We start from the raw sequence: 114825 nt of genomic DNA, 5'->3' as shown, positions 1-114825 counted from the left end.
GCCGTCGAGGACCAGCCGGCCTACGCGGTGCGGGTACAGCCCGGCGTAGGTCGCGCCGAGGAAGGTCCCGTACGAGGCGCCGACGTAGGTCAGCTTCTTGTCGCCGAGGGCGGAGCGGGCGAGGTCGAGATCGCGGGCGGACTCGATGGTGGAGACATGGCCGAGGGTCTTGCCGGCGTCGGCCTGGCAGCCCTTGCCGTACTTCTGGAAGGCGGAGACGAGCGCCCGCCGCTCGGCCGGGGTGTCCGGGGTGGTGTCGGTGGCGGTGTGGGCGTCCATCGCCGGGCCGTCGAGGCAGGTGACGGGCTCGCTGTCGGCTACGCCGCGCGGGTCGACGGCGACCATGTCGTACCGGGCGCGGACCGGCGCCGGATAACCGAGGGCCGCGTACGACTGGAGGTAACCGATGGCGGAACCGCCGGGGCCGCCCGGATTGACGAGGAGCGAGCCGAGGCGGGAGCCGGGGCCGGTCGCCTTCTTGCGGGAGAGCGCGAGGTCGAGGGTGCCGGCCGCCGGGTCGTCGTAGTCCAGGGGCGCCTTGAGGGTGGCGCACTGGAACTCCTCCTTCCCGGCGCCTTCGCAGGTCCGCCAGGCCGGCCGCTGGCCGTAGAAGGGGGCGAGCGCCTCGGGGACCGCTTTGGGCAGGGCGGCGAGGACGGTGTCACCGGAGGCGTCCGCCGTGGTGCTCTCCGCACTGCACGCCGGCACGAGGGCGACGGCCGCGGCGGCGAGCACGGCCGTCACCACCCGGCGGGGTGAGCGGAGGGGAGCGAGGTGGGGTCGGCGGTTCTCCATGCGGCCGACTCTAACGCGCGGAACCGACGCGACTACGGTCAGTGACAAAGGGTGGGGCGGGGAGGCCCTTCGTTCTGGGCTCCGGGACGGCCAAACCACTCGTCCGGGCGACGGTGAGGGAGGGCCTCGCACGGTCTGCGGGGCCGCGGGGGCGTGACGCGCTATCCGGCCCGGAGCGCCATCGCCATCGCCTCCACCGCGAGGAGGGGCGCGACGTTCCGGTCGAGGGCGTCGCGGCAGGCGGCGATGGCCTCGATGCGGCGGAGGGTGGCGGCCGGGGTGCTCTCCTCGGCGATCCGCTCCAGGGCGTCGCGCAGCTCGACGTTGGCGACGGCCTGGGGGGACGAGCCGAACTGGAGCGTGAGCACGTCGCGGTAGAAGCTCGTGAGGTCGACCAGGGCCAGGTCGAGGCTGTCACGCTGGGAACGGGTGCGTCGGCGCTTCTGCTTCTCCTCCAGCTCCTTCATGGCCCCGGCCGTGCCACGGGGCATCCGGCCGCCGCTCTGCCCACCGAGGGCGGCCCGCAGCGCCTCGGTCTCCTTCTCGTCGGTCTCGGTGGCCGCCTGCTTGGAGTCCTCGCTCGCCGCGTCGATCAGCTCCTGTGCGGCCCGCAGCCCCGCGCCCACGTCGCCGACGCGCAGTGGCAGCTTGAGGACGGCGGCACGACGCAGGCGGGCCCGCTCGTCGGTGGCCAGACGCCGGGCCCGGTCGATGTGCCCCTGTGTGGCCCGGGCGACGGAGGCCGCCAGCGCCGGGTCGACCCCGTCACGCCGGACCAGGATGTCGGCGACGGCCTCCACCGGCGGCGTACGCAGCGACAGGTGCCGGGAACGCGAGCGGATCGTCGGCAGCACGTCCTCCAGCGACGGGGCGCAGAGCAGCCAGACGGTCCGCGAGGCGGGCTCCTCGACCGCCTTGAGCAGGACGTTCCCCGCGCCTTCCGTGAGGCGGTCGGCGTCCTCCAGGACGATCACCTGCCAGCGGCCGCCGGCGGGCGACATCTGGGAGCGGCGGACCAGGTCGCGGGTCTCCTTCACGCCGATGGAGAGCAGGTCGGTACGGACGACGTCCACGTCGGCGTGGGTGCCGATGAGGCTGGTGTGGCAGCCGTCGCAGAAGCCGCAGCCAGGGGCGCCGCCCGGCAGGGCCCGGTCCGGGCTGGTGCACTGGAGGGCGGCGGCGAAGGCCCGCGCCGCGTCCGCCCGGCCCGCGCCGGGCGGCCCGGTGAACAGCCAGGCGTGCGTCATCCGGGACGCCTCGGGCAGCGGGCTTCCGGAGGCCGCCGCCGTCACGTAGGCGTCGGCGTCGCGGGCGGCCGCGTCGAGCTGCCCGATCACCCGCTCCTGGCCCACCAGGTCGTCCCATACCGCCATCCGGCACGCCTCCATCCGCATCCGCCCCGCCGCGAGCCCACCACCGAACCCACCGCCCCCATTCTCCGCGACACGACTGACAGGGCCCAAACGCGACGGGCGGAGCCGCTCGGGCCCCTAGTACTCCAGCAGCGGTTCGTGTCCTGCGCTGCGTTTTTGGTAGTGGCAGGGGCGGGCGATGGCCTGGTGGCGTCTTCTCCAGGCGGACCAGTTCAGTGCGTGGGTGACGGGATCGTGGTCGGCTCCGGAGTGCGGCAGGTGAGTGTCCAGGAGCCGTCGGATCTCCGCCACGGTGAGGGGGGCGAGGGCTGAGCCGTTTCCGCAGCCCCTTCCACGGCCTCCACGGCGGCCTGGGCGGCCGGGGTAGTGGCGGACTTCGTACTCGTCCAGGCCGCATTCGTTCTTCGCTGCCTGGAAGCATTCCTCGATCGCCCACCGGCTGCCGGCATCCGCACCCAGGCGCCGGACGCCTGGCCGGTCGCGTCCGGGAAGAGCAGCGGATGGTCGGCGAGAAGCTCCGCGTACCGGGGGTGGAAGGCCCGAAGCTCGTCCCCGGTGAGGGGGACGAGCTGACTGCCGGCGTGGCGCTGCTCGGCGCCCGCCATCGCCTGGCTCTTCCCGGCGGCGGGCTGCCCGCCCACCAGGATCAGCACCGGCCGGTCCTGGGGGGCGTAGCCGGAGAACACGAAGTCACGGACCCTCTCGTCGAAGTGGCGCCGCAGCTCTTCCTCGGGGAGGTAGTAGTCCTCCCGGGCCTCAGCCACGGTGATCGCCCTGGAGCCGGGCCAATTCCGCCTCCCACTGGCTGATGTGAGCCATCAGCGCGGCGCGGTCGTAGGCAGGCACTGCGCGCTTGGTGTCGCGTAGTTCCAGCACCTTCTGCCACCACTGATCGCGCTCTGCGGCAGACGGTGCGGTATCGGAGAGACGGATGTAGCGACCGGTGAGCTGGGTGGCCAGTTCAGCGAAGGTGTCGTACACCGAGGCGGTGGGCACGTTCTCGTATCGGTCTGAGCGGGGGGACGACACTGTGGTTTCTCCCATGGTCGGGCGGAGTGATTCTGCCTGGAAGTGATCAGCTCATGGCTCTGCGGCCGCGCTACGGTCAGCCCAGGAAGGTTCCACGTGGAGAGCTTCCTCCAGGGCAGTGAGGAGCGGCTTCGCCTCGCTGCACGGATCGGTGGCGTCTTGCGGGACTTGTTGCCGTGCCATCGCGGCCTGCCCGGCGAGGAGGCCCTTACGCGCTTCCTTGATCGCGATTCGCGTGCCCGGCTGGGCGATCAGGCCTGCTCCCACCCCAAGCCGGTAGGCCGTCGCACGGGCGTCGTGGAGACCCTCACGGTTCCCTTCCTGCCACAGGTGCATGAGGCAGTCACGCCAGTTGCGCAAGGCGATCAGCAGGTCGCGGTGGAGGGTCCACTTGTCGTCCACCCACCGGATACTCTCTTGGTGCGCCAAGCTCTCCCGTTGCAGACGAAGCTGTGCTCGCTGGGCCAGCCAGCTGCCGAAAGCGCCCGCCAGGGCTCCTGCCACGGTTCCGACCAGGCCAGCTAATGCTGCGTCCACGTGCTTTCCCCTTCGTTGGTCAGGGCGGATCGGCATTGCCCCACGGGGAGTGTTGATCCCGCGAGCCTGCGGCCCCACCGATGACTTCTGGCAGTCGGCGGAGCCTCAGGTACCCTCAGCGGCCGATGTGGGTGTGCAGCTTCGGTACGGCGAGACCGGTCACACTCAGACCGGCCAGCACGGCAGCCGGCACGTTGTCACCGGCGAGGAAGGTGAGCCACCCCCCGGCCGCACCGAAGAGGATCGCGATGACGCAGACCAGTGCGGCGCGCGACGAGATCAACGCTACGGGCGGCACTGCCAGCTGTTCCTCAGCGGCGGAACCACACATGCAACTGACACGCGAGGTACATTCGTGAATGCGGTTGGGCACTTCTCTCCTCAGAGAACTCGGGATTCATCAAGTCGCGAGTTGCCCGAACCACCTGATGAGCCCCCTGTCTGAACCCGGCCGTCCAAAGCAAAGGTTCAACAGCGGGGCTCATCGGCGTTCCCGGCGAACCCTCGCACTGAGCATAAGCGCGGCCCCCCACACTTTTGCCGCGTCCATCACAGACTGCGGGCCCACAATGCGGCCTGGAGCGCCTCCACCTGGGAAGACGCTTGGACTCTGAGAGAGACGAAACTCTTAACACGCATACTTTCGGCACCAAGGTAAACCCCACCACCACCTGCGCAAATCTCGATCAGGTCCCCGCTCATCGGAAGGTGCACGGGGATTTGCCTCGTCGTCGCTCTCATCGTCGAAGTTGCCGTCAGCAGGCGGAGGTAGCGTTCGGCACGCTCGACCGTCCACTCGGTGTCCGCGGTGACGGCGAGTCGTGGCGGTGCTCAGCGACGAGGTCGAGGAGTTCGCGCTCGAACTCCTCCGAGGCCCCTTCGACGGTGATCTTCACGGTGCTCCAAGTGGGTGTGGCGGGTTACGCGGCGGTGGTGTACATCTGGGCATCTTCGCGCGGGGCGGTCAGCCGTCCGCGCTGTCCGCCGATCCCCAGGCGGATCAGCAGGGTGTGGGCGAGCGCCCAGACGGCGGCGGCGTGGCGGGTCTACTCGCCGGGGTGAGCAGGATGACGTCGACGCCGGCGAGTCCCATCTCGGCTGCCTGGCTGCGCAGGTCCTCGGTGGTGATGCTCCCCGGGTTCTTCCAGGTGTGGTCGTACGGCTCCACGATCCGGTCCGGCGGCAGCCCTACATGGCGCGGAAGTTCAGCGGACGCCTTCCCCGCTGTGAGCTTCCCTTGCAGTGCCGGGGGTCAGTCCCGGGAGTGCGAGGCGCTGGAGACCCGTTCCTGGGAGCGGTGCAGGCGGGCGGCGAGGGCTTGCCGGGTGCCGACGGCCTGGAGGCGTTGCCGCAGGGCGCGAGCTCCGTCGAGGGGGCCCAGCTCCTTCACCCTCGGCCTCGACAGGTTCCCCGCCGCCCGCGACGGCCTCAACAAGATCCACGGCGAGCGCATCGCCGACCTCGTCGAGGCCAACCCTCACCTCGACACCGCAGAGGCCGCCGAGCGTCTCGGATATCCGCGGATCACCCACCGCGGAGCGACCGCGGCAGCCGACGCCGAACTCCGCACCCGCGAAGCCCACCCCTGCTCCGCCAAGACGGCTGGCACCCTGGCGGAGGCCGGCCTGGCCGAGTCCAGTGAGGTCCAGGTGCGCACCGTCGGCGGCGCACACCTGGCCGCCGCCATCCTCTTCTCCCCCGGGCAGCCGGCAGTCGCCCTCGTCTGGGACGACCGGTACGGGTGGCGCACGGGGACCAGCCGTCGGCACCCGATCGGCAAGCACACTGCTTGTCTGCACTTCATCAGGGTGGCAACTTTCGCCGATGTTCTCCGATGCTGATGTCGCTGCGCTGTACGACTTGCTGAACCCGTGGAACCCGAACCGGGGGTCAGGTGCCGGAAAGCACCGGGCCGCCCCGCTCCTCCATCTGGGGAGCGGGGCGGCCCGTCCGGGACACGGCCTACCGCCGTCCCCGGCCACCTCGCCGGTCGTCGTCCTCGTCGTCGTGCGGGCCGAGCAGTTCGTCGGCCAGGGTGGGGAGGTCGTCCAGCGGGGTCTCCTCCGCCCAGTCGGGGCGGGGGCGTGAGGCGCCCGGGTCCACCTGGGGCATCTCGCGGGTGCGCTCGTTCTCGCCCGGGGCGGGGTCCCGGCGCACGGACGGGGAGCCGTCGCGGAAGTAGCCCGGCGGAACGCGGTCCGCGGGGTCCTCGGTGACGCGCGGGATCGCCTTGGTCTCCTCGTCGTCCCCGGCGCCCGGCTCCGGGACCTGGGGGATGACGGCGGTCTCCTCGGCGTCGGGCGACCCGGGGGCGGGGGCCTGCGGGAGGACGGCCGTCTCCTCGGCGTCCGAGGGCGCCGCAGGCCGGCCGCCGCCCTGGGCGTCGTCCTTGGTGAGGGAGTGGGCGGGGCCCTGCTCCGGCTGTCCGGACTTGCGCAGGGAGTGGACCGGGGTGGGCACGGTCGTCTCGTTGTCGGCCGGGGTTGCCTCGGCTCGGAGTGCCGCCTCCCGCTCGGCCGCCCGACGGGCCTCTTCGGCCCGCGCCCTGGCGTCCTCCTCGGCCTGGCGGCGCGCCTCCTCCTCGGCGCGGGCCCTGGCCTCCTCCTCGGCCTTGAGGCGCGCCTCCTCGGCGCGGAGCAGGGCCTCCTCGGCCTGGCGCTGCTTCTCCCGGCGGCGCTCCTCGGCCTCCTTGCGGAGCCGCTCCTCCTCCAGCTTGCGCAGTCGCAGCCGCTCCTGCTCGGCGGCGCGCAGTTCCTCCTCGGCGCGGAGCCGGGCGCGCTCCTCCTCGGCGCGGCGCTCGGCCTCCTCGGCGCGGCGGCGGGCCTCCTCGGCCTGGCGCTCGGCCTGCCGCTCCGCCTCCAGCCGCTTGGCCTCCTCCAACTCGCGCTTCTTGCGCTCCTCCTCCTCGGCGCGCAACCGTGCGAGCTGCTCCTGACGCTCGCGCTCCAGGCGCTCCTCCTCGGCCTTCCGCGCGGCCTCCTCCTCGGCCTTGCGGCGCGCCTCCTCCTCGGCCTTGCGTCGGGCCTCCTCCTGAGCGCGGAGCTCCGCCTCGGAGAGCGGCAGCAGCTGGTCCAGGCGGTGCCGGATGACGGTGGTGACGTCCTCGGGCTGCTGGCCGGCGTCGACCACCAGGTAACGGTCCTGGTCGGCGGCGGCCAGGGTGAGGAACCCGGCCCGAACCCGCTGGTGGAAGGCGGCCGGCTCGGACTCCAGCCGGTCCGGTGCCTCCGTGAACCGCTCGCGGGCCGTCTCGGGGGAGACGTCGAGCAGCACCGTGAGGTGCGGGACGAGTCCCCCGGTGGCCCAACGGGAGATCCGCGCGATCTCGGTGGGCGCGAGGTCGCGCCCGGCGCCCTGGTAGGCGACCGAGGAGTCGATGTACCGGTCGGAGATGACGACGGCGCCACGCTCCAGGGCTGGACGGACGACGGTGTCGACGTGCTCGGCGCGGTCGGCCGCGTAGAGCAGGGCTTCCGCCCGGTGCGAGAGCCCGGCGCTGGAGACGTCGAGCAGGATCGCGCGCAGCCGCTTGCCGATCGGGGTGGCCCCCGGCTCACGCGTCACGACGACCTCGTGGCCCTTGGCCCTGATCCACTCGGCCAGCGCTTCGGCCTGGGTGGACTTGCCGGCCCCGTCGCCGCCCTCCAGGGCGATGAAGAAGCCGGTCGCGGCGGGCGCGGTGGCCGGGTCGTCGCCGCGCAGCGCGTCCCGCAGGTCGCGGCGGAGCGGGACGCCCTGCCGGTCGTCGGCCTTGGCGAGCAGGAGGGCGGCGACCGGCAGCAGCAGCGCGCCGAGCAGCATCAGGGTGAACGCGGCGCCGCCGTGGGCGAAGACGAACTTCCCGGCCTCGACCCGGTGGCGGCCGATGCCGCCCGCGACGAGCGGGGCGGCGAGCACGGAGACGGCGAGCGTCAGCCGCACCACGGCCTGGAGGTGTTCGCCCTGGCGGGCCCGGCGGAACTCCTCCGTCTCCTGGTCGATCAGGGTGTGCCCGGCCTGCGCCGCGACGCCCGCCGCGAAACCGGCGAGCAGCAGCAGGAGCAGCACGGTCGTGACATCCGGCACGAGCCCGGCGGCGAGCAGCGCCACGCCGGTCAGCGTGACGGCCAGCGCCAGCAGCCTGCGCCGGGAGAGGGCGGGCAGCACGCGGGGGGCGCCGCGGACGCCGAGTCCCGTACCCCCGGTGAGGGCGAGGACGAAGAGGCCGAAGAGGACGGGCCCACCGTCCACGTCGGTGGCGTGGAGGACGGAGACGGCAACGGCACCGGAGATCGCGGAGGTCACCGCGGCGCAGGCGAGGACCAGCAGGCGGATGGTGCCGGTGCGGCCCCGGTCGGCGCCGGTGCCGGTCTTCGGGCGGCGCAGTCCCTCCAGCGGGGAACGGGCGCGCGGCGTACGGGTGCCGGGCAGCGTCAGGAAGTACACGGCCGAGAGGGAGGCGGCGAACAGGCCGGCCGCGACGTACGAGGCCAGGGCGACCTGGTGCTCGGCGAACCAGTCGACGCCGGTGGCCAGCAGGTTCCCCACCAGGGTGACCGCGACCAGGGTGGCGGCGGCCAGCGGTACCGCGACGAAGGTGGTGCGCAGGAAGAGCCGCCCCAGCGTCTCGGAGCGGTCCGGCAGCGGACGCACGGCGTCCGCGCCCGGGGCCGGGGCGGGCAGGATCGCGGGCGCCGCGCTCTCCCGGCAGACCGTCCAGAAACGTTCCGCGACACCGAGCACGAAGACCGTGACCAGCAGGGTGGCCAGGGCGGTGTCCGGGGTCCAGTCGATCCACAGCGGCGCGACGATCAGCAGGGCGGCGCGCAGGCCGTCGGCGACCATCATGGTCCAGCGGCGGTCGAGCGGACCGTCGGGCGCCGTCAGTGAGCTGACCGGGCCCAGCAGGAGCGCGCCGAAGAGCAGCGTCGCGAGGACGCGTACGCCGAGGACGATGCTGACGGTGAAGGCCGCACCCCGGTACCCGCCGCCGAACGCCCCCTGGGCCAGCGAGGTGTGGAAGGCCAGCACCATCAGCACGAAGAGGGCAAGGACATCGCCGACACCCCCCACGAGCTGGGCGCTCCACAACTGCTTGAGAGGGCGGAAACGCAGCAGGGCGCGCACGGCGCGCTCTCGGGAATCTGCGACCAGGGCGTCGTCGGGGGCCGGGTTCACGACCGTTGGCTGCTCGGCTCGCGTCATCCCGCCAGCCTAGCCCGCTCGTTCCTCACCCGGTCGGCCCGCCCGAACATACGACCGTCCGGCCTGGCCCATATCCGCTCCACGCCGACAATCGGCACCATCCTCGTACTCCTGGGCACTCGCGCTCCTCCGCTCCCGGACGGGCCCTCGGCCCACCCGCGTGTCCGTCACCTGTCCGTCACCGACGTCGGCTGCGTCACCGCCACCGCGACCGGTCACCTCTCCGGCTCGGCCCGCTCAGGCCCGGCCGGCCGCGCCCCGAAGGGCCGCACCGCCCCAGCACCCGCCGGACCGACGTCCCGCCCCCTCACGCTCCGTCATCTCCTCCGGTGAGCACCTGCCCCTCGTACGCCCGAACGAAAACCGCCCCGCTCCGGAAGATCACGGAACGGGGCGGCGCACGAGCGCGTTCAGCCCGGAGAAACACACACCGCACGCCTCGTGGAACGATCGTTCACGCCGTCGGGCGGGACCTCGCCCCGGCGGGCGCCCGGGAAGGAACGGGTGCGCACCGAGGCCCGCACCCGGCCCGCCGACCGGCGCGCACCGACCGGGCGCTCACCGGCCCCGATCCCGACAGCCGCGCACGCGGGCTCACCCACCGGCCGGCCTACGGCCACCGGCCACCGGCGAGACCCGTCCCCGAGCCCGCCGCCACCGGCCCGGCGGGCTCACTCCTCGCCGGAGTCCGCCCCGTCCGTGCTCCCGGCGCTCTTCTTCGCCGCGGCCGACTTGGAGGCGGCGGTGCTGCCGGCCCCCGTCGCCTTCTTCGCGGTGGTCTTCTTGGCCGCCGTCTTGGCCGTCCCCGCGGTCTTCTTCGCGGCGGCGGTCTTGGCCGGCGCCTTCTTGGCCGGCGCCTTCTTGGCGGTGGCCTTCTTGGCCGGGGCCTTCTTCGCGGTCTTCTTCTTGACCGGGCCGCGCGCCCGCTTCTCCGCGAGCAGCTCGTAGCCGCGCTCGGGGGTGATCTCCTCCACGCTGTCGGCCACCCGCAGCGTCGCGTTGGTCTCGCCGTCGGTGACGTAGGCGCCGAAGCGGCCGTCCTTCACGACGACGGGACGCCCGCTGACCGGGTCCTCGCCCAGTTCCTTCAGCGGCGGCTTGGCGGCGGCGCGACCGCGCTGCTTGGGCTGCGCGTAGATCGCGAGGGCCTCGTCCACCGTGATGGTGAAGAGCTGCTCCTCGCTCTCCAGCGACCGCGAGTCCGTCCCCTTCTTCAGGTACGGGCCGTAGCGTCCGTTCTGCGCGGTGATCTCGACGCCCTCGGGGTCGGTACCGACGACACGCGGCAGCGACATCAGCTTCAGCGCGTCCGCGAGCGTCACCGTGTCCAGGCTCATCGACTTGAAGAGCGAGGCCGTACGCGGCTTGACCGCGTTCTTGCCGGTCTTCGGCGTGCCCTCGGGCAGCACCTCGGTGACGTACGGCCCGTACCGCCCGTCCTTGGCGACGATCTGGCGGCCCGTCTCGGGGTCGGTGCCCAGCTCGAAGTCGCCGCTGGGCTTGGCCAGCAGTTCCTCGGCCAGCTCGACGGTCAGCTCGTCGGGCGCGAGGTCCTCGGGGATGTCGGCGCGCTGGTGGTTCTCCGAGTCCTTCTCACCGCGCTCGATGTACGGCCCGTACCGGCCGACGCGCAGCTTGATGTCGTCGCTGACCGGGAAGGACGAGATCTCCCGCGCGTCGATGGCGCCGAGGTCGGTGACGAGTTCCTTGAGGCCGCCGAGGTGGTCGCCGTCGCCGTTGCCCGCCGCGGAGGCGGAGCCGGCCGCGGCGTCGCCCTCGCCGAAGTAGAAGCGGCGCAGCCACGGCACGGCCTGGGCCTCGCCGCGCGCGATGCGGTCGAGGTCGTCCTCCATGCGGGCGGTGAAGTCGTAGTCGACGAGCCGGCCGAAGTGCTTCTCCAGCAGGTTGACCACGGCGAAGGAGAGGAAGGACGGCACGAGCGCCGTCCCCTTCTTGAAGACGTACCCGCGGTCGAGGATCGTCCCGAGGATCGACGCGTACGTCGACGGGCGGCCGATCTCGCGCTCCTCCAACTCCTTGACCAGCGACGCCTCGGTGTAGCGGGCGGGCGGCTTGGTGGAGTGGCCGTCGACGCTCATCGCGTCGGCGGCCAGCGGGTCGCCCTCGCTGACCTGCGGGAGCCGGCGCTCACGGTCGTCCAGCTCGGCGTTGGGGTCGTCGGCACCCTCGACGTACGCCTTGAGGAACCCGTGGAAGGTGATGGTCTTGCCGGAGGCGGAGAACTCGGCGTCGCGGCCGTCGGCGGAGCGGCCGCCGATCCTGACCGTGACGGAGTTGCCGACGGCGTCCTTCATCTGGGAGGCGACGGTCCGCTTCCAGATCAGCTCGTAGAGGCGGAACTGGTCACCGGTCAGGCCCGTTTCGGCGGGCGTGCGGAAGCGGTCGCCGGAGGGGCGGATCGCCTCGTGCGCCTCCTGCGCGTTCTTCACCTTGCCGGCGTACGTACGCGGCTTGTCCGGCAGGTAGTCGGCCCCGTACAACTGCGTGACCTGCGCACGGGCCGCGCCGACCGCCGTGTCGGAGAGCGTCGTGGAGTCGGTACGCATGTAGGTGATGAAGCCGTTCTCGTACAGCTTCTGGGCGATCTGCATGGTCGCCTTGGCGCCGAAGCCGAGCTTGCGGCTCGCCTCCTGCTGGAGCGTCGTCGTGCGGAACGGCGCGTACGGCGAGCGGCGGTACGGCTTCGACTCGACCGAGCGGACGGCGAAGGCGGTGTCGGCGAGGGCGTCGGCCAGCGCGCGGGCGCCCGCCTCGTCGAGGTGGAGCGTGTCGGACTTGAGCTGTCCGACGGAGTTGAAGTCGCGGCCCTGCGCGACCCGCTTGCCGTCGACGGCGTTGAGGCGGGCGACGAGCTGTGCGGGATCGCTGCTGTCACCGCCCCGGCCGGTGCCGAAGGTGCCGGTCAGGTCCCAGTACTCGGCGGTGCGGAAGGCGATGCGCTCGCGCTCCCGCTCGACGACGAGGCGGGTGGCCACCGACTGGACGCGGCCCGCCGACAGGCGCGGCATGACCTTCTTCCACAGGACCGGCGAGACCTCGTAGCCGTAGAGGCGGTCGAGGATGCGGCGGGTCTCCTGGGCGTCCACCAGCTTCTTGTTCAGCTCGCGGGGGTTGGCGACGGCGGCGCGGATCGCGTCCTTGGTGATCTCGTGGAAGACCATCCGGTGGACGGGGATCTTCGGCTTCAGCACCTCCTGGAGATGCCAGGCGATGGCCTCGCCCTCGCGGTCCTCATCGGTGGCGAGGAAGAGTTCGTCCGACTCGGCCATCAGCTCCTTGAGCTTCCTGACCTGCGCCTTCTTGTCCGCGTTGACCACGTAGACGGGCTGGAAGTCGTGCTCGACGTCGACGCCGAGCCGGCGGACCTCGCCCGTGTACTTCTCCGGCACCTCGGCGGCGCCGTTCGGAAGGTCACGGATGTGTCCGACGCTCGCCTCGACGGTGTAGCCGGGGCCGAGGTAGCCCTTGATCGTCTTCGCCTTGGCGGGCGACTCGACGATGACGAGGCGGCGGCCGCCCTCTGCGGTCTCGCTGGTCGGGGACAACGTGGCTCTTCTCTCCGGTCGACACTGAATCCTTCCCGAGCCCGTGGTTCCGGGATGGGGGCCGGGTTTGCGCTGCGGAGTGTGACGGTACATCCCGCCCCCGTGTCACACGGGAAAAGCCCACCCCGGCCACTGGAACGGTAACCCGACTCCGTCCGATCCTGCCGCCCGGAGTACCGACCTGGCCATTCACCGCAGATCGGGACGGGGCCGACGGGTATGCTTCCGGGCCGCCGCGGGGGCCGGGGGCGACGGGCGCGGGACGGGGGCCGGGGGCACGTGTCCGAGCCGGACCACTGCTTCCGGCTGCCGGGTGGCAGCGCCGGGTGGCAGGGAGGGCGGGCGGTCAGACACGGCTGAAGCACCAGAGGCCGAGCACCAGCGACGCCACCGCGGCCAGCGCCGAGACGGCCGCCGAGGTGCCCGGGGCGGCGCCCTCGTAGACGGGCCGGCGGTGCCGCGCCCGGACGGCCGTCCAGACCAGCAGCCCCAGCCCGAACAGGGCGAAGACCGCTCCCGCGAAGGTGGCCGGGGTGGCCTCGACCAGGTTCCCCAACGGCTGGGCGGCGCCGCCGCCCCCGGGCGTGGCGAACGGTGCTCCCGGTCCCTGCCCGCCCTGCGAGCCCGCCCGCACGACCGCGCCGACGGCGGTTCCCTCCGGCACCCCGGCTGCCCCGTCCATGGCCTGCCCCCCTTGTCGCCGGGCCGACTGGGCGGCTCCGGGACCAGGAGGCTGACACCCGGGCACGACACCCGGGGGAACCCGGGGTGAACTCCCGGCCGGTACCGCGTGTCGTCCGTACGCCCCGCCCCGCGGCACCCACCCGCCCCGCGCGCGGCACGCCAGGACACCCCGGAAGTACGACACGGGCGTACGGCATCCGGCGGAAGCGGTGCGCGCGCCGGGGCGGGCCGGCGCGGACCCGGTGGCTACGCCCCGGACGGAGCGGGCCCGGTCACCGGCTCCAGGAAGCCCTGTTCCACGAGGAGCCGGATCTGGGCGGGCGTCCGGTCCCGCAGCAGCACCGGGTCCTCGCCGATGAGCTGGGCGATGGCGTCGAGGATGCGCCCGGCGCTCAGCGAGCCGTCGCAGACCCCGGCGAAACCCGCGCCGACCGTGTCGACCTGGGTGGCCCGGCGCATGCCGCGGTGCTGGCGCAGGACCACGTGCTCGGGGTCCTCGGCTCCGGGCAGCCCGATCTGCTCCTGGACGACCTCGGGGGCGAGGGTGAAGTAGCCGGCGAGGAGAGCCGCGTCGTCGTGCGTCCGCAGGTAGTCCTGGCGGGCGAAGTGGGCGCGGACCGTCTCGCCGAGGGGCTGCTCGACAGGGTGCGGCCATTCCTCGACGAGGATCGACGGCTCGGCCGCGCCGCTGCGCCGAAGGGTGATCCAGCCGAAGCCGATCGCCTTGGTGTTCCGCGCCTCGAACTCGTCCAGCCACGCCTCGTACCGGACCGCGTAGGCCTCCGGGTCGGTGCGGTGGTCCCCGGCGTCCCGCAGCCACAGTTCGGTGTACTGGGTGATGTCCTGCACTTCGCGCTGCACGATCCAGGCGTCGCACCCCGACGGCACCCAGGAGCGGAGCCGGTCACTCCACTCCTCGCCCTCGACGTGCTGCCAGTTGGCCAGGAAGTGCGCGTACCCCCCTTCGTCGAGCCGGTCCCCGGCCTGCTGAACGAGTGTGCGGCACAGATCGTCCCCACTCATCCCGCCGTCCCGGTACGTGAGGCGGGCGCCCGGGGAGATCACGAAGGGCGGGTTGGAGACGATCAGGTCGTAGCGGTGCTCGCCGACCGGCTCGAACAGGGAGCCTTCGAGGAGCTCCGCCTCGGGGGCGCCGGAGAGCGCGAGGGTCAGCTCGGTGAAGCGCAGGGCGCGCGGGTTGAGGTCGGTGGCGGTCACCCGCGTCGCGTCGACGGAGGCGTGCAGCGCCTGGACACCGGAGCCGGTGCCCAGGTCGAGGGCGCTCCGCACGGGGCCGCGCACGGTGAGGCCGGCCAGCGTCGTGGAGGCGCCGCCCACCCCGAGGACGACGCCCTCGGCCGTGCTGCCGATCCCGCCGGCTCCGCCGACCGCGCACCCGAGGTCCGAGGCGATGAACCAGTCCTGCCCGTCCGGCCCGCCGTAGGGCCGGACGTCGACCGCGGCCCGTACCACCTCCTCCCCGGTCTCCCCGTCCGGTTCCCGGCTGAGCCAGCCACCGTCCACGGCGTCGTCCAGCAGCCCGCCGGGCAGCGCGGCCCCGGCCTCGGCGGCGGAGACCGGACGCTGGAGGAGGAAGAGGCGGACCAGCGTGTCGAGCGGGGTCCCACCCCGCGTCGCCCGCAGCGCGGGCACCGTCTCCGCGCGCGCGAGGGCCGCGTACGCCGCGGCGCCCAGCCGTTCCAGGAGCCCGTCGGCGGTGAAGTCGGCGGCGAGGAAGGCGCTCCGCAGGCGCGGAGCCAGGCCGGAGCGGTCGGTCAGGGGGAGGCTGGGGGTACTCACCCGTCCATTGTGGGGGCTGGGGGCTGGGTGCGGCGGCAAGGGGGCGGCTCGCGGGAGCGCCCGGCGGCGGCGGCTCGCGCGGGCGCCCGGCGGGGGCAGCTCGGCTGAGGCACCCACCTGACGAGTCCGGCTTCGCCGAGGACTTCGAAGCGGTGGGGGCGCCCCGGCGCCGAAGCGGGGGACGGGAAGGGCCGGACCGGGCCGACGTCACTCCCTGCCGTCCGACCGGCCGGTTCAACCGGCGGCGAGAACCCCGTAGCCACGGCCCGGCGATCCCAGCCCGGCGATCCCAGCCCGGCGATCCCAGCCCGGCGATCTCAGCCGGCGGTCCCAGCCCGGAGGACCTCGCCCGATGGCGAGTCACCTCGGCCAGGGCGCACGCGTGGTGACGAGCACGCACCTGACCGCGCGCCGGCCACGTCAGGCGGCCCTCAGGACGTGAGCTCGAAGGGTCGCCCCCGGGGCGAGTGGCCGGGCGAGCCGGTGACGCCGGCTCAGGCGCCCGACGGCGACGGGGCCGGGGACGTGGTGGAGCTCTTGCAGGACTCCTGGTTCTTCATCGCCTCGCCGACCTCGCCGGACTGGAGCTTCTCCAGGGCCTCGTTGCCGCTCTTGCTGATCTTCGACAGCTCCCCGGCGATGTCCTTGAGGCCGTCCGCGAACTCACCCTGGTCGTCGGTGTCCAGGTCGTCGATCTGCTTCTTCAGGTCGCCGTAGGACGTGGAGATGCCGTTGAGTTCCTTCACGGCGTCGTTCTTCGTCTTCTCGCCGTCCTCGACCGGCGGGGCACCGGCCTTCTTCACCGCGGAACCGATCGCCTTGTAGGCGGCGGACATGTCGCCGAACGCCTTCGAGTCCGTCTTCTGGACGTCCTCGGGACTGCTGTTGTCCGAGGTCTGCTCCTGGATCGCGGCATTCGCGTCCGAGATCTTCTTGGCCTGCGGCTGCACGTCGTCGCAGACCTGCTTGGCCCACGCGTCGAGCTTCTCTTCCTTGTCGTCGCCGCATCCCGTCAGCGCCATCGCCAGTACCGCACCGCCGGACAGTGCGGCTGCGAGCTTCTTGTTCACCGGATTGGTCCCTTCCGTGGCTCTCGGCCCCGGAACTTACACGGCCCCCGGGCACCAACCCTCACGCGGGCGTCCGGTACCTGCCCATTTGAAGCCCTTTGGCCCAAGAGAGACAAGGCTCACGAACCCCGCACAACATCGACGGGAATTCCTACCCCGTCAACACCGGCCCGAGCGAAGGCGGTTGACCGCGCGACGAAGGCGCGTCGCAGGTCAGCGGGGGATACGGGCGGTCGTCGAACGGGGTGTCAGGCGGAGGGAACGGTCGGCCAGGTCATCCGGATCAGGCCGCCGGACTCACCGGTCTTCACCTGCACGTCGTCGACGAGGCCGCTGATGACGGCGAGTCCCATCTCGTCCTCGCCCTCGGGGTCCTCGGTGACGGGCAGTCCCGCCGCACCGGCCTCGATGTCGGTGGGCACCGCGTGCGGCGCCTCGTCCGCCACCTCGATGGAGAACTGCTTCTCGTCCTCGATGAGCCGCACCTGCACCGGCTCGGCCACCTCGTGGAGCTGGTGGAGCCCCACGGCACGGGTGCACGCCTCGCCGACGGCGAGCCGCACCTCGTCGAGGGCCGCCTCCGCCACCCCGGCGCGGCGCGCCATCGCGGCCCCGACCAGACGTGCCGTCCGCACGTGCTCGGGCAGCGGGGTGAAACGGAGCTCAACGGTGGCCATGCGTCCCCCTCGGATGTACGGGAGTGCTCTCCGGGAGAACCGGCTCACCGAAGTCCGGCGACTCCCGTTGCTGTGGGCCCGAGCCTGCCACGTGCCATGGGTACGGCCGACGGCGGGCGTGGCGAACCACGTCCGCGAGAAGCCGCGACCGGTCAGGAACGCGGACACGCCGGGCCGGCGCCCCGTACGCGACGCGCGAGCATCGGGCGGGCGGCGGGCGGTCGCGCGAACGGCCGCCCACCGACGGCAGCGTGCACCGGGACGGGCCCGGTGCACGCTCCGCGTCTCAGTCGGTGGCCGCGATGGCCTCGTCGACCGACTGGTGGATCGGGAAGACCTTGGTGAGCCCCGTGATCCGGAAGATCTTGAGGATGCGCTCCTGGTTGCAGACCAGGCGCAGGGAGCCCTCGTGGGCCCGCACACGCTTCAGTCCACCCACCAGCACACCGAGGCCGGTCGAGTCGAGGAAGTCGACGTTCTCCATGTCGACGACCAGATGGAAATTGCCGTCGTTCACCAGCTCGACCAGCTGCTCCCGCAGCTTGGGCGCGGTGTACACATCGATTTCGCCACCGACCTCGACAACCGTACGATCATCGACGGTGTGGGTCGACAGGGACAGGTCCACGGATCCTCCAGCACCTTGCTATCGAGCGGTCATCCCTCGGGACACCTCGGCTTGATCCCCCGGGACGGTTCGCCAGCCGCGTTGGCATTCAATCACTTACCAGCAGGCGTGCACGACGCCTTCACCTCATTGTCCGTCACGCCAGTGGCAGACTCGAAGGCGATGACCGAGTTCTCCCGGCCGAGCCGTCCCGATGGGGGCGGAGCTCCTCGCCCCACGCCTCGCACGGTCCTTGACCGCCTGGTGGCCTCCCGACAGGGCAGCGGCCACGGTTTCGCCGCGCCCGCCGAGGGGGCTCACGAAGGCGGCGGACCGGCCACGACGCCGGAATCCCGCATCACTCATACGGAGCACTTGCCCCCGCGAGCCGGACGTCATGCCGTCTGGCCGGACCGGATTCGTCCGCAGGTGATCGCGGCGGTCCAGAAGGCGGGCATCGCCGACCCGTGGGCGCACCAGGCGGCCGTCGCCGAGCACGCCCTCGACGGCCGGTCGGTGATCGTCGCCACCGGCACCGCCTCCGGCAAGTCCCTCGCCTACCTCGTCCCGGTCCTCTCCGGCCTGCTCGACGGCTCGGAGGCCCCCAACGGACGCGGCGCCACCGCCCTGTACCTCTCCCCCACCAAGGCGCTCGCCGCCGACCAGCTACGGGCCGTGAAGGAACTGGCGGCCCCGCTCGGCACGGCGGTCCGGCCCGCCGTCCACGACGGTGACACCCCGGTCGAGGAGCGCGAATGGATCCGCCAGTACGCCAACCTCGTCCTCACCAACCCCGACATGCTGCACCGAGGCATCCTGCCGTCGCATCCGCGCTGGTCCTCCTTCCTGCGCGCCCTGCGCTACGTCGTGGTCGACGAGAGCCACACGTACCGGGGCGTCTTCGGCTCGCACGTCGCCCAGGTGATCCGCCGCCTGCGCCGCCTGTGCGCCCGGTACGGCTCCGATCCCGTCTTCCTGCTCGCCTCGGCCACCGCGGCCGAGCCGGCGGTGGCCGCCGGACGGCTGACCGGGCTGCCGGTCAGCGCCGTGGACGACGACGCCTCGCCCCGGGGCGAGCTGGTCTTCGCCCTGTGGGAGCCGCCACTGACCGAGCACCACGGGGAGAACGGCGCTCCGGTACGCCGCACGGCGACCGCCGAGACCGCCGGCATCCTCACCGACCTCGCGGTCCAGTCGGTCCGCACCGTGGCCTTCGTCCGCTCGCGGCGCGGAGCGGAGCTGGTCGCGGTGATCGCCCAGGAGCGGCTGGCGGAGGTGGACCGCGCCCTCGCCCGCCGGGTCGCGGCGTACCGGGGCGGCTACCTCCCCGAGGAGCGCCGCGCCCTGGAGCGCGCCCTGCACTCCGGCGACCTCCTCGGCCTCGCCGCCACCACCGCCCTGGAGCTGGGCGTCGACGTCTCCGGCCTCGACGCGGTCCTGATCTGCGGTTATCCCGGTACGCGGGCCTCCCTGTGGCAGCAGGCGGGCCGTGCGGGGCGCTCCGGGCAGGGGGCGCTGGCCGTCATGGTGGCCCGCGACGACCCGCTGGACACCTATCTCGTCCACCACCCGGAGGCGATCTTCGACCAGCCGGTGGAGTCGACCGTGCTCGACCCCGACAACCCGTACGTCCTCGCGCCCCACCTGTGCGCCGCCGCCGCGGAGCTGCCGCTGACCGAGGAGGACCTGGCCCTGTTCGGTCCGGCCACCCGGGAGCTGCTGCCGCAGCTGGAGGCGGCCGAGCTGCTGCGCCGACGGACCCACGGGTGGCACTGGACGCGCCGTGACTCGGCCGCCGACCTGGCCGACATCCGGGGCGGCGGGGGCCGGCCCGTGCAGATCGTCGAGGCGGGCACCGGCCGGCTGCTGGGCACCGTGGACGCGGCCGCCGCCCACGGCTCGGTCCACCCCGGCGCCGTCCATCTCCACCAGGGCCGCACCTACCTGGTCCGCGACCTCGATCTGGAGGAGTCCGTCGCCCTGGTGGAGCAGGCCACGCCGTCCTACTCGACCACCGCCCGTGACACCACCGCCATCTCCGTGCTGGAGACGGACGCCGAGATCCCCTGGGGCGACGGACGGCTCTGCTACGGCTCGGCGGAGGTCACCAACCAGGTCGTCTCCTTCCTCCGCCGACGCCTGATCACCGGCGAGGTCCTCGGCGAGACCAAACTCGACCTGCCACCGCGCACCCTGCGCACCCGGGCCGTGTGGTGGACGGTCACCGAGGACCAGCTCGACGCGGCCAGGATCAACCCGGAGCAGCTCGGCGGCGCCCTGCACGCCGCCGAGCACGCCTCCATCGGCATGCTCCCGCTCTTCGCGACCTGCGACCGGCGCGACATCGGCGGCGTCTCCACACCACTGCACCCCGACACCCTCCTTCCCACGGTCTTCGTCTACGACGGCCACCCGGGCGGCGCCGGCTTCGCCGAACGGGCCTTCCACACCGCACGGGAGTGGCTCACCGCCACCCGCGAGGCCATCGCCGCCTGCGAGTGCGACGCGGGCTGCCCCTCCTGCATCCAGTCGCCCAAGTGCGGCAACGGCAACGAGCCGCTGCACAAACGGGCCGCCCTCCGGCTGCTCACGGTGCTCCTCCAGGGGGCCCCGCCCGCGCCCTGACACGGACCGCGAACGGCCCCGACCCGGCCTCGGCGGTCACGTCGGACACCTCGCCGCGCACCACGCACCGCACCACCTCGGCCCCCTGCGCGGCCGCCACCCGGCGGGCCCGGGCGCACGCGCCGGGCTCCCCCTCGGCCCAGTGGTCGGCCGCCGCGAGAGCGGCGAGATCGGCCACGCCTCCGGCCTGATGGCGTACGGCGACGGCGTGCCCCATCGTCAGCAGCCCGGCGAACACCGCGCAGAGCGCCGCCGAGGCCACCGCCGCCCAGACCGTGGCGGCGCCTCGGTCGGGGGTGGCGCCTCGGCCCGGGGTGGCGCCTCGTAGCCGGGCGCTCCCACCACCCGCGAGGACTGGGCGGCGGGCAGCCGGCAGAGGCCGGGACCGGTGGAGAGCCGGCCGGGGCGGTCCTGCGCGGCAGGAGCGCCGCGTGGCTTCGGGCGGGGGCGGACGCCCGGTCTCAGGATCGTGGGCTCTTTGTCGTGCCCGCTCCCGCCTCACCTCCGGTGGCCGACCGTCCCCTCGCGCCGGCCGGAACGAGCGTGCGGGCCGGAACAAGGCCGGGCGAGAGGTGGTCGTCCAGGGCGGCGGGGCGCCCAAGGGCCTGGAGCGCGTCGACTTTCGTGGCACGGGGGCAGGGCGGTCGTTCATCGGTCCGCTCCCTTGCCGCTGCCGCCGGTAACCCGCGCGTCCCAGGTCCGTGTGGTCTGCGAGGAGTTCGCGGCGGGACCGCCGTCGCCGCCCGCCTCGGCGTCCGGCCGGAGAGCTCCCTCCGCGCGCCCTTGCGCTCCGTCGGCGAGTCCGGCCCCGGCGGCCTCGCCGGCGCCCGGGGCGTCGACCGGGGCGTCCGCGCCCACCGTCTCCTCCGCCGACGCCACCGCCCTCGCGCGCAGACCGACCGTCAGCGCCCCGAGCCCCGGGGTGCGGGCCCGCACCTCGACCTGCACCAGGTCGCCGGTGCGGCCGACCGTCACGTCCGCTCCCTCGGGTGCCGCCTGGAGGGCGGTCTCGACGACCGCCTCGGGTGGGTCCTGCCGAGCCGCGGCTCGGGCACCGGCCCGCGCCGCGTCCACGCACTGGATGTGCGCGGCGACCGCCAGGAGGGCCCACAGCAGCGCCAGCAGGAACACCACCAGCGTCGGCAGCACGACCGCCGTCTCAGCGGTCACCGCCCCGCGCTGCCCGTCCCTGCGCGGACCGGTACCGGCCCGCCGGCAGCGGCGGCCCGGCGCCCGCCCTGCGGTGGCCGGGGCCCAGCGCCGCACGGGCCCGCGCCCCGGCCACTCCACCCCGTCAGAACGGCGCATCGAGTGCCTTCTCCACCGCCGACTGCAAGGCGGACGCCACCGCGCCCCCCGTCACGATCTTGTACAGCACCCCGGCGAAGGCCACCGCCGCCAGCAGGGCCATCGCGTACTCCGAGGTGGCCATCCCGGCGTCCCGGCGCGCCCTCTCCCGCGGTGGCCTCCGGTGCCGCCGAGCGCCCTCGCCCCCACGCGCCCCCGGCCCGCGCCCGGCCGCCCTCCGACGCCCGGGCCCGCCGGCCGACCGGCGCGAGCCGTCCCGGACGCGCACCCTGGGATCGTCCACGTCCGGCACGACCAGCAGCCGGACCGGTCGCTCCTGACCCCGGTCCCGCGTTCCGGAACCTTCACCGGCCCCCTCCCGGAGCCGGACCGCCTCCCGAGCGCGCAACCGCGCCAAAGCCCTACCCGGCACAGGTGCAGGCACAGACCGAGGCACAGGCACAGGCAGAGGTGCGGACGAAGGCACCGGATCTCCCGCCCCTCCCGAGGTCGGTGCCCCGGCCGCGACGTCACCCGCGCCCCGCCCGGCGGAGGAGGCGTCCTCGGCCGGTCGCCCCTCCCGCGCGTCCGTGGCCATGCGCCGGCCCGCGGTGACGACCGCTCCTTCCACGACCTCGTGCCGCCTCACTGCCCCCTCCGTCTCGCACCCGCTCGTCCCCGAACCGCACATCCCGGAACCGCTCATCTCCGCACTCCTCACGCCAGCACCCTCATTCCGCATCTCGAACGTCGAAACCGCTTCGCATCCCTCGGGCAGGAGCGGTCACCCCTGCCCTTCCACACCGCCGCCGGTCGCTCTCCCTGCGCCCGACGGCCGGTACGCCGGCCCGCCGGCCCTCGTCGGCGGCCCCCGGGCCCGGGAGGTGGCCCCGTCCCGCACGTCAGCCACCTCCGCCCAGCAACCCGCTCGCCAGGCCGATGACCACCGGGGCCACCCCCAGGGCGAGAAAGGCGGGCAGGAAGCAGAGCCCCACCGGCGCGGTCACCGCGACCGCCGCCCGCCGGGCCCGTTCGGTGGCCGCCCGGTTCCAGTCGGCCCGTGCCTCGGCGGCGAGCCGGGCCAGCGGTTCGGCGGCCGGTGCCCCGGAGGTGGCGGCGCGTTCCAGGCAGCGGGCCAGCGCCGAGGCACCGGGGACCTCGGCGACGTGGCGCCAGGCCGCCTCCGGGTCGCCACCGAGCCGGACATCGGCGGCGGCCCTGCCGAGACCCTCGCCCACGGGTCCACCGACCGAGGCGCCGACCGCGCGTGCCGCCTCCACCGGCTCCGCCCCTGCCGCCACGCAGGCCGCGACGAGATCGGCGGCAAGGGGCAGCCGCGCGTCCACCACCGAACGCCCCGCGCCGGGCCGCCACGCCGGAAAGCCTGGCGGCCGCCGCCCTCGGCCCGAGGAAGCCGCGGCGTCCCGCGCCGCGCCGTGCCGGGACGCCCAGCGCCGGACCCACCATCCGGCGGCACCGCCGGCGAGCGCCTCCGGGAGCCCGCCGCCCGTCAGCGCCACGAGGGCGACACCGGCCAGCACCCATGCCCAGGCGGCCCGGCCCGCCGCCCACGTCAGCACGGGCGACGGCGGACCGCTGGGCACCTGTCCGTGCAGCGCTCGCCACCGCGCCCGCGCGCAGCGGCGCGCTCTGAGCCACGCGCCCCAGCCCACCGGCGGCACCAGGACCCACAGCGCCGCCCCCAGCCTGTGGACAACTCCGGCGCTCACCGCGGCACCCCCGCCCGTCGCACGATCCCCAGCGCCCACCACAGCCCCGCCGACTCCAGTGCCGAGCCGAGCAGGAGGCAGGCCAGACCCGCCGGCGTGTGCAGCAGGACGCGCAGCGGGTCGGCTCCCATCGCCCAGCCCAGCGCCAGGCCGAGCAGCGGCAGCGCCGCCAGCATCAGCACCGTCGACCGGGCCCCGGCCAACTGCGCCGCCAGGTCGGCCGCCTGGTCGCGCTCGGCCCGCAGCGCCGCCGCCAGCTGTTCCGCACCCGCCGCCAGGCCCGCGCCCCGGTCGACCGCCACCTGCCAGCAGGCGGCCAGCCCGGACAACCCCTCGGCCCCCGGTTCCGCCGATGCCTCCCGCAGCGCCGCCGCCACGTCCCCGCCGAAGCGCGCGGCCGCCAGCACCCCGGCCTCGGCACCACCGAGCCCACGCGCCTCGCCGACCGCGTGCAGCAGGGCCGCCACGGGCTGACGCCCCGACCGCACCTCCAGCGCGAGCGCCCCGCAGAGCTCCCGCACCGCCTCGGCCCGCCGGTTCCGCGCCCTCGCCGCCGCCCGGGCCGCCAGCCTCCGCCGTACCAACGGCACCCCCGCGCCGCCGGCCAGCAGCGGCAGGACCGACTGACCCGCACCGGCCAGCACCGCGCCGGCCACCAGGCAGGCCCACTCGGGCCGGGCCCCGGCCCAGCGCCATGCCGCCTGCACCGTCCAGCGGCTGTCGACTCCCGCCGCGCCCGCGATCCGGGCCGCCCTGTGCCGCAGCCCCGCCCGGACGCGCACCCGCCGGACAGCCGGTTCCGCGCTCCAGAGCAGCCCGCTCACCACGGCCACACCGACCACGCCGACACTCATCGTTCCGCCTCCCGTCCGCTGCCCTGCCGTCACCACACGTGCTGAGGTCCGACGGCTCAGCCCCGCACCCGCCGCGCCCTCCCTCACCCCCCGCCTCCGCGCCCCAGCAGCGCCCGCAACCGCGGCCATCCCTCATCCCCGGCGAACCCGTCCACGCCCCAGCGCAGCGCCGGGACCGTCACCACCAGCCCCGCCGGGTCCCTGGCCAGGACGTGGATCTCGGCCAGCCTTCGTCTGCCGTCCGGGTCCCGTGCCAGGTGGAGCACGACCGACAAGGCGGCCGCGACCTGGCTGTGGAGCGCGGCGCGGTCCAGTCCGGCCGCCGTGCCCAGCGCCTCCAGCCGGGCCGGGACGTCGGCGGCGGCATTGGCGTGCACGGTCCCCGCGCCGCCCTGATGACCGGTGTTGAGGGCTGCCAGGAGGTGGAGGACCTCGGCGCCCCGGACCTCGCCGACCACCAGCCGGTCCGGACGCATCCGCAGCGCCTGGCGGACCAGGTCGTCCAGGGCCACGGCGCCACGGCCCTCCTGGTTGGCGGGCCGGGTCTCCAGGCGGACGACATGCGGGTGATCCGGGCGCAGTTCGGCCGAGTCCTCGGCCAGGACGATGCGTTCCGCCGGGCCGACCAGCCCGAGCAGGGCCGAGAGCAGCGTCGTCTTGCCGCTTCCGGTGCCCCCGCTGATGAGGAAGGAGAGCCGCGCTCCGACCAAGGCCGCCAGCAGGCGGTCTCCCCCGGGCGGCAAGGTGCCCGCTGCGACCAGTTCGGCGAGGGTGAACGCCTTGGGGCGGACGACCCGCAGGGAGAGGCAGGTGCAGCCGACGGCGACCGGGGGCAGCACGGCGTGCAGCCGGGTGCCGTCCGGAAGCCGGGCGTCCACCCACGGCCGGGCGTCGTCCAGCCGCCGCCCGGCCACGGCCGCCAGTCGCCGGGCCAGTCCGCGCACCGCCTCGGCGTCGGCGAACCGCACCCCGCTCAGCTCCAGCCCGCCACCCCGGTCGACCCACACCCGGTCCGGGGCGCAGACCAGGACGTCGGTGACCTCCGGGTCGGCGAGGAAAGGTTCGAGCGGGCCCGCCCCCGCGATCTCGGAGCGCAGCCGGGCCGCCGTCCGCAGCACTTCGGCGCCGCCCAGCATGCGGCCCTGTTCGCGCAGCGCCTGGGCGACCCGCGCCTCGGTGGGTTCCGCGCCCTCCTCGGCCAGGTGGCGCCGGACGGCGTCCAGCAGCCCGGCCTCGGCGACGACCGCGCTCATGCGGTGGCGCCCGAGGGTGTCGCGGTCCGGTTCCCGCCGAACGCGGACCGGAGCAGGCCGCCCCGGCCCGGCGTCGCCTCGCGGGCGTCCGCCTCCGGCGCGTCGTCCGGCACCGGGCCGGGGCCGGCGGCGCGGTCCCACAGTTCGCGGCAGAACCGCGCCAGCGGGCCGCGTGGCCCGCTGCCCGGCGGCGGGCCCGTCTCCTGGGCCTCGACGGCGGCCGGATCGTGCGGCAGCACCCCGGCGAGGGGGAGGCCGAGCAGTCCGGCCACCGAGCCGGAGGCCAGCCCGTGGCCGGGCACACCGGGCGCGCCCGCGGGCCGGACGACGACGCGCAGGTCCCGCACCTCGGGGATGAGCACCGCGGCCATGCGCCGGGCGGCCGCCACGGCGCGCAACTCCGCCGGTACGACGAGCAGCGCCAGGTCGAGCTGGGCCAGCGCCTCGGCCACCTCCCCGCCGGCCCGGCGCGGCAGGTCCACGACGACCGTGCCACCGCCTCGCCGGGCCGCACCGAGCACCGCGCGTACCGCCTGCGGGGCGACGGCGGCCGTGTCGCTCCGGTCCCAGCTGAGCAGCCGCAGTCCGTGCACCTCCGGCAGCGCCTCCTCCAGCGCTCGGCGGGCCACCCGGCCCCGGGACCGGGCGAACGCCGGCCAGCGCAGGCCCTCGGCCTGTTCACCGCCGAGCAGCACGTCGAGTCCGCCGCCCAGCGGGTCGGCGTCGACGAGGACGGTGCGGCTGCCCCCGGCCGCCGCCGTCACGGCCAGCGCGCAGGCGAGCGTCGACGCCCCCGCGCCGCCGCGCCCGCCGACGACCCCCACGGTGCGGGCGCTGCGACCGGCCCCCTCCACCACGTCGGCGATCCGGTCCACCAGCCACGCCTCCGCCTCGGGCAGCCGCAGCACGTGCTCGGCGCCGACCCGCACGGCCCACTGCCAGACGGCCGGCTCCCACCGGTCCCGCCCGACGAGGAGCACGCCCTGTCGCCGGGGCGCCGCGTCCACCCGCGCCGCCGCGTCGTCCCCGATCAGCACCAGCGGCGCGGCCTCCCATTCGCCGCGCCGCTCCGGCAGCGTGTGCAGGACGAGCGGCCGGGCCCCGGCGGCGGCGCACAGCCGCAGCAGATCGTCCAGCAGCCCGGGGTCCTCGGTCACGATCAGCGGCCCCGTCCCCCCGTCCGGCGCGCCACCGGGCGCCGCGGCTCCCCCTCCCCGGTCACCCGAACCCCACCCGGGACGGGGCACTCCACCGGGGCCACCCGGACGAGCGCGCCCCGGCCCGCCACGCACGCCCCCGCCGGCCTCCCCGTGAGCCCCCGCACCCGCACGCATCCCCGACCCCGTCTCCCGTCCCACGCCTTCGCCCTCTCCTCGTCGGCCGGTCATCGCCACGCCGCTTCCTCCTCGTCCTCTCGTCCCGCCGTCGCGGCCCTGTCCCGCACACCGCCTGCCTGGCCTTCTCCGCGCGCACGACTCAGCGCGTAGCGGGCCCGGCCACCACGAGCACCGCGCCCGCGGCCCACCCGGCCCGTGCCGCACCTGCCGGTTCGCGCCAAGCACCGGACCGTCGCCCTCAAGCCACCGCCCTCACACGCCCCGTTGCTCCCCCGCTCCCTGTCATGGCGCCCTCGCCCTTCCTCGCTCGTCCTCGTCCGTCCGTCGCCGTGCAGCGGGACGCGCGTCCACCGCGCCGCGCACCGCGGGCCGTGCCCGGGTGTTCGCTCACGCGCACTCCGTACCGGTGGTCCGCTTCCGGCCACGGGCTGCTCGACCGGGCCTCGCTCTCCGCCGGGAAGCCGACGGAAACGCCGGCGCCCCGTGGCCGAAAGCCGACGCCCCCAGGCCCGTTCGCCGGGAACTCGACCCGTCGCCGACACAAAGTCGGGGCGAAGTCGCGAGAACTCGCGTCCGAACTCCGGTCACGGCATTCACCTTGCAGAAGCCTGGGAAATGATGTGGATCTTGGTCGAAAACCGTGGACTACTCGGAGGTTGTGAATAACTCCGTCACCCGGACGAGAACCGCCCGCCGGGAACTCCCGGAGAACTGCCGAAGAGCGGCATCCCGATCTCCATGAACATGGCGGAAGAACTCCTCAACCGCGCACCCTCGCCGGTAGAGGCGGGACGGGAGGAGACAAGAGTGACGAACCCGAGCATGTCGTCCGCACGCCGGCGCCCTGACGGTGCGTAATCGAACGCCAGACAGGACGGGCATATGCCGAAGGCGCCTCGCGCGGCTCGCGCAAGACGCCTTCGGTGGGTCCGGGCCCGTCAGACGCGCCCGGACATGCGACGACCCCCGCCGGGGGGGAGAGCGGGGGTCGTCCCCACGGCCGACTCGGGGGGGGAGGAGCCGGACCGGGGTAGCACGGTCGCGAACGATCCGTGACGTCCATGGTGTACCCGACGGCCTTCTCAGGCAAACCCACGCGCCACACCTTACGCCGAATGGTGGGCGCCTATGCTCGACCCCGTGGAAAACCGCTCCCTGCCCCGCACCGCAGCCTTCTTCGACCTGGACAAGACGGTCATTGCGAAGTCGAGCACACTCACCTTCAGCAAGTCCTTCTACCAAGGCGGCCTCATCAACCGCCGCGCCGTACTGCGCACCGCGTACACACAGTTCGTCTTCCTCGCGGGCGGCGCCGACCACGATCAGATGGAGCGCATGCGCGCCTACCTGTCGGCGCTCTGCCGTGGCTGGAATGTGCGGCAGGTGAAGGAGATCGTCGCGGAGACGCTGCACGATCTGATCGACCCGATCATCTACGACGAGGCCGCCTCCCTGATCGAGGAGCACCACGCCGCCGGACGGGACGTGGTGATCGTCTCCACCTCGGGCGCCGAGGTGGTCGAGCCCATCGGCGAACTCCTCGGCGCCGACCGCGTGGTGGCCACCCGCATGGTGGTGGGTGAGGACGGCTGCTACACCGGCGACATCGCGTACTACGCCTACGGCCCGACCAAGGCCGAGGCGGTGCGCGAGCTGGCCGAGAGCGAGGGGTACGACCTGGCGCGCTGCTACGCGTACAGCGACTCGGCCACCGACCTGCCCATGCTGGAGGCGGTCGGCCACCCGCACGCGGTCAATCCCGACCGGGCGCTCCGCAAGGAGGCGGTGTCCCGGGAGTGGCCGGTTCTCGACTTCCACCGGCCGGTCCGCCTCAAGCAGCGCCTCCCCTCCCTCTCCCGCGCCCCGCGGCCGGCCCTGGTCGCCGCGGCGGCGGTGGGCGCGGCAGCCGTCACGGCCGGGATCGTCTGGCTGACCGCCCGCTCGCGGCGGGGTCCGGCCGCCGCCTGAGGCACGGGCGAGGGCGGCCGCCGGAAGGGAGCGGCCGCTCCGCTTCCGCTTCGGCGGTGGAAGGAGTACAAAGGAATCACGGCCCGCGAGACCAGGGACATCCGAGAGGATGACCTTTCACGCAGTAAGGCCCCACGGACCGCACAGGACCGCCGAGTACCCACGCCACGCATGACCCGACGAATCGGGTGAGCCGTTCCGGGCACCGGGCGAAGACTCCGGCCGGGCGGCCATCAGCGAGGGACGCTTGGTAACCCGACGGCCCTGCGGAGCAGCGGTACGCGTACGCGTACCGCTGCTTCTTCGTCCGCCGCGCGTGCCGCCCGTGGGCCGTTCAGGCGGCGCCGCGCTGGAGCGCCTCGCAGACGGCGGTGGACTCGCGGGCGCCCAGTTCGAGGGCCTTGCCGCAGTGGGTGATCCAGGCGGCCATCCCCTCCGGCGTGCCGGAGACGTAGCCGTCGAGGGCGGCGACGTAGGCGGCCCGGCCCAGTTCCGCGTGGCCGACCTCGGCGGGGCAGATCGACTTCGGGTCGAGGCCGCTGCCGACCAGCACGATACGTTCGGCGGCGCGCGCGATCAGGCCGTTGTGCGAGGTGAAGGGGCGCAGCGCAAGCAGTTCACCGTGCACGACGGCGGCGGTGACCAGTGCGGGGGCCGCGGAGCCGGCGAGAAGCAGCGAACTGAGCCCGTCGAGACGTCCGGCGACCTCGTCCGCGTCGGGCTCGACCAGCTCGATCAGCGGCTCGTCGGCGCGCTCGCCCGCCTTGCGCGGGCGGCCGACGGCCTCATCGCTGTCGGCGGCGGCGACGAGGTGGAGGCGGGCGAGGACACGCAGCGGCGACTGGCGCCAGATGGACAGGAGCTGGCCCGCCTCGGCGGTCAGCCGCAGCGCCGCGCCGACCGTCCGGTCCTCGCCGAGGCTGAAGTCGCTGCGGCGGCGCAGCTCCTCCAGAGCCCAGTCGGCGCCCGCGAGAGCGGCGGAGGCACGGGCTCCGCGCAGCGCCGCCTCGGAGGTGATCTCCGTGCTGCGGCGCCGCATGACGCGGTGACCGTAGACGCGGTCGACGGACTTGCGCACGGATTCCACGGCTTCGGGCACCCCGGGCAGCTCGCCGAGGGCGACCAGGGGATCGGCCGGTCCTCCGGCGGGCGAGGGGCCTGCGGACGCACCTGACGTACTCATGGGTACGACAGTACGCAACGCTCGTCGCCGCCCCACGATGGAGTGGTCTTCTTCACGCCGGTTCGCCACGCACCGCACCCGGCGCACTACGCTACGTGAACATGAAGATCGCTTTCGTCGGGAAGGGCGGCAGCGGCAAGACCACGCTGTCCTCCCTGTTCATCCGCCACCTGGCCACCACCCGCGCGCCCGTCGTCGCCGTGGACGCCGACATCAACCAGCACCTCGGTCCCGCCCTCGGCCTGACCGACGCGGAGGCCGCCGCGCTGCCCCCGATGGGCGGCCATCTGCCGCTCATCAAGGAGTACCTGCGCGGCGACAACCCCCGCATCGCCTCCGCGGACACCATGATCAAGACCACCCCGCCCGGCCGCGGCTCCCGCCTGCTGCGGGTGGACGAGGAGAACCCGGTCTACGCGGCCTGCGCCCGGCCGGTGCGCCTGGACGGCGGCGAGGTGCGGCTGATGGCGACCGGGCCGTTCACCGAGTCGGACCTCGGGGTGGCCTGCTACCACTCCAAGGTCGGCGCGGTGGAGCTCTGCCTCAACCACCTGGTCGACGGTGCCGGCGAGTACGTCGTGGTGGACATGACGGCGGGGTCGGACTCGTTCGCCTCGGGCATGTTCACCCGCTTCGACATGACGTTCCTGGTCGCGGAGCCGACCCGCAAGGGCGTGTCGGTCTACCGCCAGTACCGCGAGTACGCCCGGGACTACGGCGTCGCCCTGCGCGTGGTCGGCAACAAGGTGCAGGGCCGCGACGACCTGGAGTTCCTCCGCGACGAGGTGGGCGAGGACCTGCTGGTGACGGTGGGCCACTCGGAGTGGGTCCGCGCGATGGAGAAGGGGCGTCCGCCGCACTTCGGCGCGCTGGAGGCGGAGAACCGGGCCGCGCTGGAGACCCTGCTGGCCACCGCGGACGCGGCGTACGGCCGGCGCGACTGGGAGCGCTACACCCGGCAGATGGTCCACTTCCACCGGAAGAACGCCGAGAGCTGGGGGAACGAGCGGACCGGGGCCGACCTCGCCGCGCAGATCGACCCGGAGTTCACCCTCGACGAGAACGCCCTCCTCGCCCTGCCGGGCTGACCGGCGCGCGGCCCGGTCGCGCACGCCCGGCGGTCCCCGGCCGTACGCGACGGCCGGGGACCGCCGGTGTGCCCTCGGGCACCGGCCCGGCTACGCGCCCTCGGCCCGCTCCTTGCCCGAACCACCGGACTCGGCGGACCCGGCCGGGGTCTTCGCCGGGAACTTCTCCCATCCCCCCTCGGGGGCCTTGCCGACCTTCAGGTCGCGGAGCTGGGCGAGGACCTTCGGGTCCTGGGCGTCCAGCCACTCGACGAGCTGGCGGAACGACACGCAGCGGGTCTCGGGCTTGTTGCAGACGTGCTCGATCGTCTCCTCGATGGCGCGCATGTAGGTGCCGCCGTTCCAGGACTCGAAGTGGTTGCCGATGATCAGCGGCGCGCGGTTGCCCCGGTGGGCCCGGTCGTACGCCTGGATGAGGCCGTCGCGGAGCTGGTCACCCCAGGCCTCGTGCATGGCCGGGTCGCCCTGGGTGGTGGTCCCGGACTGGTTGACCATGAAGTTGTAGTCCATGGAGAGCGTCTCGAACTCGCGCCCGGGCAGCGGAACGAGCTGGAGGGGGATGTCCCAGAGCCCCTTCTTCCTGCCGGGCCAGACCTGGTTGCCGATGCCGCTGGAGTCGTAGCGGAAGCCGAGGTCGGCGGCGGCGCTGACGAAGTTCTCCTGGCCCTCCAGGCAGGGGGTGCGGGCGCCGATCAGCTCCTTGTCGTAGTCGAAGGGGAGCGGTTCGGCGTCCTTGAGGCCGCTGTGCGACTTCCAGGTCTTGACGAAGCTCTTGGCCTGGGCGATCTCGCTCTTCCACTCGGCCACGGACCAGGTGCCGACGCCGCCCTCGGGGCCGCAGAAGTGTCCGTTGAAGTGGGTGCCGATCTCGTTGCCGTCCAGCCACGCGCCACGGACCTCGCGGACGGTGTCGGCGATGCCCTCGGTGTCGTTGAAGCCGATGTCGGAGCGGCCCGGGCCGTGCTGCGGCGCCTGGTACTTGTCCTTCAGCTCCTCCGGCAGCAGGTACACGCCGCTGAGGAAGTAGGTCATGGTCGCGTTGTTGGCCTTGCCGACCTCGCGGAAGTGCGAGAACAGCTTCTGGCTGTCCTCGCCGGCGCCGTCCCAGGAGAAGACGACGAACTGCGGCGGCTTCTGGCCGGGCTTGAGCCGCTGGGGGCGCGGCTGGTGCGGCTGGACGCCGGTGTGGGCGGTGGAGCCGTCGCCGATGAGGCGTACGGCGTTGTCGGGGGCCGGGGCGGGGGTCGCCTTGCTGCCGGGCTCCTGCCCGGCGCCGGTGCCGCGCTCCGTACCGCAGCCCGCCAGGCCCGCGGCGCAGACCGCTGCGGTGACGACGCCGACGGTGATCCTCCTGGTGGCGGCCATCTCGGCACACCTCTTCCTTGGGTCGGGGGTCTCCGGCTCGCCCGCGCTCGTCCGGTCGCGCCGCCGAGGGCGCCGCCCCCGGGGCCGCCGGGACCTCCAGGCCCAGCCGCATGCGCCGTCAAGGTCGCACGGGCGGGTTCCGGCCCAGCCATGACAAGGCCGCATATAAGCCCACTATTCGCTCGCGCGAGTGAACAGCTGACCCATTCACGCCTCTCGCCCCACCTCTCCCTTTACTCTGCATTACGGTCCGTTTACCCAGAGTTGGAAGTGGGGGCGGGTCCCGGCGTCGTCGCCCGCACCGCGACACCGTCCCCGGTACGGCTGCCCCGCCTCCGTCACCCCTGCCCCGTCCGGCGTCGGCCCGCTCCCGGCCGGGAGCTCGGGTCACGGTCCGGCGGCCGGAGGCGGAGCGGTCCTCGGTGGTCCGCTGCTCGGCACCGCCCACCTCGCGCCCGGGTGGGGCCGCGAGGTGGGCGGGGGCCGTCACAGGGGTTCTCCCTCCGGCCGGGTCGCCCGGCGGCGGCACCAGGGGGCACCGAGGCCGGCTCCGGCTCCCGTCGAAGAACGGGCGCCTCAGCACCGGGTCGGCAGTCCGTACCCGGCACCACCGCAGGGCATGGGGGAGGGGCGCACGAGCGGCCCGGGGGCCGCCGACCCGGGCACCCGTGTCCCGCTCTCGGCAGGCGCCGTCCGGCGAGGGCGGAACCCGGCGCCGGCGGGGCACGGCGGGCGGGCGGGCGGGTGTGGAGGAACGAGGCGATGGCCCGGACGGAGCGACAGCGGGGCCGGCCACGACGGCTCCCCCACCGCCGAGCCACGCCGCCGCCCACGCACGGCAGCACGCAGGCACCACGGCAGGACGCAAGCACCACGGCAGGAGTCGATGACAGGAGCACGGACGGTGCCAGCGACAGATGAGTGACCAGGACCGGTACGCCAGGGGACCCGCGCCCCCGCCGGCCCGCCGCCCGCCACCGGGCCCGGCCCCGCCCCGCGGCGCCGCCAAGCCCCACGGCACGGTCCCGGCCACAGAGCCCGGCCCCGGCCGCACGGCCGCCGGAGGGCTCGGCCCCGTTCCGCAGCCTGCTCGCTCCCCCGGGTGCCCGGCACCGGCCCCCGGGTGCCCGGCACGGAGACCGGCACCGAGGGTCCCGGCCCCCGCCGCACGCGAGGCCCCACGCCTCACGGGCGGCGGAGCCCCGCCGCACGCGCCGCCGCACCCGCCACCGCACCCGGAGCCACGCGCCGACGGCCCGGCCACACCCCGCGCGCCGGCCGACAAGAACCCGGTCGCGCCGCACCGCACCCGTGCCCGAGCACGCGGCCCTCCCCGAGGGCACCGCGCCCCACCGGGCTGCGCGAAGCCACCCCCGGGCGCGGGCACCCTCCGCGCCCTCCTCGACCTCACCCCGCGGCGGACCACTACGCCCCGCACGCCCGCACGACGCGTGCTCGGTGCCGACGCCGGCGCCTCGTGAGGGAACCACTACGAAAGGACGGTCCATGGCCGCCTCCCCCGCCACCATCAACCCCCACGACACGGCGGATCTGTCGCCGCCGTCCCGGGAGCAGGAGCCGCACGGGCCGCCGGGCGGCGCCCGGTTCCGCGTCAGCGGCGCCGATCTCTCCGCCTCCCTCGCGGTCTTCCTGATCTCCCTGCCGCTCTCGCTCGGCATCGCGCTGGCCACCGGCGCCCCGCTCCAGGCCGGGCTGGTCGCCGCCGCCTGCGGCGGGCTGGTCGCCGGTCGGATCGGCGGCTCCCCGCTCCAGGTCAGCGGGCCCGCCGCCGGGCTCACCGTGGTCACCGCCGACCTCATCGTCCAGTACGGCTGGCGGACCACCTGCGCCATCACCGTGCTCGCCGGGTTCGCCCAGATCGGCCTCGCCGCACTGCGGGTCGCCCGCTCCGCGCTCGCCGTCAGCCCCGCCATCGTCCACGGCATGCTGGCCGGTATCGGCATCACCATCGCCGTCGCCCAGGCGCACATCGTGCTCGGGGGCACCCCCGCCAGCTCGGTCGTCGACAACCTCCTCGCCCTGCCGGCCCAGCTGGCCTCGGTGCGGCCCGAAGCCGTCCTGGTCAGCGCGCTCACCCTGGGCCTGCTGCTGGTCTGGCCGCGGCTGCCCGGCCGGGGCGCGCGGCTCGCCGGTCTTCTCCCCGCCCCGCTGGTCGCGGTCGCCGGGGCCACCGCCGCCGCGCAGCTCGCGGGTGTGCGGCTGCCCCGGGTCGACCTGCCGTCGTGGAGCAGCCACGCCCTGGCCGGGTTCCCGACCGGGCCGGTGACCGGGCTGGTCACCGCCGTGGTCGCCGTCACCCTGGTGACCAGCGTGCAGTCGCTGCTCGGCGCGGTCGCCGTGGACAAGCTGATCAGCGCCCGGGACGACGACACCCCCGTCCCCCGCTCCGACCTGGACCGCGAACTGGTGGGGCAGGGCACGGCCAACATCGTCTCCGGCGCCCTGGGCGGCCTGCCCGTCTCCGGCGTCGCCGTCCGCAGTTCGGCCAATGTCGCCGCCGGGGCGGTCAGCCGCGCCTCCACCATGCTGCACGGCCTCTGGGTGATCGTCGCCGCCCTGCTGCTCGTCCCCGTGCTGGACCTGATCCCGCTGGCGGCACTCGCCTCCCTGGTGGCGGCGGTCGGCGTGCGCATGGTGAGCCTGAACCACATCCGGACCGTGACCCGGCACCGCGAGACCGCCGTCTACCTCGTGACGACGCTCGGTGTGGTCCTCCTCGGCGTGCTGGAGGGCGTCGCCCTCGGCATCGCCGTCGCCGTCGCCGTCGCCCTGCACCGGCTGACCCGCACCCGCATCACGCACCGGGAGGCGGACGGCGTCCACCACGTCCGGGTGCGCGGCCAGTTGACCTTCCTCGCGGTGCCCCGGCTCACCCGCGCCCTGCACCAGGTGCCGCGCGGCAGCCGGGCCGTGGTGGAACTCGACGGCTCGTTCCTGGACCACGCCGCCCACGAGGCGCTCCAGGACTGGCAGGCCACCCACACCGCGCGGGGCGGCGAGGCCGAGGTGACCGGCCGCGCGGGGACCCCGGTCGCCGCGCCCGCCTCCCCCACCCACTCCTGCTGCCGCCCATGGGCCCCGTGGCGCGACCACCGTTGCGGGGAGCCCGCCGCCTCCGTCCTGCCCGGACACCGCCCGGAGCCGGTCCGCGTCCGCGAACTGGCCGACGGCCTCGGCGCCTTCCAGCGGGACACCGCGCCCCATGTGCGGGAAGAACTGGCGAGGCTCGCCCGCGAGGGGCAGCGGCCCGCCCACCTCTTCCTGACCTGCTCCGACTCGCGACTGGTCACGAGCATGATCACCGCCAGCGGCCCCGGCGACCTCTTCACCGTCCGGAACGTGGGCAATCTGGTGCCGGTCCCGGGCACCGAGGCCGGTGACGACTCGGTGGCGGCGGCCATCGAGTACGCCGTCGACGTCCTGGAGGTCGGCTCGATCACCGTCTGCGGCCACTCCGGCTGCGGCGCGATGCAGGCGCTGCTCAACGCTCCCCCGGCCGAGGGCGAACCGGTGACGCCGCTCGGCCGCTGGCTGCGGCACGGCCTGCCCAGCCTGGACCGGATGGCCGCCGAGGGCGGTACGTGGGCCATGCTCGAAGGCCGGCCCCCCGCCGACGCCGCCGAACGGCTCTGCCTGGCCAACGTCGTCCAGCAGCTGGAGCACCTGCGGGCGCACGAGGCCGTCGCCCGCCGCCTGGCCGAGGGCGGGCTCCAGCTCCAGGGCATGTACTTCCACGTCGGGGAGGCGCAGGCGTACCTGCTCTCCCCCTCGCTGGATCTCTTCGACCGGGTCGTCGCCTCCCCCGCGCCGGGCGGCCCGGACGCGGCGCCGGCCACCGACGTGCCCCTGGCCGGCGCATCCGCCGCCGGCGCCGCACCGCCGGACACCTCCGGAAGGGTGGCGGACGCGGCGCGCTGAGCCGGTGGGGCCGGGGCCGCCCGGGTGAAACGGGCGGCCCCGGCCCACCCTCCGGACCACCTCCCGGGGCGCGCGCGGAGTGGCGGCCGCCGGTGGCGGGTACGCGCCCGGCACCGTCCGGCGGGCCGGTCCTCGGGGCCGGGCGGGCGTACCCGCCCAGGTGGGGGACCCGGCCCGGTTGAACCCGGCGCTTCCCGGGCCCGTGTCAGGGAGTACCCCCCGCGCGGGCGGGGAGCGCACCACGTACCGCACGCCGACCACGCACACAGGTCTAAACCAATTCGCCGACACCCCTTGTCACCTGGGGCCGCGGATGATGAGCTGTGGCCTGGGACACAACGGACACCCTGGGAAAGGGAGATGTCGTGAGCAATGAAAGCCTGGCCAACCTTCTTCGCGAGGAGAGGAGGTTCGCGCCCCCCGCCGAGCTGGCGGCCGCCGCGAACGTCACCGCGGAGGCGTACGAACAGGCCAAGGCTGACCGGCTCGGCTTCTGGGCCGAGCAGGCCCGCCGCCTGACCTGGGAGACCGAGCCGACCGAGACGCTGGACTGGTCGAACCCGCCGTTCGCCAAGTGGTTCGCCGACGGCAAGCTGAACGTCGCGTACAACTGCGTGGACCGGCACGTCGAGGCGGGCCACGGCGACCGCGTCGCCATCCACTTCGAGGGTGAGCCGGGCGACAGCCGGGCCATCACCTACGCGGAGCTGAAGGACGAGGTCTCCCGCGCGGCCAACGCCCTGACCGAGCTGGGCGTCCGCCAGGGCGACCGGGTCGCGGTCTACCTGCCGATGATCCCCGAGGCCGTCGTCGCGATGCTGGCCTGCGCCCGGATCGGCGCCGCCCACTCGGTGGTCTTCGGCGGCTTCTCGGCCGACGCCATCGCCGCGCGGATCGCCGACGCCGACGCCAAGGTCGTCATCACCTCCGACGGCGGCTACCGCCGGGGCAAGCCCTCCGCGCTGAAGCCGGCCGTGGACGACGCGGTGGCCCGCTTCGACACCGTCGAGCACGTCCTGGTGGTGCGCCGCACCGGGCAGGACGTCGCCTGGACCGAGGGCCGCGACCAGTGGTGGCACGAGGTCACGGGCCGTCAGCCGGCCGAGCACACCCCCGAGGCGTTCGACGCCGAGCAGCCCCTCTTCATCCTCTACACCTCGGGGACGACGGGGAAGCCCAAGGGCATCCTGCACACCTCCGGCGGCTACCTGACCCAGACGGCCTACACCCACCACGCCGTCTTCGACCTCAAGCCGGAGACCGACGTCTACTGGTGCACGGCCGACATCGGCTGGGTCACCGGCCACTCGTACATCACCTACGGACCGCTGGCCAACGGCGCCACCCAGGTCATGTACGAGGGCACCCCGGACACCCCGCACCAGGGCCGGTTCTGGGAGATCGTCCAGAAGTACGGCGTGACACTGCTGTACACGGCGCCGACCGCCATCCGGACGTTCATGAAGTGGGGCGACGACATCCCCGCCAAGTACGACCTCTCCAGCCTGCGGGTGCTCGGCTCGGTCGGTGAGCCGATCAACCCCGAGGCGTGGATGTGGTACCGCAAGAACATCGGCGGCGACCGCTGCCCGGTCGTCGACACCTGGTGGCAGACCGAGACCGGCGCCATGATGATCGCGCCGCTGCCCGGCGTGACCGAGGCCAAGCCCGGCTCCGCGCAGGTCCCGCTGCCCGGCATCGCCGCGACCGTGGTGGACGACGAGGCCGACGAGGTGCCGGACGGCGGAGGCGGCTACCTGGTCCTCACCGAGCCGTGGCCGTCGATGCTCCGCACCATCTGGCGCGACGACCAGCGCTTCCTCGACACCTACTGGTCGCGTTTCCCCGAGCGCTACTTCGCCGGGGACGGCGCCAAGAAGGACGACGACGGCGACATCTGGCTGCTCGGCCGGGTGGACGACGTGATGCTCGTCTCCGGCCACAACATCTCGACCACCGAGGTCGAGTCCGCGCTCGTCTCGCACCCCAAGGTCGCCGAGGCGGCCGTGGTCGGCGCCGCCGACGAGACCACCGGCCAGGCCATCGTCGCCTTCGTCATCCTGCGCGGCACCGCCTCGGAGGACGAGGAACTGGTCGCCGAGCTGCGCAACCACGTCGGCTCCGCGCTCGGCCCCATCGCCAAGCCGAAGCGCGTCCTGCCGGTGGCCGAACTGCCGAAGACCCGCTCCGGCAAGATCATGCGCCGCCTGCTCCGCGACGTCGCGGAGAACCGCGAGCTGGGCGACGTCACCACGCTCACCGACTCCTCCGTGATGGACCTCATCCAGACGAAGCTCCCCAGCTCCTCGTCCGACGACTGAGCCCACCGCACCCGTACGGCACCGGGGCCCGGCCACGCACCGCGCGCGGCCGGGCCCCGGCGTGCACCCGGCTCACCCGGTAGGGTGACGGCACGGCTCCCCCTGGCTCGCGCCCCGGGAGCTGGGACAACCGCAGAGGGGACGCCGGGAAGTCTGGTCGGCACGGCATCGCGACGATGCCACCGCAGCCGTACCCTGACTCCGACGAAGGGCCTCTCCCCATGCCCGGCTCCACCCCCACCGCTTTCCCGCGCCCCCCGCTGCGCGAACGCCTGCGGCTCGCCGACGCCCTGCGGACCGAGACGGTCGGCGGGGTGCTGCTGCTCGTCGCCGCCGTCGCCGCCCTGATCTGGGCCAACACCGCCGCCGGCAGTTACGCCGCGGTCCGCGACTTCCACTTCGGCCCGGCCGCCCTCGGCCTCGACCTGTCGGTCGGGCACTGGGCGGCCGACGGCCTGCTCGCCGTCTTCTTCTTCGTCGCGGGCGTGGAGCTGAAGCGGGAGCTGGTCGCGGGCGAGCTGCGCGACCCGCGCCGCGCGCTGCTCCCGGTGGTCGCCGCCGTCTGCGGCATGGTGGCACCGGCTCTGGTGTACGTCCTCGTCAACGTCTCCGGCGGCGGCGCGCTCACCGGCTGGGCGGTCCCCACCGCCACCGACATCGCCTTCGCCCTGGCGGTGCTCGCCGTCCTCGGCACCTCGCTGCCCTCGGCGCTCCGGGCGTTCCTGCTGACCCTCGCCGTGGTCGACGACCTCTTCGCCATCCTGATCATCGCGGTCTTCTTCACCAGCGACCTGGACTTCCTCGCCCTCGGCGGTGCCGTGGCGGGTCTGGCCCTCTTCTGGTTCCTCCTGCGCACCGGCGTCCGCGGCTGGTACGTCTACCTGCCGCTCGCCGTCACCGTCTGGGCGCTGATGTACAACAGCGGCATCCACGCCACGATCGCCGGCGTCGCGATGGGCCTGATGCTGCGCTGCACCACCCGCGAGGGTGAGGAGCACTCCCCCGGCGAGCACGTCGAACACCTGGTGCGGCCGGTCTCGGCGGGCTTCGCCGTTCCCCTGTTCGCCCTGTTCGCGGCGGGCGTCTCGGTCTCCGGGGAGGCGCTGGCCGACATCTTCACCCGGCCGGAGACGCTCGGCGTCGTGCTCGGCCTGGTCGTCGGCAAGGCGCTCGGCATCTTCGGCGGCACCTGGCTGACCGCCCGCTTCACCCGGGCCTCGCTCAGCGACGACCTGGCCTGGCCGGACATCTTCGCCGTCGCCACCCTGGCCGGGATCGGCTTCACCGTCTCCCTGCTCATCGGCGAGCTGGCCTTCGCCGACGACCCGGCCCTGGCCGACGAGATCAAGGCGTCCGTCCTGGTCGGCTCGCTCACCGCCACCCTCGTCGCCACCGTGCTGCTGCGGATGCGGAACGCCAAGTACCGCACGCTCTGGGAGGCCGAGGAGCGCGACGAGGACGAGAACGCGGTCCCCGACATAGAGGAGCAGGACGACCCCGCGCACCACCGCCGCCTGGCGGCCCGGTACGAGAAGCGCGCCGCCGAGCACCGGGCCCGCGCCGAGGCCCTGGAGGCGGGCGACACGCCGAATCCGCCGCCCGGCACCTGACGGCCCGCCACCGGTGGCCGCCGCGGCCACCGGTTCCCCGGCCCGGGCAGGCATGTTCCGCGTCCTGACGGGGATGCGCCGAGGCGGAGGACCGGGCGTACGCCGGTGGTGTGCGGGCCGGTCGTCCGCACCGTGAGGAAGCGCTGGGCGCCGCCGTCCGGCATGATCTGACGGAGCAGTAACCACAAGAACCGGACGCGCGGGGCAGGCCCCCGGGAGCCACCGCCGTGCGGCCGGGCAGGAGCGGAAGACGCCGGAGCGGACGTCGGACGAGATGCCGGTGGGGACACCGGGAGAGAAGAGGGAGATCGCGATGAGCGCACCCGTAGGCGCAGACCGCAGCCTCGGCCAGCTGGTGGCCTCGGCCACCGCCGAGCTGTCCGCGCTGGTGCACGACGAGATCGCGCTGGCGAAGAAGCAGCTCAAGCAGGATGCGCAGCGGGGCCTGATCGGCAGCGCGGTCGGCATCGCCGCCCTCACGGTACTGATCTTCTCCCTGCCGATGCTGAGCTTCGCGCTCGCCTACGGCTTCCGTACCTGGACCGGCCTGAACATGGCGATCTGCTTCCTGCTGTCCTTCGCCGTCAACGTCGTGGTCGCAGGGCTGCTCGGCATGATCGCGTTCGTCTTCATGAAGAAGGCCAAGAAGGGCAAGGGCCCGCAGAAGACCGTGGCCTCCGCCAAGCAGACGGCCGCCGTCCTCCAGAACGCCAAGCCCCACCCGCGCCCGGAGCCGGTCGGCGTGCTGCCCGACGTCTCGGGCCGCCCCTACCCCGCCGCCGCCGTCGAGGCGAAGGGCGCCCACCCCGACCGGGGCGGTGCGTGAGGCACGGCTGTGGCACGCTCGTCCCCATGACGGACCCCGCCACCCATCCGGCCCAACCCGCGACGATCATCCGCCCCGACGGACCCTGGACCCACCGGGACGTCGCGGCCAACGGTGCGCGCTTCCACATCGCCGAGGCCGGTGAGGGGCCACTCGTCCTGCTGCTGCACGGCTTCCCGCAGTTCTGGTGGAGCTGGCGGCACCAGCTCACGGCGCTCGCCGACGCCGGGTACCGGGCCGTCGCGATGGACCTGCGCGGGGTCGGCGGCAGCGACCGCACCCCGCGCGGCTACGACCCGGCCAACCTCGCCCTCGACGTCACCGGCGTCATCCGCTCCCTCGGTGAGCCGGACGCCGCCCTGGTCGGCCACGACCTCGGCGGCTACCTGGCGTGGACCGCCGCCGTGATGCGGCCCAAGCTGGTGCGCCGGCTGGCGGTCTCCTCGATGCCGCACCCCCGCCGATGGCGCTCGGCGATGCTGAGGGACATGCGGCAGACCCGGGCCGGGTCGTACATCTGGGGGTTCCAGCGGCCGTGGGTCCCGGAGCGTCAGCTGGTGGCGGACGGGGCGGCGTTGGCCGGGCGGCTGATCCGCGAGTGGTCCGGGCCGAGGCTCCCGGACGACGAGGCGGTCGACACCTACCGGCAGGCGATCAGCATCCCGTCCACGGCGCACTGCTCGATCGAGCCGTACCGCTGGATGGTGCGGTCGATGGCGCGGCCCGACGGCGCCCAGTTCAACCGCCGCATGAAGCTGCCGGTACGCGTCCCCACACTGCACCTGCACGGCGCGCTCGACCCGGTGATGCGCACCCGCAGCGCCGCCGGTTCCGGGGAGTACGTGGAGGCGCCCTACCGCTGGCGGCTCTTCGAGGGGCTCGGCCACTTCCCGCACGAGGAGGACCCCGAGCTCTTCTCGCACGAGCTGATCAGCTGGCTGAAGGACCCCGAGCCGGACCGCTGACCCCCCGCCGCGACTCCGCCCGCGGGGCGCGCGCCGGGCATACGCACGCTCCCCGGCACACCTGGTCGCTCCGGCGCTACTTGCCCCGCGCATACGCCAATTGGGCGCCCCGGCCGCGATTACCGACCATGGGGGGCGGGCACACGTCCGGGTATGGGCTGGACGCACGACTACAACGACGTAGCACGCAACCGCCGCCTGGCCGCCGCGCCGGGCACGCGCCGCCGGGGTGGCCTCCGGGACCGGGGGCTCGACCCCGATTCCCGGGAGATCGGCATTCCCCGCATCCTCCGCCGCCGCGCCCGCTGGGTCTCGGCGCGGCTGCGGCACACCCGCGACTGAGCCGGCTTCCGTGGCCTGACCGCCTCGAAGAGGCGCCTGCCCACGCGGCTCGCCCCGCACACACCCTTTCCCCGACCCGACACCCGCGCCCCACCGAGCCCGCCCCCGACACAGGGCGGGCTTGCTCATGGGCGCACGGGCCCCGCCCGCGCTACATGGCGCAGGCGTCGCTGGACACCGGCTGAACGGCCCGGCGGCCCTCGCGCACGTCCTCGCGGACCTCGTCGGCGGTGAGGGCGTAGCCCGTGTCGGGGTCGTCCAGGGACTTGGCGAAGATGACGCCGTAGACCTCGCCCTTCGGGGTGAGGAGCGGGCCGCCGGAGTTGCCCTGGCGGACGGTCGCGTAGAGCGAGAAGACGTCGCGGCTGACGGTGCCGCGGCGGTAGATGTCGGGGCCGTCGGCGGTGATGCGGCCGCGGACGCGGGCGGCGCGGACGTCGTAGCCGCCGTTCTCCGGGAAGCCGGCGACGATGGCGCTGTCGCCGCGCTCGGCGTCCTGGGAGGCGAAGTCGAGGGCGGGCGCCTGGAGCTCGGGGACGTCCAGGACGGCGATGTCCTTCTCCCAGTCGTAGAGGACGACCGTGGCGTCGTAGCGGCGGCCCTCGCCGCCGATCTGGACGGTCGGCTCGTCGACGCCGCCGACGACGTGGGCGTTGGTCATCACGCGCCGCTCGTCGAAGACGAAGCCGGTGCCCTCCAGGACCTTGCCGCAACTCTGCGCGGTGCCGACGACCTTCACGATGGAACGCTTCGCCTTCTGCGCCACGGGACTGGCGGCCAGACCGGAGTCGGGCGGCTGGACCTCGGTGATCGGCTCGTTGGCGAACGGGCTGAAGACCTGCGGGAAGCCGTTCTGCGCGAGGACGGAGCGGAAGTCGGCGAACCAGCTGTTGGCCTGCTGGGGCAGGGCCCGGTCGATGCCCTGGAGCACCTTGGAGCCGCGCACCTCCTTGCCGACGGTCGGCAGGGTCGTGCCGGCCAGGAGCCCGCCGATCAGCCAGGCGACCAGGAGCATGGCGACGACGTTGACCACGGCGCCGCCGGTGGCGTCCAGGGCGCGGGCCGGGGTCCAGGTGATGTGGCGGCGGAGCTTGTTGCCGAGATGGGTGGTGAGGGCCTGGCCGACGGAGGCGCAGACGATGACGATGACCACCGCGACGACGGCGACGACCGTGGTGACCTCGGCGTCGTCGGTGACGGCGTCCCAGAGGACGGGCAGCAGCATGACGGCGGCCAGTCCGCCGCCGAGGAAGCCGATCACCGACAGGACGCCGATGACGAATCCCTGGCGGTATCCGACCACCGCGAACCACACGGCGGCGATCAGCAGCAGGATGTCCAGCACGTTCACCGAATCTGCCCTCTCCATTAGTCGTGCCTGGGCACCTGGTCGTTGCCTGGAAGCTGCTGTCCGGTCGGCACCGGATCACGCCGTCACGTCCCGTGGGTTCGGTCACACGGCGGCACCGGGTGCGCGGCCCGCCACCACGGCGGCGTCCCGCGCACCCGGGGCGGACGGCCCCGGGCACCGCGGACGCCGGGCCGAGACCGGGGCCGCGCCACAACTTCACGCGGCCGGCCGGACCCCGTCAGGGGCCGTCGGCGGCCGCACACCCCGTCACCTTGTCATGCGTGCCGGTCGAGCGTGACCTGCTTCGTACGGTCCCAGGGCTGCTCCCAGCCCGCGTAGTGCAGGATGCGGTCGATCACGCCGGCGGTGAAACCCCAGACCAGCGCCGACTCGACGAGGAAGGCGGGGCCCGCGTGGCCCAGCGGGTGGACGGCGGTGGCACGGTTGGCCGGGTCGGTGAGGTCGGCCACCGGCACGGTGAAGACGCGGGCCGTCTCGCCGGGGTCCACGACGCGGACCGGGGTGGGCTCGCGCCACCAGGCGACCACCGGCGTCACCACGAAGCCGCTGACCGGGATGTACAGCTTCGGCAGGACGCCGAAGGGCTGGACGCCCAGCGGGTCGAGACCGGTCTCCTCCTCGGCCTCCCGCAGGGCGGCCCGCAGCGGGCCCTCCGCCAGCGGGTCGCCGTCCTCCGGGTCGAGGGAGCCGCCGGGGAAGGAGGGCTGACCGGCGTGGGAGCGGAGCTTGGCGGCGCGCTCTATGAGCAGGAGCTCGGGCCCCCGCGCGCCCTCGCCGAAGAGGACCAGGACCGCCGACTGGCGGCCCGCTCCGCTCTCGGGCGGGAGATAGCTGCTCAGCTGGCGCGGGCGCACCGTGTCGACGACGTGCGCCACCGGCCGCAGCCACTCGGGCAGGCCCTTGTCGCTCACCGTCACGCGGTCCTCGCGCTCCTCCTCGCGGCCGCCACTGTGGACGTCCTGGTCGATTCCGCCGGTCCGGATCATCGGCACCCCCGTCTCTGTGAGCACAACGCGGAGCGCCCCGCGGATCGTTCCGGCCGGACACCGCGCGGGGCGCGGACACCCGCTCGGCCCGTCAACGCGCCCCCAGTTCCGGAGCGGGCCGGCCCGGGTAGTCCGGCGGGGGCTTCAGGCGCTGGCCGGGGAAGCCGCCCTTCTCGTACTTCAGCAGCTTCCTCGCCTTCTCCGGGTCGGTCTCGCCCTCGCCGTAGGAGGGGCAGAGGTGGGCGATCGGGCAGGCTCCGCAGGCGGGCTTGCGGGAGTGGCAGATGCGGCGGCCGTGGAAGATGACGCGGTGCGAGAGCATCGTCCAGTCCTTCTTGGGGAAGATCGCGGCGACGGCCGCCTCGACCTTCTCGGGGTCGGTCTCCTCGGTCCACTTCCAGCGGCGCACCAGCCGGCCGAAGTGGGTGTCCACGGTGAGGCCGGGGACGCCGAAGGCGTTGCCGAGCACGACGAAGGCGGTCTTGCGGCCGACGCCGGGCAGCGAGACCAGGTCGTCCAGCCTCCCCGGCACCTCGCCGTCGAACCGGTCCCGCAGGGCGGCCGAGAGGCCCAGCAGCGAGCGGGCCTTGGCGCGGAAGAACCCGGTGGGCCGGATGATCTCCTCCAGCTCCTCCGGCGGGGCGGCGGCCAGGTCCTCGGGCGTCGGGTACTTCGCGAAGAGCGCGGGCGTCGTCTGGTTCACCCTCAGGTCGGTGGTCTGCGCCGAGAGCACCGTGGCGACCAGCAACTGGAAGGGGTTCTCGAAGTCCAGCTCCGGGTGGGCGTACGGGTAGACCTCGGCCAGCTCGCGGTTGGTCCGGCGGGCCCTGCGGACCATCGCGAGACGCGACTCGCGCCAGGGCTTGCCGCCGAGGGCGGCCCCCTGGACGGAAGTCGACGCACCGCCCTTGGCCGCGGCGGGGCGCTTCGCCGCGTCCGGGGACGCGGCCGGCTCCCGCACGACGGGCGGCGGCTTCCCGGCGTCGTCCGGCTTCTTCGCGGCGGGCTCACGCCCCGTGCTCTTGGCCATGGGAGGAAGGCTACGCCGGAGGACCGGCGCCCGGCGGAATCCGCACGAGGACCCGCACCCGGCGACGGCGCGGACGGCTCCGCGCCCCCCTGTCCCGCCCGCCCCGTCGCGCCGCGCCGCCCACCCGCGCGTACACCCGTACGTGTGTACGAGGTGACGGTGCGTGTGGGCGGGCGAAGGGCGGGTAGGCCGTCCGGGCGGCGGCGGTGGCGCCGCCGTCGGTGCGGCCTTCGCGTTGCGCTGTTCGGTGACGCGCGTCCGCCTATCGGACGCACCGGCGGGAGGTGCTCGTTTTGCTGTCCTTTTACCTTCGGCACCCCCGGACGCGGGGGCGTTCGCCCACAGCGCAACGACGGGCCGTGCCCTCCCGTCCGACCGCCGTGGCCTGCGCTCTCGCCGCTTCCCGCAAGGGCTCCAGCGCCTGCCCGTCCGTCACCCGGACGGCCTCGTCCGGGCCCTGGGACCCCCTGTTCGGCCCCCTGCCGCACAGAACGGCACACCCGTCCGGCATCCTTGTGATTGATCGCACTGTTTGACCCGTCCGGCAAAATGGGGACCACGGTTCCCTGAGCAGGTCGACATAGGAGAGAACTCGTGGACGATGTTCTGCGGCGCGCGCCGCTCTTCGCGGCGCTCGACGACGAGCAGGCCGCGGAGCTCCGCGCCTCCATGAGCGAGGCGACCCTCGCCCGTGGCGACGCGTTGTTCCACGAAGGCGACCCCGGCGACCGCCTCTACGTGGTCACCGAGGGCAAGGTGAAGCTCCACCGCACATCCCCCGACGGCCGGGAGAACATGCTGGCCGTGCTCGGCCCCGGCGAGCTGATCGGTGAGCTGTCGCTCTTCGACCCCGGCCCCCGCACGGCCACCGCCAGCGCTCTGACCGAGGTCAAGCTCCTCGGCCTGGGCCACGGCGACCTCCAGCCGTGGCTCAACGCCCGGCCCGAGGTGGCCTCCGCCCTGCTGCGCGCCGTCGCCCGGCGCCTGCGCAAGACCAACGATCAGATGTCCGACCTGGTCTTCTCCGACGTACCCGGCCGCGTGGCCCGGGCCCTCCTGGACCTCTCCCGGCGCTTCGGGGTGCAGTCCGAGGAAGGCATCCACGTCGTGCACGACCTCACCCAGGAGGAGCTGGCCCAGCTCGTCGGCGCCTCCCGCGAGACGGTCAACAAGGCCCTCGCGGACTTCGCCGGGCGCGGCTGGCTGCGCCTGGAGGCCCGCGCGGTCATCCTGCTCGACGTCGAGCGCCTGGCGAAGCGCTCGCGCTGACCCACCCCCGAGGGCCGGGCGGGGCCGCACCGGCACCGGTGCCGGCCGCCCGGCCCTCCGGCGTGCCCGGACGGCCCTCAGCCGCCCAGCAGGTACTCCAGCTGCGCCCGCACCGACAGCTCGGCCGCCGGCCACAGGCTGCGGTCCACGGCCGCGTAGACCAGCGCGACGACCTCGCCCGGCTCGGTCACCCCCGCCTCCACCGCGGCCCTGACCTGGTCGAGGCGGGCGGCGCGGTGGCTGAGGTAGAACTCCAGCGCCCCCTGCGCGTCGTCGAGGACGGGCCCGTGGCCCGGCAGGACGGTGCTGACGCCGTCGTCGGTCGTCAGGCAGTGCAGCCGCCTCAGCGAGTCGAGATAGTCGCCGAGGCCGCCGTCGGGGTGGGAGACCATCGTGGTGCCCCGCCCGAGAACGGTGTCCCCCGTCAGCACGGCCCGGTCGGCGGGCAGGTGGAAGCTGAGCGAGTCGGCGGTGTGCCCGGGGGTCGGCACGACCCGCAGCTCCAGCCCGCCGGTGGTGACGACGTCCCCGGCGCCGAGCCCCTCGTCGCCCAGCCGCAGCGCCGGGTCGAGGGCGCGCACCTTGGTGCCGGTCAGCTCGGCGAAGCGGGCGGCGCCCTCGGCGTGGTCGGGGTGGCCGTGCGTGAGCAGGGTCAGCCCGATCCGCCGCCCGGCCGCCTCGGCGGTGGCGACGACCGCCCGCAGGTGCCCCTCGTGGAGCGGGCCGGGGTCGATGACGACGGCCAGCTCCGAGTCGGGCTCGGCGAGGAGCCAGGTGTTGGTGCCGTCCAGCGTCATCGCCGAGGGGTTGGGCGCGAGGACGTTCACGGCACGGGCGGTGGCCGGTCCCGCGACGGCGCCCCGGGGCTGCCCGGGGAGGGCTGCCGCGTCGGTCATGACCGACGCCCTTCCAGCGGTGCGCGCGGCCCGGTGGGCACGTGCCTGGTGAACTCCTCGTGCCCCGGCCAGGTCAGCACGACCTCCTCGCCGCGCAGCTCGGCCTCGGCCACCACCGGCGTCAGGTCCTGGTCGGCGGCGCCCGCGAGCGCCTCGGCGGCGCTCGTGTACGGCAGCAGCGCGCGCAGGGTCGCGATGGTGGGCGGCATCATCAGCAGCTCGCCCCGGTCGTAGCGGGCGGCGGCGTCGGCGGGCCGGGCCCATTCGGTGCGGTCGGCCTCGCCGGAGGTCTCGACGGTGACCTGTCCGACGGGCAGCACGGCGGCGAAGAACCAGGTGTCGTAGCGGCGGGGCTCGAACTCCGGGGTGATCCAGCGCGCCCAGGCGGCGAGCAGGTCGGAGCGCAGGACCAGGCCCCGCCGGTCGAGGAAGTCGGCGAACGACAGCTCGTGCGCCTCCAGCGCGGCCCGGTCGGCCGCCCACTCCTCGCCCGTGGTGTCGGCGACGACGCTGTCCGGACCGGGGCCTGCCAGCAGGACCCCGGCCTCCTCGAAGGTCTCCCGCACGGCCGCGCAGACCACCGCCTGCGCCTCGGCCGGGCTCACCCCGAGCCGCTCGCCCCAGCTCTCCAGCGAGGGCCCGGCCCACCGCACGGGCCGGTCGTCGCGCGGGTCGACGCCGCCGCCGGGGTAGGCGTACGCACCGCCCGCGAAGGCCATCGAGGCGCGGCGGCGCACCATGTGCACGCGCGGCCCCGTGCCGTCGGGCCCGTCGCGCAGGAGCATGACCGTGGCGGCCCGCCGCGGGGCCGCCGGGGTGAGTTCGCCGCTGGCCAGCGCCCTGATGCGGGCGGGCCATTCGGGCGGGTACCACTGACCGTTCGCCATGGCCGGAGGCTATCCGGTGTGGCTCGATTGTTCGAGAGCCACCGGCCGGCCGCCCCGGGGACGCGGAACGCGCCGTTCCCCCCGGGGGGAACGGCGCGTACACGTACGGCGGTGGGCGCGGGGTCAGGCCGAGGCCAGCTCCACCTGGATCTCCACCTCGACCGGCGCGTCCAGCGGCAGCACGGCCACGCCGACGGCGCTGCGGGCGTGCACGCCCTTGTCGCCGAGGATCTCGCCGAGGAGTTCGCTGGCGCCGTTGAGCACGGCGGGCTGGCCGGTGAAGTCCGGGGCCGAGGCGACGAACCCGGTGACCTTCACCACCCGGGCGACCCGGTCCAGGTCACCGGCGACCGACTTCACGGCCGCCAGGGCGTTCAGCGCGCAGACCCGGGCCAGGTCCTTGGCGTCCTCCGGCGTCACCTCGGCACCGACCTTGCCGGTCAGCGGGAGGACACCGTCCACCATGGGCAGCTGGCCCGAGGTGTACACGTACACCCCGGAGGTCACCGCGGGCTGGTACGAGGCGAGCGGCGGCACCACGTCGGGCAGGGTCAGCCCCAGTTCGGTGATGCGCGCCTCGACCGCGCTCACGCCTGCTTCTCGCGCTTGAGGTAGGCGACGAGCTGCTCGGGGTTGGGACCGGGCACGACCTGCACCAGCTCCCAGCCGTCCTCGCCCCAGGTGTCCAGGATCTGCTTGGTCGCGTGCACGAGGAGCGGCACCGTCGCGTACTCGAATTTCTTGGTCATACGGCGACTGTAACGGCTCCGCCCGCCCGCCCCGCGCGGGCCCATGCGTACCGCGACGCCCCAGTGGTTAGGCTCGATGGCGTGAGCAGGCTCCAGGTCGTCAGCGGCAAGGGCGGGACCGGCAAGACGACGGTCGCCGCCGCACTCGCGCTCGCCCTCGCCGCGCGGGGAGGGCGGACCCTGCTGGTCGAGGTCGAGGGCCGGCAGGGCATCGCCCAGGTCTTCGAGACCGAGCCGCTGCCCTACGAGGAGCGGAAGATCGCGGCGGTGCCGGGCGGCGGCGAGGTGTACGCGCTGGCGATCGACCCGGAGCTGGCCCTCCTCGACTACCTCCAGATGTTCTACAAGCTCGGCGGCGCGGGCCGGGCCCTGAAGAAGCTCGGCGCCATCGACTTCGCCACCACCGTCGCCCCCGGCCTGCGCGACGTCCTGCTCACCGGCAAGGCGTGCGAGGCGGTCCGCCGCAAGGGGAAGACCGGCAGGTACGCCTACGACCACGTGGTCATGGACGCCCCGCCCACGGGCCGCGTCACCCGCTTCCTCAACGTCAACGACGAGGTCGCCGGGCTCGCCAGGGTCGGCCCGATACATCATCAGGCCCAGGCGGTGATGGGCGTCCTGAAGTCTTCGCAGACCCAGGTCCACCTGGTCACCCTGCTGGAGGAGATGCCGGTCCAGGAGACCGTCGACGGCATCGCCGAGCTGCGCGCCGCCGGCCTGCCGGTCGGCCGCGTCGCGGTCAACATGGTCCGCCCCGCCCTGCTCGGCGGGGCGGCGCTGCGTACCGCGGTGGAGGGCCCGCCGCCCGCCGCCGTCGCCAAGGCGCTCTCCGCCGCCGGCCTCGGCGGCGCCCGCCGCGGCGGCAAGGCCGAACGCCTGGTCGCCCCCCTGCTGGAGCAGGCCGCCGAGTACGCCGAACGGCACACCCTGGAGCGCGCCCAGCACTCGGTCCTGACCGGCCTCGGCCTGCCCCTGCACGAGCTGCCGCTGCTCACCGGGGGCATGGACCTGGCCGGTGTCCACGAACTGTCGGCGCTCCTGCGCGAGCAGGGTGTCGGGGCCGGGGCATGACGCGGTGAGCCCCGAGCGAGGAGGACCCCAGGTGAGTCTGGAACCGGCGAATCCGCTCGCCGTCGATCCGCTGCTGGACGACCCGGAGACCCGGATCGTGGTCTGCTGCGGCTCGGGCGGTGTCGGCAAGACGACGACCGCCGCCGCCCTCGGCCTACGCGCCGCCGAGCGCGGCCGCCGGGTCGTCGTGCTCACCATCGACCCGGCCCGCCGCCTCGCCCAGTCCATGGGCATCGACTCGCTGGACAACGTGCCGCGCCAGGTCCCCGGTGTCGAGGGCGAGGGCGAACTGCACGCGATGATGCTCGACATGAAGCGGACCTTCGACGAGATCGTCGAGGCCCACGCCGACCCGGAGCGGGCCCGGGCGATCCTGGAGAACCCCTTCTACCAGTCGCTGTCGGCCGGGTTCGCCGGGACGCAGGAGTACATGGCGATGGAGAAGCTGGGGCAGCTCCGGGCCACCGAGGAATGGGACCTCATCGTCGTCGACACCCCGCCCTCGCGCTCGGCCCTGGACTTCCTGGACGCGCCCAAGCGGCTCGGCTCGTTCCTCGACGGCAAGCTGATCCGGCTGCTGATGGCGCCCGCCAAGGTCGGCGGCCGGGCCGGGATGAAGTTCCTCAACGCCGGGATGTCGATGATGACCGGCGTTCTCGGCAAGCTCCTCGGCGGCCAGCTCCTGCGCGACGTGCAGACCTTCGTGGCCGCCATGGACTCCATGTTCGGCGGTTTCCGCACCCGCGCCGACGCCACCTTCCAGCTCCTCCAGGCGCCGGGGACGGCCTTCCTGGTGGTCGCCGTGCCGGAGCGGGACGCCCTGCGCGAGGCCGCCTACTTCGTGGAGCGCCTCGGCGCCGAGAGGATGCCGCTGGCCGGCCTGGTCCTCAACCGCGTGCACTCCAGCGGCGCCGCCCAGCTCTCCGCCGAGCAGGCGCTGGCGGCGGCGGAAAATCTTGACGGCGGCGGCATTGTGGATCAGCCGCCCGGGAAAGCTGGACTCGTCGGTAACTCCGGTACGCGCCCGAGCGCGGCCGCAGCCGCCTCCGATCGCGCCGCCCCCGGCCCCGGCTCCCCCGCCGGTCAGGACGGTGCGCGCCCGGAAGTGGCGACCGGGGCGGAAGGGGACGGGAGGGGTTCGGACGAGGAAGACACGGTTACGGTCGAGGAGTTGACGGTGGGGCTGCTGCGCCTGCACGCCGAGCGCATGATGCTGCTCGCCCGCGAGCAGCGCACCCGCGACCGCTTCACGGCCCGGCACCCCGAGGTGCCCGTCGCCGAGGTGGCGGCCCTGCCGGGCGACGTCCACGACCTCGCGGGGCTGCGCGCCATCGGCGCCTGCCTCGCCGAGGCCGGCCCCGCGCCCGAGGACGTCCCGCAAGCCTGAGCCCCCCTGGCGCGCGGCGGGGGACGCGGACGCCACGACCGCGCACGCCGCGCCTCGTGGCGCGGGGCGTCCGGTTCGGCGGCGGCCACACCCGTGCCGCGCCCTCGGTGCTCGCACCCGGCGGCCGGCGGTCCGGCGACACACCCGTACCCACGTACGTCACCGGGACCGGGCGCCCGGCCGGCGATCGGCCCGCGCCCGTCTCCCGTACTCCCCGCTCGCGCCCGGCCGGCCGAGCCGACCGGCGGACGGCCGCCCGGGGGCTACCCGACGGCGAGCAGCCGCGCGTAGACCTCGCGGTCGTCGGCGGTCAGTGCGGAGTTGTCGTTCACCTCCGCGTCGGCGGGCAGCAGGCCCACCCCGCGCTCGTACTCCACTCGCGCGGTCTCCAGCAACCTGCGCCACGACGTGACGGTGGGCCGACGGCGCAGCAGCGCTCGGCGCTCCCGCTCGGTCATGCCACCCCACACGCCGAACTCGACGCGGTTGTCCAGCGCGTCCGCCAGGCACTCCGTGCGCACCGGACATCCGGTGCACACCGCCTTGGCCCTGTTCTGCGCTGCTCCTTGTACGAACAGTTCATCCGGATCGGTAGTGCGGCAGGCGGCCTGCGCACTCCAGTCGGTCACCCAGCCCATACCGGCGCCGTCCTCTCCCGAATCGAGGCTCCCCCACGGCGGCAGCGGCATATTCACCGCAGCCAGTTGAGGACGTTACGGAAGCCGGGCACAGCACAACACCCCCAGCGGGCCCAATCTTGAATGGCCCGAACGGACTATGCGTACGCGGCAGATCACCCAACGGAGTGACCTGAGGACATGCGGGACCTTCCCGGCGCATGAGGACGTTCCACCTGGGACATGGAGGACATCAGCACACGAACACCCGCACAACGCCGCCGGGCGGCGGTGGTGGGGCAGGTGGGCCGGCCGGTCCTCGGGTGACGGCTGTTCGAGAACACGGCTTGCGGGGCCGGACGCCCGCCGGGGACGCACCGCCACACCGGGATTCGGGAGTCCGGGAGGAGGGCGGCACCGTCGGGGCCCGTGTGCGGCTCGGTCTCAGGCTCTGGTCATGCGCGGTCCACGCTCGCATCGTGCACGGGGGCTTGCTACGGCAGGGCTGTGCTGTGACAGTTGTGGATACCTTAGGCCAAGGTTTGCGCCCCTGTCCGGCGAATGCCCACCTCCGCGCCGGGAGCCGCGTCCGCGCGCGCGAGACCCGGCGCCCGCCCTCGGCACACCGCCGCGCGAGCCCGCGTACCGTCCGTTTTCCACCCGCCTGAGCCAACCGGATGTCACAGTCCGGTACCGCCCTCCTCCCAGGGCCCCGCTCCCTCGGAACAGCACACTTGACGGATTAGGCTGCCCCTCATGGGAAACAAGCGCTCGGGCGGCGGCCTGTCTCCGGCCCAGCAGGCCGCCAAGTTCCTCGGGGTCAGCGTGGTGGCCGGCGCGGTGCTCGCGGGTATCGCCCTGCCGGCCGCCGGTGCCCTGGGTCTGGCCGCGAAGGGTTCGGTCGAGGGATTCGACGAGCTGCCGGCCAACCTCAAGACGCCACCGCTGAGTCAGCGCAGCACCATCCTGGACGCGGAGGGCGGCAAGATCGCCACCGTGTACGACCGGGACCGCACCGTCGTCCCCCTCAAGGACATCTCGCCGTACATGCAGAAGGCGATCGTCGCCATCGAGGACTCGCGCTTCTACGAGCACGGCGCGATCGACCTCAAGGGCATCCTCCGCGCGGTCAACGAGAACGCGCAGAGCGGCGGCGTCTCCCAGGGCGCCTCGACGCTGACCCAGCAGTACGTGAAGAACGTCTTCGTCGAGGAGGCCGGTGACGACGCCGACAAGGTCGCCGAGGCCACCCAGCAGACGATCGGCCGCAAGGTGCGCGAGCTGAAGTTCGCCATCCAGATCGAGGAGGAACTCGGCAAGAAGGGCATCCTCGAGAACTACCTGAACATCACCTTCTTCGGGCAGCAGGCCTACGGCGTCGAGGCCGCAGCCCAGCGCTACTTCTCCAAGCCCGCCAAGGACCTGAACCTCCAGGAGTCGGCGCTCCTCGCCGGCCTGGTCCAGTCGCCCAGCCGGTACGACCCGGTCAACGACGAGCAGGAGGCGACCAAGCGGCGCAACACCGTCATCCAGCGGATGGCGGCCGTCCGCGACATCACCCCGGAGGAGGCCGAGAAGGCGAAGAAGTCCCCGCTCGGCCTGAAGATCAGCCGCCCCAGCAGCGGCTGCATCACCGCCGTCAAGGGCGCCGGCTTCTTCTGCGACTACGTCCGCCGCGCCTTCCTCTCCGACCCGGTCTTCGGCAAGACCCCCGAGGACCGCCAGAAGACCTGGCGCCGGGGCGGCCTGACGATCCGCACCACCCTGGAGCCGAAGGCCCAGGAGTCGGTGCAGGCGGCCATAGAGAACGGCGTCAACCAGGACGACGACGTCGCCACCGCGGTCGCCCTGGTCGAGCCCGGCACCGGCAAGATCACCGGCATGGGCCAGTCCAGGCCGTACGGGTACGGCGAGAACGAGATGGAGATGAACCTCTCCGTCAACGCGAGCATGGGCGGCGGCGCCGGCTACCAGCCCGGCTCCACCTTCAAGCCCATCGTGGCCGCGGCGGCCCTGGAACGCGGTATGCCGGTGACGAAGACGTACTCCTCGCCGTACGAGATGCAGTACCCGAGCCCGGTCGCGACCTGCTCCGGCAACTACGTCAACACCTCCTCGGAGGAGCTGGCCAACGAGAACGACAAGGAGGTCGGCCCGTACTCCATGAAGGAGGCGACCGCCCTCTCGGTCAACACCTACTTCGTGCAGATGATCAGCGAGATCGGCACCTGCCCGGTCGTCGAGCTGTCGAAGAAGATGGGCATCGAGCGCTCCGACGGCAACGACTTCGGGCAGGGCCCGTCGATCGCGCTGGGCACCGAGGAGGTGTCGCCGCTGACGATGGCCTCCGCGTACGCCACCTTCGCGACGCGCGGCACGTACTGCTCGCCGATCGCCATCGCCTCCATCACCGGCCCGGACAAGAAGTCCGTGCCGGTGCCGAAGTCGACCTGCACCAAGGTCATGTCGGAGAAGACCGCCGACACCGTCAACACCCTGCTGCGCGGCGTGGTCGAGGACGGCACCGGCCGCCAGGCGGGGCTCGACGGCCGCGCCAGCGCCGGCAAGACCGGTACCACCGACTTCCGCTACGCCGCCTGGTTCGCCGGCTACACCCCGAACCTCTCCGGCGCGGTCTGGGTCGGCGACCCGCAGCACAAGCGCCAGATGGTCGACATCAACATCGGCGGCCAGTACCACGAGAAGGTCTTCGGCGGCGAGGTCCCCGGACCGATCTGGAAGACCGCGATGGCCGGCGCGCTGGAGGGCAAGGAAGCCCCCGGCTTCAACCTGGTGAACATCCCCGAGCCGGACAAGCCCGGAAAGAAGAAGCCCAAGCGCCCGGGCAACGGCAACGGCGGCGGCAACGACAAGCCGGGCGGGAACCGGCCCGGAGGCGGGGACAACAGGCTCCCGGACATCGAGCTCCCGTCCGACCTGTTCGGCGGCGGCGAGGGCCGCTGACACCCCGCTGAGCAGCCGACCGGCACACGAGAAGGGCGCCCCCGGTACCGACCGGGGGCGCCCTTCCGTTCCCGTACGACAGGCTCGCCTCAGCCGGCGAGCTGCTGCTTGACCAGCGCCGAGACCCGGCCGCCCTCGGCTCGGCCGGCCACCTTCGGGTTGACGATCTTCATGACCTGGCCCATCGCCCGCGGCCCCTCGGCCCCGGCCGCACGCGCCTCCTCGACGGCCTGGGTGACGATCCGGCCCAGCTCCTCGTCGGAGAGCTGCTTGGGCAGGTACTCGGCGAGCACCTCGCCCTCCGCCCGCTCCCGCTCGGCCTGCTCGGTGCGGCCGGCCTGGCCGAACGCCTCCGCGGCCTCGCGACGCTTCTTCGCCTCCTTGGCGATCACCTTCCGCACCTCGTCGTCGGAGAGCTCACGCGCCTGCTTGCCCGCGACCTCCTCCTTGGTGATCGCGGCCAGTGTCAGCCGCAACGTGGCCGAACGCAGCTCAGCACGGTCGCGAATCGCCGCGGTGAGGTCTTCATGGAGCCTGGACTTGAGCGTGGTCATGACGCCAGTCTCTCAGGTGCGCCGCCCGGGCCGCCCGCGGATTTCCCCCTCCCCCGCCGTCTGCGACGATGAGCCCATGCGCGCGCGATACGGAGTACCCCTGGGAATCACGGCGGCCGCGGCCGCCGGACTCGCCTACTCGGCCGGGTTCGAGGCCCGCTCCTTCCGGCTCCGCCGGGTCACGATCCCCGTCCTCCCCCGAGGCATGCGCCCCCTGCGCGTCCTCCAGGTCTCCGACATCCACATGGTCTCCGGCCAGCGCAAGAAGCGCGCCTGGCTCCAGTCCCTGGCGGGCCTGCGCCCGGACTTCGTGATCAACACCGGCGACAACCTCTCCGACCCCGAAGGCGTCCCCGAGGTCCTCGACGCCCTGGGCCCCCTCATGGAGTTCCCCGGCGCCTACGTCTTCGGCTCCAACGACTACTACGGACCCCGGCTGCGCAACCCCGGCCGCTACCTCGTCGAGAAGATCCAGGGCCGCCACGGCCTCAACGGCAACGAGCCCGTCACCGGCGCCGTCCACAACCCGTGGGAGCCGATGCGCGACGCCTTCGACGAGGCCGGCTGGCTCAACCTCACCAACACCCGCGGCACCCTCAAGATCGACGGCCACACCATCGGCCTCACCGGCCTGGACGACCCGCACATCAAGCGCGACCGCTACGCCCACGTGGCCGGCGGCCCCGCTCCCTCCGACGACTTCTCCCTCGCCGTGGTCCACGCCCCCTACCTGCGCACCCTGGACGCCTTCACCTCCGACGGCTACCCCCTGATCCTGGCCGGCCACACCCACGGCGGACAGCTCTGCATCCCCTTCTACGGCGCCCTCGTCACCAACTGCGACCTGGACACCGACCGCGTCAAGGGCCTCTCCACCCACACCGAGGACGGCCGCACCGCCTACCTCCACGTCTCCGCCGGCTGCGGCACCAACCGCTACACCCCGGTCCGCTTCGCCTGCCCCCCCGAGGCCACCCTCCTGACCCTCACGGAACACGAGGCCCGGGGCTGAACCCCGCCCCCCCCAGCCGGGGCCGGGCTGACCAGCCGCACCTGGCTGCGCGCGACCACCCGACCACCCCCGAGAACCGGATTTCACCTCTGGGCCCCCGTCCGCTAAAGTAACGGTGTCACCGCAACGCGGACGACATCGGGGTGTAGCGCAGCTTGGCAGCGCGCTTCGTTCGGGACGAAGAGGTCGTGGGTTCAAATCCCGCCACCCCGACAGAGAAACAGCAGGTCGCCCATCCTACTCACGCGAGTAGGATGGGCGATCTGCTTTGTGCGTGTCTATCTGCGTGACTACTGCTTCCCGCGTGTCTACGGCCGCTGCGGATCTGCGCCGAAGATCCCGTCCATGACTACAGCGCCAGTCTGGATCACGGGCCGGATCTGCTTCCGATAGACCTCCTCGGTCACGGCCGTCCCGGAGTGCCCGACAAGCCGGGAGATCACTTCCAGCGGGACGCCGCGGTCGGACAGCAGGGACACGAAGCTGTGCCGGAGTTCTCGGGGCGTCCACTCGTCGGCGTTGATCCCGGCGATGCCCTTGAGCGCCTGGCGGAAGGCTCGGCGGACGTTGGCAGCGTCCAACGGCTTGCCCATGGCCGAGGCGAAAACAAGCCCGTGTTCCTCCCATCTGTCGCCCGCGGCGAGCCGATCCCAGCCCTGATCTTCGAACTGCTGCCAGAGGGCTTCGACGCACCGCTCCGGCAGAGCGAGCGTGCGCCGGGACTTCCGCGTCTTGGTGTCCCCACCTCGCCGGACCGAGCGCCACACCGCGATGTGCGGAGGCTGCGGCGGGTCCACGTCCGGCTTGCCCTTGAGGAAGACGTGGTCCCAGGTGAGCGCCCGCAATTCCTCGGTACGGGCACCAGTCAGCAGGGCAACGACGATGTACGCGTACATCGAGGTCCCCTCAGCCCCCTTGAGCACGGCCTCAGCCTGAGCGAAGGCGAGCGCCTTTGAGGGGCGCCCGGCTCGCCCCTGGGGGACCGAGCACAACTCGACGACGTTGCGCTTCACCTTGTCCCGAGCCATGGCCCGCTTGACCGCGCGGTTAAGGCACGAGTGGATCGCCTGAAGGGTGCGTGTGCTGAGCGTCTTCGCCTTCGCGGCCAGCCAGCGGTCGACATCCTCAGCGCTCAGGTCACGGAGCTTGCGAGCGCCGAGGGGCGGGATGACATGCGTCTGACTCAGGATCGCGCAGGTCTTGGCCGTGCTGGGGTCGATGCCCACCAGGCCGTACGTGAGCCAGTCCGTCACAGCGTCCTTGCCCGTGTAGTTGGTGGGCGCGATCGCGAGACCGTCCTCGTGGTCCCGCAACACCTCCTTAAGCTTGTTCTTCGCCTCCGTCTTGGTCTTGCCACTCCCCCGCTTCACGATCCGCTTTCCGCTCGGATGGAAGCCCAGATTCGCCGTGGCGATCCACCGTTGCCGCTTCTCGTCCCAGTGCAGGCCACCATCACCACGACTGCGCCGCTTGGTCACTGCTCGGCCCCGGCTTCCCGCTCCAGGAACGCAACGTAGTCAGTGATGGCGGAAGTCGGCACGAGACGGGTCCGGCCTTCCTTGACGGTCCGAAGACGACCGGCCCGGATCAAGTCGTAAACGACGCTCCGGCTCAGCCCCAACACCTTCACAGCGTCGGGCACGCGGTACAGGGCCGGCGGGATCACCGGTCCTCCCATGTCGAGTACGGTCACCATTCCTCCTCAGCACACAGCAGTTCGGCGCGGTGTTCGCGGGCGGTTTCGCGGTTGTGTTGGAGGTCGCGGTGGATGTTGGCGGCGAGCCAGGATTCGCCGGGGGTGTGGCCGTGGCCGGCGTAGGTCCAGTGGGCGAGGGTGAGCGTGGTGGCTTGTTCGTCGTCGGGGTCGGGGGGGCCGAGTGCGGCGCGTTGTTGGGTTGCGCGGTAGTCGGCGCGGGTCTGGCGCAGTTCGCCGAGGGTGGTGGAGTAGTGGCGGGATTTGGTGGAGAAGTGGCCGCGGAAGCCGAGCATGTGGGCCCAGTCGCGGAGTTTGCGGTCGGGGTAGTGGGGGTGGAGGTCGAGGCAGGCTTCGATGAGGCGGCGGGGGTGGTCGGCAATGTTGAGGAGGGGGAGGGCTTCTTTGTTGCCGATGCGGCGGTCGACGGTGCCGGTGGTTTCGGCGGCTTTGGTGGCGTATTTGGCGACGTAGGAGGCGACGGCCTGTTCGGTGATGTCCTCTCCGCTGTCGAAGGCGCGGATGGGGCGTACGTCGAGCTGGGTGCCCCACCGCAGGGTGCGGGCGGGGTGGTTGCCGGACGGGGGCAGGTCGACTTGTGCGCGGCTGGCGGCGGCGTGGATGGCGTCGGTGAGGAGGTCGAGGGTGGCCCATGCGGGTGGGGGCGAGTCGGGTCCGTCCGGTCCCCACGAACAGTCCCGGGTGTCCTTCGGCAAGGTCGCCGAATACCAGAAGCGCGGCGCCGTCCACTTCCACGCCGTCATCCGTTTCGACGGCTTTCTGGGTGAGGCCAGCGCGGCGGGCGATTTCGCGGCGGAGGTAGATCGTGAAGTAGCGCCACAGGTCGGGGGCGTGGTTGTTCCAGAGCACCGCGCCGGCGTAGTCGTACGTGTCCGGGTCGAGCGGTGTGCCCAGCTCCGGGGCGTCCTCCGAGTGCTGGGTACCGCAGCGGCAGGTGCGGGTGCCAGGCCGGTTGTGAACCGGGCCGAACGACGGGGCGGTGAGTGTGGCGAAGACGCGGGGGTGGTCGCGGATGGTGTGGGGAGTGCCTTTGGCGGGGTCGCCGCTGAGGCCGGCGCGGATGAGGTGGTAGGTGTCGCCGGCGTAGGTCCAGGCGCAGGCGGGGCAGCGGGAGGCGCGGCGGTTGCCGCAGGCGATGCGCAGGACGGCGCCGGGTTCGTGGTCGGTGGTGTAAGTGTGGAGGACTCGGCGGGTGGCGGCGTCGAGGGTTTTGGTGGTGCCGGTGAGGCGGATGGGGTCGGAGCAGCCGCCGGCGCGGCGGATCTGGTCTTGCCAGCGGTCGAAGCCGGGGGATCCGGCCACCTTGCACACGTCGGTGAGGGTGGCCGGGTCCAGGCCCGCCGCCTGGAGGGCGGGGTGGGTCATGCGGCCACCTCTTGGCGGGCGGTGGCCAGGGTGCGGGCGATGTGGTGGGTGTAGGCCGGGGGGATGCATTCGCGGATGCCGTCGCGGTTCATCCAGGTCACGCTCATGACCTGTCGGGCCAGGGAGACGCCGGAGAAGTTGCCGACGAACTGGCCGTAGTGCCCGGGCGGGACGGGTCAGCCCATTTTGGCCTGGAGCGCTGTGTGGGCGGGGTGGCCGGGCTGAGGGATGGTGAGGCCGCCGCCGGGCTCGAAGTAGCGGTGGCGGTATGTGCGCAGGCTGAACATGGCGCCGCACAACAGGGTGGGGTTGCGGAGTTTGGGCAGGGCGCCGCGTACGTTCTCGATGACGAACGGGCGGCCGGTGGCTTCGAGTGCGGTGCGGGTGGGTCCGATGAGGTCGGGGTGGGTGTTGCCCTGGAGCCGCTGGCAGTCGGAGTCGAGCTGGCAGGGCGGGGAGGCGTGGATGAAGTCGAACTCGGCTCCGTGCTCGCGGGCGAAGGCGATGGCGTCGGCCTGGATGAAGCGGTAGGGGTAGCGGGGCTGCGGGGCGATATCGACGCCGGTCACTTCGAAGCCGGCCGCGGCGTATCCGGCGGCGGCGCCGCCCTGGCAGCAGTACAGGTCCAGCACCCGCAGGCCATTGGAGAGCGTGGCAGCCATCACTTGGCCCCCTTGCTGTGGGCGGGACCGTGGTTCGCGGTGTAGCCCTCGACCAGGGCGCGGACCTGGTTGTCGCCGGTGGCGGTGGCCGTGGCGCCGCAGTGGCAGACGGCGGTGGCGGTGGCCGGGGTCGTGGGGTCCGGCTTGGTGACGTGGAGGCCAGGGCGGTCGGGGGTGGGGGTCAGGTCGGCCATGGTGGTCACCGTCCGGCCTGGATCGCGGCGCGGCGGGTGGTGCGGTGGCCGGTGCCGTGGCAGGTGGGGCAGGTGGCGGGGAGGGTGTGGCGCTGGCCGGCGGGGGTGGTGGTGCCGGTGGTGATGTGGACGACGGGGGGGGCCGTCGCAGTCGCCGCAGATGGGCATGGCGGGCTTGGGCTGGGGCATCATGGGGTTTCCCTTTCGGGTCTGTTGGGATCTGGAGGGGCCACCCCCGGGGCGGCGGAAGTTTGGCGACCGAGGCCGCCCCGGGGGCTGTTCAGCGGCGGCGCTGGTTGCGGCGCGGGCGCTTGATCGGGGGGATGGCGTCGTAGGTCTGCTGGCCGTGCTGGAACGAGGCGGCGTCGGCGTCGGTGGTGGCGGTGGCGTCGTACTCGCGGCCGATGCGGCGCATGGTCTTGCGGTCCCGGTGGCGGCGGGCGATGGCGAATTCGCGGCCGAGTTCGGCCATGGCGGGGTTGGCCGGGGAGTCGTTGTTGTCGCGGCGGAAGAGGCCCATCGTGGTTGCTCCTTTGCTGGTCAGTGGTGGTTGTTGCGGCGGCCGTGGCCCTTGTCCGCGTACATGTCCGCGTCGGCTGCGGCGAGGGCGTCGGTGAGGGTGGGGGCCGGGAGGTCGGTCAGGTGGCAGATGCCGAGGGAGGCGCTGGTGTCGATCCACCGGCCGTGGTGGGCGACGGGGCGGTGCAGGGCTTCGCGGAGTGCGGCCAGGCCGGTGGTGGGGGTGAGGCTGGTGAGGGCGGTGGCGAACTCGTCTCCGCCGAGTCGGGCGGTGATGCCGTGGGCGCCGGTCCAGCGGGTGAGCCGGTGGGCGGTGGCGGTGATGACGGCGTCGCCGGCGGCGTGGCCGTGGGTGTCGTTGACGGCCTTGAAGTCGTCCAGGTCGGAAGCGCGCCGGTTCCCGGAATCCTGAAGGTTGGTAAGCCGGAACCTGCATGCCAGCTGATGGCTGCGGCGGTCCCACGCGCGGGTTCCGGGCTAGCTGACGGAACATGGTGAGCGAAGCCCGGTTCTGCCAGGAGGATCGGGAAGACCACAGCTGATCTGAAAGACGCATCCCGCCTGGGACTTCGGCTTCGCCGACGGCGACGAACTCACCTGGCGACTGCCCTGACAGGCTGCTCTGTACGATCACCGAATACTGGGCGCTGGTCCGCCTGTCCTGTGCGGAGATCAGCAAGGGGTGCCCTGTCCGGATAGTTGAGGGAGTTGGCGGGTGTCCGCTTTGGACTTCTACGCTCACGTCGCCGTTTGCGGTGAGGTCCTGGGAGTTGGCCTCGGTGCCGCCCCGGAAACCTGGGAAGCCGCCCTGGGGGCGACATGCCTCGATGTTCCCGGTGGTGGCCTACTGCGGCGGGACTACGGGCTCGTGGAAATCAACTTCTCGCCGGACCAGCCAGGAGGGCAGATGTCGTGCTTCGGCTTCGGCGTGAAGATCCAACGACTGCTGTACGACCAGTCCCCGAGCACCGTGCCGTCCCCGCTCTCGCGAGCGTACGGGGAATTTGTACCCAGAGTCCCCTTCAAGGAACTGCAGACCGCCATCCTGGCCCTGGGTCACACGTTCGAACTCGACAAGCACAACACGTCGAGTGACATGGACTGCTTTCGCGTATCCGCGTCCGCCGCCCGCATCCACGTCGTCGCTGACCCTGACCCATACGGGTCAGACGACCCAGATCCAGACGGACATCAGAGGGGCGACGTCTGGTCCGTCGACGTGTGGTGACCAGCTGGCGACCTCCCAGCAGTGTCCGTGATACCTCTTCGCTACGAGGAGCGCCGGGCAACGATCTGAAGAGCGCACCACCCAGCTGATCAGCCACACTCAAGCCCCCCGTGCCGCATCCAACCGGCTAGCCCGCAGGCCAATGTGGGTTCGGTGTGCCGTCATCGCTCATGTGCGCCCGTCGCCAGATTTCGTTCCAGTGGAACGGGGTCTCCGGCACGAACCGGTGCCGCTGCCCGCACGGACATGGTGCCAGCGCCCGCGCGCACCCACGGCACAGCTCGACCCAACCGTGCCCGGTCGAGCTCAGCACTCGTGGTCCCTCATCCCCACAAGCCGGGCAGCCGGGCGGATCAGCACCGTCCAAAATCGCGTTCTGCCGCCGGACGTACTCGGACAGACGCAGCGACGGGTGGCGAAACGGGTCTTCGAACCAGGCCCGGTCGGGGCCTTCCCACCAGCTCTGCAGCCACCACGGCCGAGGGTTCGGTACAGCCCGCCGCCCAGCCTGCTTCTCAGCCCGGCGCTGCGCTGCGTACTCGTCTGCCCGCACGAGCCACAGCACCCGCGCCTCGTGCAGTTCCTCCACCGCCCCGGACAGAACAGCTAGCGCGTCCGGGTCCGCCTCCAACCGACGGGGGATCGCCGCGCTGAGCGTGAGGTGGTGGTATGTCGCCCGCAAGCCGTAGGGAGCAAAAATGGTGAGGCAAGTGCGCAACGCGCTGTGCCGCCGGTGGAGAGGGAGCCGGGCGTCGTGCACGCGAGCTCGGTGGGTCACGAAGCTGGTCATGATGTAGGCACCAGGTCCAGTGCCCGTGCCAGGGCGGCAGTGACGGCGGCAGCGTGTGCCGGCAGGTGTTGTTCAGCCCAGGTTTCGGCAAGGCTGAGGAAGTCCTGCAAATCCTGCTGGGCGCCGGTGACGAGCGTGCCTATCTGGTCTACCGACAGCTCGATCACCAGGCTGCTGTCCGTCTTGTGGGCGTCGAGCGTCAGCCGGACGATGTCTCCAAGACGTTCAGCCGTCGAGGACGGATCGTGGCCGAAGTAGGCGCAGCCGGTGCCGTTGAGCACCTCCAGCCAGTCGCGCCAGGTCTCCAAGCCGTTGCAGCAGCCCGGCTCGACGAAGACGATGTCGGTGGCGTTGTCGGTCACCCGGAAGCCGCCGGCGGCGAACAAGTCAGGCATGGTGAGCAAGCCGTGCAGGAAGGCGCCGAGCGGGTCGGTCGGGCACGGCCCGTGCTCCTCCTCCGGCTCGAAGTCGTTGCAGTCGGCGATCTGCATAACCGCCGTGCCGACCTCCGCCGGAGTGAGCTCCCCGTTCAGCACGAGGTAGCCATATGACTCGTGCTCGCGAACAGGCCAGAGCGCGAAGTCGTCGGCTGCGGAGATCTCCAGAACGGCTTGCATCACAATCACATGGGGATGATGCCGGACCCACTGAGCTTCTTCAGCGTTGACGCTCCAGGGTGAGGATGGCTTTGGCGATTGACGTCATGCGGTTGGGACTGCATCGGGACCGGCGGAAAATGCGCCAGGACTTCAGGCGGGCGACGCCTCGCTCGACCGGTGCTCGCGCCTCGGCCAGTGCCCTGTTGAGGGTCTTCTCGGTAGGAGTCAGGTCCTGCAGGGGTCTGCGTTTGATGCCCGTGGTCAACCAGGGCCCGCCGCCCTGGTAGGCGAGATCCGCCAGGAGGGGGACGTCCTGACGCTCGCAGATGCGGATAATCCGGTGGGCGCGGGCGGCGGTCAGGCCATGGGTCCGGCCCGGCAGTGCTGGGGAGAGCCACAGCAGCCGGCCGCCGGGGTCGGTGACCAACTGCACGTTCACTCCGTGCCGGCGGTGTTTGTGGGAGTAGTCGGCCCGGCCGTCCCCGACCCGGTCGCACTCGGCCAGCGTGCCGTCCAGCAGGGCGAAGTCCGGGTCGGTCTCGCGCAGAACTTTCAGCAGACCCGGAGCGCGTTCCGCGAGCAGGTCGATGACCGCAGTGGTGTACGCGTGCGCGGTGGACTCGCTGATGCCGAAACCTGCAGCGATCTTCGCCAGGGTGGTGTGCTCGCGCAGGTACACCAGTGCCGCCATCGCACGCTGAGACGGACGGAGCTTGCAGCGCCGGTCGCCCTCACGGGTGACGACCAGCATGGTCACCCACTCCACGAGGGCATGCGGCAGGTCGAGTGCGGCAGGATAGATAACCACCGAGGCCCCCGAGCAGTGTTGTTGAGACGTCAGACATCTCGATCAACAGCTCGGGGGCCTCGCTCGTTGCGCTACGCAAACCGTCACCCGATCGGTGGCCAACTCGAAGAAGCTCACTAATGGAGTGACGGCGACGAGGACGCAACGCACGAGGCACCCGTGCCGTTGAGGAAGGTGTTCGAAGTCTCAGCTCATCAGCACAGGTGCCTCCTGGGTCTTGTATCCCACTCGACCTGCCCCACGTGTTGGTCGAGTGGGTCACTAGGCTCATCGTCACCCGCGAGGGTGACCGCCGCTGCAAGCTCCCGCCGCACCAACGCGCGCTCGTCTGTCTCGTGTACCTGCGCAAGCACAAACAGACACCCTGACCCAGATGGCGGCCGGCTTGGAAATACGGTCGGCACCGCCAACGCCTACACCGTCACGGTGATTGACCTCCCAGCCGTGCGCGCCTGGCCTGCTCAAGGTGCTTCGCGAGCACGAACCGGAGTACGTACTGCTCGACGAGACATCTTCATAGCATCGGATCGTGCGATCCGACGTGGAGGTGCGCGCGGTGGGTACAGCTCGGTATCCGGAAGAGTTCAAACAGGACGCGATCAAGCTGGTGGCCTCTGCAGGCAGCTCCATCGACTCCGGCTTCGCCCAGTTCCTCCCACGCCCCATGATGACTGCTGCATCCAGGTCGACAGTCTTCCCCGAGGGGCAACCGCGCTGCTGAAGCGCGTCAAGGATCCCAACACCTGGCGCAAACTTGCTCACGCAACGTTGCACACGATCGCTGCCCAGGCATCATCGCCGCCCAGCGTGGGAGAAATCTGGGAGATGATCTTCATCTGGAAGCTCGCCGAAACCACGCGAAAGCATTCAGGACCAAGGCCCTGACCAGCACTGATACCCATCTTGGCCGCTCAGGATCTCGCCCGACCCTCATTCGAGGACGAAGAGGTCGTGGGTTCAAATCCCGCCACCCCGACAGGTGAAACAGCAGGTGAGGTGTCTACCGGTTCCGGTGGGCACCTCGCCTGTTTCCGTGTGCGTGATTCCGCGTGGCCACGGCCCGGGTACCGTCCGTCGATGGTGGTCGTGATCACGGGGTCGGCCGGGCTCAGCGGCCTGATCTGTTGGTCACCGGCTCGCTTCGACGGTGACCGGTGTGTCCGGTCGCGTGCCGCTCAGGGCCGTATGCCCCCGTAAGCCTCCAGCCACCCGGTGGCCCGGTGGTCTCCCCGGGTGAAGAGCGCTGCTCCGGTCCGGCCGGCCGATGTGTCGTCGGGCCATGGTGGCGGCAGGGGCAGGGTGGTCGGCTCGGTCTCCGTGTGGTGGAGGGTGGCAGTCGTCCCGTTCCACAGGCGGACGGTGGTGCCGGGCGGTGCGGTGATCACGGCTGTGTGGGCGGCCACGTCGAGGGTGAGCCGGGAGGTGCCGGCCCGGTCCGTGAGGAGACGGCGGTAGCGGTCGGGGGGCAGGGCGCAGTCGGTCGGTGCGGTGGTGCCGGGCCAGTCGGGGGTGGTGATGTCGCGGCGGCGGGCGGCGTGCCACAGGCGGGGGACCAGGGTGGGGGCGGAGGGCGGAGTGGCCATCTGTTCGCACATCCACAGCAGGCGGCCGGCGCCTCGGGCGGGCTCCAGGGAGCGCCAGCGGATGCGTTTGGCGAGGTCACCGGCGACGATCGCCACCCAGGGGTGGACCGTGCCGAGTTGCCCCTGAGCGCCCAGCCAGGCCAGATAGCGCTCGGCCTCCTCCAGGATCCCCGTCATGGATTCGACGGGGATACCGAGGACGTAGGAGGGACGGCCGCGGAAGAGGTGGGGGCGGGTGGCCGTCAGCAGCAGTACGGCACGGGAGAAGTCGGCGGGACGCGGGGCCGTCTCCTCCTCGTCGGGCGCCGGCGGCGTGCCGAGGCTCCACGGGTCGTCGGCGTGGGCTCCCTCCCGCTCACGCTCGATCTGCCGCAGCGCCCGGGTCAGCGCGGCGCGGGCCCGGTCGGTGAAGGGTGCTTGTTCGAGTGCGGGGAGGCGTTGGCCGAGTACGGTCGTGAGGAGTTGTTCCGCGGTGAACGGGTCCTCGGGTACGGGAAGTCGCCCCAGGGCCGTGGTCAGTTCGTCGGCGAGGACGGTGTCGGCCATGAAGCGGCTGGTCAACTGGCCGAGGGCGCTGGGCTCCAGCAGTTCGGTGTCGCCGGTGGGGCGCAGGCAGCCCGCCGTGGTGAGGAAGCGTGCCGTCTCGCGCAGGGGCTCGACGCTGTCGTTGCCCTGGTGTGCGGCGAAGGTGCCGTTCCACCAGCGTTCCGCGTCGTCGAGCGTCGACAGCCGCTGCTGCACGGCCTCGGCGAGGAGGTGGTCCGCCAGGCGATCGGCCAGGCGGGACCGCACGGTGTATCCCGCGGCCAACCGGGCCTGCCAGTGGGGGCGTTCGCTCGGGTCGGTCAGCAGGAAGGCCCAGCCCTCGCGCTCCCCGGCACCGATGCGTCCGGCGCGGCCGAACATCTGCTGGACCATGGAGACCTCGATCCGGTCCAGGCCGATGGTGGTGTCGCTGACGATCACCGCGCGGGCGGGGAGGTTGACCCCCGCGGCGACGGTGGACGTGGCGACCAGGACCTCCGCCTCACGGGCCCGGAACGCCTGCTCGGCCTCCCGCTTGTACGGCCAGTCCCGGTAGTGGATCCGGACTCCGGCCTCGCTGCACAGTCGTTCCACCGTCTCGGCGTCGTCGGCGTCGGCCCCCGCGGTGGGCACGCCCCGGTCGGCGGCCAGCGCGAGCGCCGTCGACCGTACGCGGCGCTTGCTGCCGCAGAAGACGAGCACGCTCCCGCCGTCCTCGGTGACCTGCCGGGCGATACGCACGGCCGCGGCGGTCCTCACTCTGGCGCGGCCCTGCCAGTCCGCCTCGTCGACCGGGGTCAGCACGGGCAGTTGCCAGGTGAGCCGGGTGGGGCGCCAGGTGGTGCGGAGTATGCGGGCGCCCAGCCACTCGGCGACCTCGTCGGCGTTGGCGACCGTCGCGGAGAGACCGACGATGCGGGTGGCGGAGCTGTCCTCCCTGACGCGGCTGAGCAGCGCCTCCAGCACGGCTCCGCGCACGGGGTCACCGAGCAGATGGATCTCGTCGACGACCAGGCAGGCGACCTCCGCGAGGGCGTCCCGCAGTGATCCGGCGCGGCAGATCGCCTCGAACTTCTCGGTGGTGGCGACCCACACGTCGGCCGACCGGATGAGTTCCGTGTCCACGGCCGCCTCCCCGGTGAGGCGGACCACGCGCAGGCCACGGCGCCGCCAGGCCGCCAGCTCACGGTCGAGTTCGTCGGTCAGCGAACGCTGCGGCACGAGCCAGGCCGCTTTGCGGCCCCGCGCGAACGCGTCGAGCGCGGCGACCATCCCGATCGGGGTCTTGCCCGCCCCCGTCGGCGCGACGACCACCAGGTGCGCGGAGTCCTTGAGGACGACGGGGACGGCGACGGCCTGCATCGGGTTGAACGACGGGTAGGGCAGCAGGGGCGCCCACTCCTCGGGCACCAGTTCGCCGACCGGCACGTGACCGTCCGCGTCGGTCCGCGGCAGCTCGTCGAGCGCGTCCCACTGGGCGGCGAACGCGTCCCGCGCCGCCACCGCCCACGGCCCGGCGGCCGGTGCGGACCCGGGAGCCCCGACGACCAGCAACTCCGTACGCCCGCCCAGGTCGTTCACCGTGCTCACCAGGCCGGTCTCCTCCCAGTACGGGCTGACGCGACAAGGGACGTCCCGTGCCCGCAACCAGCCCCTCAGCTCCTCGTACCGCGGGTCTTCCGGCAGGATCACGCGTACGTCGTCGGCCGCGTCGAGCGCCGCCTCGGGCGGGCGCCACCGCGGGTCGGCCGTCATGCACCACCACAGGGCGCGGCTCTCGCGCCGCTCGGCGACCGGCTGGTCCTCCGGCCACGTGCCGGGGCCGCTTTCCGGCTTCCTCCGGCGCGGCTGGGCCGGCGCGTTGACGGCGGTGCCGGTGGCTCCCGGTTTCTCCTGGCAGGGGCCGTGCGGCGGCGTACCGAACGGGACCGTCACCGGCGCCGGTCGCCGCTTGCCCCCACCCGCCAGCTCGTCGTACCGCTTCACCCCGAGGTCCGCGAGGGTGAAGGGAGCCGAGCAGCCCGGGCAGACGAGAGCCGTGTACTGGTAGCCGCGTCCGTTCGACTCGTACGGCTTGCGCAGCGCGTGCAGTTCGCCGCCGCACTGAGGGCAGGGGCGGACGACCACTTCTCCGTACGTCCAGCCGGGCTCCGCGAACCGGGCCGGGCCCCGTCCCGCGAGAACGGCCTGCCATCTGCTCAGCGCCAGCTCGGCCACGGTCTCGCCCCTGCCAGCCTCGTCACCGCGCATGACAGCACTGTGGCATCCCTTGATCAGGCTCCGCAGGCGGTTGGGCCCAGCTCGGGACCGGACAGGCCGTTCCGCGGAGGGGCGAGGCCGTTGGCCCGGTGACCGGCCCGGTGGCCGGGCCTTGCTCTCGCCCCGTCAGCCGTGCTCACAGGAGGTTCTGGCAACCGGGCGCCCTGCGGAAATGTTCCGCCTCACTCCCATCGGGTGAAGGGCCTTGCAGGGTGGCGGCTTTGGGCAACCGGCCGCGTACTCTCCGTGATTAATCGATTGCGTCATCACTGTCGGAGGCAACAATGCGCAGGTCAGCGGTGGCTGTACTGGCTGCTGGACTCTTTCTCACGGGTGCGGGGAGTGCTGTGGCGGACGCGTGGCACACCATGCCCAAGCTGAGGAGCGAGGGAGTCGTCCTCAAGAACGGCAAGTACACGATGTATCCCAAGTTCACCAAGCATGGGGGCTTCGGGTTCAAGGTGGACCTGCAGGACGACAACGCTGCCGACGGCCACAACGTCTACGTGCAGGCGAGGGTCGAGGGCTACAGCTGGCGGCGCTTCAACGGACAGCAGAGGAAGACCGTCAGGATCCAGAAGGAGGTCTACGACGGGGCGGCCCTGTACGTGAGCAACGCCTGGATCCGGGCTTGCAGGGATCGCGGATCGCTGCGTCCCGACAACTGCACACGGACGCTGCACCACAAGCGATGAGCCATCCGGTCATCAGGTGGATCGCTGGTGGCGCTGCCCGCTCACCAGCCGAGGAAGAGCTCCTTCATGTCCCCGAGTCCTCCCCCGTACTCCGTGCCGTGAACGTTGAGGTCCGCTACGGCGCTCAGCGTGCCGTGCGGGGCGTCGACCTGGCGCTCATGCCGGGAGAGGTCGTGGCGGTCACCGGCAGCAGCGGGTCCGGCAAGAGTTCCCTGCTGCACTGCCTGGCCGGGGTTCTGGCCCCGTCCGCGGGTTCGGTGAGCTTCGGAGGGCGGGAGTACGGGTCGCTCGGGGACGAGGAGTTGTCCGCGCTGCGGCGTGAGCGCTTCGGCTACGTCTTCCAGCACGGCGAGCTGCTGCCCGAGCTGACCGTGGAGGAGAACGCCTCGCTGCCGCTGCGTCTCGCCGGCCGGCGGAAGGGCCCGGCCCACCGGGCGGTGAGGCCCGTGCTGGAGCGGCTGGGGATGGGCGGGTTCGCGGACCGGCGTGTCTCCCAGCTCTCCGGTGGGCAGGCTCAACGGGTCGCGGTGGCCAGGGCGTTGGCACACCAGCCCGCCGTCGTGTTCGCCGACGAGCCCACGGGTGCGCTGGACTCCGTCAACGCGGCGGCGGTGCTGGACGAGTTCCTCACGCTCGCCAGGGACCGCGGCACCGCCGTACTGCTCGTCACGCATGACGAAGGGGTCGCCGCACACGCGGACCGGCGATACGAGATGTGTGACGGCCGCATCAGCCTCGGCCGAGGCGTCCGTACGGACACCGCGGGCGGGCCCGCCTCCGGGAGCGCCCTGTGACCCCCTTCTCCCTCGGCCTGCGGCTGGTCGTCCGGGGCTCCCGCGCCACCCGCGTCCGTTTCCTGCTCATGGTCCTCGGCTGCGCGCTCGGCGTGGCGTGTCTCGCCGCCGTGCTGAGCATTCCGGCGGTCCTTGCCGCGCACGACGGCCGGGCGGCGGGGCGCACGGCGCAGAAGGGGCCCACCTCCGGTGCGCTCCTCCTGGAACGCAAGGACCCCTTCGGTTCCCGGCCGCTCACCCGGGTCTTCGTCGCCCCGCCGACGCGCGGGACGGCCCCCGTCCCGCCAGGGGTGGAACGAATTCCGGAGCCGGGCGAAGTGGTGGTCTCCCCCGCGTTGCGGGAACTGCTCGCCGAGCGCCCCGCGCTCAAGGCGGCGCTGCCCGGGGCCATCGTCGGCACCATCGGGCCCGCCGGGCTCACCGGCCCGCAGGAGTTGTACGCGTACGTGGGGCGCGCGCGGGCGCAACTGCCGGCCGGTGAGGCGGAGGGGGTGCTCGGGTACGGGTCTCGCTGGGTGTCGCCCGACGAGGCGGCGATCGATGACGGTACCGTCGCGCCACTGCGATTCACGCTCTGCTGCCTCGTTCTGCTGCCGCTCTTCGTCTACCTGTCGGTCTGCGTGCGGCTCTCCGCCGAGGCCCGGTCGCGGCGGCTCGCGGCGTTGCGGCTGCTCGGACTGAGCGCGCGGGACACGATGCGGGTGAGCGCGGTGGAGACTCTCTGCGCCGCCGTCGTCGGGGCCGTGCTGGGGATCGGGCTGCATCTGCTGGGCAACGCCTTCGTCGCGCCCACCGGCTGGGTGGGGCTCGCGTGGTACCCGGCCGACGGGTCGGCGTCGGCCGGGACGCTGGCCGCCTGTCTGCTCGGCTGCCCCGCCCTGGCGTACCTCGCCGGGAGGAGGCATGCCGGGGAGGCCGCCCTGCGTCCCCTGGCCGTCCGCCGCCAGGCGCGGCCGGCGGAACCGCGGCGGTGGCCGGCGGCGCTGCTGATCCTGCCGGGCCTTGGCATCGTCACCACGTACTGCGTCCTCGGGGTCCTCGGTGTCCACGTCGAGCCGAGCGCCCTCACCTCCTTCCTGGTGCCGGCCGGTGCTCTGCTGACCGGGGCGGGACTCGTGGTCGCCCTGCCGCCGGTCACGGCCTGGCTGGCCGCCCGGGTGGCCGCCACCACTCAGCGGCTGCCGCTCACCTTGGCGATGCGGAGCCATGAGACGGCACCGGGCGCCGCCCTCCGCGTGGTCAGCGGACTCGTCCTCCTGGTCTACGCGGCTTCCCTCACCCAGGGTGTGCTCGTCGAGATCGACCAGGTGAGCCGCCGGACAGCGCCGAGCCAGGAGTACGCGGTCCCGTTCGTGGAGGCGCCGGCGGAGCAACGGGCGGCGATGGCGGGGACGGAGGGGATCTCCGGGCACGCGGTGGTCGCCGAGGTGGCGTCGCGGGACGGGGAGATCGTGAGCGCCACTTGTGCGCAGTTGGAGAAGTTCGTCCGGCCGGGGACCATGCGCGGCTGCGTGGACGGCCGCACCCTTGCCCTGCACGATCCTGTCGCGCACCCGCAGGACACGCGGAGGCCCGGAAGCACTCACTCGGTCGAGTTGCGGAACGCGGCGGGGCGGGCAGCGGGAAGCGCGCGGTTCACGGTCCCGGAGGAGACCGTCACCTTCAGCGTCGCGCAGCCCTCCCACCTCTCCTCAGCCGTCCTCCTCGTCCCGCCGAAGGCCCTGCCTCCCGGGTCGCACTTCGCCGACGCCAAGCTCCTGCTCAGTGGCGCTCCCGAACCCGAAGCGGTCCGCGCCACGCTGGACCGGCTCGCCGGGATCGCGCCCACGGCGCAGATCGACCCCGTCGGCACCGTGATCGAGTCGCTCCGTCAACTGGAGGCGGTCAAGGGCCTGCTGGGGGCCGGAATGGTGCTCGGTCTGGTCATCGGGGTGGCCGCCTTCCTGGTGTCGGCGGCGGACCGTGCCATGGACCGGCGGCGCCGGACGGCCACTCTGACCCTGCTCGGCATCCGGGCCCGGACCCTGCGGGCCGCGCAGTGCGCGCAGGTGTTGTTGCCACTGGGAGTCGGGATCGGCGGGGCGCTGGTGGCCGGGCGGCTGGCCGAGTCCAGTTACCTGGTCACGGGCGGCGGGGCCGTGTTCTGGGACGGGGAGGGACTCCCGTTGTTGTTGCTCAGCGGGCTCGGCGTGCTGCTGGTGGCCGCGCTGGCCGCGCTGCCGATGGCCCGGCGGCACCTCGATCCTGCTGTGCTGCGGCGGGATTAGGGGGTGTCGGCGTGCGCGTCCGAGGTACCGGGCCTGTGGGGCGGTCCGGGCGTGCCGGGTGTGCTCCGGGCCGCCGCCTGTGCGTAGCGCCTGCCCAGTCGTGCGAACGCCGCCGACAGCTCCGGTGGGCCCACGATCTCGAAGTCGGCGTCGAAGCGGCCGATGAGCGCGGCGAGGCTCGGCCAGGACCAGGAGCCGAGGGTGAGCCGGCAGCGGTCCGGGGCGAGTTCCTCGACGACGCCGTCGTGGGCGAAGCCGGCGACCTCGGGGGCGGGCCGGTGGAGGACGACCTCTCCCCGGCAGGGCCAGTCCGGGGCGGAGTCGGGGTGGTGTGCGCCCCGGAAGCGCGTGGCGACGTAGGCGGTCACGTCACCGCCGGGGAGCTCGCGCGGGGTGAAGCGGGGGCCGGTGGGGATGCGCGGGGTGAGGCGGTCGACGCGGAAGGTACGCCAGTCCTCGCGGTCGAGGTCCCAGGCGACGAGGTACCAGCGGCCGCCCCAGGTGACCAGGTGGTGCGGCTCCGCCCGGCGTGGCGGCGGGGGCGTGCCGGGGCGCGACGCCGGGGCGTGGTCCGGTGCGCGGTAGTCGAACCGGAGGGTTTCGCGGGCGCGGACGGCGGTGCTGAGAGCGAGGAGTACCTCGGTGTCGGCCTGCGGGGCGAGGACGTTCCCGGGGCGGTCGACGGCGGTGATCCGGAGGGCGTCGATCCGGTGGCGCAGCCGCGCGGGCAGGACCTGGCGGACGGTGGTCAGGGCGCGGGCCGCGGCCTCCTCGATCCCGGCTCCGGTCATCGCGGCGGTCTGGAGGGCGACGGCGAGCGCGACCGCCTGGTCGTCGTCGAAGAGCAGCGGGGGCAACTCCGTACCGGCGCCGAGCCGGTAGCCGCCGTCGGGGCCCTTCACGGCGGCGACGGGGTAGCCGAGTTCGCGCAGGCGGTCGACGTCGCGGCGGACGGTGCGCGGGCTGACGTCGAGGCGTTCGGCGAGCAGCGCGCCCGGCCATTCCCGTCGGGCCTGGAGCAGCGAGAGCAGGGCCAGCAGCCGTGCCGAGGTTTTCCGCATGACTCCCATGGTGCACCGGAGTAGCGGACACATCCTGGCCTCTTCCGGTGCGACGGTGGGGGTGTGCGCGGGGCGAGAGAGCAATCCCGGGGCAGCCCGGCGGGAAGACCCCGACGATCCGTCGGCCCGCCGCCGCGTCGGCCCCTGCACCACCCGCGAGCCCGCCATGCGCGCGCGACTGCGCGGTCACACATGACTGCGCGGTCACACATGAACGCCCTCCGCACATCGGCACATCGGCACATCGGCACCCGCGTGCCTGGGCACATCGGCACATCCGCACACCTTCCCGAAGGAGGCGGCCCCTGTGGCTGCGACGACCACCACTTCCACCCCGCTCGACCCGGAACGTACCGACCTGCTCGGGGCGCTCGCGTCCGTGCGCGGGGCGCTGGCCGCGGCGGTGGCCGGGCTCGGCGACGGCGAGGCCGGGCAGCGGCCGACCGTCAGCGCGCTCTGCCTGGGCGGGCTGGTCAAGCACGTCACCGCCGTGGAGGAGCTGTGGGCGCGCTTCATGGCCGAGGGCCCGTCCGCGCTGCCGTTCGACCTGCCGGACGGGGTGACCTGGGCCGACATCGCCGCCGGCACCGCCCGGGAACTGCCCCGCTGGATGACCGAGCGCGCGGACGAGTTCCGGATGCTGCCGGGCGAGACGCTGGCGGGGGTCGTCGAGCGGTACGAGGAGGCGGCCGCGCGCACCGACGAGGTCATCGCCTCCGTCCCCGACCTGTCGACCACGTACGCGCTGCCGGAAGTGCCGTGGCACGCTCCGGGTGAGGTACGCAGCGTGCGCCGGGTGATCGCGCACATCATCGCCGAGACGGCGCAGCACGCGGGCCACGCCGACATCCTCCGCGAGACGCTCGACGGGCGGACCGCGAGCTGACCTCCCGTCCTCCGCCCGGCGCCCCCGCCCGGCAGCCGGCTCACGGCCCCCGCCCGGCAGCCGGCTCACGGCCGCCGGGCGGCAGCCGGCTCACGGCCGCGAGCCGGCCCGGAGGGCGGCGCCCCCGTCGACACGCCACACGCCCGACACAGGAGAGGCTGGGACATGGACGAGCACGAGACCGCCCCGGGGAGTCACCCACGATGACCGTCCTCTCCACCCGTGCGCTCAACCGCGCCACGCTGGCCCGCCAGCTGCTGCTGGACCGGGCGGGCCTTCGGCCCCTCGACGCCGTGTCCCACCTCGGCGGCCTCCAGGCGCAGGAGCCGCAGGAGCCGTACGTCGGCCTCCACGCACGGCTGCGCGCCTTCGCCCCGGCGGAGTTGTCGGCGCTGCTCACCGGGCGGCAGGTGGTGCGGACCCATCTCATGCGCCGCACCGTCCACCTCGTCACCGCAGAGGACGCGCTGGCCTGGCGCGGCCGTCACGAGGCGATGCTGCGCCAGCGGGTCCTCGGGGTCTACCGCGCCGAACTCGCCGGCGTCGACCTCGACGACCTGGCCGAGGCGGCCCGGGCGGTCATGGCCGACGGCCGGCCCCGCACGATGGCCGAGGTGGCGCGGGAACTGGTCGGCCGCTGGCCGGAGCCGGGGAAACGGGCGCTCGGCGAGATGGTGGTGGCCGCGCTGGTCCCGATGGCGCAGCTCCCGCCGCGCGGCCTGTGGCGCCAGAAGGCCGGCGTCCGCAACCTCCCGCTCACCACCTGGCTCGGCCGCGACATCGCGCCGCCGCCGGCGCCGGGCGGGGCCGACCGGGCCGGGGAGGCCCTGGTACGCCGCTACCTGGCCGCGTACGGTCCGGCCGCCTCCGCGGATCTGCGCGCCTGGTGCGGCCTGGCCGGGCTGCCGTCGGCGGTGGCCGCCGTCCGGGACGAGCTGGTCTCCTTCCGGGACGAACGCGGCCGCCTTCTCCTCGACCTCCCCGACGCTCCCCGTCCCGACTCCGGCACTCCGGCCCCGGTCCGCTTCCTGCCCGCCTTCGACAACGCCGTCCTCGGCTACCACGACCGCTCCCGCGTCATCGACGACGCCCACCGCGGGCTGTCGGTGGCCGGGGAGCGGATGGTGCTGGTGGACGGGCGCGTGGCCGCGACGTGGTCGGCCGGGGAGACGGGGGTGGTGGTGCGCCCTGTGCGGCGGCTGACGCGGGCGGAGAAGGACGAGGTGACGGAGGAGGGGCGGGGCGTGGCGATGTTCCTGTCGGAGGGAAAGGACGCGAGGGCCGGGATCGTCGCCGCCTGAGGCGGCGCCCTCACACCGCGCCCTCGCGGGGACATGCACCTGACGCCCCGGCCGTGGTGGTGGGCGACTCCCCGGGCCCCCTTGTCACGGTGGGGCCGTGCGTCCCCTTATCGTCCCTGCGCCTTCGCCTTCTCCAGCCTCCGCCGTTCCAGGTAGTTCGGGTGGCGGATGGTGACGCCCGCCATGCCGCCGGTACCGGTGACGCGGATGACGGGGGTGCCGGGGGTGCGGGTCTCGGGGTGGAGGGTCTTGTTGCGGAGGCCGCCTATGCCGGGGTCGACGCCGTCGGAGTCCACGAACCAGCCTTCGGGGACGACGATCGTCACGCCGGCCATCTCGCCGTACGCCTCGATCTCGACCTCGGGGAGAGGGCATTCGACGCGGGTGAAGTCGAGGCGGACACCCGCCATGCCGCCGTGTGCGGTGATCTTGGCGGGAACCTTCCAGCGGCCGGTACGGGAGGCCCCCTGCATGCCGCTCTTGATGACCAGCGGCGGGATCGGGGTGTGGGCCGCGGGCACGGGGAGGTCGGCGGTGAGGGGGGCCAGCTCGCCGTAGGTCTTGGCGGTGAGGGCGCGGCCGACGCGGTCCTCCAGTTCGTCGATGTCCAGCCGCCCGTCGGCGGCCGCGTCGCGGAGCTGCTCCACGACCTTGTCACGCTCGTCGTGGGAGACGCGGAGCTGGTCCCGCGGGACTGGTGTGTTCGAGGCGTCGGCCGTCATGGCCCGCATCTTACGGACTGGGGTTCGGACGGGCGATGCCCTTGCGGCGGCGCCCGTTCCCCGCTCCGCCGCCCGGAGCGGAGGCGAGGGCCCAGATGATGAAGACGTCCAGGGCGATCACGATGATCGACCACACCGGCTGGTAGGGCAGGAAGAGGAACTGGGCGACGAGGCTCAGCGCGGCGAAGAAGAGGCCGGGCAGCCTCGCCCAGCGGGCGCGCCGGAGGATGCCCGCGCCGGTGACGGCGACGGCCACGCCGAGGACGAGGTGGATGACGCCCCAGCCGGTGAGGCTGATCCGGTAGGTGTAGTCGGCCACCTCCTCGTAGAACGGGTCGCCGACCAGGCCCGCGACGCCCTGGAGGGCGGCGAGGACGCCTTGGCAGAGCATCAGGACGCCCGCGAAGACCAGGCCCTCGGTGCGCCAGCCGCCGTGCGGGTCGGGGGCGGGCGCCGGGGCGGAGGGTCCGTCGAGGCGCTGCCACGGCTCGTCCGCCTGCTCCAGCCCGGGCAGCCCGCTGCCGAACTGGGGCGGAGCCGGCGGTACGGGGCGCGGCTGCTCGGGGTCGGAGTGGGCGCCGGGATCGGGCGGGGAGGTCATCGGGTGGCTCCTCGGCAGGGTCGGGACTCGAGGCGGCTGAGCCCTGAGCGGTCCTGAGCGGTCCTGTCCTGTGAGCCTTCGGCGCTGCGGGGCCGGGCACGATCTGGCGGGGGCCGTTGGGATGACGCGCCCGGGGCCGTCGTGGCCGCCCCGGGCGCCAGGGGAGCCGTGCCGCTCGCCCGTTCCCCGCTCCCTCACTCCCCGGGGACGAGCCCCGCTTCCACCAGGCCGCGCAGGACCGCCTGGCCGAGGGCCTGGACGGCCGACTGGGGCCGGACCATGACGGTGATCTCCTTGATCAGTCCGGCCTCGTCGAAGTGGAGCAGGTCCATCCCATGGATCTCCTTGCCGTCCACGGCGGCCCGGAACAGCAGGACGTCCGCCGGGCCGCCCGGGGCGTCGCGGTCGTGGCTGGTGGCCGCCTCCCCGGTGAAGGCTCCGATGTAGCGGAAGTCCTCGAAGGTGCGGACGAGGACTCCGAGGAGTCCGAGCACCATCTCCTCGCCCTCGAACGGCTTGAAGGAGACGGGGCTGTACAGGCGGACGTCCGGGCGGAACAGCGGGCGGAACCCGGTGAGGTCGCCGGTGGTGGTCGCGGTCTCGACGGCGGCGCGGAAGCGGGCCGCCGTGGCGGAGGAGGCGGGGTCGGACACGGTGACTCCTGTCGAGGGGCCCGCGCGGCGGGCGGGCGCGAGGTCTGCGGCAGGCCCGCACGACCTGGGCGCGGGCCGCCCGCATTCTTCGGGACGGCACCCTGCCGGGACAAGGGCCGGCCAGGGGCCGCGCCCTCAGCCGGGCAGCCCGGCGAGCCAGGTGGTCAGCAGGTGGTTCACCTCGGCGGGGCGTTCCTGCTGGAGCCAGTGACCGCTGCCGTCGAGCAGGTGCGAGGCGACCAGCCCGGGGAGCGTGCGGGGGTAGGCGTCGATGGCGGCGCTGAGCCAGGTGGTGGAGGCGTCGAGGGCACCGCCGAGGAAGAGGGTCGGCTGGGTGAGCGGCGCGCCCTCGTACGCGGCGAAGTCCTCCCAGTCGCGGTCCATGTTCCGGTAGCGGTTGAGCGCGCCGGTCAGCCCGGTCCGTTCGAACTCGCCCGCGTAGAAGTCCAGGTCCGCCTCGGTGAGCCAGGCGGGACGTCGACCGGCCGGGAAGCGCCCGCGCATGGTGCCGCCCCGGGTGACGAAGTGCGGGTCCGGCTCGTCGGGGCCGGGCATGGTGTCGGCGGAGAGCGCGGCGTAGATCCCGCCGAGCCAGCCCCGTACGTCCGGCTCGATCTCCGCCTCGGCGCGACCGGGCTCCTGGAAGTACGAGACGTAGAACTCGTCCTCGCCGCCCATCCTCGCGAACACCTCACTGGGACGCGGCCCGCCGTGCGGCTCGTAGGGGACGCTCAGGAGGGCGGCGGCGCGGAAGACGTCCGGCCTCGTCAGAGCCGCGTCGGCGGCGATGCGCGAGCCCCAGTCGTGGCCGACGACGACCGCGGTGCGCTCGCCGAGGGCGTGGACGACGGCGACGCTGTCCGCGACCAGCTCCGTCATGCGGTACGCGGCCGGATCGGCGGGACGGGAGGAACGGCCGTACCCGCGGACGTCGACGGCGACGGCACGGTACCCGGCGGCGGCCAGGGCGGGGAGCTGGTGGCGCCAGGAGTACCAGGACTCGGGGAAGCCGTGCACCAGCAGGACGAGTGGACCGCTGCCCTGCTCCACGAGGTGGGTCCGGCCCGCCGGGGTGGCGACGGTGCGGTGAACGGGGGCACCGGCTTCGGCGCCGGCTGACTGGAAGTTGGGTTCCACGGGTCCTCCTGGGTGAGCGGCGCACGGGGGCGGTGCCGCACGCGAGGAGATGCGGGGCGGGCACCGCTGCCTGCGCACGATGATCAGTGCCCCGCGCCTTCGGCGACCACCTTCGTTGCCACTCCGGCAAGCCGCCGGCTCGCACCGGAGCGGATCGGCAGCCGGTCGATGTTTCACGTGAAACGTGACATTCGCGCACGGCCTATCCGGTTTCACGTGAAACATCGACCGGATCTGCGACACCTCGGTGAGAGGCGCTCGACGGACTCCGTAACGGCCCCGTTTCACTGGCCGATCGCACCCGCCGGTGTCGGTTCCGGCTCGTACGCTGAGCCGCATGAATGCGGGCGGGCCCATGGGGCGGGTGGTGGACGGCCGGTTCGAGCTGATCGCACGGCTCGGCGGGGGCGGGATGGGGCTGGTCTGGCGGGCGCGGGACCTCGCTCTCCACCGGGAAGTGGCGTTGAAGGAGGTGCGCCCGCCGGACCCGGCCCTGCTGGAGTCCGACCCCGCGGCGGCCCGGATGTTGCGGGAGCGGGTGCTGCGCGAGGCCCGGTCACTGGCCCGGATCGACCATCCGAACGTGGTGACCATCCACCACATCGTGGACTCCGAGGAAGTGGCCCATCCCTGGCTGGTGATGGAGCTGGTCACCGGAGGCTCACTCCAGGACCGGCTGGCCGAGGGCAGTCTGGCGCCGACGGAGGCGGCGCGGCTCGGCCGCGGTGTCCTCGCGGCCCTGCGCGCGGCCCACGCGGCGGGCATCCACCACCGGGACGTGAAGCCGGCCAACGTCCTGCTCCGCGCCGACGGCCGCCCGGTGCTCACCGATTTCGGCATCGCCGCCCTGCGCGAGTCGACCAGCCTCACGGCCACCGGCGAACTGGTCGGCTCCCCCGACTACATCGCGCCCGAACGCCTCCGGGGCGACGAGGGCGACCCGGCCTCGGACCTCTGGTCGCTGGGGATGCTGCTGTACGTCGCCGTGGAGGGCCACCATCCGCTCAGGCGGGCCTCCACCCTGGCCACCCTGGCCGCCGTACTGGACGGTCCGATCCCCGAGCCCCGGCACGCCGGCGCCCTCTTCCCCGTACTGGAGGCCCTGCTCACCCGCGACGCCGCCGCGCGGCCGGACGTGGAGAGGCTGGACGCGCTGCTCGCTCGGGCGGAGGCCGGTGCCGGGACGGTGGACGCCGGTCCGGCTCCGGCCGGGCGGGGCGGCACGGCGTCCGGTGCGGGGGGAGGGGGCTCGGAGCACACCTGGCGGCTGGGCGCCGCCCCTCCCCCGCCGTCCGGTTCGGCCCTGGTCCGCACGCCGACCCAGCGCGTCGAGCCCGAGGACGCCGCCCCGGCGGACCACGGCCCGCCTGCGACAGCCTCGGCGACCTCCACGTCCGCGACCTCCTCGGCCGCGCAGCCGGCGTCGGAGCCGTCGCAGGACCCGACGGCGTCGGGCGCGCCGAAGACCGGCGCACCGTCCGCCGTGGATGACGACCTGCTCGACGCTCCCTCGGCGCAGGACCGGGCGAAGGGCCGGCGGATCGCCCAACGGGCGCGGATGCTGGTGGCCGTCTCGTCCGTCCTGAGCACGGCGATGGTGGTCGGCGGCTTCTACCTGTTCGGCCCGGGCAGCGACCGCGACCAGGGCGGCGACGACCGGGCGGCCGCCCCCAGCTCCGCCCCTTCCACCCCGTCCGCGGACCCGGTGGGGGACATCCCGGAGCCGCGGGAGACGCCCGAGGAGGAACCTGACCTGCTCACCCCGGATTCCGTACGGGGGATCATCTCCGAGCTGGCGAAGGTGATGGGGACGACCGAGGTCACCGGCTTCGACGTGCACCAGAACCACGCTTCCGCCGAAGCGCCGCTCGAACGCGACCCGAAGCTCTACGACAAGTACGTCTACCGCGACGGGAAGGCCGCCCGGGACGGCGCGGGCGGGGTGCTGCGGGAGGACAGCGCCGTGGTCGACCTCGACCGGTTCGACTGGGACGCGCTGTCCCGTCTGATGACGGAGGCCGAGAAGCGGCTCGGCGTCGAGAAGCCCGAGACCCGTTACGTCATCGTCGACCCGGCCTCCGTCTTCCACGACCAGCAGCCGGTACTGCGGCTCCATCTCAGCGACGAGTACGGCGGCGGGTTCCTCACCGCCGATGTCGACGGCAAGGTCATCGACGTGAACCCGCGGAGCTGACGCCCGGCCGTGCCGTGCCCGCCCCGGGCGTGCTTCGCTCCCCCGGCGCCCGGAGGACCGCGTAGGGGGCCCGTGCCGAGTTCGGTCCGCGCGCCGGGGTTCCCCGTGCCGCGCCCCCTCCGCACCCGGCCTGCGGCGGGACGGGGGGCCTCTGAGGCGCCAGGTGACGGACAGGCGGCGGCTCAAGGCCCGGATCTCCACGGAGGGGGAGCGGCCGGTGCCGCCGTCGCAGCCCTCACACGGCGTCGGCCACCCCGCCGGGGAGCGGTCGTGGCCCGGGGAGCCGAAGGCGAGGGGGCGGTGTGCAGCGGCGTTGCCGCTCGCACCGGAACGCCTGCCGCTCCTCCCCGCGCGACCTCTTCGGCCCGCGGGGAGGAGCGGCCGCCTGCCGGGCCGGCCGGCACCGGGGCGTGGGACGGGACACGGGCGTCCCCCACGCCGCACCCGCGCGAGGGCGCGGCACCGTCGCCCGCTGACCGTGACCGAGAGGTTCGCGCACGGGGTGGGCGCCCTCCCCGGGCTGCTCCGGGGCGCCGGCACCGGCCAGGCGGTGGGGTGCCTCGCCGCTTGAGCCGAGGGGGGAGCACGGGCACTCCCTGCACCGCCCCCCGCCCATCCGGTTACATGGGAGCCATGAGTGACACGAATGCCATGCCTGACTGGGAGAAGCGGTTCCGGGCGCCGCGGGTCTCCCTGCCCGAGTGGTCCGAGGACGCCCCCGACCGGGCGCTGTTCGTCTCGAACGCGACCGGTACCTACGAGCTGTACACCTGGGACCGGTCCACCGGTGCCCAGCGGCAGGTGACCGACCGGCCCAACGGCACCACCGACGGCGTGCTGACACCCGACGGGGAGGCGGTGTGGTGGTTCAGCGACACCGACGGTGACGAGTTCGGCGTGTGGATGCGCCAGTCCTTCGAGGGCGGCGAGGACGTCCCGGCGGTGCCGGGGCTGGAGCCCTCCTACCCGGCGGGGCTCGCGATCGGGCGGGACGCGCGAGGCACAGCCGTCGTCGGACGCTCCACCGACGAGGAGGGGTCGACGATCCACCTGGTGCGGGACGGCGGCGCGCCCGCCCTGGTCTACCGGCACCGCGAGTCGGCGGGCGTCGGCGACCTGTCGCGCGACGGGACCCTGCTGGCCATCGAGCACACCGAGCACGGCGACGCCATGCACTCGGCGCTGCGGGTGCTGCGCCTGGGCGGCGGACCCGGCGAGCCGCCGGCGCCGGAGACCGTGGCGGAGCTGGACGACACCCGGGGCGGTGAGGAGGAGCTGGGCCTGGCGGTGATGGGGTTCGCGCCGGTCGAGGGCGACACCCGGCTGCTCATCGGCCACCAGCGGCGCGGCCGCTGGGAGCCGATGGTGTGGGACGTCGTGGACGGTTCCCAGACGGAGCTGGCCATCGACCTGCCCGGCGACGTGTCGGCCGAGTGGTACCCGGACGGGTCGGGCCTGCTCGTCGCGCACAGCTTCGAGGCCCGCAGCGAGCTGTGGCGGTACGACCTGGCCGCGGGGACGCTGGCGCGGGTCGACACCCCGGCCGGGACGGTCTCCGGCGCCACCGCCCGCCCGGACGGCACCGTGGAGTACCTGTGGTCCTCGGCCGCCGTGCCGCCGCAGGTCCGCTCGACCACGGGCGAGGTCGTGCTGGACGCGCCGGGCATGAAGGCGCCCGGTTCGGTGCCGGTCGAGGACGTGTGGGTGGACGGCCCCGCCGGGCGGGTGCACGCGCTGGTGCAGCGCCCCGGGGGCGAGGGCCCGTTCCCGACGGTGTTCGAGGTCCACGGCGGCCCGACCTGGCACGACAGTGACGACTTCGCGGCGGGCCCGGCGGCATGGGTCGACCACGGCTACGCGGTGGTCCGCGTCAACTACCGGGGCTCGACCGGTTACGGCCGCGAGTGGACCGACGCGCTGAAGCACCGGGTCGGCCTGATCGAACTGGAGGACATCGGCGCGGTCCGCGAGTGGGCGGTCGCCTCGGGCCTCGCCGACCCGCGCCGGGTGGTGCTGGCCGGCGGTTCCTGGGGCGGCTACCTGACCCTGCTGGGCCTCGGCACGCAGCCGGACGCCTGGGCGCTGGGCCTGGCGGCGGTCCCGGTCGCCGACTACGTCACGGCCTACCACGACGAGATGGAGGGACTGAAGGCGATGGACCGCACCCTTCTCGGGGGCACCCCGGAGGAGGTCCCGGAGCGGTTCGCCGCCTCGTCGCCGCTGACCTACGTGGACGAGGTCAAGGCGCCCGTCTACATCTCGGCCGGGGTCAACGACCCGCGCTGCCCGATCCAGCAGGTCGAGAACTACGTGGACCGGCTGGTGGCCCGCGAGCACCCGCACGAGGTGTACCGGTACGACGCCGGGCACGGCTCGCTCGTGGTCGAGGAGCGGATCAAGCAGGTGCGGCTGGAACTGGACTTCGCCGCCCGTCACCTGCCGGCCTGATCCGGTGCGCCGCCGCGCCCCGTGCCGTGCCCCGGCGCCGGGCGCGGGGCCGCGGCCCCGTACCGTGGGGGGTGTGTACCGGTTCCTGCTGACCCCGCGCTGGTGGGGCATCAACCTGTTCGTGGTCCTGGCCATCCCCTTCTGCGTCTTCATGGGGTCCTGGCAGCTCGGCCGGTTCGAGGACCGGGCGCAGGCACACAAGGAGGCCGAGGAGAAGCCCGTCGTCAGTACGGAGCCCGCGGCGCCCGTCGGCGAACTGCTCCCCGTCGACAAGCTCACCTCCGGCCGCGTCGCCGAGGCCACCGGCACGTACGCGGAGCAGTTCCTGGTCCCGGCGCGCAAGCTGGGTGACCGGGAAGGGCACTACGTGCTGACCCTGCTCCGCCAGTCCGACGGTTCGCCGGCGCTGCCGGTCGTCCGGGGCTGGCTGCCGGGCACCGCCGACCCGGACGAGGCGCCCGCGCCGCCGGAGGGCGAGGTCTCGCTGTCCGGCGTCCTCCAGGCACCCGAGCACTCCGGCTCGCCCGGCGTGTACAAGAGCGGCGGCCTCCCCGCCGACCAGGTCGGCATCATCAGCGCCGCCTCACTGGTCAACCTGGTGCCGTACGGCGTCGAGAACGCCTGGGTCACCCTCACCGACGGCCAGCCGGGCAACGCGGGGCTGACCCCGGTGCCCCCGGCCGCGACCCCCGGCAGCGGCCTGGACCTGAAGGCGTTCCAGAACCTCGGCTACACCGGTGAGTGGTTCGTCTTCGCCGGGTTCGTGGTCTTCATGTGGTTCCGGCTGCTGCGCCGGGACGCCGAGGTCGCCCGTGACGAGGCCCTCGGCATCGCCCCGGAGGGGCCGCCCCAGCCGGTGGCGGCCGAGCCGCCCGCCGGGGCCGGGACGGCCGAGGACGCCGGTGCCGAGGGACGGCAGCCCGCCCCGGCTCCGTAGCCCGCGCCCTCCCGCTCCCGTACGACGACGCCCGCCCTCTCGGTGCCGAGGGGGCGGGCGTCGTCGTCCGTACGGGAGGGGTCGTCGTGGCCGGTCAGCCTCCGGCCGGGAGGGCGCCCGTGTGGTAGACCGTGCCGGCGCAGGCGTCCGGGACGGTGGTGCCGGTGCTGGGGGCGCCCGGGTCGGCGGTGTGGGTGACCGTGACACTGCCGTCGGCCTTGCCGCCGTCGGCGCGCATCAGTTGCGGCTGGACGTCGGGCGCGGTGGAGCCCTGGTCGGTGCCGCCGCTGGACCCCTCGGCGGGCGGCGCCGGGTCGGTCGGCGTGGTGCCGCCGTTGCCGCCTTCCCCGCCGCCGCTGCCCGTGTTCGGACAGCTCTCGGACGGAATCCAGGCGAACTTCACCTCGTACGCGGCGCCGGGCGCGAGGACCAGCTGCGAGGCGAGCGTGATGGGTGAGGGCAGGCCGGTGGCCGGGTCGCCGGGCGTGTGCGGCACGACGTTGACCTTGGTCACGTCGGCCGCGCCCGAGGCGACCGCCGAGACGCTGCCGGAGCCCGCGACGGTGCAGTTGCGGTCGGAGACGTTGGTGACGCGGAAGGTGCCGTAGAGGGAGCCGTCCGAGCCGCGGCCCTCGGTGGTGGTGGAGGCGGAACCGAGCTGGGTGGCGTCACAGAGCGGGGAGGCGGCGGCGCGGGCGCTGTCGGGGGCCGGGGAGCCGCCCGGGTCCTCGCCCGGCTCGGTGGTCCTGCCGTCCTCCGACCGCTCCTTCTCCTTCGCGGCGCCGGGGGCATCGGCGCCGTCCTTGCCGGGGCCCGCGCCGGAGTCCTCGCTCCCGCGTTCGCCCTCACCGCCGGTGCCCCCCTGCACGTCCTCCCCGTGCCCGGCGATCGAAGGGCGGGCGTCGGACGACGGCGCACTGGTGACGTGCACCAGCGCCGGTACGGCCGTGCCCACGAACAGGGCCGCCGCCGCCATCCCCACCACCGCCTGGCGCTTACGGGCCCGGCGGGCCGGGATCGCGCGCCGCAGGTGTTCCAGGGTGGCGTCGGTGTCGGCCGGGCCGAGCCCGTCGGCGGCGCCGTGCAGGATGCGGCGGAGGTCGTCCTCCTCCAGCGGGGCCGGGCCGTCGAGTTCGGGGTCGAGCGCGCCCGGCCGTCCGGCGGCGGGCGCCCCGAGCGGCGGGGTCCCGCCGCTCAGCAGGCGCCGCAGGTCGTCCTCGTCGAACGAGGCGGTGGGCTCCGCCCGCCCGGCACCCGCCTCGGCGGGGGGCACGTCGGCCACGCGGGGCCCGGCGGTCCCGGCCCCGGTGCCCGCCTCGGCCTCCGCCCCGGCGGGGTCCGTCGCACCGCCGTCGGCCTTCGCCTCGCCGGACTTCGCCCGCGTCACCGCCTCAGCCGGACGCACGTCGGCCGCGGTGGTCCCGCGATCCACGGCAGCCTCGTCCGCACCGCCGTCGCCAGACCGGCCGTCGCCAGACCGGTCACTGACCGGCCCGTCGTCGTCCGGCCCGTCGGTCCCGGACCCTCCGCCGTCCGCCTCGGACGCCGACCGGGCCGACGGGCCCGGTTCGCGGGCCTCCTCGCCCGCGCCCTGCTCGGGCTGCTCGGTTCTCTTGCCGCCCTGCTCGTTCACCGCTGCGTTTCCAGTCCGCTTCTCTTCATCCCGCTCGTGCCCGCCGTCGGGGCTCTCGGCCCGGCCCGGCCCGTGAGGGCTCCGGCCGGCGCCCTCGCGCCGCTCGGGGCGGCCCGCGCTCACGACGTGCTGCCCATCGCGACGCGGAGTGCCGCGATGCCACGGGAGCCGTACGCCTTGACCGAGCCGACGGATATGCCGAGGGTCTCGGCGGCCTGGGCCTCGGTCATGTCGGCGAAGTAGCGCAGCACCAGGACTTCGCGCTGGCGGCGCTGGAGACCGCGCATCGCCTTGATCAGGGCGTCCCGCTCCAACTGGTCGTAGGCGCCTTCCTCGGCGCTGGCCATGTCGGGCATCGGCTTGGAGAGGAGCTTCAGGCCGAGGATGCGGCGGCGCAGCGCCGACCGGGAGAGGTTGACGACGGTCTGCCGCAGGTAGGCGAGGGTCTTCTCGGGGTCGCGGACGCGTTTGCGAGCCGAGTGGACCCGGATGAACGCCTCCTGGACGACATCCTCGCACGAGGCGGTGTCGTCGAGGAGGAGCGCCGCGAGCCCGAGGAGCGAGCGGTAGTGGGCGCGGTAGGTCTCGGTCAGGTGGTCGACGGTGGTCCCCGCCGTGGTCGTCGGCGCGCTCATCATGGCCTCGGCGCCGTCACGCGGGGCCGGAGCACGGGCGGGCTGCCGGGTCGCCGGCATGGGGGCGATCACCGGCATACCGCCGGAGCCGACGGCCGTCCGGGGACGCCGTGTGGGGCGCAGGGGGAGACCCCTCGCCTGTACCGCTGTGAAGTCCAGAACCTCTGCCACGTCTGTTGGACACGCTTCCCCCCGACAGGGTTGTACGCGGCAGGCATGGTTTCCGGCGTTGCGTCGAATGCCCTCATGCGTAACCGATCTTCCCTTTGCCCCAGTTTTCGCGACATTCCGGTGGCAGCGGTCGAATCCGCCCAAGGAATGCCCGTCGGCCGGAGTTCCCCCCACCGGCTTTCCGGACCGAGAACGGTTACTGAAGACGCCACACGCCGCGCGCCCGGTTGCGGGCCACGGCGAAGCGTTTCCCCGTGGGCCGCCCGGCCACGGGACATGCCCGCGTCGGTGCAGCTCAAAGGGGCCACCACCTGATCGCGCACTCAATTTACACAGCCCCTACACAGACTTCGGCGCCCGAGTGGAGGAAATTTTCCCCACCGGCGAAGTCCCGTCCGGATATCGGACGCCGATACGCCTTTCGGTCCCGGAACACCCCGTTCACAGCAGGGAAATCCCTTATCCGGGACTTGGCGCACCCCTGTGGCGGTCCCTCCGCATACCGGGCGAACCCGCTGACCCGTCCCGTACGGACACGGGACGCGCCCCCGGCGGGGGTCTACCAGCCCTCGCGCTCCTCGCGCCCTTCGCTCGCCACCATCTCCGCGAGCTGCGCGGTGTTGAGCGCGGCGCCCTTGCGGAGGTTGTCCCCGCAGACGAAGAGTTCGAGGGCTGCCGGGTCGTCCAGGGTCCGCCGGACCCGGCCCACCCAGGTCGGGTCGGTGCCGACCACGTCGGCGGGGGTCGGGAACTCCCCGGCCGCCGGATCGTCGAAGAGGACCACCCCGGGCGCGGTCGCGATGATCTCGCGGGCCCGCTCGACGGTCACCTCGTGCTCGAAGCGGGCGTGGACGGTGAGCGAGTGCGTGGTGATCACCGGTACGCGGACACAGGTGACGGCGACGCGAAGGCCGGGGAGGCCCAGGATCTTGCGGGACTCGTCGCGGACCTTCATCTCCTCGGAGGACCAGCCGTCCTCACGCAGCTCGCCGACCCAGGGCACGACGTTGAGCGCGAGCGGTCCGGGGAAGGGGCCCAGATCGTCACCGACGGCCCGGCGCACATCGCCCGGCCCGGTGCCCGGTTCCGCGACGGCGGGGCGCGGCCCGGGGGCGGTGACGGCGGTCAGCTGGCGGCGCAGCGTGTCGACGCCGTCGCGCCCGGCGCCGCTGGCGGCCTGGTAGGAGGAGACGATCAGCTCGCGCAGACCGAACTCGGCGTGCAGGGCGCCCACCGCGACGATCATCGACAGGGTGGTGCAGTTGGGGCTGGCCACGATCGACTTCGGCCGCGACCGGACGGCGTGCGGGTTGACCTCGGGGACGACCAGCGGCACGTCCGGGTCCATCCGGAAGGCGGCGGAGTTGTCGACGACGACCGCGCCCTTGGCGGCGGCGACCGGCGCCCAGTCGGCCGCCACCTCGTCGGGGACGTCGAACATGGCGATGTCGACGCCCTCGAAGGCGTCCTCGGTGAGGGCGAGGACCTCGACCTCCTCACCCCGCACGGCCAGCTTGCGGCCGGCCGAGCGGGGTGAGGCGATCAGACGGATCTCGCCCCAGATGTCGGCGTGCTGCGACAGGATCTGGAGCATGACCTGGCCGACGGCTCCGGTCGCCCCGACGACCGCGAGAGTCGGCCGGGGCTTCATCGCCCGGTGCCTCCGTACACGACCGCCTCGTCCGAGTCGGAGTCGAGACCGAAGGCGGTGTGGACGGCGCGGACGGCGTCGTCGACGACGTCGGCACGGGTGACGACCGAGATGCGGATCTCGGAGGTCGAGATCAGCTCGATGTTGACCGAGGCGTTGGAGAGCGCCTCGAAGAAGGCGGCGGTGACGCCCGGGTTGGTCTTCATGCCGGCGCCGACGAGGGAGATCTTGCCGATCTGGTCGTCGTAGCGCAGCGAGTCGAAGCCGATGGAGCCCTTGGCGCGCTCCAGGGCGTCGATGGCCTTGCGGCCCTCGGCCTTCGGGAGCGTGAAGGAGATGTCGGTCAGGCCCGTGGAGGCGGCCGACACGTTCTGCACGACCATGTCGATGTTGACCTCGGCGTCCGCGATCGTGCGGAAGATCGCCGCGGCCTCGCCCGGCTTGTCGGGCACACCGACGACCGTGACCTTGGCCTCGGAGGTGTCGTGGGCGACACCCGAGATGATGGCCTGCTCCATCTTCTGGTCCCCTTGCGGTTCGTTGCTGACCCATGTGCCGCGCAGCCCCGAGAAGGAGGAACGCACGTGGATCGGGATGTTGTAGCGGCGGGCGTACTCCACACAGCGGTGGAGCAGCACCTTGGAGCCGGACGCGGCCAGCTCCAGCATGTCCTCGAAGGAGATCCAGTCGATCTTGCGGGCCTTCTTGACGACCCGGGGGTCGGCGGTGAAGACGCCGTCGACGTCGGTGTAGATCTCGCAGACGTCGGCGTCCAGCGCCGCCGCCAGCGCCACGGCGGTCGTGTCCGAACCGCCGCGACCGAGGGTGGTGATGTCCTTCTTGTCCTGCGAGACGCCCTGGAAACCCGCGACGATGGCGATGTTGCCCTCGTCGACCGAGGTCCGGATGCGGCCCGGCGTGACATCGATGATGCGCGCTTTGTTGTGGGCCGAGTCGGTGATGACACCGGCCTGGCTGCCCGTGAAGGACTGGGCCTCGTGACCCAGGTTTTTGATCGCCATCGCCAGCAAGGCCATGGAGATCCGCTCCCCCGCCGTCAGCAGCATGTCGAACTCACGGCCCGACGGAATGGGGGACACCTCCCCGGCCAGATCGATCAGCTCATCCGTCGTGTCACCCATCGCCGACACCACGACGACCACTTGGTGGCCGCTCCTCTTGGCATCGACGATCCTCTTGGCGACACGCTTGATGCCCTCGGCATCGGCTACGGAGGAGCCGCCGTACTTCTGCACGACAAGGCCCACGTGCGCTCCTCGGTCAATCAGTTCGGTCCGCGCCTCGGAGCGATCGGCTCCGCCGCGGTCGGCTCATTTTACCGAGCTGGCCGAAAACACCCTGCTGGTATCACATCCCGAGATGTCCCGCTCGGACAGTGATCACCCCCGGGGCGCCCCACGGCTGCTCAGCCCGTCCCCTTCCCAGGGCCTCACCGATCACTCCCGGTTGTGGGGGTGACCACAAAAGGTTTAGGCCCCGGGGGACGGGTCGTCCGGTTCCGCCCCGCTCCCGCGCGCCGCACCCGTGCGGCCACCGACCTGGCCCGCTCCTACCCCCGTCCCCCTCGGCGATGCCCGGCCGGAAGACGACCCGTCGGACGGGGTGCGCGGGGCTGTCGGCGACGGCGGCCGTGGGCGCCATGACCTCCGCGACGGCCGGCCGCTTCCAGCGGACACGCCCCCGCCGCCCGCGACAGGCCGGTACGCCCCGGCCGGAAGGCTCCGTCACCGCGCGTCCCGGGGTCCGGGCAGGAACGTGGCGGGTACGTCGCGGCGCAGCAGCCCGGCGGCGAGCTGCCCGAGAAGAACCTCGGAGCCGTCGGCGCGCGGCGGTCGCGGGGCGGGGAGGCCGAGGTCCCGGTACTCGTCGTCCCAGTCCGGCCACGGCACGTCGTCGCCCAGGGCGCGACAGTCGGGGCAGAGGCCGCCCACGAGCTGGACGGTGGTCTCGTCCTGGTCGCAGGTGGTGCAGACCATGATCACGCGGGTGACGCGGCCAGGCTGGGCACCGGCCTGGCCGTCCGGGCCGGGAGCGGTGTCGGCGGGCAGCGGGGGCATCTTCTTCTCCAACCGGGAGCGCACGAACGCGGCGGGGCTGTGGATGGGACCTTGTGGAAGCCCGGAGGTCAGGGCGAGCGTGAAGTGGTCGAGGCGTACGCCGCGCTCGAACCACTGGTCGGCGAGCGGGGCGAGGGCGCCGCACTCGGCGGCGGAGAGCGTGAGCCGGGGCTCGGTGCGGGCGAGCCGGGCGAGCGCCCGGTACCCGGGGGTGCTCCCGGCGGCGGGCCGGTCCGCAACGCGGTTCTCGGGTCGCGGCCGGGGGCGCGCCTCGTCCGGTTCGGCGAGCCAGACCGGACGCGCGGAGCCCTCCGGCGCAGGGGCGGAACCGCGGCGTGGCGGCGCGGCAGCGGAGGCGGGGGTGGCGACAGCGGCGGAGGCGGCGTCCGCGGCGGGCGCGGTGGGCTCCGGCGCGGGAGGCGCGGGAGGCGCGGACCGGGCCGGCTCTGCCTCGTGCGCCCCCGGCACGCTCCCGACCGCCGGGTCGGCAGGCACGTCGGGGGCCGCCTCGGCCGGGGCGACCCGGGCCAGTCCCTGCTTGCGCAGCCCCGTGACGTCGACCCCCCTGATCCGCCGGGCGAACTCCCCCCACCAGGCGTCGTCGTACGGCTGCCGTGACCAGTACGTGCGCGTCACCCAGCGCATCGACCGGTCCCGGAGCGTCAGGTGCTCCCGGATCGTGCGCAGATGTCCGGCGGCGCTGATGCCGCGCAGGGCGGTCGCGCACGCCTGCTGCCCGTAGGCGGGCAAGGCGGCGGCGAGCGCCTTGTAGCCGATCGCCGCTCCCTCGGGGAGCCGGTCGATGTAGGCGGCGATGGCCGCCTCGCGGGCCGGCAGGCCGGTGAAGTCGGCTTCGTCCGTGGGGGGTTGTCCGCCCGGGAAGCGCTTTCCGTACCCCTCGGAGGCGCGGGGGTGGGACGCGGGAAGGAAGGCAGCACTAAACTGCGCGGTAGCCATTCGAAGGTTTCCTTAGCAGGCTTCGTGATGGTCAGACCCCGGAGTCGGCGTTGGCGCGCCGCCCGGGGTCGTTTGCTCATCGCGAACCTAGAGGCTTCTCACCCTCGGGCGCAAGCCGGTCACCGAAAGTCATCTTCCCTGGTGTCACGTGGGGTCGAGGGCGGCCGGGAGGGGGGTTACCCATCCCCGGAACCGCCCGGTACCAGCCGGGTGGGGAGGAGAGCCCGAGGCTCGGAGCCCGAAGCCCGGGGCCCGGAACCCGCAGCCCGGAGCCCGGGGCTCACCCTCGCCCGCGACGCCCCCGGTTCCGAGGGTGCTCCCGCGCCGTCCGCTCGTTCCCGAACTTGTACGCGCCGGTCCAGCGGGCCATGACTTCCTGCGGGTCGCCCGCCTCCACCTCCTCGGTGAACTTGGCGGCGCGCTCCGCGCGCAGGGTGGCGGCCTTGCGGCCCCGGTGCGTGATGACGACGGTGCCGTCGGCTCGGGAGGTCCAGGTGAAACCGGTGGGGGCGGGCATACGGCTCCTCGGTGGCCTGGCGGGCACCGGGTGTGCGCCACCGGCGCACAGGAGCCTATGCCGGAATCAACCCGCCTGCCCGGGCGCGCGGGTGACTGCCGGTCGCCTGCGGGAGCGGCCCGTTGTCGGTCCCGGCCGCGCGGCTCCCCGCCCGGGGAGCGGGTCAGCGCACCGGGCGGAGACCCAGGGGGCCGGCGATCTCCTCGGCCATGACGCGGCCGGCCTCCTCGTCGAGGGACTCGTCGGCGAGGTCCTGGTCGGTGTCGAGGCCGTCGAGCGCCGGGAGGGGCTGGTTGAGGCGGACGTGGACCACCAGGGACTGGAGGGCGCGCAGGGCGGCGGAGGCGGTGGTGCCCCAGTTGGAGAAGTAGGAGAACTGCCACCACCACAGGGCCTCGGCGGTGCGGCCCTCGCGGTAGTGGGCCATGCCGTGGCGCAGGTCGGCGACGATGTCGGCGAGGCCGTCGGAGATGCGGGCCGGGACCGGCGCGGTACGCGGCTCGTAGGGGTCGAAGACCTCGGAGTAGACGTCGACGGGGGCCAGCAGGGCGGCGTACCGCTCGCGCAGCTCGTCCACATCGGGCTCCGGGCCGAGGTCGGGCTCGTACCGCTCCTCGGGGAGGAAGTCGGCATGGGCGCCGAGGCGGCCGCCGGCCAGCAGCAGTTGGGAGAGTTGCAGCAGCAGGAAGGGGACGGCGCTGTCCGGCTCGTCGCCCTTGGCGATCTCGGTGACGGCGACCAGGAACGACTCGACCTGGTCGGCGATCTGCACGGCGAAGTCGTCGGGGTCCTGCGTCGTGGAGTGGAGCGTGGCGTCAGACATCGAGGAGTCGTCTCCCTTCGAAGGCGCGGCCCAGAGTGACCTCGTCCGCGTATTCCAGGTCTCCGCCCACCGGCAGCCCGCTGGCGAGGCGGGTGACCTTCAGACCCATGGGCTTGATCATCCGCGCGAGGTACGTCGCCGTGGCCTCGCCCTCCAGGTTGGGATCGGTGGCGAGGATCAACTCGGTGACGGTGCCGTCGGCGAGACGGGCGAGGAGTTCGCGGATGCGCAGGTCGTCCGGGCCGACGCCCTCGATGGGGCTGATCGCCCCGCCGAGCACGTGGTAGCGGCCCCGGAACTCCCGGGTCCGCTCGATCGCCACGACGTCCTTCGGCTCCTCGACCACGCAGATCACCGCCACGTCCCGGCGCTGGTCGCGGCAGATGCCGCACTGCTCCTGCTGCGCGACGTTCCCGCAGACCGAGCAGAAGCGGACCTTGTCCTTCACTTCCAGCAGGGCGTGCGCGAGGCGCCGCACGTCGGCCGGCTCCGCCTGGAGGATGTGGAAAGCGATCCGCTGCGCGCTCTTGGGACCGACGCCGGGCAGCCTGCCCAGCTCGTCGATCAGTTCCTGGACCACGCCTTCGTACACGGAACGCCTTCCTTCGTGCTCCGCGGCGCCGGACCCTCACCGGGGCCGGGCCGTCGCTTCGTACCGTAGCCGCCGGGGCGCCCGCCCATAAGGCGTGCGGCGGATTACGGAGGCGGATTCACCACGGGTGAACGCGCCGGGGTCGTACGGGGATCAGGCGGGACGGAACGGGACGCGACGGACTCGGCCCGCGCCCCCTTCCGCACCGGGGGTCAGAACGGGAGCCCGGGGATGCCGCCCCCGCCCAGGCCCTGCGCCAGCGGGCCGAGCTTCTCCTGCTGGAGCTGCTGGGCGTTCTCGTTGGCCGCCTGGACCGCCGCGACCACCAGGTCGGCGAGGGTCTCGGTGTCCTCCGGGTCCACGGCCTTCGGGTCGATGACCAGGCCGCGGAGTTCGCCGGAACCGTTCACCGTCGCCTTGACGAGGCCGCCGCCCGCCGAACCGTCGACCTCGGTGCGGGCCAGTTCCTCCTGGGCCACCGCGAGGTCCTGCTGCATCTTCTGGGCCTGCTGGAGCAGCTGCTGCATGTTGGGCTGGCCACCACCGGGGATCACGATCAGCTCCTGTGTTCTGAGGTCTGGGTCAGAGGTAGGGGACGGGGTCGTGGCGGGAGTCGGCGCCCGGGCCGGGCCCGGGACATTTCCCGCCTGTCTTGAGCGTACGTGCTCGGCCGGGGCCCCGCTGAGGCACTCTTTCGGGTGACCACCCCCACCCGCGCCCTACCTGATCAGGGCCCATTTCCCGCCCCCGCGCCGGTACGGCGGCGGCTCGCCACGCGGTAGGAAGGAACCTTCCGCCCTGCCCGGGGATCGCCCGCCCCCACGGGTGTTCACGGAAAGCACGCGTACGCGCACGCATCGTGCCCGCGGCTCAGTACCATCCCGTACGGCCGTCCGCCACGCCCCGCCGCCGCGCGCACGGTCCGCCGACGACGGCCCCGCACAGCGACGCCGAGAGGGAGTGCCTGGTGAGCCAGCCCGAAGAGCAGCCCGAGGGCCCGGCCGACGACGCCCGCCCCCGGGAACGGCGCCGTCCGCGACACCCCGCCGACCTCGCCGGGCGCCCCTTCCCGCTGGGCGACTGGGGCCAGCCGGCCGACCGCCTCACCGAGCTGTACGAGTGGGTCGAGGAGTCGGCCCTGTCCACCGCCGACTGGTACCTCGCCGACCGCGCCCGCAAGCGCCGCGGCGCCCGCCTGCTGCGCGCCGGGACGGCGCTCGGCACGGTGACCGGCGCCGCGCTGCCCCTCCTCGACCTGACCGGGGCCCTGCCGGGCGCCTCGCCGTGGGCCTGCCTGGCGGTGCTGGTGGCGGCCGCCTGCGTCGCCCTCGACCGGTACCTCGGGCTGACCTCGGGGTGGATGCGGGACATGGCGACCGCACAGGCGGTGCAACAGCGGTTGCAGGTACTCCAGTTCGACTGGGCCTCGGAGTGCGTGCGGGAGGTGCTGGGCCCCACCGACGGCACGGCGGCCGAGGCCGCCGACCGGTGCCTGGGCGTCCTGCGCCGCTTCTCGGACGACCTGAACGACCTGGTCAGGACCGAGACGGCGGACTGGATGGTGGAGTTCCGCACCGGCCCGGCCCCGCTCGCCACCCGCGCCTCGGGCGGCCTCCCGGCCAGGGCGGACCTGCCCAGCCAGGGTGCCCGCCCGGCCCTGCTGCCGGGCACCCGCCCGAACATGCCGCGCCAACGGCCGCCGGACGCGCGCTGAGACCGGCGGCCGGGGCGGCGCCTTCGGTGCGCCGGGCCGGGCGCCGGCCGGCTCAGCTGAAGACGATCATCGAACCCTGCCCCAGGCTCTTGGTGACCGCCGTGTGCAGGCCGAGCCAGACGTGGCGTTCGCGGGCGAACGGGCTGTCGTCGAGCGGGGCGGGGGCGGCGGGCTCCTCCAGTTCGGTGGGGCCGTGCGGCGGCGCGGGCGCGGCCGGCGGGTTGGCGGGGTCGATGCCGATGGACGGGGCGACGTACTCCAGGTCGCGCAGCAGGCCGTGCGAGGAGCCGAGCGGTCCGCCGCCGGCGAGCAGTTCGTCGTTGGCCAGCGGTTCGGGGAAGTCGACGGGGACGTAGGCGCCCGCGTGGTCGTAGTGCCAGACCAGGTGGGAGCGCTGCGCGGTCGCCTCGAACATCTCCAGCAACTGCTCGTAGTCCCCGCCCAGTTCGTCGACCGGGGTGACCTCCAGGCCGCAGACCTGGAGCAGGTAGGCGCGGCGCAGGAAGTGCAGGGCCTCGTAGTCGAACCCGGCCGCGGGGGCGACGTCGCCGGAGAGGCCGGGCATGTAGGAGTGGACCGGCACGGCGGGCAGTCCGGCGGCGCCCAGCGCGGAGTCGTAGAGGGCGAGTTCCTCGGCGAACGGGTTGTCGGGGGCGTGGCACAGCACATCGACAAGGGGGACCAGCCACAGGTCACAGGCCAACAGAACTCTCCTCGGTCGCCGTTGGGATCACCACGGGCAGCGTAGTGGGGTCGGACGGGCTCGTGGGTGCTGCCGCTACGGGCCGTGCGGGAAGGGTACGGCGTAACCGGGCCGTCCGCGCCCGGACGTACGGGTCCGCTCCGCGCGCAGGCGGTCGCGAGTCGGGGAGGACGGCTCGGCCCGCCGGTCGCCGTGCGAGGATCCGGGCGCGGGCCGGGGGCCCGGGCAGGTCGGTGGAAGACGTCGGGCGGGAGAGCGGGTATGGCGGAGCAGGTCGAGGAGGTCGCGGTGCTCGTCCGGGAGGTGGTGCACGGGCGGGAGCTGGCCGGGATGTACCTCTACGGCTCGGCCACGGCCGGCGGGCTCGGTCCGTACAGCGACCTCGACGTGTTCGTGGTGGTCCGGCGGCCGCTCACGGAAGGGCAGCGGCGCGGGCTCACCGACGGACTGCGGGGGATCTCCGGCGCGCCGGGGCGGCCGGTGGAACTGACGGTGGTGGTGCTCGGCGAGGTGGTGCCGTGGCGGTACCCACCGCGCCAGGAGTACCAGTACGGCGAGTGGCTGCGGGACGCCTACGAGCGCGGAGAGGTCCCGGCGCCGCGCACCGACCCGGATCTCGCGCCGCTGATCAGCATGGTGGTGGCGGACGGGCGGGCGCTGGCCGGGCCGCCGCCGGACGAGGTGCTGCCCGAGGTGCCGCCCGCCGATCTGGCGCGGGCCGTCACCGCCGGGGTGCCGGAGCTGCTCGCCGACCTCGCCGCCGACACCCGCAACGTCCTGCTCACGCTGGCCCGCGTCTGGGTCACGCTCGCCACCGGGGCACTGCTGCCGAAGGACGCGGCGGCCGCCTGGGCGCTCGACCGCCTGCCCGGGGAACACCGGCCCGCGCTGGCGCACGCGCGGGAGGTGTACCTCGGGGAGGCGGCCGAGGACTGGGGGCGGGTCGGGCCCGGGCGCGTGGCGGACTGTGCCGCTCATCTGGCGGGCGAGGTGCGGGAGCTGGCGCCGCCGGAGGGCTGAACCGGGGTGGGCGCCGGTCACTCGCCGGGTCCGCCCCACTCCTCCGACAGGACGGCCCACAGCTCCATGTCGAGGCGCCGGCCGCGGTGGACGAAGGCGGAGCGCATGACGCCCTCACGGGTCATGCCGAGGCGGCGGGCGACGGCGATGCTCGGCGCGTTGTCCGTGGCCACGTGCCATTCCACGCGCCGCATCCCGCGCCGCGTGAACGCCCAGTCGATGATCGTGCGGCAGGCCCGCGTCACGAGCCCCCGCCCGACCGCCGAGGGCTCCAGCCAGCAGCCCGCCTCGGCGACCCCCTGGGCCGGGTCGAAGGTCCGGAAGAGGACACCGCCGACCAGCGTGCCGTCCTGCCATATCCCGTAGAGCCGCCCGCTGTCGGCCGCCTGCCGGTCCGCGTACGTCTGGAGGAAGGCGCGGCTCCCGCCCCGGTCCCGGACGACGTCCGGCAGGCCGTTGCGCTTCCCGGCGTACTCCCGCGCGCGGTCCATGTGCGCCAGGAACTCGTCCGCCTGCCACGGCTCCAGCGGGCGCAGTTCGGCGCCCTCGGGGCCCAAGGGGTGGATGAACATGAGGGCCTTCCGGTCGCCGGGGCGGGTGAGGTGTGCGGGGATGCTCTCACGGCGGCGGGCGCGGGGCACCGGCATTTCCGGACCGGGGCACCGGAGCCCGGCGACCGGCCGCTCCTCGCCACCTCGCCGTTCCCGTGCCCCCGGACCGGCAGGACGCCGAGCGGCCCCCTGCTCGAACGCGGCGAAGCGGAGTCGAGGGCCGGGGGAGGCGGGGCTGCCTCGGTTCGCTGCTGCACCGGCGGGCACCGGGCGAGGCCGTCGCCACGGCGCCGGCGGTACGCGACGGCGCGCCGCCGGCCGGCCCGCACCCGCGTACGCGCGGGTGCGGGCCCTCGTCGACGGGCCCGGCCTCACGTGCCGGTGAGCTTGTCCAGGTCGGGGGCGTAGACGGTCATCCAGTGCGGGTCCAGCCGGTAGTAGACGACCTCGCGGTCCCAGTCGAAGGCGTCGTCGCCGTAGAAGTCCTTCAGGTGGGCGAGGAGTTCCTGCCAGTCGGCCGTGGTCCCGGCGCCCTCGGGGTTCAGCTCCTCCACCGTGCCGTGGGTGAACACCCCGAGGTCCTCTCCGCGCATGTGCGCGACGCTGACGGCCGGACGGGCCGCGAGATGGCGGGCCTTGGCGGCGTCGCGCGCCGTGCCGAAGTGCCACCGGCCGTGCAGGAAGTGCCCGTCGGCGCCGCTGATCCGCGGTTCGCCCTTCGCGGTCACCGTGGAGACGGCGAGCGTGCACATGCCGGTGAGGACCCCGGTGAGCTGCGCCGCCGTGATGGTGCGGCCCTCGACGATCGAGCGGAGATGTGCGGTCGAGCCGGAGAGGGAGGAGCCGAGGAGGGACTGGAGCCTGGTGAGTTCTTCTGGGGTTTCGCGCATACGTCCACCGTCGGCCGTAAACCCGACATCCTCTGTCGCCCTTGAGGAATCAGCGGTGAGGTTGCTCCGTACGAAGGAGGAAGAACCCCCGGCCACGGACCCAGGGAGTCAGCAGAGCTCAGGGGGACTCGCACCAGGTCGCGGTGGAGGGGTCGATGCCCTGGGCCCGCGCGGCGGCGTCGACGACGCGCCGGAACCACCTGGCGAGGCCGGGGCGGATGCCGTCGTAGTGGGCGGCGTATCCCGGATCGGCCTCGTACATGCGGGCGAGGCAGACCTGCATCTGCCGGGTGAGGGGGAAGTACGAGGCGAAGACCTCGCGGTGGCGTTCGGCGAGGTGGTCCGCCTCCGGGCTGCCAGGGGTGACGCCGGCGTCCATCGCCTCCCCGAGGGCGCGGTCGAGCTCGGCGACGGCGTCGGCGACGGCCTGCCACTCCTCCGGGGTGCGGGAGGCCGAGCGTTCGGCGTACTGCCGCCACTGCGGCGTGTCACCGTAGCGCCGGCGGGCCCGGGCCGGCCCGTCCGGGTCCCACCCGGGGCCGAAGACCGCGGCCTGCTGCTCGGCGGTCAGCAGCGGGCCGCGCTCGTGAGCGTCGATCATCCGGTCCAGGCCGGCGCCGAGCCGCTGGAGGCGGTCGATCCGTTCGGCGATCCGGGCACGCTGCGCGCGCAACGCGGCGGGCACGTCCTCGGCCGAGTCGTCGAGGACGACCCGGATCCTGTCCAGGCCGAGCCCCAGCTCCCGGTAGACGACGACGCGGTGCAGGCGTTCCAGATCAGCAGGGGTGTAGAGCCGGTACCCGGCCGCCGTGCGCAGCGACGGGCGCGCCAGGCCGATCTCGTCCCAGTGGTGCAGCGCGCGGACCGTCACGTCCAGGCGCGCCGAGACCTGCCCCACGGTCAGGCCGCCGGCGCCAGGGGTGTCAGCCATGCCTGCCATGGTCGCAGGACGGGGCGCCGGGCGGGGTGATGCCCATGGCCGCGAGGTTCCGCGCCTCCTGGCCGGCCGGGTCGAAGGGCTTCGCGGCGGTGAGGACGACCCGTGCGTTCTCGGGGGTGACGACCTCCACGTCGCGGGTGTTCCAGGGCGTGTCCCGGGGCCCGTCGACCGCGTCCGGGCGCAGCGCGCGGCAGGCCGCGGCGAGGGAGTCGACCTGGTCGAGCACGCCGGAGAAGCTGAAGCTCATCGCGGGCGGCTGCTCCGGGACGCTCGGCGCCGCGACCAGCAGCACGTCCTGGAAGGCCCACCGGCGCAGACGCACGAGCGTGCCGGGGACCACGAACAGCTCGAAGAAGCCGAGACCCCGGGTCCAGAACTCCACCGACGCCGCCCGGCCGGTCGTGGGGACGTCCACGAAGGCGGGCATCCCGTAGATGCCCCGGAAGGGCTCCGGCGGCACCGCGCCGGGGCCGGGAGCGGGCACGGGACTGCTCACGAACGCGTCGTAGTAGTCGCTCATGCGTGCCACCCTTCAGCCTCACGCCGCGTGAGGGTCAAGCCGGGCGCCGCGATGGCCTCGGCCTCGTCCCCGGGGAATCCGCCAGGACAGGCGTGCCCACCCGTTTCCGCGCAGAATGAGAGGGTCGGCCACCCCTGGCGGAGTCGCTCCCGCGGTGTGGCGGGTGCGTCCGAAACGGTACGGCCCGAGGGCCCGTACCGGATGACGCGGGGCCCTGGCCGCACGCCGAGGAACGAGTGCCGTCGCGGTCCGGGTCCGGAGGTCCGGCCAGGAGGAGGCTCATGGAGCGCAGCGCCGCCCCGTCCGGCGAACCCGACCCGCGGACCGAGGCACCGTCCGACCCGCTCTCCACCGCCCGGGTGGCGCTGGCCGTCAACGGCATGGGCACCTTCACCTGGGACCTGTCCGACGGCCTGCTCCGCTACGACCGGGGCGGCGCCGCGGTGATGGGCTTCCGGCCGGGGGAGTTCGACGGACGGCTGGAGACGCTCGCCGAGCGGATGCTGCCGGTGGAGCTCCCGGCGGTGCGGGAGCAGGTCGAGCGGGCGCTGCGGGACCGGTCCAGTTTCAGTCTGTACTTCCGGGTGCGCCTCCCCGACGGCGAACTGCGCTGGACGCACACCCAGGGGCACGTGGTCCTCGACCGGGCGGGGGACCCGGCGCGGGTCATCGGGATCATCCGGGACGCCAGCCAGGAGCTGCGCGCCGTCGACCAGACGGAGGAGCTGCGGCGGGTACGCAGCGAGCGGCGCCGCCAGGCCGACATCGTCGGGCACGTCAGCGACACGCTGGTGCCGACCCTCACCCTGGAGGACGTCGCCGACGCCCTCACCACCGACCGGCTGATGCGGCAGATCGGCGCCTCCGGCGTCGTCCTCGGCATGGTCGACGAAGGCCGGATGCGGCTGATCGGTTCCAACGGCATCCCCGAGGAGCTGGTCCGCGACTTCCACCTGACGCCGCTCGAAGCCCGCCTGCCGCTCGCCGAGGCGTCCCGGACCCGCGAGGCGGTCTTCGTCACCAGCCGCGCGCACTTCGTCTCCCGCTACCCCTCCCTGGAGGCGTACGCGGAGGACTTCCCCCAGACCATCGCCGCCGTCTACCTCCCGCTGATCGCCCAGGACACCCCCATCGGCGCCGTCGGCCTCACCTACACGGACCGTGCGCGCTTCCCCCAGGACGAGCGGACCGTGCTGCGCGCCCTCGGCAAGGTCATCGCCCAGGCCCTGCAACGCGCCCTGCTCTACGACCAGGAGCACGAACTCGCCGCCGGGCTCCAGACGGCCATGCTCCCCGGCCACCTCCCCGACTCGCCCGGCCTGGAACTGGCCGCCCGCTACCGGCCCACCCGGTCCCGCGGCGGCATCGGCGGCGACTGGTACGACGCGCTGCTGCTCGCCGACGGCCGGGTCGGTGCCGTCATCGGCGACGTGCAGGGCCACGACGTGACCGCCGCCGCCATCATGGGCCAGCTCCGCATCGCCCTGCGCGCGTACGCCGCCGAGGGGCACCCGCCGACCACCGTCATGGCGCGCGCCTCGGTCTTCCTCACCGAACTCGACACCGGGCGCTTCGCCACCTGCCTGCTCGCCGTGCTGGACCCGCGCACCGGCATGACCACGATCGTGCGGGCCGGTCACCCGGACCCGGTGCTGCGGCTCACGGACGGCGGCACCGACTGGCTCGACGTCCCCGGCGGACTCCCCCTCGGCCTCACCTCGCCGGAGGCCCAGCCCGTCTACCCGGCCCACGAGACGGCCCTGGACCCCGGCTCGACGCTGGTGCTGTGCACGGACGGGCTGATCGAGTCCCGTACCGAGGACATCGACACGGGACGCGCCCGGCTCCTCGAAGCGCTCCGCGACGGGCCCGGCGGCCCCCACGAACTCGCGGACCACCTGTTGCGCGCCATGGCGCCGTACACCGGCGAGGAGGACGACGTCGCCCTGCTGGTGCTGCGGCGCCCGCTGGGCCGGGCCACCCCGGCCCAGCGGCTTGAGACCGTCGTCGCCCCGAACGACCCGGAGGCCCTGCGCGCCGCCCGGCAGGATCTGCGGGAGGCGCTGGAGGGCTGGCAGCTCGGCCCGCTCGCCGACATCGCGGTGCTGCTCACCTGCGAGCTCGTCACCAACGCCCTGCTCCACACCGGCGGGGACACCACCTTGACGGCCCAGCCCGTGCGGCGCGCCGGGGGCGGGAGGGCCCTGCGGCTCTCCGTCAGCGACACCTCGCCCGCCTCCCCCCGGCGGCGGCCCGCCACGGAGCAGCACACCTCGGGGCGGGGGATGCTCCTCGTGGAGGAACTGACCAGTGCGTGGGGTGTGGAGCCGCGCGGCACCGGAAAGACGGTGTGGTGCGAGATCCCGCTCGCGGTGCCCTGAGGGCGCGGGCAGATCTGTCGCTGACTTATTGTTCGGCACCCCCTCCCGCGCCGGATGAGCGGGCAGTGTAGGTCTTTGGCAGCCATACCCGCGTTCGACGGTGCGACGACCACTTCCGCGGGGTCGGGGCCGCCTTCACGGCAAGGGGGAGCAGAGACATGGCCAGCAGCATCAGAGTGCCCGCACGCGTCGCGTCCGCCCACACCGCCCGGCCGCGCGGCCGGGCCCCCGGCCGATGTGCCGAGCGCATGGGACCGCGCCGCCAGCCCTGAGCCGGCCCGCCGCTCCTCGCTTCCGCCTTCACGGCCGCCTCCGGCGTGCCGATTTCACGGGTTCCGCTGCCCGCGCGGCCGGAATCCGGTGCCCCGGTGGCCTCGTACGGTCCGCCATGCCGTGGATCGAGGCTGCCGCCGCTCCGTTCCCGCCGGGAAAGGATTCAGAGATGGTCATGCCCGAAACCGGACGCCGCACCGCGACCAGGCACCTCCACTTCACCTTCGACGACCTGCTCAAGGTACGCATCGGCGACGAGGTCCTTCCGCACGTCGAGACGTACTTCGCGCTGCGTTCCCTCTCCGCGCCCCCCAGCGCCGCGCTCTCCGACTGGCGGGCCGTGGTCCGGCCCGGCCTCGGCGCCCTGCTCGGGTTGTTGAGACAGCTGGGGCAGTGGCTCCCCTCACCGTCGGCCCTGACGGGCCTCGCCTTAGGCGGCGCGCACGAGACGCGGGCCGCGCAGTTACGGACCGGTGCCACGGGCGAGCAGCTGCGCGAGGCCCTGAACACCTTCTGGCAGCTCGGCCTGGAGCCCTACTGGCGGCAGATCACCGCCCATGTACGCCGCTGCCAGCAGGAGTTGCGCGAGCGGCTGGCCCTCGGCGGGGTGGAGGACCTGCTCTCCCACCTGCCGGGCGGGAGCAGTTGGCGGCAGCCGGTGCTGCGGCTGCCCGACGAGCGGGGCGGCGAGGTGCACCTCGCCGGCCGGGGAGTGCGCCTGTCCTCCTCGCTCTTCCTCCAGCCGCGGGGACGCAAGGTCCTGGAGGTGAGCGACGGCAAGGGGCAGCCGACGCTCTACCTGCCGGCGCCGCTCACGGAGGAGGACGCTCCGGCGCTCTGGGGCGCCGCGGCGGGCGGGGAGCGCTCCCTCGCCGCCCTCATCGGCGCGGGCCGGGCCCGGGTGCTCCAGGCCCTCACGGAGCCCCGGACGACGGGGGAACTGGCCCAACTGGCCGGCATCTCCGGGCCGGGGGCCAGCCAGCACACGGCGGTGCTGCGGAAGGCCGGCCTGATCACCACCCGCCGTGAGCGGAACATGGCCTGGCACGAACTGACGCCGCTGGGACGGGCCATGCTGGCCAACCTGGAGGACGCCGGGGCGCACCGCGGGCCGGCGACCGTGTCGCTGCTGCCCGCGCCGGCCTGCTGAGGGCGCGGGGCCGGGCGGCGAGGACGCACGCCGTGGTGCCCGGGGGCCGTCGGGCCCCCGGGCACCTGCCCGTCCCCGCCGGTCAGGCGGGGACGAGCCGGGAGCGGACCCGGCCCTGGGCGTAGAGGCGGCGGACGTCGCGGAGCAGGTTGACCCGCTTGAGCCAGCGGTCCTCCCCGTCGTACCGGGGGGTGAACGGGTCACGGCCGTGCACGACCTTGTAGTTGTCGATGAAGACCAGGTCACCGGGGTGGAGCACGACCCGCCCCGCCGAGGACCGCAGCAGGGCGTCGGTGACGCGCACCGCCTCGGCCGCCGCCACGTCGGCGCCCGCCATGAAGTCCACGTCGAAGCGGAGGTACGGCGCGTGTTCCGGGCCGAACAGCACGCGCTCCTCGGGGTAGGCGGCGGGACCGCCCTCGCGGCCCGGCACCGGTCCGCTGTGCGAGTCGTCGGGGAAGAAGCGGAACCTCGGCTCCGCGAGCGTCCCGCGGACCTCGGCCGGCAGGTCGACGTCCTCGACGCTGGCGACGGTGGTCCCCACGCCGTCCGGGTTGCGCAGGCACAGCAGTGCCACGTAGTCGGCGCGGCACGGGTGGAAGACGTCCTCCGTGTGCAGGGAGAGCGTCTTCTCGCTGCTGGCGCTGGTCAGTGAGGACTCCATGCCCGGGGCCGGGCAGATGTCGTGGACGATGCGCCCCTCCTGCTGGCTCTCCCAGCCGAAGGCGTCGCCCATGACCGAGCCGCAGAGCAGCAGCGCGGCCTCCTCCCGGCGCCCCGCGGCCGACTTGGCCGCCGCCTCCCACCCGGTGGGGGTGGGGACCAGCGCGGGGTCGAGGGGGATACCGGAGACCACCGTGATGTCGGACTCCGCGGTCCGGGCCCCGGCCAGGAACTCCCTCAGTCTCAGCGGCAGTCCGGGGGCCGCGGCGGTGGCGGCCTCGGCGGCCACCAGCGGGTCCCAGTCGTGTCCGGCGTCCAGGAACCGGCCGACCAGGGTGTCCATCTCGCCCTGCTCGGCCTCGGTCAGCTGCAGCCTTCGCATTCTTCTCCCCCGCCGGGTCAGGAGCCGCTGCCGGCGCTGAGCGAGGCCGGCCGCATGTCGGTCCAGTGGCTGTCGACGTACTCGGCACAGGCGTCGCGCCCGGCCGGTCCGTGCACGGTGGACCAGCCGTCCGGGATGTCGATGAAGTCCGGCCAGAGCGAGTGCTGGCCCTCGTCGTTGACCAGGACCCTGAAGGTTCCGTCCGGGTCGTCGAAGGGATTGGCCATGGTCGTCCTTTCGGCGCCCTCGGTCCGAGGGCGGTCTCGCTCCCCGTCCGGGGAGGCTTGGGGTTCGGGGCGGGGGGCTCAGAGCCCGCGCGCGGCCCGCAGCACCAGATCGTTGGCGTCGGGCGTGCCGATGGTGAGGCGGATGCCTTCGCCGGGGTAGAGCCGCACCCGGACACCCGCCCGGGCACACGCCTGGTGGAAGGCGGCGCACCGCTCCGGCTCGTCCAGCCAGAGGAAGTTGGCGTGGCTCTCCAGCACCCGCCAGCCCAGCCGCCGGAGGGCGGCCCCCGTCCGGACGCGCTCGGCGGTGAGGGTGGCGATGCGTTCCTCCAGCTCGGCCTCGGCGCCCACCGAGGCGACGACGGCGGTGCGCGCGGTCTCGGTGATGGAGTAGGGCACCGACATGGTCCGGATGCGGCGCGCGGTCTCGGGCGCGGCCAGGCCGTACCCGATACGCAGGCCGGCCAGCCCGTACGCCTTGGAGAAGGTGCGCAGGACCACCAGGCCGCTCCGGCCGGCCTTGAGGAGATCGACGCCCTGCGGCAGAACGGCGTCCTGGGCGAACTCCATGTACGCCTCGTCCAGCAGGACGAGCACGTGCGGGGGCAGGGCGTCGAGGAACTGCTCCAGGGCCCGCGCCGTCACCGTGGTGCCCGTCGGGTTGTGCGGGTTGCACAGGATCACGACGCGGGTCCGGTCGGTGACGGCGTCCCGGATGCGGTCCAGGTCCTGCTCACCGTCGCGGGTGAGCGGCACCTCGACGCGGGTGGCACCCGCCATGTCGGTGATGATCGGATAGGCGTCGAAAGCCCGCCAGCCGTAGACGACCTCGTCCTGGGGGCCGTCGGTGAACGCCTGGAGGGTCTGGAGCGCGACTCCCACCGAGCCGCTGCCGACCACCACGGACTCCGCCGCCACCCCGCGCCATTCCGCGATGAACTCCATCAGGTGGTCCGCGTAGAACTGCGGGTACCGATGCATTTCGGGAATGCCGTCGGCAATGGCCTTGCGCACCGACTCCAGAGGCGGATACGGGGTTTCGTTGAGGGCCAGGGAATGGAGGGTGAGGGGTTGCTCGTCGACAGCCGTCATGCCGCTCCCCCTGTTCCGTCCGGGACCTGGAGCGCGTTCTCACTCACTGTCGGCTCGCTCCAGCTGGAAGATCACGGTGTTCGCCGGAGTGCTGTACACGTGCTGCTTCACGCACTTCCAGCCGGACTCCTCGAACACCGAATACCATTCCTCGCGCGTGGGAATGTACTGGCCCATCAGCGCGTGCGCCGTCTCGAATCCCATGGTGAACAGCGGGAGATCCGGCGTTTCGTCGTCCGCGTTGCGGTGGGTGTCGCAGAGTACGAAGTGCTTGAGGTTCGGCAGTTGCGTCCGGATACCCCGGAAGAGTTCGACGCACTGCTCGCGCGGCCAGAAGTCGTGACCCATGAGGAACGAGGTCATGAGTTCGACGTCCTTGAACGCCTCGTACTCGCCCAGCCTGCGGGCGTCGCCGCGCACCAGGGTCACCCGGTCCTGGAGACCGTTGGCCGCCACCGCCGCGGTGCCGACCTCGATGGCGCCGGCCGCGATGTCGAGGCCCACGCAGGTCACCGAGGGGTCGCGCTTGGCCAGCTGGATCAGGCGCTCCCCGCTGCCGCAGCCGAGGTCGGCGGCGACGGAGAAGTCGAGGCCGTCCAGCACCTCGGTGAAGGCGGCGTCCATGAAGACGTCGTTGGCGTCCCGGCAGGCGATGCTCACGGCGGTGCTGTCACGCCGGACGTAGTCGCCGGTGCGGTGCTTGTCGTAGACCACCTCGCCCATACGCTGGAAAAGCGATCCGTAGCCCTTGGTGAGCCACTGGAAAAGCCCCTTCGACTGGGCGAATTCCCCGAAGGTGGCCCCTCTGGTCACCCGGTCGGCGTCGACCTGCACGACGTCGGCGTAGGAGAGTGCCCGGAGCAGGTAGCGCAGCGAGGGCTCGTCCATCTCCTCCGTCTTGGCGTACCACGGTATATCGATCTCATCCGCTTCGGTGAGCGCCTCGAAGAGGCCGATGTCCCAGGCCGCGCTGACCGCCCAGGTGGCGATCGAGGAGTTGAAAAGCTCTGCCGATTTCGCGAATTCGGTGGCTCCGCCGCTCATGGGGTGCGACTCCGTTCCCGTGTAGAGATGAGCCGGTCCCGGTGGACGGCTCGCTTTTCGCCGGGTCCGCACGGGAGAGTTTCACCGCACGACCGCAGCAGGGGCCCACTGTTGCCCGGGGTCCGGGTGGTTTCCACCTTCGTAAGCTCACGCGAACACAGCCCGGCCCCTGCGATCGGGGGCGGCGACGCCTCTCAGGGGGCGGCCGGGCCGGGGTGGAGGATGTAGTTCCACCGCTCCGCGCCCCGGGGGGCCGGAAGGCCCGCGAGGGCCCGGGCGCGGGCCGGGGCGGAGTGCCCCTGGAGCGGTGCGACGGTACCGATCAGGACGTGCTCACCGGCGGCCGGCAGACCGTCCCACCGGGCGGTGACCTGGCAGGAGAGACGATGCTCGGCGGTCGGCCAGCGTAGGGTGGCCGGCGGCAGGTGGCAGGCGGTGACCTCGGTGCCGGAGACGGCGGCGAACTCCGCGAGGGCCCGCCGCAGCGTGTCGGGGCTGGTGGCCTGCGAGCCCGCCTCGACGACCACCAGCAGCCGCTCGGGGCGCGGGCGGTGACCGCTGCCCTCCAGTTCCCACCAGTGGCGGACGGTGCTGGCGATGAGCGCGGCGGTCCCGGCGTCGTCGAAGGGGAGCGCCGCCCGGGCGGCGCCGGGCCGCGGCCCGGCCGGGCGGCGGCGGGCGCAGAGGTCCGCGCAGACCGCGGAACGGGCCTGCGGGGCGCCGCGTCCCTGGACGCACTCCCCGCAGCTCCGCGCGCGCCGGCCGGGCTCGACGGCGGGCTCGGTGCGGACCCGGATCGCCGGGTGACCCGCGTCGGTGAACCCGCGTAACAGCGCGGCGCCGTGGCGCAGCCGGGCGATCCGGTGCTCCCTGGTGCCGCGGACGGAGGTGTAGGCCGACGGCTGGAGGGTGAAGCCCTCGGCCTTGAGCAGGGACGAGGCCGTGTCCGGGCCGACCGGGTGGCCGAGCAGGGTGAGCGCCTGGGCGATCTCGCGGACGGAGAGGGTGGTCCACTCCAGCGGGGAACGGCCGGTGCCCTCCGGGCCGGTGGAGCGCGCCAGGGCGAGCAGGGCGGGCATCAGTCCCGGGTCCCGCTCGGTGAGCGGTTTGCGGCCGGCGCCGGCGCGGCGCACCCGTCCGGCCGGCAGGCGGGGGCCGTCGAGTTCGCGTACCCCCCGGGAGACCGTGGACTCGGCGACCCGGGCCGCCTTGGCGACCGTACGGATGCCGCCGCGGCCCAGCCCCTCGGCGACGGCTCCCAGCGCCAGGCGGCGCTGACGCTCGTCCAGGTTCGGCATCAGGCGCAGGAGTGCTCTGCTGAGTGGTCCGTCGGTCGCCTCCATCACGCCGGCGAACGTATATCAGCCGGAAACCCACGAAATGGAGTTTCTGGCTGAGCTAAAACACGCGAAAGCGATCGTCTGTTTCAGATATTGACGGCAAGGCTGACAGGAACTGACCGATCCCGCCCTATCGGAAGTTCCGGTTCCGCTAGACCGGAATGGGTCAGTCCGCCTGGTCGACCCGCGCGCTCCCGTTGTTGCTGCGGACGTCGACGGTCCGTTCCGCGCCCGGGGTGTCCTTCACCGAGGACTCCGCCCGCCCGTTCTCGGCGTCGACCCGGACCTGGTAGCGGTCGCCGCCCGCGGGGAGGGTGACATTCACGTTGCCGTTGTCGGTGCTGGCGGTCACCTTGCGCGGCGGCTCGGTGAAGACGACCTTGAGCCGGCCGTTCCGGGTCTCGGCGGCCAGTTGCCCGCCGCTGATCCCGATGGCCTCCGCGTTCCCGTCGCGGACCTTCAGGCGGACGTCCCCGGAGGCGTTCTCGACCTTGACGGCCGCGTTGGACGACGAGATCTCCTGGGACTGCGTGAGCCCGACCGAGTCGACCGCGCCGTTGCTGCTGGTCAGGCTCACCGCCATGTCCTTGGGCAGGGTCACGGTGTAGCGAGCGGCGCAGCTGATCGAGATGCCGTGGCACTCGGTCTGCAGGCTCAGCGTGGAGCCGGTCAACTCCCACCGGGAGTTGCCGTCCTTGCCGGCCTCGCCCTCCACGGTACGGCTGACCCGCACCTCCCCGCCCGTACTGTCCGTCCGCAGGCGCACGTCGGAGTTGCCGGCGTCGACGGTGAGCTTGTCACCGGAGAAGGTGAAGGTCTTGCTCTCCGTCCTCTCCTCGCCCTTGCCCGGTCCCTCACAGGCGGCCATGGAAACGCAGAGCAACGTGACGCCCAACGCCCCGGCCCATGTCCTCGCGTGCTTCCGCATTTCCGTCCTCCCGTTCGCGGCGACCGTCCGCGTGCTCTTCCACGCGGTGAGTGCGACGGCGGTCCGACCGCTGCCGGGCGACCATAGGCAGCGCTGGTCGGACAATTCAAGGCAACCCGGAAGGTGGGGAGTTGGCTCGACCCCCGCCACTGCGGGGGTGGAGTTTCCTCCACCCTCAGGTGGGCAGTCAGGGCCAGTGCCCGGGCACCGGCCTCCTTGCTGTACTTCATTGCGCTGGGACGAGCCGCCCCGGCACAGCCACCGGAGCACCACCGCGAAAGGAAGAATCCGTGTCGGGAGCCGTCATCGACCAGGCCGTCACACTGCGCGGGGTCGGCAGACTCTACGGCCGTGGCGACGGCCAGGTAACCGCCCTGAACGACGTCCACTGCGCCTTCGCCCGCGGCACCTGCACGGCCGTGATGGGCCCCTCCGGCTCCGGCAAGAGCACCCTGCTCCAGTGCGCCGCCGGCCTCGACCGGCCCAGCACCGGCCAGGTGCTGATCGGGCAGACCGACATCAGCACGCTCAACGAGACGGAGCTGACCAAGCTGCGCCGTGAGCGGATCGGCTTCATCTTCCAGTCCTTCAACCTGATGCCCTCGCTCAACGCCCGCAAGAACGTGGCCCTGCCGATGCGGCTCGCCGGGCGGCGCCCCAGCCGCGGCCAGGTGGACGAGGTGCTCCAGCAGGTCGGCCTCGGCGACCGCGGCAAGCACCGGCCCGCCGAGATGTCCGGCGGCCAGCAGCAGCGGGTGGCCATCGCGCGCGCGCTGATCAGCCAGCCGGACGTCCTCTTCGCGGACGAGCCCACGGGCGCCCTGGACACCAACACCAGCCGCGAGGTGCTCAAGCTGCTGCGGGCGCTGGTCGACAACGCCGGCCAGACCGTCGTCATGGTCACCCACGACCCGGTGGCGGCCGCCTGGGCCGATCGCGTGATCTTCCTGACCGACGGTGCCGTCTACGGCGAGCTGGCCTCCCCCACCGTGGAGGCCGTCAGCGAGCAGATGGCACGGCTGGGTGGCTGACCGATGCTGACGATCGCCCTGCAGACCCTGCGCACCAGATTCACCCTGTTCATCGGCACGTTCATCGCCCTCTCGCTGGGCGTCGCACTGATCGCCGGCACCGGCCAGGTGCTCGACGCCACCCGCAAGCAGGACGGCCCGGCCGCCGCCGGACGGTACGACGCGGCCGACGCCGTCGTGCGCGCCCCGCAGTCCTACACCGTGACCTTCGGCAGCGGCGACGGCGCGTACGACGAGACCCGCACCGGCACCCGGACCCACCGGCTCGGCGAGGCCGCCGAGGTCGCCGGGAAGGTCGCCGCGGTGGACGGCGTCGCCCGGGTCGTCGTCGACCGGTCCGTCCCGGCCCAGCTGCTCGACGGAGCGGACGCCACCAGCGTCTCGACCGCCCGCGCCTGGCCCGGCGCGGAACTGGCCCCCTACCGGCTGCGCGACGGGCGGGAGCCGGCCGGCTCCGGCGAGGTCGTCCTCGCCCCCGCGCCCGGCGCCGAGGCGGAGGCCCGGGTGGGCGACCGGCTCGCGCTGCTCACCGCCCAGGGGCGCGAGGAGGTACGGGTCGTCGGCATCGCCACCCGCACCGGCCCCGCCGCGCCCGAGGGCGCCGCCACCGCCTTCCTCACCGAGGACGCGCTCGCCGAGCTGGACCCGGCACCCGCCGAGGCCGACGCCCTCGCCGTGTTCGCCGAGCCCGGCGTCCCCGCCGGCACCGTGGCCGACGCGATCCGCGCCGCCCTGCCCGACTCCCCCCTCACGGTGCACACCGACGCGGGCAAGGAGAGCGGCACCGCCGGCGCCAACCGGGCCACCGCCCTCGACGAGGTCGCCACCCTGCTCGCGATCATGGCGCTGATCGGCTGCTTCGTCTCGGTCTTCGTCGTCTCCGGCACCTTCGCCTTCTCCATCGCGCAGCGCCGCCGCGAACTGGCGCTGCTGCGCACCGTGGGAGCCACGCCCGCCCAGGTGACCCGCATGGTCACGACCGAGGCCGCGCTCCTCGGCGCCGCCGCCTCCGCCGCCGGCTGCCTCATCGGTGTCCAGGGCAGCGACGGCATCACCGCGGTGCTCCAGCACTACGGGATGGCCCCCGCCGACATGGAGGTGCCGGTCTCCGTCCCGGTGCTGATCATCAGCTTCGTGATCGGCCTCGCCGTCGCCCTCGCGGGCGTCTTCGCCGCCTCCCGGCGCGCGGCCCGGGTCCGCCCCGCGGAGACCCTGCGGGAGTCGGACACCGACACCCGGGTGATGACCCGGGGCCGGTGGATCACCGGCGGCCTCTTCCTGGCCCTCGCCGTCCTCCTGCTGGTCCAGCTCCCCCGCGCGGGGGACGACGGGGCCGTGGTCATCTCCCTGGTGCTGACCGAGATCCTGGTCATCGCCATGGTGGCCTTCGCCCCGCTGCTGGTCCCGCCGCTGGTCCGCGTCGCCGCCTGGCCGGTGGCCGCGCTGACCCGGTTCACCGGGACGCTCGCCGCCGACAGCGCGCGGGCCGCCGTCCGCAGGACCGCCTCGTGCGCCGCGCCGATCCTGGTGACCGTCGCCGTGGCCGGGTCGCTCGTGAGCATGAGCAACGCCACCTCGGCCAGCGCCGTCAACGACGAGCGGTCCCATCTGCGCGCCGGAGCCGTCGTCGAGTCCGGCACGCGGATCGGCGTACCGGAGGCCGGAGTACGCGAGCTGGGCGGCCTGCCCGGCGTGCGCAGCGCCGCCCCCGTCGGGGTCACCAGCGGCTTCCTGGTGGGCTACAACGCCCTCATCCCCAGCGACGTCGGCGCCGTCGACCCCGGCCGGCTGGCCGACAGCTTCGAGCTGAAGGCGGCCGACGGCGACCTCGCCGACCTGCGCGGCGACACCGTGGCGGTCAGCCGTACCCTCTCCGGCCAGGCCGGCTGGAAGACCGGCGACGAGGTGTCGCTGCGGCTCTCCGACACCACCGCGCTGAAGCTGAGGGTGGTGGCGGTGCTGGACGCCTCCGCCGGGCTGCCCGGGGCCCTGCTTCCCCGCGACACCCTGCTGAAGGCCGACCCCGGCCTCGCCGCCGGACGCGTCTACCTGGCGCTGGACGAGGGCGCGGACGCCGCTCGGGTCGCCGGCGGCGCCGACGCGGTGGCCCGCGAGTACGGCGCCGCCGCGTTCGACCGCGAGAGCTGGCTGGAGCGCAGCGCCGCCGACTCCGAGCGGGAGGGCCGCATCCTGGTCCTCGTCCTGCTGGGCATGGCCCTGCTCTACACCGGTATCGCCATCGCCAACACCCTGGTGATGGCGGCCGAGCAGCGCGCCTCCGGCATCCTGCTGCTGCGGCGGCTGGGGGCCACCGGCGGCCAGGTGCTGCGCAGCGTCCTGTGGGAGACCCTGACCGTCGTCGTGGTCGGCGGCATCCTGGGCATCGCCGCGGCCGGTGTCACCGTGCTCGGCATGAGCCGCGCGCTGGACGGCGCCGGCGGCGCCTCCTTCCCCGTCCCGTGGGCGGAGATGGGCGGCGTCCTGGGCGGCTGCCTGCTGATCGCCATGATCGCCTCCCTCATCCCGACGGTCCTCCAGCTCCGCTCCACCCGCACTCCCCGGCCGGCGGCGGTCGTACCGCCGCCCGGCCCGGGGCTGCCGACGGCTCCCCAGGACGTGGAGCCGTCGGTGCACAGCCGCTCCTGACCGCCGGTACATCCCCCGGCCGGCCGTCGGCACCGCGGCACGCACCCGCCCGGTCCGGACCCTCGTGGTCCGGGCCGGGCCGGGCCGCACTTTAGGCGTGAGCTTCCGAAGGTGGCACCTGCCGCCGCCCTCGGCGAGGGTGGGTCCGCGTCGCGCCGTGGGGGGCGCGCGGCCCGCCGGGCCCCGCCCCTCCGTACCCGGAGTGTCCCCGGGCGGCGCGCCCATTTCCTGCCGGGAGTCCCGCCGGTGGCGACTGCCGCCCAGGTCTCCCGCCCGCGCCATAGGGGGACTTCGTGAACGTGGACGTGCTCTCCGAACGGCTGCCGGACCTCGCCCGCCGCCACGGTGTACCGGGCGGCCAGTTCGTGCTGCGGCACGAGGGCGCGACGTACACCGTGCTCTTCGGGGAGGAGGAGGCGGGCACCGGCCGGCCCGTGCGGGCGGACAGCAAGTTCCCCACCGGGTCGATCACCAAGACGTTCACCGCCGCGCTGGCCATGGTCCTGGTGGACGAGGGCGACCTCGACCTGGACCGGCCGCTCGCCGACGAACTGCCCGACCTGCGGGTGCCCGGTGCCTCCTTCGGCGAGAAGCAGACCCTGCGCCAGCTCCTCTCGCACAGCAGCGGCCTCCCGCCCGGCCGGGACAGCGACGACCTCGCCGGGACCACCCGCCGCGGCTACCTCGCCGACTGCGCCCGGACGCGCCCCATCCCGGAGTGCGGCTCGTCGTTCTCCTACTCCAACATCGGCTACGTCGTCGCCGGGTTCCTGGTCGAACACGTCGCCCGGATGGAGTGGCGGGAGGCGCTGGAGACGATCCTCCTGACGCCCCTGGGCATCGAACCGGCCTACATCACCCCTCCCGCCGGCCGTCCCCACGTCCCCGGCCACGCCGCCCGCGCCACCGGCACCGCCCTGCCCGTACGCCAGACGCTGCCCCGGGTCGAGGCGGCCGCGGGCGCGCTCGCGCTGAGCGCCGCCGACCTGCTCGCCTACGGCCTGCTCCACACCGACGGCGCCCGGGGGGTGCCGGGACTGCTGGACGCCGAGGCGCTGGTGCCGATGCGCCGGCCGGTGGCCGGGGCCGACCCGTTCGGCCTCGCCGACGGGTGGGGGCTGGGGCTCTCCTGCTACCGCGCCCAGGACGGCAGCCGGCGGGTCGGCCACGACGGCACCTCCGACGGCACCTCCTGCCACCTGCGCGTCGACCCGGCCACCGGCACCGCCGCGGCCCTCACCACCAACGCCAACACCGGCATGGCCCTGTGGGAACAGCTGACCGCCGAACTCGCCGCGGACGGCCTCGACCTGGCGGGCTACTCGTACTCCGGCGAGGACCGCGAGCGCCGAGCGGTGCCCGCGCCACCCGAGTGCGAGGGCACCTACGAGAACGGCGACACCGCCTACGCGATCGACCTCGCGGCCGACGGCGGGGCGCTCCTGAAGGTCGGCGGCGAACCCTTCGCCCGTCTCACCTTCCACGACGACCTCAGCTTCACCATGCGCGAACTGGCCGCCAA

At 73.6% G+C, this 114825-nt stretch carries 97 protein-coding genes, 1 tRNA gene and 7 pseudogenes (2 of these 105 only partly in view); 35 read left to right on the top strand and 70 right to left on the bottom strand.

What is annotated here, in order from left to right; translation table 11 throughout:
* The 9 genes and pseudogenes from Sdia_RS06345 to Sdia_RS06315 form a co-directional block, all read right to left on the bottom strand.
* On the bottom strand, positions 1-795 hold the 5' portion of the coding sequence (locus Sdia_RS06345) for an alpha/beta hydrolase (RefSeq protein WP_115068839.1). It extends 789 nt beyond the left edge of the window; only the first 795 of its 1584 coding nucleotides appear in the window; it begins with the start codon at positions 793-795; the stop codon falls past the left edge of the window.
* A gap of 161 nt (positions 796-956) precedes the next feature.
* Entirely contained in the window at positions 957-2168 is a 1212-nt protein-coding gene (locus Sdia_RS06340) for a DNA polymerase III subunit delta' (RefSeq protein WP_100455367.1), read from the bottom strand.
* A 117-nt stretch (positions 2169-2285) separates the two neighbouring features.
* Complete coding sequence (locus Sdia_RS30710) at positions 2286-2459, bottom strand: hypothetical protein (RefSeq protein WP_307496643.1); 174 nt, start codon at positions 2457-2459, stop codon at positions 2286-2288.
* Positions 2381-2615 (bottom strand): annotated as a pseudogene (locus Sdia_RS30705) (IS701 family transposase); the annotation flags it as partial. The pseudogene Sdia_RS30705 and the gene Sdia_RS30710, both read right to left, overlap by 79 nt.
* Positions 2616-2674: 59 nt before the next feature.
* A pseudogene (locus tag Sdia_RS29955) lies at positions 2675-2809 on the bottom strand (zeta toxin family protein); the annotation flags it as partial.
* Between the two features lie 115 nt (positions 2810-2924).
* Complete coding sequence (locus Sdia_RS06330) at positions 2925-3149, bottom strand: hypothetical protein (protein ID WP_147289604.1); 225 nt, start codon at positions 3147-3149, stop codon at positions 2925-2927.
* Positions 3150-3248: 99 nt separating this feature from the next.
* Positions 3249-3599, bottom strand: a complete 351-nt coding sequence (locus Sdia_RS06325; RefSeq protein ID WP_147289605.1) for a hypothetical protein — start codon at positions 3597-3599, stop codon at positions 3249-3251.
* Between the two features lie 250 nt (positions 3600-3849).
* Positions 3850-4032, bottom strand: coding sequence for a hypothetical protein (locus tag Sdia_RS06320; RefSeq protein ID WP_229831567.1), 183 nt, complete (start codon positions 4030-4032; stop codon positions 3850-3852).
* 702 nt (positions 4033-4734) lie between these two features.
* Positions 4735-4902, bottom strand: a complete 168-nt coding sequence (locus Sdia_RS06315; protein ID WP_181844048.1) for a hypothetical protein — start codon at positions 4900-4902, stop codon at positions 4735-4737.
* 157 nt (positions 4903-5059) lie between these two features.
* Between Sdia_RS06315 and Sdia_RS06310 the strand changes: the two genes are divergently transcribed.
* Positions 5060-5575 (top strand): hypothetical protein, encoded by a 516-nt coding sequence (locus Sdia_RS06310; RefSeq protein WP_189500448.1) that lies wholly within the window; start codon positions 5060-5062, stop codon positions 5573-5575.
* Positions 5576-5696: 121 nt separating this feature from the next.
* Here Sdia_RS06310 and tmk read toward each other — a convergent pair whose 3' ends face one another.
* The 7 genes from tmk to Sdia_RS06275 all read right to left on the bottom strand — a co-directional run bounded on the left by tmk (position 5697) and on the right by Sdia_RS06275 (position 17343).
* Complete coding sequence (gene tmk, locus Sdia_RS06305; protein ID WP_189500449.1) at positions 5697-8918, bottom strand: dTMP kinase; 3222 nt, start codon at positions 8916-8918, stop codon at positions 5697-5699.
* Positions 8919-9589: 671 nt separating this feature from the next.
* Complete coding sequence (topA, locus tag Sdia_RS06300) at positions 9590-12484, bottom strand: type I DNA topoisomerase (RefSeq protein ID WP_115068846.1); 2895 nt, start codon at positions 12482-12484, stop codon at positions 9590-9592.
* Between the two features lie 346 nt (positions 12485-12830).
* Positions 12831-13166 carry a hypothetical protein gene (locus Sdia_RS06295; protein ID WP_115068847.1) on the bottom strand — a complete coding sequence of 112 codons (336 nt, stop codon included), beginning with the start codon at positions 13164-13166 and terminating at the stop codon, positions 12831-12833.
* A gap of 248 nt (positions 13167-13414) precedes the next feature.
* Positions 13415-14968 carry a DUF7059 domain-containing protein gene (locus Sdia_RS06290; protein ID WP_115068848.1) on the bottom strand — a complete coding sequence of 518 codons (1554 nt, stop codon included), beginning with the start codon at positions 14966-14968 and terminating at the stop codon, positions 13415-13417.
* 494 nt (positions 14969-15462) lie between these two features.
* Positions 15463-16038 (bottom strand): small secreted protein, encoded by a 576-nt coding sequence (locus Sdia_RS06285; protein ID WP_100455362.1) that lies wholly within the window; start codon positions 16036-16038, stop codon positions 15463-15465.
* A gap of 248 nt (positions 16039-16286) precedes the next feature.
* Positions 16287-16715: an ATP-binding protein gene (locus Sdia_RS06280; RefSeq protein ID WP_100455361.1), complete on the bottom strand. Its 429-nt coding sequence runs from the start codon at positions 16713-16715 to the stop codon at positions 16287-16289.
* A gap of 286 nt (positions 16716-17001) precedes the next feature.
* A complete protein-coding gene (locus tag Sdia_RS06275; protein ID WP_003949660.1) occupies positions 17002-17343 on the bottom strand; it encodes an STAS domain-containing protein in 342 nt (113 codons plus the stop codon).
* 81 nt (positions 17344-17424) lie between these two features.
* Here Sdia_RS06275 and Sdia_RS06270 point away from each other — a divergent pair, with 81 nt between their 5' ends.
* Complete coding sequence (locus Sdia_RS06270; RefSeq protein ID WP_189500450.1) at positions 17425-19947, top strand: DEAD/DEAH box helicase; 2523 nt, start codon at positions 17425-17427, stop codon at positions 19945-19947.
* Here the strand turns inward: Sdia_RS06270 and Sdia_RS06265 are convergent.
* The 7 genes from Sdia_RS06265 to ssd form a co-directional block, all read right to left on the bottom strand.
* Entirely contained in the window at positions 19910-20323 is a 414-nt protein-coding gene (locus tag Sdia_RS06265) for an Rv3654c family TadE-like protein (RefSeq protein WP_371874236.1), read from the bottom strand. The two genes, Sdia_RS06270 and Sdia_RS06265, sit on opposite strands and share 38 nt — an antisense overlap.
* Positions 20324-20595: 272 nt before the next feature.
* Positions 20596-21117 (bottom strand): TadE family type IV pilus minor pilin, encoded by a 522-nt coding sequence (locus tag Sdia_RS30590; RefSeq protein WP_308435941.1) that lies wholly within the window; start codon positions 21115-21117, stop codon positions 20596-20598.
* 124 nt (positions 21118-21241) lie between these two features.
* Positions 21242-21832, bottom strand: coding sequence for a DUF4244 domain-containing protein (locus Sdia_RS06255; protein ID WP_262417672.1), 591 nt, complete (start codon positions 21830-21832; stop codon positions 21242-21244).
* Positions 21833-22136: 304 nt separating this feature from the next.
* Complete coding sequence (locus Sdia_RS29950; RefSeq protein ID WP_229831570.1) at positions 22137-22964, bottom strand: type II secretion system F family protein; 828 nt, start codon at positions 22962-22964, stop codon at positions 22137-22139.
* Positions 22961-23818: a type II secretion system F family protein gene (locus Sdia_RS06245; protein ID WP_189500451.1), complete on the bottom strand. Its 858-nt coding sequence runs from the start codon at positions 23816-23818 to the stop codon at positions 22961-22963. Before Sdia_RS06245 ends, Sdia_RS29950 begins: the two co-directional genes overlap by 4 nt.
* Positions 23819-23901: 83 nt before the next feature.
* Positions 23902-25071: a TadA family conjugal transfer-associated ATPase gene (locus Sdia_RS06240; protein ID WP_189500452.1), complete on the bottom strand. Its 1170-nt coding sequence runs from the start codon at positions 25069-25071 to the stop codon at positions 23902-23904.
* Entirely contained in the window at positions 25068-26228 is a 1161-nt protein-coding gene (gene ssd, locus Sdia_RS06235; protein ID WP_371874228.1) for a septum site-determining protein Ssd, read from the bottom strand. The genes Sdia_RS06240 and ssd overlap by 4 nt, the downstream gene beginning before the upstream one ends.
* A gap of 1308 nt (positions 26229-27536) precedes the next feature.
* Here ssd and Sdia_RS06230 point away from each other — a divergent pair.
* A complete protein-coding gene (locus Sdia_RS06230) occupies positions 27537-28376 on the top strand; it encodes an HAD family hydrolase (RefSeq protein ID WP_100455357.1) in 840 nt (279 codons plus the stop codon).
* Between the two features lie 334 nt (positions 28377-28710).
* On the opposite strand, the gene Sdia_RS06225 is transcribed toward Sdia_RS06230, so the two are convergent.
* The gene (locus tag Sdia_RS06225; RefSeq protein ID WP_100455356.1) at positions 28711-29559 is read right to left on the bottom strand and encodes a Fic family protein; all 849 of its coding nucleotides are present in this window, start codon (positions 29557-29559) and stop codon (positions 28711-28713) included.
* 101 nt (positions 29560-29660) lie between these two features.
* On the opposite strand from Sdia_RS06225, the gene Sdia_RS06220 reads away from it, so the two are divergent.
* On the top strand, positions 29661-30647 hold the full coding sequence (locus tag Sdia_RS06220; RefSeq protein WP_189500453.1) for an ATP-binding protein: 987 nt from the start codon (positions 29661-29663) through the stop codon (positions 30645-30647).
* Positions 30648-30737: 90 nt separating this feature from the next.
* On the opposite strand, the gene Sdia_RS06215 is transcribed toward Sdia_RS06220, so the two are convergent.
* Complete coding sequence (locus Sdia_RS06215; RefSeq protein WP_100455354.1) at positions 30738-32012, bottom strand: polysaccharide deacetylase family protein; 1275 nt, start codon at positions 32010-32012, stop codon at positions 30738-30740.
* Between the two features lie 1506 nt (positions 32013-33518).
* Between Sdia_RS06215 and Sdia_RS06210 the strand changes: the two genes are divergently transcribed.
* The 6 genes from Sdia_RS06210 to Sdia_RS06185 all read left to right on the top strand — a co-directional run bounded on the left by Sdia_RS06210 (position 33519) and on the right by Sdia_RS06185 (position 42015).
* Positions 33519-35951 carry a SulP family inorganic anion transporter gene (locus Sdia_RS06210; RefSeq protein WP_189500454.1) on the top strand — a complete coding sequence of 811 codons (2433 nt, stop codon included), beginning with the start codon at positions 33519-33521 and terminating at the stop codon, positions 35949-35951.
* Positions 35952-36274: 323 nt separating this feature from the next.
* Complete coding sequence (gene acs / locus Sdia_RS06205; protein WP_100455352.1) at positions 36275-38272, top strand: acetate--CoA ligase; 1998 nt, start codon at positions 36275-36277, stop codon at positions 38270-38272.
* A 221-nt stretch (positions 38273-38493) separates the two neighbouring features.
* Positions 38494-39882, top strand: coding sequence for a Na+/H+ antiporter NhaA (nhaA, locus tag Sdia_RS06200; RefSeq protein WP_100455351.1), 1389 nt, complete (start codon positions 38494-38496; stop codon positions 39880-39882).
* A gap of 313 nt (positions 39883-40195) precedes the next feature.
* Positions 40196-40708, top strand: coding sequence for a phage holin family protein (locus Sdia_RS06195; RefSeq protein WP_100455350.1), 513 nt, complete (start codon positions 40196-40198; stop codon positions 40706-40708).
* A 26-nt stretch (positions 40709-40734) separates the two neighbouring features.
* Entirely contained in the window at positions 40735-41673 is a 939-nt protein-coding gene (locus tag Sdia_RS06190) for an alpha/beta fold hydrolase (RefSeq protein ID WP_100455349.1), read from the top strand.
* A 153-nt stretch (positions 41674-41826) separates the two neighbouring features.
* A complete protein-coding gene (locus tag Sdia_RS06185; protein WP_100455348.1) occupies positions 41827-42015 on the top strand; it encodes a hypothetical protein in 189 nt (62 codons plus the stop codon).
* A gap of 151 nt (positions 42016-42166) precedes the next feature.
* Here the strand turns inward: Sdia_RS06185 and Sdia_RS06180 are convergent, their stop codons facing one another.
* The 3 genes from Sdia_RS06180 to nth form a co-directional block, all read right to left on the bottom strand.
* Complete coding sequence (locus Sdia_RS06180) at positions 42167-43366, bottom strand: MarP family serine protease (RefSeq protein WP_100455347.1); 1200 nt, start codon at positions 43364-43366, stop codon at positions 42167-42169.
* 275 nt (positions 43367-43641) lie between these two features.
* Positions 43642-44373, bottom strand: a complete 732-nt coding sequence (locus Sdia_RS06175; protein ID WP_100455496.1) for an NUDIX hydrolase — start codon at positions 44371-44373, stop codon at positions 43642-43644.
* Between the two features lie 91 nt (positions 44374-44464).
* Complete coding sequence (nth, locus tag Sdia_RS06170) at positions 44465-45403, bottom strand: endonuclease III (RefSeq protein ID WP_100455346.1); 939 nt, start codon at positions 45401-45403, stop codon at positions 44465-44467.
* A 594-nt stretch (positions 45404-45997) separates the two neighbouring features.
* Between nth and Sdia_RS06165 the strand changes: the two genes are divergently transcribed.
* Positions 45998-46672 (top strand): Crp/Fnr family transcriptional regulator, encoded by a 675-nt coding sequence (locus Sdia_RS06165; protein WP_003949637.1) that lies wholly within the window; start codon positions 45998-46000, stop codon positions 46670-46672.
* Positions 46673-46749: 77 nt separating this feature from the next.
* On the opposite strand, the gene Sdia_RS06160 is transcribed toward Sdia_RS06165, so the two are convergent.
* The 4 genes from Sdia_RS06160 to sp36 form a co-directional block, all read right to left on the bottom strand.
* A complete protein-coding gene (locus Sdia_RS06160; protein ID WP_100455345.1) occupies positions 46750-47568 on the bottom strand; it encodes an MBL fold metallo-hydrolase in 819 nt (272 codons plus the stop codon).
* Complete coding sequence (locus Sdia_RS06155; RefSeq protein WP_100455344.1) at positions 47565-48455, bottom strand: NUDIX hydrolase; 891 nt, start codon at positions 48453-48455, stop codon at positions 47565-47567. Before Sdia_RS06155 ends, Sdia_RS06160 begins: the two co-directional genes overlap by 4 nt.
* Positions 48456-48578: 123 nt before the next feature.
* Positions 48579-49046 carry a RidA family protein gene (locus tag Sdia_RS06150; RefSeq protein ID WP_100455343.1) on the bottom strand — a complete coding sequence of 156 codons (468 nt, stop codon included), beginning with the start codon at positions 49044-49046 and terminating at the stop codon, positions 48579-48581.
* A complete protein-coding gene (gene sp36 / locus Sdia_RS06145; RefSeq protein WP_100455342.1) occupies positions 49043-49204 on the bottom strand; it encodes a Sp36 family protein in 162 nt (53 codons plus the stop codon). Before sp36 ends, Sdia_RS06150 begins: the two co-directional genes overlap by 4 nt.
* A gap of 81 nt (positions 49205-49285) precedes the next feature.
* Here sp36 and bagA point away from each other — a divergent pair, with 81 nt between their 5' ends.
* On the top strand, positions 49286-50275 hold the full coding sequence (gene bagA, locus Sdia_RS06140; protein WP_100455341.1) for an ATPase BagA: 990 nt from the start codon (positions 49286-49288) through the stop codon (positions 50273-50275).
* 31 nt (positions 50276-50306) lie between these two features.
* Complete coding sequence (gene bagB / locus Sdia_RS06135) at positions 50307-51662, top strand: ATPase BagB (protein ID WP_100455340.1); 1356 nt, start codon at positions 50307-50309, stop codon at positions 51660-51662.
* 263 nt (positions 51663-51925) lie between these two features.
* On the opposite strand, the gene Sdia_RS06130 is transcribed toward bagB, so the two are convergent.
* Positions 51926-52300 carry a WhiB family transcriptional regulator gene (locus Sdia_RS06130; protein WP_100455339.1) on the bottom strand — a complete coding sequence of 125 codons (375 nt, stop codon included), beginning with the start codon at positions 52298-52300 and terminating at the stop codon, positions 51926-51928.
* Positions 52301-53035: 735 nt separating this feature from the next.
* Between Sdia_RS06130 and Sdia_RS06125 the strand changes: the two genes are divergently transcribed.
* Positions 53036-55243, top strand: a complete 2208-nt coding sequence (locus Sdia_RS06125) for a transglycosylase domain-containing protein (protein WP_100455337.1) — start codon at positions 53036-53038, stop codon at positions 55241-55243.
* An 89-nt stretch (positions 55244-55332) separates the two neighbouring features.
* Here Sdia_RS06125 and Sdia_RS06120 read toward each other — a convergent pair whose 3' ends face one another.
* Complete coding sequence (locus Sdia_RS06120; protein ID WP_100455336.1) at positions 55333-55797, bottom strand: GatB/YqeY domain-containing protein; 465 nt, start codon at positions 55795-55797, stop codon at positions 55333-55335.
* 76 nt (positions 55798-55873) lie between these two features.
* Here Sdia_RS06120 and Sdia_RS06115 point away from each other — a divergent pair, with 76 nt between their 5' ends.
* Positions 55874-56809, top strand: a complete 936-nt coding sequence (locus Sdia_RS06115; RefSeq protein ID WP_100455335.1) for a metallophosphoesterase — start codon at positions 55874-55876, stop codon at positions 56807-56809.
* A gap of 139 nt (positions 56810-56948) precedes the next feature.
* Positions 56949-57022: transfer RNA gene (locus Sdia_RS06110), tRNA-Pro, on the top strand.
* Positions 57023-57117: 95 nt separating this feature from the next.
* Here Sdia_RS06110 and Sdia_RS06105 read toward each other — a convergent pair.
* The 3 genes and pseudogenes from Sdia_RS06105 to Sdia_RS06095 form a co-directional block, all read right to left on the bottom strand.
* Positions 57118-58287, bottom strand: coding sequence for a tyrosine-type recombinase/integrase (locus Sdia_RS06105; protein WP_189500455.1), 1170 nt, complete (start codon positions 58285-58287; stop codon positions 57118-57120).
* On the bottom strand, positions 58284-58502 hold the full coding sequence (locus tag Sdia_RS06100; RefSeq protein ID WP_229831571.1) for a helix-turn-helix domain-containing protein: 219 nt from the start codon (positions 58500-58502) through the stop codon (positions 58284-58286). Before Sdia_RS06100 ends, Sdia_RS06105 begins: the two co-directional genes overlap by 4 nt.
* Positions 58499-59188: pseudogene (locus Sdia_RS06095) on the bottom strand (replication initiator); the annotation flags it as partial. The gene Sdia_RS06100 and the pseudogene Sdia_RS06095, both read right to left, overlap by 4 nt.
* On the opposite strand from Sdia_RS06095, the pseudogene Sdia_RS30585 reads away from it, so the two are divergent.
* A pseudogene (locus Sdia_RS30585) lies at positions 59124-59279 on the top strand (replication initiator); the annotation flags it as partial. The pseudogenes Sdia_RS06095 and Sdia_RS30585 overlap by 65 nt on opposite strands.
* Here Sdia_RS30585 and Sdia_RS30580 read toward each other — a convergent pair.
* From Sdia_RS30580 to Sdia_RS06075, 5 genes and pseudogenes are all read right to left on the bottom strand, one after another.
* Positions 59273-59888: pseudogene (locus tag Sdia_RS30580) on the bottom strand (replication initiator); the annotation flags it as partial. The pseudogenes Sdia_RS30585 and Sdia_RS30580 overlap by 7 nt on opposite strands.
* Positions 59885-60550: pseudogene (locus tag Sdia_RS06090) on the bottom strand (SAM-dependent methyltransferase). The pseudogenes Sdia_RS06090 and Sdia_RS30580, both read right to left, overlap by 4 nt.
* Positions 60550-60744, bottom strand: a complete 195-nt coding sequence (locus Sdia_RS06085) for a hypothetical protein (protein WP_161272934.1) — start codon at positions 60742-60744, stop codon at positions 60550-60552. Before Sdia_RS06085 ends, Sdia_RS06090 begins: the two are co-directional and overlap by 1 nt.
* Positions 60745-61024: 280 nt before the next feature.
* On the bottom strand, positions 61025-61264 hold the full coding sequence (locus Sdia_RS06080; RefSeq protein WP_189500457.1) for a hypothetical protein: 240 nt from the start codon (positions 61262-61264) through the stop codon (positions 61025-61027).
* Positions 61265-61284: 20 nt separating this feature from the next.
* The gene (locus tag Sdia_RS06075; RefSeq protein ID WP_371874235.1) at positions 61285-61644 is read right to left on the bottom strand and encodes a GGDEF domain-containing protein; all 360 of its coding nucleotides are present in this window, start codon (positions 61642-61644) and stop codon (positions 61285-61287) included.
* Positions 61645-61978: 334 nt separating this feature from the next.
* Between Sdia_RS06075 and Sdia_RS06070 the strand changes: the two genes are divergently transcribed.
* The gene (locus Sdia_RS06070) at positions 61979-62491 is read left to right on the top strand and encodes a hypothetical protein (RefSeq protein ID WP_189500458.1); all 513 of its coding nucleotides are present in this window, start codon (positions 61979-61981) and stop codon (positions 62489-62491) included.
* 786 nt (positions 62492-63277) lie between these two features.
* On the opposite strand, the gene Sdia_RS06065 is transcribed toward Sdia_RS06070, so the two are convergent.
* Both Sdia_RS06065 and Sdia_RS06060 read right to left on the bottom strand, forming a co-directional pair.
* Positions 63278-63898, bottom strand: coding sequence for a hypothetical protein (locus Sdia_RS06065; protein WP_189500463.1), 621 nt, complete (start codon positions 63896-63898; stop codon positions 63278-63280).
* Positions 63899-63938: 40 nt separating this feature from the next.
* Positions 63939-64688 carry a transposase family protein gene (locus Sdia_RS06060; protein ID WP_191835336.1) on the bottom strand — a complete coding sequence of 250 codons (750 nt, stop codon included), beginning with the start codon at positions 64686-64688 and terminating at the stop codon, positions 63939-63941.
* A 221-nt stretch (positions 64689-64909) separates the two neighbouring features.
* Here Sdia_RS06060 and Sdia_RS06055 point away from each other — a divergent pair.
* Positions 64910-65199, top strand: a pseudogene (locus Sdia_RS06055) (transposase family protein); the annotation flags it as partial.
* A gap of 18 nt (positions 65200-65217) precedes the next feature.
* On the top strand, positions 65218-65409 hold the full coding sequence (locus Sdia_RS06050) for a hypothetical protein (RefSeq protein ID WP_189501074.1): 192 nt from the start codon (positions 65218-65220) through the stop codon (positions 65407-65409).
* A 454-nt stretch (positions 65410-65863) separates the two neighbouring features.
* On the opposite strand, the gene Sdia_RS06045 is transcribed toward Sdia_RS06050, so the two are convergent.
* On the bottom strand, positions 65864-69046 hold the full coding sequence (locus Sdia_RS06045; RefSeq protein WP_189501073.1) for a DEAD/DEAH box helicase: 3183 nt from the start codon (positions 69044-69046) through the stop codon (positions 65864-65866).
* 308 nt (positions 69047-69354) lie between these two features.
* On the opposite strand from Sdia_RS06045, the gene Sdia_RS06040 reads away from it, so the two are divergent.
* From Sdia_RS06040 to Sdia_RS06030, 3 genes are all read left to right on the top strand, one after another.
* Positions 69355-69750, top strand: a complete 396-nt coding sequence (locus tag Sdia_RS06040; RefSeq protein WP_229831679.1) for a hypothetical protein — start codon at positions 69355-69357, stop codon at positions 69748-69750.
* 158 nt (positions 69751-69908) lie between these two features.
* Complete coding sequence (locus Sdia_RS06035) at positions 69909-70544, top strand: ABC transporter ATP-binding protein (RefSeq protein WP_203605488.1); 636 nt, start codon at positions 69909-69911, stop codon at positions 70542-70544.
* Complete coding sequence (locus tag Sdia_RS06030) at positions 70541-72811, top strand: FtsX-like permease family protein (protein ID WP_189501069.1); 2271 nt, start codon at positions 70541-70543, stop codon at positions 72809-72811. The genes Sdia_RS06035 and Sdia_RS06030 overlap by 4 nt, the downstream gene beginning before the upstream one ends.
* Here the strand turns inward: Sdia_RS06030 and Sdia_RS06025 are convergent.
* Positions 72808-73872 (bottom strand): helix-turn-helix transcriptional regulator, encoded by a 1065-nt coding sequence (locus tag Sdia_RS06025; protein ID WP_124287387.1) that lies wholly within the window; start codon positions 73870-73872, stop codon positions 72808-72810. The two genes, Sdia_RS06030 and Sdia_RS06025, sit on opposite strands and share 4 nt — an antisense overlap.
* Before the next feature lie 307 nt (positions 73873-74179).
* Between Sdia_RS06025 and Sdia_RS06020 the strand changes: the two genes are divergently transcribed.
* Positions 74180-74758 (top strand): DinB family protein, encoded by a 579-nt coding sequence (locus Sdia_RS06020; RefSeq protein WP_100455307.1) that lies wholly within the window; start codon positions 74180-74182, stop codon positions 74756-74758.
* Between the two features lie 203 nt (positions 74759-74961).
* Positions 74962-76059 carry a winged helix DNA-binding domain-containing protein gene (locus Sdia_RS06015; protein WP_189501067.1) on the top strand — a complete coding sequence of 366 codons (1098 nt, stop codon included), beginning with the start codon at positions 74962-74964 and terminating at the stop codon, positions 76057-76059.
* A 107-nt stretch (positions 76060-76166) separates the two neighbouring features.
* Here the strand turns inward: Sdia_RS06015 and Sdia_RS06010 are convergent, their stop codons facing one another.
* The 4 genes from Sdia_RS06010 to Sdia_RS05995 all read right to left on the bottom strand — a co-directional run bounded on the left by Sdia_RS06010 (position 76167) and on the right by Sdia_RS05995 (position 79172).
* The gene (locus tag Sdia_RS06010; protein WP_164494937.1) at positions 76167-76781 is read right to left on the bottom strand and encodes a DUF1707 SHOCT-like domain-containing protein; all 615 of its coding nucleotides are present in this window, start codon (positions 76779-76781) and stop codon (positions 76167-76169) included.
* A gap of 10 nt (positions 76782-76791) precedes the next feature.
* Positions 76792-77382, bottom strand: coding sequence for a DUF7144 family membrane protein (locus Sdia_RS06005; protein WP_100455304.1), 591 nt, complete (start codon positions 77380-77382; stop codon positions 76792-76794).
* Positions 77383-77576: 194 nt separating this feature from the next.
* Positions 77577-78035: a nuclear transport factor 2-like protein gene (locus tag Sdia_RS06000; RefSeq protein ID WP_100455303.1), complete on the bottom strand. Its 459-nt coding sequence runs from the start codon at positions 78033-78035 to the stop codon at positions 77577-77579.
* Positions 78036-78170: 135 nt separating this feature from the next.
* Complete coding sequence (locus Sdia_RS05995) at positions 78171-79172, bottom strand: alpha/beta fold hydrolase (protein WP_189501065.1); 1002 nt, start codon at positions 79170-79172, stop codon at positions 78171-78173.
* Positions 79173-79527: 355 nt separating this feature from the next.
* Between Sdia_RS05995 and Sdia_RS05990 the strand changes: the two genes are divergently transcribed.
* The 3 genes from Sdia_RS05990 (at position 79528) to Sdia_RS05980 (ending at position 84751) form a co-directional block, all read left to right on the top strand.
* The gene (locus tag Sdia_RS05990; RefSeq protein WP_100455301.1) at positions 79528-81366 is read left to right on the top strand and encodes a serine/threonine-protein kinase; all 1839 of its coding nucleotides are present in this window, start codon (positions 79528-79530) and stop codon (positions 81364-81366) included.
* Positions 81367-82017: 651 nt separating this feature from the next.
* Positions 82018-83814, top strand: coding sequence for a S9 family peptidase (locus Sdia_RS05985; protein WP_185393761.1), 1797 nt, complete (start codon positions 82018-82020; stop codon positions 83812-83814).
* Between the two features lie 73 nt (positions 83815-83887).
* The gene (locus Sdia_RS05980; protein WP_100455299.1) at positions 83888-84751 is read left to right on the top strand and encodes an SURF1 family protein; all 864 of its coding nucleotides are present in this window, start codon (positions 83888-83890) and stop codon (positions 84749-84751) included.
* A gap of 94 nt (positions 84752-84845) precedes the next feature.
* Here Sdia_RS05980 and Sdia_RS05975 read toward each other — a convergent pair whose 3' ends face one another.
* From Sdia_RS05975 to Sdia_RS05935, 9 genes are all read right to left on the bottom strand, one after another.
* Complete coding sequence (locus tag Sdia_RS05975) at positions 84846-86384, bottom strand: hypothetical protein (RefSeq protein ID WP_189501063.1); 1539 nt, start codon at positions 86382-86384, stop codon at positions 84846-84848.
* 119 nt (positions 86385-86503) lie between these two features.
* Complete coding sequence (locus Sdia_RS05970; protein WP_100455297.1) at positions 86504-87097, bottom strand: SigE family RNA polymerase sigma factor; 594 nt, start codon at positions 87095-87097, stop codon at positions 86504-86506.
* Positions 87098-87749: 652 nt separating this feature from the next.
* Positions 87750-88841, bottom strand: a complete 1092-nt coding sequence (locus Sdia_RS05965) for an aspartate-semialdehyde dehydrogenase (RefSeq protein ID WP_100455296.1) — start codon at positions 88839-88841, stop codon at positions 87750-87752.
* Positions 88838-90109, bottom strand: coding sequence for an aspartate kinase (locus Sdia_RS05960; protein ID WP_100455295.1), 1272 nt, complete (start codon positions 90107-90109; stop codon positions 88838-88840). Before Sdia_RS05960 ends, Sdia_RS05965 begins: the two co-directional genes overlap by 4 nt.
* A 477-nt stretch (positions 90110-90586) precedes the next feature.
* On the bottom strand, positions 90587-91876 hold the full coding sequence (locus Sdia_RS05955) for a hypothetical protein (RefSeq protein ID WP_100455294.1): 1290 nt from the start codon (positions 91874-91876) through the stop codon (positions 90587-90589).
* A 280-nt stretch (positions 91877-92156) separates the two neighbouring features.
* On the bottom strand, positions 92157-92393 hold the full coding sequence (locus tag Sdia_RS05950) for a hypothetical protein (protein WP_100455293.1): 237 nt from the start codon (positions 92391-92393) through the stop codon (positions 92157-92159).
* 163 nt (positions 92394-92556) lie between these two features.
* Complete coding sequence (locus Sdia_RS05945) at positions 92557-93216, bottom strand: DUF5063 domain-containing protein (protein WP_100455292.1); 660 nt, start codon at positions 93214-93216, stop codon at positions 92557-92559.
* Entirely contained in the window at positions 93209-93808 is a 600-nt protein-coding gene (recR, locus tag Sdia_RS05940; RefSeq protein ID WP_100455291.1) for a recombination mediator RecR, read from the bottom strand. The genes Sdia_RS05945 and recR overlap by 8 nt, the downstream gene beginning before the upstream one ends.
* Before the next feature lie 212 nt (positions 93809-94020).
* Positions 94021-94362, bottom strand: a complete 342-nt coding sequence (locus tag Sdia_RS05935) for a YbaB/EbfC family nucleoid-associated protein (RefSeq protein WP_100455290.1) — start codon at positions 94360-94362, stop codon at positions 94021-94023.
* 413 nt (positions 94363-94775) lie between these two features.
* On the opposite strand from Sdia_RS05935, the gene Sdia_RS05930 reads away from it, so the two are divergent.
* The gene (locus Sdia_RS05930) at positions 94776-95522 is read left to right on the top strand and encodes an SLATT domain-containing protein (protein WP_100455289.1); all 747 of its coding nucleotides are present in this window, start codon (positions 94776-94778) and stop codon (positions 95520-95522) included.
* A gap of 52 nt (positions 95523-95574) precedes the next feature.
* Here the strand turns inward: Sdia_RS05930 and Sdia_RS05925 are convergent, their stop codons facing one another.
* The gene (locus Sdia_RS05925; protein ID WP_100455288.1) at positions 95575-96225 is read right to left on the bottom strand and encodes a putative DNA-mimic protein; all 651 of its coding nucleotides are present in this window, start codon (positions 96223-96225) and stop codon (positions 95575-95577) included.
* 261 nt (positions 96226-96486) lie between these two features.
* Here Sdia_RS05925 and Sdia_RS05920 point away from each other — a divergent pair, with 261 nt between their 5' ends.
* Positions 96487-97245 (top strand): aminoglycoside adenylyltransferase family protein, encoded by a 759-nt coding sequence (locus Sdia_RS05920; RefSeq protein WP_100455287.1) that lies wholly within the window; start codon positions 96487-96489, stop codon positions 97243-97245.
* A gap of 17 nt (positions 97246-97262) precedes the next feature.
* Here the strand turns inward: Sdia_RS05920 and Sdia_RS05915 are convergent, their stop codons facing one another.
* The 4 genes from Sdia_RS05915 to Sdia_RS05900 all read right to left on the bottom strand — a co-directional run bounded on the left by Sdia_RS05915 (position 97263) and on the right by Sdia_RS05900 (position 100146).
* Positions 97263-97817, bottom strand: a complete 555-nt coding sequence (locus tag Sdia_RS05915) for a GNAT family N-acetyltransferase (RefSeq protein ID WP_189501076.1) — start codon at positions 97815-97817, stop codon at positions 97263-97265.
* 350 nt (positions 97818-98167) lie between these two features.
* Positions 98168-98686: a pyridoxamine 5'-phosphate oxidase family protein gene (locus Sdia_RS05910; protein ID WP_100455285.1), complete on the bottom strand. Its 519-nt coding sequence runs from the start codon at positions 98684-98686 to the stop codon at positions 98168-98170.
* A 118-nt stretch (positions 98687-98804) separates the two neighbouring features.
* The gene (locus tag Sdia_RS05905) at positions 98805-99617 is read right to left on the bottom strand and encodes a MerR family transcriptional regulator (protein ID WP_181844053.1); all 813 of its coding nucleotides are present in this window, start codon (positions 99615-99617) and stop codon (positions 98805-98807) included.
* The gene (locus Sdia_RS05900; protein WP_191835335.1) at positions 99610-100146 is read right to left on the bottom strand and encodes a VOC family protein; all 537 of its coding nucleotides are present in this window, start codon (positions 100144-100146) and stop codon (positions 99610-99612) included. Before Sdia_RS05900 ends, Sdia_RS05905 begins: the two co-directional genes overlap by 8 nt.
* 281 nt (positions 100147-100427) lie before the next feature.
* Between Sdia_RS05900 and Sdia_RS05895 the strand changes: the two genes are divergently transcribed.
* Together Sdia_RS05895 and Sdia_RS05890 are read left to right on the top strand one after the other, a co-directional pair.
* Positions 100428-102527, top strand: coding sequence for a SpoIIE family protein phosphatase (locus Sdia_RS05895; protein ID WP_100455283.1), 2100 nt, complete (start codon positions 100428-100430; stop codon positions 102525-102527).
* A gap of 442 nt (positions 102528-102969) precedes the next feature.
* Positions 102970-103950: an ArsR/SmtB family transcription factor gene (locus Sdia_RS05890; protein ID WP_100455282.1), complete on the top strand. Its 981-nt coding sequence runs from the start codon at positions 102970-102972 to the stop codon at positions 103948-103950.
* An 82-nt stretch (positions 103951-104032) separates the two neighbouring features.
* Here Sdia_RS05890 and Sdia_RS05885 read toward each other — a convergent pair whose 3' ends face one another.
* The 6 genes from Sdia_RS05885 to Sdia_RS05860 all read right to left on the bottom strand — a co-directional run bounded on the left by Sdia_RS05885 (position 104033) and on the right by Sdia_RS05860 (position 109566).
* Positions 104033-104995, bottom strand: a complete 963-nt coding sequence (locus tag Sdia_RS05885) for a TauD/TfdA family dioxygenase (protein ID WP_100455281.1) — start codon at positions 104993-104995, stop codon at positions 104033-104035.
* Between the two features lie 17 nt (positions 104996-105012).
* Complete coding sequence (locus Sdia_RS05880) at positions 105013-105222, bottom strand: MbtH family protein (RefSeq protein WP_100455280.1); 210 nt, start codon at positions 105220-105222, stop codon at positions 105013-105015.
* A gap of 78 nt (positions 105223-105300) precedes the next feature.
* Complete coding sequence (locus Sdia_RS05875; protein WP_100455279.1) at positions 105301-106314, bottom strand: histidinol-phosphate transaminase; 1014 nt, start codon at positions 106312-106314, stop codon at positions 105301-105303.
* A 39-nt stretch (positions 106315-106353) separates the two neighbouring features.
* A complete protein-coding gene (locus tag Sdia_RS05870; protein ID WP_100455278.1) occupies positions 106354-107358 on the bottom strand; it encodes a methyltransferase domain-containing protein in 1005 nt (334 codons plus the stop codon).
* A 194-nt stretch (positions 107359-107552) separates the two neighbouring features.
* Entirely contained in the window at positions 107553-108701 is a 1149-nt protein-coding gene (locus tag Sdia_RS05865) for an ISAzo13-like element transposase-related protein (protein WP_115068893.1), read from the bottom strand.
* A gap of 163 nt (positions 108702-108864) precedes the next feature.
* Positions 108865-109566, bottom strand: a complete 702-nt coding sequence (locus Sdia_RS05860) for a DUF4097 family beta strand repeat-containing protein (RefSeq protein ID WP_161499802.1) — start codon at positions 109564-109566, stop codon at positions 108865-108867.
* A gap of 350 nt (positions 109567-109916) precedes the next feature.
* On the opposite strand from Sdia_RS05860, the gene Sdia_RS05855 reads away from it, so the two are divergent.
* The 3 genes from Sdia_RS05855 to Sdia_RS05845 all read left to right on the top strand — a co-directional run.
* On the top strand, positions 109917-110657 hold the full coding sequence (locus Sdia_RS05855) for an ABC transporter ATP-binding protein (RefSeq protein ID WP_100455275.1): 741 nt from the start codon (positions 109917-109919) through the stop codon (positions 110655-110657).
* Between the two features lie 3 nt (positions 110658-110660).
* Positions 110661-113303, top strand: coding sequence for an ABC transporter permease (locus Sdia_RS05850; protein ID WP_189500093.1), 2643 nt, complete (start codon positions 110661-110663; stop codon positions 113301-113303).
* A gap of 293 nt (positions 113304-113596) precedes the next feature.
* Positions 113597-114825 carry the 5' portion of a serine hydrolase domain-containing protein gene (locus Sdia_RS05845; RefSeq protein ID WP_100455273.1) on the top strand. 94 nt of this gene lie beyond the right edge of the window, so 1229 of the gene's 1323 nt are visible here — the first part of the coding sequence; its start codon is at positions 113597-113599; its stop codon lies off the right edge, out of view.

The organism is Streptomyces diastaticus subsp. diastaticus (genome assembly GCF_011170125.1).
In the GTDB taxonomy this organism is placed as follows: Bacteria; Actinomycetota; Actinomycetes; order Streptomycetales; family Streptomycetaceae; genus Streptomyces; species Streptomyces diastaticus.
Note: the sequence above shows the minus strand (reverse complement) of the source record. Positions and strands in the feature narration are given on the sequence as shown.

Coding starts and splice junctions, on each gene's coding strand:
- Sdia_RS06225 (WP_100455356.1), bottom strand. CDS start 29,559: ATGAGTACGTCAGGTGCGTCCGCAGGCCCCTCGCCCGCCGGAGGACCG.
- Sdia_RS06185 (WP_100455348.1), top strand. CDS start 41,827: ATGGGCTGGACGCACGACTACAACGACGTAGCACGCAACCGCCGCCTG.
- Sdia_RS06215 (WP_100455354.1), bottom strand. CDS start 32,012: ATGGCCGCCACCAGGAGGATCACCGTCGGCGTCGTCACCGCAGCGGTC.
- Sdia_RS06010 (WP_164494937.1), bottom strand. CDS start 76,781: ATGACGGCCGACGCCTCGAACACACCAGTCCCGCGGGACCAGCTCCGC.
- Sdia_RS06295 (WP_115068847.1), bottom strand. CDS start 13,166: ATGGACGGGGCAGCCGGGGTGCCGGAGGGAACCGCCGTCGGCGCGGTC.
- Sdia_RS05875 (WP_100455279.1), bottom strand. CDS start 106,314: ATGACGGCTGTCGACGAGCAACCCCTCACCCTCCATTCCCTGGCCCTC.
- Sdia_RS05905 (WP_181844053.1), bottom strand. CDS start 99,617: ATGGCTGACACCCCTGGCGCCGGCGGCCTGACCGTGGGGCAGGTCTCG.
- Sdia_RS05860 (WP_161499802.1), bottom strand. CDS start 109,566: ATGGCCGCCTGTGAGGGACCGGGCAAGGGCGAGGAGAGGACGGAGAGC.
- Sdia_RS06240 (WP_189500452.1), bottom strand. CDS start 25,071: ATGAGCGCGGTCGTCGCCGAGGCCGGGCTGCTGGACGCCGTCCGGCGC.
- Sdia_RS05870 (WP_100455278.1), bottom strand. CDS start 107,358: ATGAGCGGCGGAGCCACCGAATTCGCGAAATCGGCAGAGCTTTTCAAC.
- sp36 (WP_100455342.1), bottom strand. CDS start 49,204: ATGACCAAGAAATTCGAGTACGCGACGGTGCCGCTCCTCGTGCACGCG.
- Sdia_RS05890 (WP_100455282.1), top strand. CDS start 102,970: ATGGTCATGCCCGAAACCGGACGCCGCACCGCGACCAGGCACCTCCAC.
- Sdia_RS06210 (WP_189500454.1), top strand. CDS start 33,519: ATGGCCGCCTCCCCCGCCACCATCAACCCCCACGACACGGCGGATCTG.
- nth (WP_100455346.1), bottom strand. CDS start 45,403: ATGGCCAAGAGCACGGGGCGTGAGCCCGCCGCGAAGAAGCCGGACGAC.
- tmk (WP_189500449.1), bottom strand. CDS start 8,918: ATGACGCGAGCCGAGCAGCCAACGGTCGTGAACCCGGCCCCCGACGAC.
- Sdia_RS06280 (WP_100455361.1), bottom strand. CDS start 16,715: ATGGCCACCGTTGAGCTCCGTTTCACCCCGCTGCCCGAGCACGTGCGG.
- Sdia_RS06065 (WP_189500463.1), bottom strand. CDS start 63,898: ATGCAAGCCGTTCTGGAGATCTCCGCAGCCGACGACTTCGCGCTCTGG.
- Sdia_RS05865 (WP_115068893.1), bottom strand. CDS start 108,701: ATGGAGGCGACCGACGGACCACTCAGCAGAGCACTCCTGCGCCTGATG.
- Sdia_RS06155 (WP_100455344.1), bottom strand. CDS start 48,455: ATGGCGAACGGTCAGTGGTACCCGCCCGAATGGCCCGCCCGCATCAGG.
- Sdia_RS05880 (WP_100455280.1), bottom strand. CDS start 105,222: ATGGCCAATCCCTTCGACGACCCGGACGGAACCTTCAGGGTCCTGGTC.
- Sdia_RS06340 (WP_100455367.1), bottom strand. CDS start 2,168: ATGGCGGTATGGGACGACCTGGTGGGCCAGGAGCGGGTGATCGGGCAG.
- Sdia_RS06045 (WP_189501073.1), bottom strand. CDS start 69,046: ATGCGCGGTGACGAGGCTGGCAGGGGCGAGACCGTGGCCGAGCTGGCG.
- Sdia_RS06015 (WP_189501067.1), top strand. CDS start 74,962: ATGACCGTCCTCTCCACCCGTGCGCTCAACCGCGCCACGCTGGCCCGC.
- Sdia_RS05885 (WP_100455281.1), bottom strand. CDS start 104,995: ATGCGAAGGCTGCAGCTGACCGAGGCCGAGCAGGGCGAGATGGACACC.
- Sdia_RS05895 (WP_100455283.1), top strand. CDS start 100,428: ATGGAGCGCAGCGCCGCCCCGTCCGGCGAACCCGACCCGCGGACCGAG.
- Sdia_RS06120 (WP_100455336.1), bottom strand. CDS start 55,797: ATGACCACGCTCAAGTCCAGGCTCCATGAAGACCTCACCGCGGCGATT.
- Sdia_RS05990 (WP_100455301.1), top strand. CDS start 79,528: ATGGGGCGGGTGGTGGACGGCCGGTTCGAGCTGATCGCACGGCTCGGC.
- Sdia_RS06025 (WP_124287387.1), bottom strand. CDS start 73,872: ATGCGGAAAACCTCGGCACGGCTGCTGGCCCTGCTCTCGCTGCTCCAG.
- Sdia_RS06080 (WP_189500457.1), bottom strand. CDS start 61,264: ATGGGCCTCTTCCGCCGCGACAACAACGACTCCCCGGCCAACCCCGCC.
- Sdia_RS06035 (WP_203605488.1), top strand. CDS start 69,909: ATGCCGGGAGAGGTCGTGGCGGTCACCGGCAGCAGCGGGTCCGGCAAG.
- Sdia_RS06190 (WP_100455349.1), top strand. CDS start 40,735: ATGACGGACCCCGCCACCCATCCGGCCCAACCCGCGACGATCATCCGC.
- Sdia_RS05950 (WP_100455293.1), bottom strand. CDS start 92,393: ATGCCCGCCCCCACCGGTTTCACCTGGACCTCCCGAGCCGACGGCACC.
- Sdia_RS06245 (WP_189500451.1), bottom strand. CDS start 23,818: ATGAGTGTCGGCGTGGTCGGTGTGGCCGTGGTGAGCGGGCTGCTCTGG.
- Sdia_RS05945 (WP_100455292.1), bottom strand. CDS start 93,216: ATGTCTGACGCCACGCTCCACTCCACGACGCAGGACCCCGACGACTTC.
- Sdia_RS06195 (WP_100455350.1), top strand. CDS start 40,196: ATGAGCGCACCCGTAGGCGCAGACCGCAGCCTCGGCCAGCTGGTGGCC.
- Sdia_RS06125 (WP_100455337.1), top strand. CDS start 53,036: ATGGGAAACAAGCGCTCGGGCGGCGGCCTGTCTCCGGCCCAGCAGGCC.
- Sdia_RS06230 (WP_100455357.1), top strand. CDS start 27,537: ATGCTCGACCCCGTGGAAAACCGCTCCCTGCCCCGCACCGCAGCCTTC.
- Sdia_RS05910 (WP_100455285.1), bottom strand. CDS start 98,686: ATGCGCGAAACCCCAGAAGAACTCACCAGGCTCCAGTCCCTCCTCGGC.
- Sdia_RS05970 (WP_100455297.1), bottom strand. CDS start 87,097: ATGCCGGTGATCGCCCCCATGCCGGCGACCCGGCAGCCCGCCCGTGCT.
- Sdia_RS06085 (WP_161272934.1), bottom strand. CDS start 60,744: ATGGCCGACCTGACCCCCACCCCCGACCGCCCTGGCCTCCACGTCACC.
- Sdia_RS06130 (WP_100455339.1), bottom strand. CDS start 52,300: ATGGGCTGGGTGACCGACTGGAGTGCGCAGGCCGCCTGCCGCACTACC.
- Sdia_RS06005 (WP_100455304.1), bottom strand. CDS start 77,382: ATGACCTCCCCGCCCGATCCCGGCGCCCACTCCGACCCCGAGCAGCCG.
- Sdia_RS06220 (WP_189500453.1), top strand. CDS start 29,661: ATGAAGATCGCTTTCGTCGGGAAGGGCGGCAGCGGCAAGACCACGCTG.
- Sdia_RS05985 (WP_185393761.1), top strand. CDS start 82,018: ATGCCTGACTGGGAGAAGCGGTTCCGGGCGCCGCGGGTCTCCCTGCCC.
- Sdia_RS05920 (WP_100455287.1), top strand. CDS start 96,487: ATGGCGGAGCAGGTCGAGGAGGTCGCGGTGCTCGTCCGGGAGGTGGTG.
- Sdia_RS05915 (WP_189501076.1), bottom strand. CDS start 97,817: ATGTTCATCCACCCCTTGGGCCCCGAGGGCGCCGAACTGCGCCCGCTG.
- Sdia_RS06160 (WP_100455345.1), bottom strand. CDS start 47,568: ATGACCGACGCGGCAGCCCTCCCCGGGCAGCCCCGGGGCGCCGTCGCG.
- Sdia_RS06175 (WP_100455496.1), bottom strand. CDS start 44,373: ATGATCCGGACCGGCGGAATCGACCAGGACGTCCACAGTGGCGGCCGC.
- Sdia_RS05965 (WP_100455296.1), bottom strand. CDS start 88,841: ATGAAGCCCCGGCCGACTCTCGCGGTCGTCGGGGCGACCGGAGCCGTC.
- Sdia_RS05900 (WP_191835335.1), bottom strand. CDS start 100,146: ATGAGCGACTACTACGACGCGTTCGTGAGCAGTCCCGTGCCCGCTCCC.
- nhaA (WP_100455351.1), top strand. CDS start 38,494: ATGCCCGGCTCCACCCCCACCGCTTTCCCGCGCCCCCCGCTGCGCGAA.
- Sdia_RS06255 (WP_262417672.1), bottom strand. CDS start 21,832: ATGGCCACGGACGCGCGGGAGGGGCGACCGGCCGAGGACGCCTCCTCC.
- Sdia_RS05955 (WP_100455294.1), bottom strand. CDS start 91,876: ATGGCTACCGCGCAGTTTAGTGCTGCCTTCCTTCCCGCGTCCCACCCC.
- Sdia_RS06115 (WP_100455335.1), top strand. CDS start 55,874: ATGCGCGCGCGATACGGAGTACCCCTGGGAATCACGGCGGCCGCGGCC.
- Sdia_RS05850 (WP_189500093.1), top strand. CDS start 110,661: ATGCTGACGATCGCCCTGCAGACCCTGCGCACCAGATTCACCCTGTTC.